The following is a 115,343-nucleotide window of genomic DNA, read 5'->3' on the forward strand; positions in this document are numbered from 1 at the left end:
GGCGTTCCGGCGCAAAGTCGCCGCCGCCCAGCACGTTGCCGGCGCGCGCGGTCGCCAACGCCAGGCCGTGTTCAGCGTACTTGTCAGCCGGGAAAAACGACGCGGCATAAGACTGCGCCAACAATTCACAGCAAGCCTTGCTGCTGCTGTAAGGATCGTGACCGCCGAGGGCTTCGTTCTCGCGGTAGGGCCACAGCCATTCCTGATTGGCGTAGACCTTGTCGGTGGTCACCAGCACGCAGGCGCGCACACAGCCAACCTGACGGATCGCTTCGAGCAGATTGAGGGTGCCCATGACGTTGCTGGAGTAAGTCCCCAGCGGGTCGCGATAGCCTTCGCGCACCAGCGGTTGGGCCGCCAGGTGCAGGACGATTTCCGGCTGCACTTCGGCGATCAGTTCCAGCAAGGCGCCGAGGTCTCGCAGGTCACCGCGCTGATCGTTGATGCCCTCGTGCACCCGAGCCAGTTCGAACAAACTCGGCTCGGTGGACGGATCGAGCGAAAACCCGCTGACCTCGGCACCGAGGCTTTGCAGCCACAACGTCAGCCAGCTGCCCTTGAAACCGGTGTGGCCGGTCAACAGGACGCGCTTGCCGCGCCAGAACTCCGGGCTCAGTCCCATTGCTTCCATGGGGCCTCCCCGCTCAGCCACAACGCCTCAAGGTGGTTCTTGTCACGCAGGGTGTCCATCGGGTGCCAGAAACCTTCGTGCTGGAACGCCTGCAATTGATCATCTGTGGCCAACGCCGCCAGAGGCTCGGCTTCCCAAGAGGTTTGATCGTCCGCGATGTAGGGCAAGACCTTGGGCGACAGGATGAAGAAACCGCCATTGATCCAGCCACCATCGCCGCGGGGTTTTTCGGTGAAACCCAATACCTTGTCGCCATCACGTTCCAGCGCGCCGTAGCGTCCCGGCGGCTGCACCGCCGTCACGGTAGCGAGCTTGCCGTGGGCCAGGTGAAAATCCACCAGAGCGCCGATATTGAGGTCCGAAACGCCATCGCCGTAGGTGAAGCAGAACGCCTGCTCTCCATCCAGGTAACGAGCAGCGCGACGCAAGCGGCCACCGGTCATGGTGTCGTCGCCGGTGTCGACCAGCGTGACGCGCCACGGCTCGCTATAGTTCTGGTGAACGTCCATGCGGTTGTTGCACATATCGAAAGTGACGTCGGAGGTGTGCAGGAAGTAATTGGCGAAGAAGTCTTTGATCGCGTAGCCCTTGTAGCCCAGGCAAATCACGAAATCATGAATCCCGTGAGCGGAGTACTGCTTCATGATGTGCCAGAGAATTGGCTTGCCGCCGATCTCGATCATCGGCTTGGGCTTGAGGTGCGATTCCTCGCTGATGCGCGTGCCCAGGCCACCCGCCAAAATAACTGCCTTCATCGTCTCCCCTCTTGTTCTTCACAGGGCTCAGCCAAGCTGTATCAAGCTTTTGCGGGCCTTCTGGCTAAAACCTTGTGCCGTGTCGAGCGCCTGGAGAATGACCCGCAAGCGCTCGTTTTATGGCGATATGAGGAGGACTTGCAGGAAACGCGCCAGCTCCATGAGACCGATATGGGACGCCTGGGCGAGCGCAAAACAGATATGAGAAAGGGAGGAGCCCGGAGACATCACAGCCCGGCCTTTCAACGTGATTGTATGCTCAGCCGGATATCCATCCCTCGAACCACAGCTGCAAGTTATCCCCCCGCAGCATGTAATCGCGCAGCACCGCTTCGCGTAATTCGTCGCCCATGCGATAGCTGGCCTCGGGGTCGGCCAGGTGCATGCGAATCGCTTGCAGCCATTCCTCAGTGCTGTTGCTGACCACCTTGGTACACGGCAGATAGCCGCGATAGGCTTCTGTGTCGGTGCAAATCACCGGGTAACCGCAGGCGCCATACTCCAGCAATCGCAAGTTGCTCTTGCAGTCGTTGAAGATGTGATACTCCAGCGGCGCCAAGGCCAGATCCAGATTCAGGCTGGCGAGTTTGGCCGGGTAATCCATCAGGCCGACCGAGGGGTGAAACTCGTGCACGTAAGGGCGCAAAGCTTCTGGGCACATGCCAAAGAACACCCAGTCGACGACATCCGCCAATTCGCGAACAACGTCCGCGATGATCTCCAGATCACCGGCATGGCTGGTGCCTCCGCCCCAGCCGACACGCGGCTTGGTGCTGGTGCGACGCAGTGAAACGCGGCTGCTCCACAAATGCGTGGCCAAGGTGTTTGGCACCACGCGAATATCGTGATGCATGCCGTTCAACGCATCAGCCAATGCCTGGGTCGACACCACCACTCGATCACACAAGCCAATACCCCGGCGCATGGCTTTTTCGAAATCCTTGGGCCTATGTTTCAAGTGGCCGTTTTTTTCCGGCACGTCGATGATGTAGTCATCGAGCTCGAAAATCCGAAAAGCCCTTGAGTAGTTTTTGACTCGCTCGATTTCGTTGACCAGCGCATCGCTGTAGCGCCCTTGCATGATTACCGAATCTGGCGACTGACGTTCCAGGTCGATGATTGACGGCATTTCAAAGGCCTGAATACCGGTGACCATGCCCGCCGCCTCAAGCTCGAGAAACGGCTGCACCACCCGGTAGTGCCCCACGGCAGACTGGTTCACCGGCAAGGCCAGAACCCGCGGCAAGGTCCGGCTGCCGAACGGGCTCCAGCCAAGGCGCATGCCAGGCTCCAGACAGAAACTCGAACCACTGAGACTCAAGTTCGGATTATAGGCCGGGTCCCGCGCCATCTCAGGCAACCACTTGCTGTAGATCGACTGCTGCTCGCGGCCGAGTTGCTCCTGACGCAACTGCTCGTTGCCTTGCTGCAGCGACACCGACGGCTCGACCAGCGTGAGGCGGGAATGAGGCGTCCACACCACCAGGTATCCAGCCTTGGAGGCACGCAATCCCAGATCTACATCGTTGAAAGCCAGGCTGAACGAACGCTCGTCAAGGCCGCCCAACTCGTCGAATACCTGCTTGCGCACCAACAGGCAATCATCGCTGACCGCGCTGTAGTTCTGCACGACCTGCAAGCGTTGCATGTAACCACCGGACTGCATCGATTCGCCGATGAAGGGCGCCCCCACCGGCCCGCGCAACCCAAGCACCAGCCCGGCATGCTGGATTGTGCCTTGGGGGCAGACCATTTTTGCACCGACAATCCCGACTTCGGGACGCTGGGCCTGACTCATCAATGTGTCCAGCCAGTCAGCATCAGTGATAACGCTATGGGGCGTGAGCATTAATAAGTAAGCACCACGGGCCTGAGACGCGGCGAAATTGTGGATCGCCGCAAAGTTGCTGGCATGGGGATAACGCAGAACCCGAAGCTTGTCACTGTCCAGTTGCGCCATGCCGTCCAGCCAGGCGCGCGCCTCATTGGTCACACTGGCGTTGTCGACGATCAATACTTCGTAATTCGCATAAGCAGTTTTTTCCAACAGACTCGCCAGGCATCGCTCAAGCGCCGCCAGTTGATCCTTGGTTGAAATGATGATGGACACCTGTGGTCGCAGGGCATGACGGTAATCAATCTGATTGATCAGCGCCTCACTGCCCGGGCGCCACTCGAACGCCACACCGAGTCGCTGCAAATGAGTTTCAAGAAGTCGCGGATTTTCAGCGGCCACCGCTGGCGAAGACAACCATGCGGCATAGTTGAAGGACGACTCCACCAGCACTTCGGCAATGTGCTCAATGGTGTGTGGTCCAGCGCTTTCGACCATGCGCCAGAGCAAGTCCTGGGGTGCCAATTCCTGGAAGTCGGCGCTGAAACCGCCTCGTGCCAGAAAGCCTTTGCGCTCAAACGCCAACGTCCGTCCGGTGTAGGGATAGCTGCGCATCAGGTCGAGGTTGAAGTCGGGCTTGAATACCGGTTCCCGGGATACGCCGTCCACCAGCGCACCTTCGTCCGAATAGCAGCACAGCATATGTTGGCGCTCGACAACGCGCTCGGCCATCAGCAGCAGTGCCGCCTCGCTCAAGCGGTCGCCGGCACGCAACAAGTAGAACCAATCAGCCCCATCCAGTTGCGGCAGTAAACCATTGAGTTGCTGTACCCAATCCGCTTCCAGCGTCAGATTCAACACCCGGTCATTCAAATTTTCCTGAACACCGGCGCTACTTAGCACCACCACTGCCTGAGCGCCGTAGCACTGACTATTGATGCTTTCCAGCGTCAGATCCAGCGCCGCCCTATCGTCGGCACTGTCGATGACAATCGGAACAATCGTCGGGCGACGTGGCCACGCTTGAGTCTGAGCCAGCAGTTGCCCGAGAATCACCGGCTCGCGCCGACACCCCAGCCACTGGGCATACAGCTGCCCGAAGCTGCGGCTGTCGCTGCCGACTCTGGATTCCTGAAGAGCCTGGCGGGCGACGAGTAAATGGCCGAGGGAAAACTCCTCCCATATCCGATTTTTCGAATCAGCACCCGGCAAGGCGGCGCAATAACGGATCCAGCCGGAAAACACCGCCCCTTTATCGCCACGCCCTTTGAGCATCTGTGCCAGCCATTGCGCCTCGACGACCATTTGCTGCTGTACACCTGGCTGACATTTGAAGCTGTCAGGGTGCAACCGCTCGACACTCTGCACCTGGCTGGCCACCGCCAGGTTGCCCCGACGCAACAGGCAAACAAACAGGACCATATCCAGCAAACCGGCAAAGCCTGCCTCCGGCTGCAACAAAGCTGGCAATAACTCCCTGACATCCGAAGTACGCATCAGCACGTTGCTCAAGCCACCGATGAAGTTCAGCGGACGGACCTCAAGGAAATCCAGCAGATCCTGGCCCTTGAATAACGCATTGCCACCGGCCATCGCGGTATTTTCCAGGCGTTGCGGCAGGATGTGATCGTCGGCATCACACAGATAACGCTGGGCGCCTGCCAGGCTGACATCTTCGTGGTTGCTCAGCAGCCCGGCCTGGGTCGCGATGCAGCCGGTAAATAGCCGATCATCATCGCAGAGGAATTTGATGTACTCCCCTTGGCTTTCCTCCAGGCAGCGTAACAAATTGCCTTGAAAGCCCAACGGCTGCGGATTTTTCAGATAGCGCAGGGGAAATCGGGTCTGGGCCGAAAACGATTCGACGATACTCGCGATCTCGTCACTCTGACTGTCGTCACAAATGATGATTTCGAGGGATTCGTAGCTCTGACTCAGGACACTTTGCAACGCCGCACGGAAAAAACGCGGGTTGAAGGCGGGGATGGCGACGCTGACAAGGGGAGCTGAACTCACAGGAAAACTCTCGACCGCAGAGTGCTCCAGCCCTGGGGCCGGGCACGCTGACCCGGTTGGAAGAAAATGCTTGCACTCGACGGCCGAGGAGTCATCTCGGCCGCCGTGTGATTAGCGGTCAAACTCAGATTTTGTTGAACAGACCCAACTGGCTGATCTTGCTGAAGGCCAGCTGAGAGGCCTGCAACATGGTTTGTTGCAGCGTCAGGCGGGTGAGAACTTCGGCCGGATCGGAGTCCTGGATCGACGACGTAGTGGTTTTGTTGGCCATCGACAGGCTTTCGTTGGTAGCGCTCTGGATATCCAGCGCCTGACCGCGAGCACCGATCGACGTCAACGAACTGGTGACCTGATTGCCACCGCTGGCGATGTTGGCGATCGCCGAATCCAGCGATGCACGAAAGCTCTGCTCGGCCGCGGCGGAACCATCGATCGGCGCCTCGAGAGCGGTGCGCAATTTGCTGATGGTGTCGAGGATGTTCTGGGTCTGGTGGGTGTTGGCCTGAACCACGAACTGGTCACCCGCCGCCGGCGTACCGCTGATTGTGAAATCCACACCCGCGGCGGTCGCTGTCGAACCCGCCATGGTTCCGGTAGACACCGGTTTGCTATTAGCGGTCAACGGTGATGCGTACAGCTCATAGTCCGTGGCGCTGGTGAACTTGAGAATCGCCCCACCATTGGGGAATGCTGCACTGTAGTCGGCAGCGTTGCTGACAGTGGCACCGGTCACGATAGCGGTCGACGGGTTGCCGGCACTGCGCGTGGCGTTGAACGTGTCAGGCTTTGCACCGAGGTTGAAGATATGCCCGGCCACTGCAGTGTCCGGGACATCACCCGATTGCAGATTGATGTTCAGGCGCAGATCGACACCGCGAAAAGACACCTGGGTACCACCCGCCGTATTGGGATCGAACACGCCGTTGTTGGTGGCTTCAGCCGTCACGTCGTTGCCGCCGGCATCAGTGACCTTGAATTGAGTACTGCTCAGGAACTCGATCGCGTAAGGCTCGCCACTGCGGAACTTATCGTTGTAAGTCACGCTGCCCGAGACCTGACCATTGGACAGAGCGACCCGTCCGTCATCCACGGCAGGTGCTGTCAGGGTGGTCAGGGTACGACTGGTGTTGATTGCCTGTTCGAAGATACTGAAGCCGGTGTCGTTACTCGCCATGGTCAACGCATCGCCAACCTGAAGATCCAGGGTAGTCTGGTCGCCGTGATAGCTGTAAGTGCCATCGGCATTGCGCGAATACGGCGCGGTGCCGCTGTTGGAGCCGCCAAACAGATACTGGCCGTTTTCGTCACGGCTGTTCATCAGGCTCAGCAGCTGCGATTCGAGTTGCCCCAGTTCTGCGGCGTTGGCCTTGCGCTCAGAGTCGGTGTAGCTGGCATTACCCGCGCCCAAGGCCAGTTCGTTGGCACGCTGCAGCACATTGTTGATGCTGTTGAGGACCGACTCGGACTGCCCCAGGGTGTTCTTGATCGTCGTGACGTTGGTCGCAAACTGACTGAGCATCGAGCTCTGCTGGCCCAATTGCAGCAACCGCGACGCACCAACCGGATCATCGGCGGCCGTGCGCACGCGAAGATTGTCGCTGGCTTCCTGGCTGGTATTGACGACGTTGTTGAAGTTCTTCTGGTAGTTCGCGGCGCTGCGCTCATAGAACTGGGGAGTGGAAATACGCATGTTCTATGACTCCTTAAAGGCTGTTGATCAGAGTGCTGAAGATTTCCTGCGCAGCCTTGATGATCTGTGAAGAGGCCGTGTAGTACTGCTGATATTTGACCAGGTTGCCGGTTTCCTCATCCAGATCGACACCGGACAACGAATCACGCGCGCCCTTGGCCTGGGTCAGGATGGCGGTTGTCGCAGCGGAATCGTTCGTGCCCTGGGCTGCCTTGGCGCCGACGTTTTCCACCAGCTTGCCGTACGCATCCGACAGGCTGATGCCATTGCTCGTACCACCGGTTTCCACAGTCTTGCGAGTCTGCAAATCGATGACAGCGAGGCCATTACGGTTGTCCTTGGAGCTGGCGCCGGTCAGGGACACGCTGAAGCTGTCCAGTTCCTTCGGCGAGCCGTCCATGGACATTTCAAACGTGAAGGTGCGCTGCACCGGCGGGACGCTGCTGTCCATGATCGCGTTGCCACTGGCATCGACCATTTTCACATCCACGCTCAGGGTGTTGCTTTGACCGGGGACGATGCTGCCGGTACCGATTTCGGCACCCGTGGCGTCCTTGACCGAATAGGTCTGGGAGGCACCGCCACCTGGACCGAAAACAATCTTGACCGGTGTCGAGTTTTTAATCCCTTCCTGAATGATTGCGCTGTCGGCAGCGTCGTAGATATTGAGCGATGACTTGAGGTCCGGCTGCTTGAGAATGCTGCCGGTTCCGGTGTTGCCAGAGCCATTGACGGCCGTCAGAGGCGCCGCTACGGCAAGACGCTTCGGATCGGTGAGCACTGTCTGGATATCGCTGGCGCCACCACGGGTCGGTGTAACCTTGAAGCTGTCGCCAGCGCTCATGCCTGCCCCGCCCAGGGACAACTCAAAGCCATCGATCACCGGCGCCGGGGTGGTGCTGATGTTGAATGAGCCCATATCGGTGCCGTCCGAGCGGCGCACGCTGTAGTCCGTGGCGCTGGTGAACGTGACCTGATAATCGTTGATAGTCAGCTTGCCCGTGTCCTTGATGGTCACGTTCAGATTGCCCGACGCCGCGTTGTTGCCGGCGCTGGCAATACTGCGCTGGCTGATCAGCGCCGCACTGTTGATATTGCCGAACAGGGCTGCACCGAACTCACCGTTCTTGTCGATGCCTTGGGCAAGCTGAGTGTTGATCTGATCGGCGACCACCAGGGCTACACGACCCAATTCATTCATTGCCGGGTCGAGCACTTCGCTGCGATAACGCAGCAGGCCACCTATTTCGCCACCCGTGATCACTGAGGTGATATCGATGGTGCTGGAGCCACGGTTCATCTGAATCGTCGAGCGGGTCGGATCAGTCTTGCCGGGGACCACTTCCAGGGTGTTGGCGGTATTGCCCATGACCAGCGGCTGGCCGCTGCCCAGATAAATGTCGTAGCTGGAACCGTTCTCAATGATTTGCGCACCGACCAGCTCGGACAATTGGCGGACCGTCTCGTTGCGCTGATCCAGCAAGTCATTAGGTTTTCCACCGTTGCTGGAAACCTCGAAAATCTTCTGGTTCAGTTGGGCAACGGTGCTTGCCAGTTTGTTGACTTGCGAAGCCATGTCCGCCAGGTTGCCATTGATGTTGGCATTCTGCTGGGTGAGCTGACTGGAGATCGAATTGAAGCGTTTGCTCAGGGCCTGCGCATCGCTGAGCAGCAGTTGCCGTGCCGCATCATCGGTCGGTGCCGAAGAGACGTTCTGCATGGAGCTGAAGAACTTGGTCAGTGCGCTGCTGATGCCGGTACTGCTGTCCGACAGCAACTTGTCTACCGGGGTAACCTGCGCCAGATAAGTGGCCGAATCACTATTGAGCGAAGTCGCGGTCTGCAACTGCGCATCAAGGTAGCTGTTGTACACCCGACGCACATCGGCGAGGGTCGTACCGCTGCCGATGAACACATTGCCGAACTGATTCGAGGCCTTGGTACTCTGCACGGTTTGCTGACGCGAGTAGCCGGCCGTATCGACGTTAGCGATATTGTTGCCGGTAACCATCAACGAGGTTTGGCTAGCGGATAAACCCGACATCCCGATGTTGAGCAAACTCATGGTTCAAACCTTATACCTTGTGCCTATAAAGGCGTGGTGGAAGCGCCCGCCGCAGCGTAGTTTTGGTAACTCGTCATCTGCTTGGCTATCTGCGAAATCTTGCTTGCGTAATCCGGGTCGGTTGCATACCCGGCTTTTTGCAACTCGCGTACAAACTGTTCTGGGTTATCGGCCGACTTCAGCACATCTTGATAGCGATTATTGCTTTGCAGCAGCGTCACAAGGTCATGGAAGCTGTCTTTGTAAGAGCCGTAGGAACGGAACTCGGCCGTCTCCTTGACCATCTCGCCATTTCTGAATTCGCTGGTGATCGCCCGCGCCGAATCGCCCTTCCAGTTACTGCTGGCCTTGATGCCGAACAGGTTGTGGCTGCTGCTGCCATCCTGGGCGCGCATGACCGATTTACCCCAACCGGTTTCCAGGGCAGCCTGAGCCACCAGGTAACGCGGATCGACACCGATACGGTCCGCAGCCTCTTTGGCCATCGGCAGCATGGTGTTGACGAATTCGTCGGCGGAACTGAAGGCTTTCTTCGGCGGTGCCAGGGGTATTTGAGCCATGGCACGACCATAAATCTGCAGGCGCCCGCTGGTTGTCGTATCCGTTTGCGAAGCCAGCCAATCGCCGTTGTACAGGGGACCGGAACCGGTCTTGGTGCTCTGCGGCACCTGGATATTGTTCTGCGCCGTTGTGGCGGTCGTTGCAGGGGTCGATGCCGACGGCACCAGCCCGGCGAGCAAACGATCAGCCAGTTTCGGTGGCAGTGCCAGACGCCGCTGATTGATCAGCGCCATGTCGTTACGATGAGCACCCTCACCCGCGCTTGCCGGCGTTTTCACCGAGCGCGAAGCCCACAGCGGGCGCTCACCATTGAGACGCGACAGCGGCCCGTTGGTGGCGACCGTACCGGCGGCAATCGGCGTTTCCACCGCAGCTTTCGCGGCAGCTTGCTTGGCGGCAGACGCTGCCGCGGCCTCACCCGGCGCCATCGGTTTATTCTTCGACATCTGGCGCATCAGTACGTCGGCCAGGCCGATACCACCGCCTTCGCGGGACAGGGAAACGGCCAACTGCTGGTCGTACATTTCCTGGTATTGCTTGGCCGCTGGTGTGTTGAGCGGATTGTCCTGGCCCAGCGCTTCGGTGGCCGAGCGCATGGACTTGAGCATTTCACCGAGGAACAGCGATTCGAATTCCTGCGCCACTTTGCGCATGTTCGCATCGCTGTTCTTGTCGCCGACCTTGAGCTGGTTCAGGCGGTTCAGGTCCGAATAGGAACCCGAGTCGCTGCTGCTGACCAGACCGCTTTTGCGCATATCCATGGTCGCCGTCCTCAGATCACGATCAGGTCGGCTTGCAACGCGCCGGCCTGCTTCAGCGCTTCGAGGATCGCCATCAAGTCACCCGGTGCCGCGCCGACCTGGTTCACCGCACGGACGATTTCGTCGAGGGTGGTGCCCGGGCCGAACTTGAACATCGGCTTGGCTTCTTGTTGAGCGTTGACCCGCGAGCGCGGCACCACCGCCGTCTGCCCGTTGGACAGAGGGCCGGGCTGGCTGACGATCGGGTCTTCGGTAATGGTCACGGTCAGGCTGCCGTGGGTCACGGCGGCCGGGGAAACCTTGACGTTCTGGCCGATCACGATGGTGCCGGTGCGCGAGTTGATGATGACTTTCGCCACCGCCTGACCCGGGTCGACTTCGAGGTTTTCGAGGATCGACAAATAGTCGACCCGCTGGCTCGGATCGAGTGGCGCGGTCACACGGATCGAACCACCGTCGATGGCCTGGGCGACGCCAGGGCCGAGCATGTTGTTGATCTTGTCGACGATGCGCTTGGCGGTGGTGAAGTCCGAACGGTTGAGGTTCAGGGTCAGGCTGTTGCCCTGATTGAAACCGCTTGGCACCGCACGCTCGACCGATGCACCGCCAGGGATGCGACCGGCCGACGGAACGTTGACGGTGATCTTCGAACCGTCACGACCCTCGGCATCGAAACCGCCAACCACCAGGTTGCCCTGAGCGACGGCGTAGACGTTGCCGTCGATACCTTTGAGCGGCGTCAGCAGCAAGGTGCCGCCGCGCAGGCTCTTGGAGTTACCGATGGACGCTACGGTGATATCTATCTGCTGACCCGGCTTGGCAAACGCCGGCAGATCGGCACTGATCGACACGGCTGCGACGTTCTTCAATTGCACGTTGCCGGAACCTGCCGGCACCTTGATGCCGAACTGCGAAAGCATGTTGTTGAAAGTCTGCAGGGTAAACGGAGTCTGGGTCGTTTGGTCGCCGGTGCCGTTAAGCCCGACCACCAGGCCGTAACCGATCAATTGGTTGGAACGCACGCCGGAAATACTGGCGATATCCTTCAGCCGCTCGGCTTGAGCGTCGAATGCCGCGGACAGCAAAAGGACGCCCACCATCAGGTGTTTAAGATTCAACATAGCCACCTAGAAAGGGAACAGCGGGCTGAGGAAGAAACGGTCGAACCAGCCTGGCTGACTCGCATCGGCAAACGCACCGGTGCCCGAATAGGTGATGCGTGCATCGGCGACGCGGGTCGACGACACGGTGTTGTCAGTGGCGATGTCATCGGCGCGAACGAGGCCGGCAATCCGTACCAGTTCGTCACCGGTGTTGAGGGTTAGCCACTTCTCCCCGCGTACGGCGATGATGCCGTTGGGCAACACGTCGGCGACGGTCACGGTGATCGAACCGGTCAGGCTGTTGCTCTGGCCGGACTTGCTGTCGCCCTTGGTGGCGCGGTCACCTTCGTAACCGACATCCAGACTCAAGCTACCGCTGCCCACTGGATCGCTGGTGCTCAGGCCGCCCCCGAAAAACGAGCTCAGGCCGATGTCGGTCTTGCTGTTCTTGTCGATCTGCGAGTTGGCGTTCTTGCTCGCCTGTGTGCGCTCGTTCAGGGTGATGGTGATGATGTCACCGACCCGGAACGCCTTGCGGTCGCTGTACAGGTTCTGTTCGAAACCGGCCTGGTAGATCGAGCCGTTATTGGCGGCAGCCGGCAACGGCGTGCGCGGCAACACCGGGGCGTAGTAAGGGTCATTGGGCTTGGGCGGCGGGGCGACGCAGCCCGCGAGCACAACGGCCCCACTCAGTGCCAGAACAGATACAAAGCGATTCATGACCCTACCTCACGGTGTTGCAGGCGACCTCATGGCCGCCTCATAGACTTGATTACAGATTCTGCGTTACGAACGAGAGCATCTGGTCGGCGGTGGAGATCACCTTGGAGTTCATCTCGTAGGCGCGCTGAGTGGTGATCATGTTGACCATCTCTTCAACGGTGCTGACGTTGGACGTTTCCAGGGTGTTCTGCAGCGTGGTGCCGAAACCGGCGAGGCCCGGGGTGCCGACTTGCGGCGCGCCACTGGCAGCGGTTTCCAGGAACAGGTTGTTACCCACCGCTTGCAGACCGGCCGGGTTGATGAAGTCGGCGGTTTGCAGGTTGCCGATCACCTGGGAGGCCGGGTTGCCGGCAACAGTGACAGACACGGTGCCGTCACGGCCGACGGTGAACGTCTGGGCGTCGTTCGGAATGACAATCGCCGGCTCCAGGGCGAAGCCGCTGGCGTTCACGATCTGACCGTTGGAGTCCAGGTGGAAGGTACCGTCACGGGTGTAGGCCGTGGTGCCATCCGGCTGCAGAATCTGGAAGAAACCGCGACCATCGACGGCCAGGTCAAGCGGCTGCTCGGTTGTTTGCAAGCTACCAGCGGTGAAGTTTTTCTGGGTGCCGACAATGCGCACACCGGTACCCACTTGCAGACCCGACGGCAATTCACTGTCCTGGGTCGACTGGGCGCCTGGCTGGCGTTTGATCTGGTACAGCAAGTCCTGGAACTCGGCGCGGTCACGTTTGAAACCCGTGGTCGATACGTTCGCCAGGTTGTTGGAAATGGTGGTGAGGTTGGTGTCCTGGGCGGACAGACCTGTTTTGGCAACCCATAGAGCCGGAAGCATTCGATTCTCCTCGTGCGCCTGTTTTACGGCGCGACGTTCTGATAATTAGCTGATCTGCAAGACCCGAGCCATGGCCTGGTCATCGTCTTTGGCGGTGTTCATCATCTTGATGTGCAGCTCGAACTGCTTGGCCAGCGCCAGCACCGAGGTCATTTCTTCCACAGCATTGACGTTGCTCGACTCAAGGAACCCGGACACCAGTTTGACGTTGGCATCGGCCTGCGCCGGCTTGCCATCCTTGGTGTGGATCGAACCGTCCAGGCCTTTGGTCATGTTCTTGAAGTCCGGGTTGACCAGTTTGATGCGGTCGACTTCGGCCATCACGCGAGGGCCTTCACCCATCGCACGGATGCTGATGGTGCCGTCTTCGCCGACTTCGATTTGCTGCTCGGGCGGCACGGCAATCGGCCCGCCGTTGCCTACCACCGGCATACCGTTGCCAGCACGCAGCACGCCCAGCGCGTCAACGTTCAGGCTGCCGGTGCGCACGTAGCTTTCACCGCCATCGGGGTTCTGCACGGCGATCCAGCCGTTACCCTGCACCGCGACGTCGAGGTCGCGACCGGTTTGCACCAGCGCACCCGGGGAGAAGTCGGTGGCCGGACGTTCGCTCATGGCAAACGCACGCGCCGGAAAGCTGTCACCAAACACCGGCATCGAACGGGCCTGTTCCAGGTCTTTCTGAAAACCGTTGGTAGAGATGTTCGCCAGGTTGTTGGCATGAGCCTTCTGCGCCAGTGCATTCTGGCTGGCGCCGGTCATTGCCACATAAAGGTACTTGTCCACACTCTTTCCTCTGCATGCCGGACGTTTGCCGCCCACCGCTGTACTGCTGAGCCATAAGCAATTTGCAGACCAACTTTTTTCTGGCGGCGCAGGGCCCGGCAAACAAAGGACTTGAGGGATCGGAGGGGATTGGGGGGAATGTGTCGAAGACGAAAAACCGGCGGTGTTATGCCGGTTGGTGGCAAGGCTTGACCGAGGTGTTGGCAGTGCTTGCCTCTTCGCGGGCAAGCCCGCTCCCACAGGATCTTCGGTGAACACAGTATTTGTGAACAACAAAGAAACCTGTGGGAGCGGGCTTGCCCGCGAAGAGGCCAGCACAAACACCGCACATGCCTGTTATGACTCGGTCTTGCCGACCTCATACTCACGCAACTTATTGGCAATGGTCGTATGCGAAACCCCCAACCGCTTGCCCAGTTGCCGACTGCTCGGATGCTCGGAATACAAACGCTCCAGCACCGCTTTTTCAAAGCGCCCGACAATCTCGTCCAAGCCGCCCTCAAGGGAAAAATCGCCAAGCGGCTGACGCACGCCGTAGTCCGGCAGACGAATGTGCTCGGCTTTGACGGTGCCGCCGTCACACAGGGAAACCGCCTGGAACAGTACGTTTTCCAACTGCCGCACGTTACCCGGCCAGTGATAGTGACTGAGCCGTTCCATCGCCGCCGGCGCCAGTTTCGGCAACGGGCAACCGATCTGCCGACTGGCCTGATCGAGGAAGTGCTCCACCAGCGGCGCCAGTCCGTCGAGGCATTCGCGCAGCGGCGGAATGTGCAGCGAGAGCACGTTCAAACGGTGGTACAAATCCTGGCGAAACTCACCGCGAGCGCACAACTCGGACAAGTCCACTTGAGTCGCGCAGATCACCCGCACATCCAGATAAACCTCTTCATCACTGCCGACACGACGGAAGCAACCGTCCTGCAGAAAGCGCAGCAATTTCACTTGCAAGCGCGGGCTCATTTCGCCGACGCCATCGAGAAACAGCGTACCGCCCGCCGTCAGTTCCAACAGCCCGAGCTTGCCTTCGGCCCGTGCCCCTTCGAAGGCGCCGGGGCCGTAACCGAACAATTCGGTCTCGGCCATGGACTCCGGCAAGCCGGCGCAATTGAGCGCCATCAACGGTGATTGCCCACGCGGGCTCGCCAGGTGACAAGCCCGCGCCAACAACTCTTTGCCGGTGCCGGTTTCGCCTTCGATCAACAGCGGCGCATCCAGCGGCGCCATGCGCCGCGCTTCGCGAACCACCGCAGCCATCACTTTCGAGCTCTGGAAAATGCTGTCGAAGCCGCGCAATTCCTGCTTGCGCACGTTATAGATGCGCTCACCCACCCGGTCCGCCCGGTGCAACGTCAACACCGCACCGGCCATGGCCTCGCTTTCGTCATGCTCCGATTGCAGCGGCGCGATGTCGGCGAGAAACACGTCACCCTTGACCTTGACCCGCAAGCCGTTGATCCGCGACTTGTTCGCGCGCACCAGCTCCGGCAAATCGAAATCCTCGGCGTACCGCGACAATGGAATCCCGGGCACCTCGTCCACCCGCACCCCGAGCAACTGCGCCGCCGCACGGTTGGCCGCGACGATGGAGCCGCCCATGTCGATCGACAGCACCGGAAACTCCAGGGCACCGAGCAAGGCATTGAGCTCCATGTGCCGACGCTCGCTGGGCATCAGCCCTACGCGTTTGACGCCGAACACCCCACCAATCGCCTCGAACTTCGGACGCAACGCCTGGAACTGAATATTGATCAGGTTCGGGCAGTGCAGATAGATAGCATTGCCGTGCTCACCGCCCACCTCGCCGCGGGCGACGTTGATCCCGTACTCGACCAACAGGTTGAGAATGTCGCGCAGGATACCGATGCGGTTCTGGCAGTGGACTTTGATACGCATATAAAGGCCCGTAACAGGGGAATCGAGGCCCGACGCAAGGAAATTTCTGCGCGAACGCCAAGTTAGTCGTCAAGATTATGTGACACCCACGATCCATTTCAAACATGGAAATATCAATACTTACGCCACAGCAGCCAAACCGTAACGAATACTTTACGAAACGCATGGCTTTTTCCTACATAAGGCGCGGAACACCTGCTGCAAAGTCGCATACCTTGGCGTATCAATAATTCCAGAGCAGGACATAAAACAAGAACGTATCCCCTAGCAGGAGAGCAGCATGAAGCAGACGCAATACGTGGCTCGTGAGCCCGATGCGCAAGGTTTTATCGACTACCCCGCCGAAGAACACGCGGTGTGGAACACGCTGATCACTCGCCAACTGAAAGTGGTCGAGGGTCGTGCGTGCCAGGAATACCTGGACGGTATCGAAAAACTCGGTCTGCCCCACGACCGCATCCCGCAACTGGGTGAGATCAACAAAGTCCTCGGTGAAACCACCGGCTGGCAAGTTGCCCGAGTACCCGCACTGATTCCCTTCCAGACCTTTTTCGAATTGCTGGCGAGCAAGCAGTTTCCGGTGGCGACCTTTATTCGTACACGCGAAGAGCTGGATTACCTGCAAGAGCCTGACATTTTCCACGAGATCTTTGGCCACTGTCCTCTGCTGACCAACCCCTGGTTCGCCGAATTCACCCACACCTACGGCAAACTCGGCCTGCAAGCTTCCAAGGAAGAGCGCGTGTACCTGGCGCGCCTGTACTGGATGACCATCGAGTTCGGTCTGGTCGACACACCGCAAGGCCTGCGTATCTACGGTGGCGGCATTCTGTCCTCGCCCAAAGAAACCGTTTACTGCCTGTCGGACGAGCCGGAGCATCAGGCGTTCGACCCGCTGGAATGCATGCGCACGCCATACCGCATCGACATTCTGCAACCGCTGTACTTTGTCCTGCCGAACCTCAAGCGCCTGTTCGACCTGGCCCACGAAGACATCATGGGAATGGTCAAGCAAGGTATGCAGCTGGGGTTGCACACGCCGAAATTTCCGCCAAAAGCCGCGTGACCCGCGCCTTTTGGCATCAAGTGAGTCTGTTACGGATCGCCGCTTTGCTTTAGCGTGGTCCCACTGACGACCGTTTTTCAAAACACTCGATTTCAGGAACACATCATGTCCACATTAAACCAAGCCCATTGCGAAGCCTGCCGCGCCGACGCCCCTCAAGTCAGCGACGAAGAATTGCCGATCCTGATCAAGCAAATCCCTGACTGGAACATCGAAGTCCGCGACAGCGTGATGCAGCTGGAAAAAGTTTTCCTGTTCAAGAATTTCAAACACGCGCTAGCGTTCACCAACGCCGTCGGTGAAATCTCCGAGGCCGAAGGTCACCACCCAGGCCTGCTGACCGAATGGGGCAAAGTCACCGTGACCTGGTGGAGCCACTCCATCAAAGGCCTGCACCGCAACGACTTCATCATGGCCGCGCGCACCGACGAAGTGGCGAAGAACGCCGAGGGCCGCAAATAATGCATTTCGACGCCATCGGTCGAGTACCCGGCGACCCGATTCTCGGCCTGATGGAGGCCTATGCGCTGGACCCTAACCCGCGCAAATTCGACCTCGGCGTGGGTGTCTATAAAGACGCCCAGGGCCTGACGCCAATCCCCGAAGCAGTGAAGCTCGCCGAGCAGCACTTGGTGGATCGTCAATCCACCAAGACCTACATCGGGGGCCACGGCAATGTAGCGTTCGGCAAAGTCATCAACGAATTGGTGCTTGGCGCTGATTCAGTGCTGATCGCCGAACAACGGGCCGGCGCCACTCAAACGCCGGGCGGCACCGGTGCGCTGCGTTTGAGCGCCGACTTCATCGCCCAATGCCTGCCGGGCCGTGGCGTGTGGCTGAGCAACCCGACCTGGCCGATCCACGAAACCATTTTCGCGGAGGCCGGGGTCAAGGTCAGTCATTACCCGTACGTGGGCAGCGATAACCGTCTTGATGTGGAGGCGATGCTGGCGGTGCTCAATGAAGCCCCCAAGGGCGATGTGGTGCTGCTGCATGCCTGCTGCCACAACCCGACCGGTTTCGATCTGTCCCATGACGATTGGCGTCGGGTGCTGGACGTGGTGCGCAGTCGCGATTTACTGCCCCTGATCGACTTCGCGTATCAGGGTTTCGGCGACGGCCTGGAGCAAGATGCCTGGTCGACCCGGCTGTTCGCCGCCGAGTTGCCGGAAGTGCTGATCACCAGTTCCTGCTCGAAAAACTTCGGCCTGTACCGCGACCGCACCGGCGCATTGATTGTCTGCGCGAAAACCGCCGACAAGCTGGTGGACATCCGCAGCCAACTGGCCAACATCGCCCGTAACCTGTGGTCGACGCCACCGGATCATGGCGCCGCCGTGGTCGCGACCATCCTCGGCGATCCAGCGCTGAAAAGCCGCTGGGCCGACGAAGTGGAAGCCATGCGTTTGCGTATCGCCCAGTTGCGCAGCGGTCTGGTCGAAGCGCTTGAACCCCACGGCTTGCGCGAGCGATTTGCGCACATTGGTGTGCAACGCGGGATGTTTTCCTACACCGGTTTGTCGCCGGAACAGGTCAAGCAACTGCGCGAGCATCACAGCGTGTACATGGTCAGCTCAGGCCGAGCTAACGTGGCAGGGATTGATGCGACGCGTCTGGACTTGCTGGCCGAAGCTATCGCTGACGTCTGCAAATAATACGATGCAATGGCGAGCTCCTTGTGGCGAGGGAGCTTGCTCCCGCTCGAGCGCGTAGCGGTCGCAAAAACCGCAACCGAGTTCTAACGCAAACAACTCATTGCCTGCATTGGGGCCGCTCCGCAGCCCAGCGGGAGCAAGCTCCCTCGCCACAGTAGGTCTTCGCCCCCTGTAGACCTGTCTAGACAATCCCATCCGTCGCAACAATTGGATATAAAAGTCTATTTGTCATTTCTCCTGCTGTATCCTGCGCAGGCTTTTTTAAAAGCGCGGATCTACCAGATCTATCAACAGACTTAGCGAGGAGCGCGACATGCACGAGATCCCTAATCTCCCCTTCCCAAGCCTGCACGAAACTGAGCAGACAACCACGCAACAAGCCGGTGCCCAACAGCCCGAGACGAAAGAAGCACCTGAACGCCGCCAGGCCGACAGAGAAGACTGATACACCTGCAATGCCAGACCGTGTGGAAAGCGCTAACATGCGCTTTCCACACTGCCTGAACCGCGAGCCCGCACCATGAGCGATGATTTCACTGAAACCCAGGCCAGCGTCCTGATCGGCACCGCCGAGAAGATGATCGAGATCTGGAACCGCCTTTCCCCCGAGAAACAAGCTGCTCTGCTGGCCCGCTTCGGCAGCGAGGAAAACGCCCTGGCCGCCCTGGTCACGACGCAACTGGTTGCTCCCGCAAAATCCTGATTATCCCCATCCGGCAAATAGTTTTACTTTTCCACGCCCCGCGACCGCCCGCGCCGCTATCATAAGCAGCCTATCTATCCTGCTGCCACGTGGACCTTTACCCATGTCAGAAACCCAGCGCCCCATGGCGGTCACGCTGCAAGTCGTTTCCATCGTCCTGTTCACGTTCATCGGCTACCTGAATATCGGCATTCCCCTGGCTGTATTGCCCGGCTACGTCCACAGCGACCTCGGTTTCGGCGCCGTGATCGCCGGGTTGGTGATCAGCGTGCAATACCTGGCCACTCTGCTCAGCCGCCCTTACGCCGGGCGCATCATCGATAACAAGGGCAGCAAACTCGCGGTGATGTACGGCCTCGCCGGCTGTGGTTTGAGCGGTGTGTTCATGCTGATTTCGGCCTGGACCCAAAGCCTGCCGACGTTGAGCCTGATCAGCCTGTTGATCGGCCGACTGGTGCTCGGCAGCGCGGAAAGCCTGGTCGGCTCCGGATCGATCGGCTGGGGCATCGGCCGGGTCGGCGCGGCGAATACCGCCAAAGTCATCTCCTGGAACGGCATCGCCAGTTACGGCGCGCTGGCGGTCGGCGCGCCGCTGGGAGTGCTGCTGGTGAGTCAATTGGGGTTGTGGAGCATGGGCGTGAGCATCGTGTTGCTGGCCGTTCTGGGCCTGGCGCTGGCCTGGCCGAAAACCGCTGCACCGATCGTTGTCGGCGAACGCTTGCCGTTCATGCACGTGCTGGGGCGCGTGCTGCCTCACGGTTGCGGTCTGGCCTTGGGCTCCATCGGCTTTGGCACCATCGCGACCTTCATCACCCTGTATTACGCCACTCAGCAGTGGTCCAACGCGGTGCTGTGCCTGAGCCTGTTCGGCGCCAGTTTTATCGGTGCGCGATTGCTGTTCGGTAACCTGATCAACCGCCTCGGCGGCTTTCGCGTGGCGATTGCCTGCCTGTCGGTGGAAACCCTCGGGCTGTTGCTGCTGTGGCTGGCACCCGATGCCCATTGGGCACTGGCCGGCGCGGCGCTGAGTGGTTTCGGCTTTTCGTTGGTGTTCCCGGCGTTGGGCGTGGAAGCGGTCAACCTGGTGCCCGCCTCCAGCCGTGGCGCGGCAGTCGGGGCGTATTCGCTGTTCATCGATTTGTCGCTAGGGATCACCGGACCGCTGGCGGGTGCGATTGCGGCTGGATTCGGGTTTGCCTCGATCTTCCTGTTTGCCGCATTGGCCGCGCTGAGTGGCCTGGCACTGAGCGTTTACTTGTACCGGCAGGCGCCAAAGCACTTTAATGAAAAGCACCGCGAAGAACGCGACGCCCGTTAGAAATCCACCTTGCCGCGTCCAGCCTTGATGCTGCCGCGCTTGGTCTTGGATTCGAGCCGACGCTTCTTCGAACCGAGGGTCGGTTTGGTCGGGCGGCGTTTCTTTTCCACTTTGGTGGCGCTGAGGATCAACTCGGTCAGGCGTTCCAGCGCATCGGCGCGATTGGCTTCCTGCGTACGGTATTGCTGGGCCTTGATGATCAACACGCCTTCACTGGTGATGCGACTGTCTCGCAGCGCCAGCAGCCGTTCCTTGTAGAACTCGGGCAACGACGAGGCCGGAATGTCGAAGCGCAGGTGCACGGCGCTGGAAACCTTGTTGACGTTCTGCCCACCGGCGCCTTGGGCGCGAATGGCTGTCAACTCGATCTCGGCATCCGGCAGATGCACGTTGTTGGAAATCACCAGCATGGAAAAAAGTCCGTGTTCAGAACAAGAAGGATACCGCGAATAGATAAAAGGAATGCGGCCCCTGTGGGAGCGTGGCTTGCCCGCGATGAACGATAACGCGGTATACCTGATAAACCGCGGCGCCTGAATCGCGGGCAAGCCACGCTCCCACAGGATTTGTATGGACCCCATAAATGACAAACCCGGCACATGGCCGGGTTTGTCGTTTCTGCGCTTTGCACTTACTTGGCAGCGGAACCCGCAGCCTGCAACGCCTGCTGGGCGCTGCGCTTGTTCTTGATGCCGTAGCAGACCCACATGAACGCGACCCACACCGGAATCGCGTACACCGATATCTGGATCCCCGGGATCAGCAGCATCACGCCAAGGATGAATACCACGAACGCCAGGCAAACATAGTTGCCGTACGGGTACCACAGCGCCTTGAACAGTGGCGTCTGTTTGGTCTTGTCCATGTGCTGACGGAACTTGAAGTGCGAGAAGCTGATCATCGCCCAGTTGATCACCAGGGTGGCAACCACCAGCGACATCAACAGTTCCAGCGCGTTTTGCGGAACCAGGTAGTTCAGCAACACCGCGATCAAAGTCACAGCGGCCGACGCCAGGATCGAACGCACCGGCACACCACGCTTGTCGATTTTCGCCAAGGCCTTCGGCGCATCGCCCTGCTCGGCCATACCCAGCAGCATGCGGCTGTTGCAGTAGGTGCCGCTGTTGTACACCGACAGCGCCGCGGTCAGGACCACGAAGTTGAGGATGTGCGCGGCGGTGTTGCTACCGAGCATCGAGAACACTTGCACGAACGGGCTGCCGCTATAAGCGTCGCCGGAAGCATTCAGGGTTGCCAACAGACTGTCCCAAGGCGTCAGCGACAGCAGGACCACCAGCGCACCGATGTAGAAAATCAGGATCCGGTAGATCACCTGGTTGATGGCTTTCGGAATCACGGTTTTCGGCTTGTCGGCTTCAGCGGCGGTGAAACCGAGCATTTCCAGGCCACCGAAGGAGAACATGATGATCGCCATGGCCATCACCAGGCCGCTGACGCCGTTCGGGAAGAAGCCGCCATGGGACCACAGATTGGTCACCGAGGCTTGCGGGCCGCCATGGCCGCTGACCAGCAGATAACTGCCCAAGGCAATCATGCCGACGATCGCCACGACCTTGATGATCGCGAACCAGAACTCGGCCTCGCCGAAGACTTTGACGTTGGCCAGGTTGATCAGGTTGATCAAGACGAAGAAGCCGGCTGCCGAGACCCAGGTCGGGATGTGTGGCGCCCAGTAGTGGATGTATTTGCCGACCGCGGTCAGCTCGGACATGCCCACCAGGATGTACAGAATCCAGCAGTTCCAGCCCGACAGGAAGCCGGCAAAACCGCCCCAGTATTTGTGGGCGAAGTGGCTGAAGGAACCGGCGACGGGCTCTTCGACAATCATTTCGCCCAGTTGGCGCATGATCATGAAAGCGATGAAGCCGCAAATGGCGTAGCCGAGAATCATCGACGGGCCAGCGGATTTGAGCACGCCGGCCGAGCCGAGGAACAACCCGGTACCGATCGCGCCACCGAGGGCGATCAGTTGAATATGGCGATTTTTCAGGCCGCGTTTAAGCGTACCGGAATGCGAGTTTTGTCCACTCATGAAAAGGGTCTCACGCAAGGTTTGATGATGTTCAGTAGACGTTGCTGCAAGGTGCAGATTTCAAGCAGCGCCGATCAAACCCCAGCGCAGGCACCAGGAGTTCAGCGTTTTTACGACAGTCATGCGTCACCTGTTTGTTTTTATCTGTGACGAAATCGAACCCGACACGCTCGTGACGCGGCGGAGTGAACAAGGCGGGTAGCCTTGAAGTTTGCGCTGTTGCGCAGAGGGTCACAGTTAAAACGCGGCGCATTGTACACCTGTAACCCCCTGCTGCCAGACACCGCTGGATCAGCGCGTCGGTTGCCGGGATTGCCTGTGTTCGCCTCGAGGGTCTCGGGCGACTGCAAAAATTGAGTCAGACCTTTGCAGGTCTTCGATAAGGGCAGCGGAAAAATCGCCCTTTGGGGAGAGATGGAAATGAGTCACGGCGTTCATTGCGCCTCCTTCTTGTTATGCACCTGCACGACAGGCATGGGGCGCATCTCACCCTTCCTGCGTTGCTGAAACAAGCGTGCCAGAGCCCTTGAAGGTTACAAACCCGGCGGTTAGCGGAAGGTTTTCCTTACACACCTTTCCCTCGCGGCATTCCACGGGGTTTAAGAGCGCTTTTCGTAAGGTTTTGTTGACAAGGCGTAACGTAAATTTTCCAAATCAGATCCAGAAGCCCACTGACTGTAAATTGACGATAGGAAGCTTCCTAAGGAAATATCCTGCTTAGTTTTCTGTTTTTTATTAAGAAAATTGCCTTTCGAAAAATGGAATAAATAGTTCAAATGAAAATTGTTTAATTATTTTTTTGCATTCTAAAACCCGGTGGACTAGGTTTTCAGCGACTTGCCGAGCCGCATCGACCGGCACGTTGACGCGCTCTTCAACGAATGAAAAGCACGCCGCTGTTCTTACCGAAAAAGTCATCTAGGAGATTCACCATGCAAGCACTGGACAAAGACTTGGACACTGAACTGCAACTGGACGATTGGTTTGAAGCACCGACCCATGAAGCCGCCGTCGAAATGATGCAAGCCGACGCGGTTGTTCCGTTCGGCACGGCGATGTGGCCTCTGTAAGACATCCCGGCAGGCATGATCCGGCCGGTCGTGCCTGCCCCTTTCTCGGTTTGTCAGGGAGGACTACATGGATAAGCAACGCGCCATCTCGCATTTCCTTTACTACCTCGAACATCACCCTGCCGTTGCCGGTATCAACCCGGCGAAGGTCTTGCTCGGCCACACCGCTGATTACGAGGCACTGACCGGCGCCATCGCCGAACAGGCCGGAAACAGCCCAAGGTTCAACTTCAGCGCGATGCGTCTGGACCTCGAGCCCACCGAATTGCTGGCCCAGGCGATTACCGACAGCGATCTGTACATTTTCTTTTACGACTCTTCCACCTTGCCCAACCCGCGTCCCGACGGCCCGGAGTTTGTTCGCGCACTGCAAGCCGTGATGGCGGAAAACTGGAAGAAGTCATTGCTGTTCAAGGATTACGGCGATTACTTCTACGACACCTTCAGTGTCACCCCGCAGCGAATTGCCGGGTTGAACAGCCACTTGATCCAGCGCATGTCCCACGCCACCACCCTGAGCTTCAAAGATGATCATGGGTCGTGGTTCGAAGCACCTTTGAGCAGTATCAAGAAGTGGACCGACATCAACGGTATCGGCAACTTCGACCTGGCGCCCGGCGAGATCGCCACTCATAGCGAGGCCATTAATGGGCGGGTGAAGTTTATGGGGACTTTCCTCAGTACGATTCCATTTGCCCGCAAGTACGGCGTGTTGGCATCACCGTTGGAGTTGTGGATCGAAAACTCGACCATCAGCAAAATCGCCACCGATGTGCCGGGACTGGAACATGACTTCAACAAGTACCTGGACGCCAATCCATCCAATCGGCGAATCGAGGAGTTGGGGATCGGCACCAACGAAGGCGTGAAAGATTTGTATGCGCGCAATGCCGGGTTCGAGGAACGCCATTGCGGCTTGCACCTTGGCCTGGGTGGTGGCGCCAAGGGTAGTCATCATTTGGACCTGATCTTCTCCAGTGGCGTGTTGGCGCTGGATGATGACCCGCTGTTTGATGGGCGGTTTGTGTTTTAACCGAAAAGCTGATCGTTCCCACGCTCTGCGTGGGAATGCATCAATGGACGCTCTGCGTCCGCGGTTGGGACGCAGAGCGTCCCGGGCTGCATTCCCACGCGGAGCGTGGGAACGATTAATCAGACAAAAAAACGCCATCCCGAGGGATGGCGTTTTTCATGCAGCGCTTACCGATTACTCAGGCTTGCGACGACCGAAGCCCGGACGCTGGCCGGAACCGGCTGGCGCGCCACGACGTTTGCCCGATGGCGCATCACGGTCGACCAGCACGATGCCTGGGCGTTTCTTCGGCGCCGGCTTGGCCGGGCGCTTGGTGTCGGCCGGGCGGTCTGCCACGGGCGTACCACGACCGGCAGGCGCGCCGCGATCGCTACGACCACCGGATGGAGCGCCACGACCTTCGCCACGCTCAGTGCGACCGTTGGCCGGACGTGGCGTGCGTGGGCCGCGCTCGCCGTCCTGACGTGGCGCCGGCTTGCGGGCCGGGCGTTCGCCTTCGATCTGTGGCTCGCGGGAATCACGCGGAGCAACAGCTGTCTGGCCACCGGCTGCTGGACGCAACGTACGCACGCGCTCGGTCTTGCCCATCGGACGCGACGATTTACGCTGCATGCGATCGAGCTTGTCTTTGCTCTTGGCGTTCATTTGCGGCATCGCCACCGGCGTCAGGCCGACTTCAGCACTGAGAATGTCGACTTCGTACTGGCTCATTTCACGCCAGCGGCCCATCGGCAGGTCGGAGTTGAGGAACACCGGACCGAAACGCACGCGCTTCAGGCGGCTGACCACCAGGCCCTGGGATTCCCACAGACGACGGACTTCGCGGTTACGACCTTCCATCACCACGCAGTGGTACCAGTGGTTGAAACCTTCACCACCTGGAGCCTGTTTGATGTCGGTGAACTTGGCCGGGCCATCTTCGAGCACCACGCCTGCTTTCAGGCGTTCAATCATCTCGTCGTCGACTTCGCCACGTACACGTACCGCGTATTCACGGTCCATTTCGTAGGAGGGGTGCATCAGGCGGTTGGCCAACTCACCGTCGGTGGTGAACATCAGCAAACCGGTGGTGTTGATGTCCAGACGACCGATGTTGATCCAGCGACCTTCTTTCGGGCGCGGCATCTTGTCGAACACGGTCGGACGACCTTCAGGGTCGTTACGGGTGCAGATTTCACCGTCGGGTTTGTTGTACATGATCACGCGGCGTACCGACTCGGCGGCTTCTTCGCGCTTGATCACCCGGCCATCGATGGTGATGGCGTCATGCAGGTCGACGCGCTGGCCGAGGGTGGCGTCTTTGCCATTGACCTTGATGCGGCCGTGGCTGATCCAGGCTTCTACGTCACGGCGCGAGCCGACGCCGATACGGGCGAGGACTTTCTGCAGCTTTTCGCCTGCGGGGCCGATTTCCTGGTCGTCTTTCTGGTCGTTGATACTCATCTGGGCACCTCCCGGTGTGGTCTGTTCAGGCTTTTGCCTGAAGCGATGTAAATCTGGGTACTTTTTTGAAGCGCTTGGGCGAAGCGATCGCCGAAGGGTCGCGAATCATACGCTCATGGAGACGTTCGCGCATCAGAGACTAGCGGATCAATGACGACTTACTTGATTTTCCGCCGACCGGTGGTGCCGAACTCGATCAACCGCAGTTGATACTCCAGTCAATACAACACCCTGTGGGAGCGGGCTTGCCCGCGATAACGGTGGGTCAGCCAGCAATGATGTTGACTGACACTCCCTCTTCGCGGGCAAGCCCGCTCCCACAGGGATTCCCGTTGCCCGCAGGATTTGGGTCAATCTTCGAACTGGCGACGCTCGGCCTCGATTGCTTCTGCCAGAGCCTTGGCTTCGGCTTCTTCGTCGGTCAACTCGGGCTCGGGTTTCGATTGTTCAAGAGCGGCAACGGCGGCCAGGAGTTTTTCACGAGCTTCGGCGACGCCAAGAATGTCATCTTCCTGTTCCTGTTCTGGTTCTGGTTCTGGTTCTGGTTCGACTTCAGCTTCAGCTTCAGCCTCGACCTGAGGTTCAACTTCGGCTTCAAGCCCGGGTTGAGCCAATTCCCCTTCGCTCTCGGTCACCGCACCATCGCGCAACAAATCGTCGAAGTCTGTCTTGAGCCCTTCTTCCATGGTGTCCAGTTCCAGCAACAGTGTGTGGAAACTGGTTTCTTCCTTGGGCTCCTCCGGTTCAGCGCTGGAATCGGCCAGTTCTTGCAACCCGGCCGGCACCGGCGCGTCGTCGAAATCGAGGACAGGATCAGGTTCCAGCTCACGCAGCTCGGCGAGCGGCGGCAGGTCGTCGAGGTTTTTCAGGTTGAAGTGATCGAGAAACGCCTTGGTGGTGGCGAACATCGCGGGTTTGCCGGGTACGTCGCGGTAACCGACGATGCGGATCCACTCACGTTCCAGCAGGGTTTTCACAATGTGGCTGTTGACTGCCACGCCGCGCACGTCTTCGATCTCGCCCCGGGTGATCGGCTGACGATAGGCAATCAAGGCCATGGTTTCGAGCATGGCGCGGGAATAGCGTTGCGGCCGCTCTTCCCACAAACGTCCTACCCACGGCGCGAACTTTTCGCGGATCTGCAGGCGATACCCGGAGGCGACTTCCTTCAACTCGAAAGCACGACCGTCGCAGGATTTGGCCAGAATTGTCAGCGCTTTCTTGAAAACAGGGGGCTCGGGCCGCTCGCCTTCTTCGAAGAGTTCGAACAGGCGTTCAAGCGATTGCGGTTTTCCCGAGGCCAACAGAAAGGCTTCAAGCAGTGGCGCCAGCTCGCGGGGTTCAGTCAGGTTCATGATTCAACTCGTTATTCGGCTCGGGCCCGGACATGGATCGCCGCGAACGGCTCATTCTGCACCAGCTCGACCAAGGATTCCTTGACCAGTTCGAGGATCGCCATAAAGGTCACCACCACCCCCAGGCGCCCTTCTTCAGCGGTGAACAGCTCGACAAACGGCACAAAACCGCCGCCCTTGAGCCGTTCCAGTACATCGCTCATACGCTCACGGGTGGACAGCGCTTCACGACTGACCTGGTGGCTTTCGAACATGTCACCACGGCGCAAGACCTCGGCCATGGACATCAGCAACTCTTCCAGACTCACATCCGGCAATAGTTTGCGCGCCCGGGCTTCCGGGGCATCGAGCTTGGGCACCACCACGTCGCGGCCGACGCGGCTCAGGCCATCGATGCCTTCGGCAGCAGCCTTGAAGCGCTCGTACTCCTGCAAGCGGCGAATCAGCTCGGCACGAGGATCGTCTTCTTCGTCTTCGATCGTTTCGGCACGGGGCAACAGCATCCGCGACTTGATCTCGGCGAGCATCGCGGCCATCACCAGGTACTCGGCGGCCAGCTCCAGGCGCACCGACTGCATCAACTCGACGTACCCCATGTACTGACGGGTGATTTCCGCCACCGGGATGTCGAGGATGTTGATGTTCTGTTTGCGGATCAGGTACAGCAGCAAGTCGAGCGGGCCTTCGAAAGCTTCAAGAAAGACCTCGAGCGCATCCGGTGGAATGTACAAGTCCAGCGGCATTTCCATGACCGCCTGGCCATAGACCATGGCGAAAGGCAGTTCTTGCTGGGCGCCGGCCTGGCTGTCGACGGGTTCTACTGCAGACATCTAGGCCTCGGCCATGAAAGGCGCAGGGTCGCCGCAACCGACGCGGATGACTTCCGGCTCGCCGTCGGCGAGGCTGATCACGGTGGACGCCTTGATCCCGCCGAAACCGCCGTCGATGATCAGGTCCACCTGATGCTCGAGCAACTGGCGCATTTCGTAAGGATCGCTCAACGGGTCGGTGTCGCCGGGCATGATCAGAGTCACGCTCATCAGCGGCTCGCCAAGCTCTTCCAGCAATGCCAGGGCAATCGGATGGCTCGGCACACGCAGGCCGATGGTGCGTTTTTTCGGGTGCAGCAACAGCCGCGGGACTTCGCGGGTGGCGTTGAGAATGAAGGTGTAAGGCCCCGGCAAGTGAGCCTTGAGCACCCGGAAGGTGCCGGTATCGATCTTGGCAAACAGCCCCAACTGCGACAGGTCGCTGCAAATCAGCGCGAAGTTGTGCTTTTCATCCAGCTGACGCAGCCGGCGCACGCGCTCCACGGCATTTTTGTCGCCGATCTGGCAACCAATGGCGTAGGAAGAGTCTGTGGGATAAATCACCACCCCGCCGTTGCGGATGATCTCGACAGCCTGTTTGATCAGGCGCGGTTGCGGGTTTTCCGGATGAATCTGGAAAAATTGACTCACATTCTCTACCTGTTCAGACGGCGGTAATAATTGGGTCATGTTTGAATCGACACCACAGTGGTGGCAGATCCTCCGGGAGCGGGCGGTATTCACCGATCTCGGACCAGCCTCCAGGGCCATGAAAATCACTGCCGGCGCTGACCAGCAGACCAAACTCGCGGGCTAGAATCGCCAGGCTGCCCACCTGCTCGGCGGGTTGATGGCCATTGACCACTTCTATCGCGTGGCCCCCTGCTTGAATATAGTCGGCAATCAGGCGACGACGCTTGCTACGAGTGAAATCGTAGTGCCAGGGATGCGCCAGGCTGATCCAGGCACCCGCGGCGCGCAGGGTTTCGACGGTGTCTTCCAGAGTCGGCCAGTGTTGTTTGACGTCCCCCAGTTTGCCGGCGCCCAGCCATTTGCGGAACGCTTCGGCGCGATCCTTGACGAAACCTTCGCGCACCATCCAGTCGGCGAAGTGCGGACGGGCCGGCGCATTACCGCTGTCGCCCAACTCCTGTTGAATGGCCCGGGCGCCATCGAGCGCCCCCGGCATGCCTTTCAACGCCAACTTGCGGCTTATTTCTTCGGACCGTAGCCAGCGGCCATCGTGCAATTTTGCGATGGCCTCGACCAACGGCGCCGCATTGACGTCGAAACCGTAGCCCAGCACGTGAATGGTTGCCCCGCCCCAGGTGCAGGACAATTCGACGCCATTAACCAGTTGCATCCCCAGCGCCGTCGCGGCGCTACGGGCCTCGTCGAGGCCTTCAAGGGTGTCATGATCGGTCAAGGCCAGGACTCGCACGCCTTTCTCGAACGCACGCGCAACCAGTGCCGCAGGCGCCAGGGCGCCATCGGAAGCCGTGCTATGGCAGTGCAAATCAACATTCACAGGACTGTGTCACCTCAAATCAGCTGACGCTATCGCGCGTCAATATGTTTGTTATTATGCCGCCACATCCTGCTTCTGGCTGCCACTGTGAAACAATTCATCGACTTCATCCCGCTTCTGCTGTTTTTCATCGTCTTCAAAATCGATCCACGTGTCGTCGACATCGGCGGTTATCAACTGTCTGTCGGTGGTATCTACAGCGCCACCGCAGTGCTGATCCTCAGCTCCCTGGTGGTCTACGGCACGCTGTTCATCAAGCAGCGCAAGCTGGAGAAGAGCCAGTGGCTGACCCTCATCGCCTGCCTGGTCTTCGGTAGCCTGACCCTGGCGTTCCACAGCGAGACCTTCCTGAAATGGAAAGCGCCGGTGGTCAACTGGCTGTTCGCCCTCGGGTTCATCGGCAGCCACTTCATCGGTGATCAACTGCTGATCAAACGCATCATGGGCCACGCACTGACGCTGCCGGAGCCGGTCTGGACCCGTCTGAACATCGCCTGGATCGGCTTTTTCCTGTTTTGCGGCGCCGCCAACCTGTTCGTTGCGTTCACGTTCCAGAGCTACTGGGTCGACTTCAAAGTCTTCGGTAGCCTGGGCATGACGTTGCTGTTCCTGGTCGCCCAGGGCATTTACTTGTCCCGCCACCTGCACGATGCCGATACCACAACGCCAAAAACCGAGGACTGACATGCTTTACGCAATCATTGCCACAGACGTCGCCAACTCCCTGGAAGCCCGCCTGGCCGCACGGCCTGCGCACCTTGAGCGCCTGCAAGTGCTCAAAGGCGAAGGTCGTATCGTATTGGCCGGTCCGCACCCGGCGGTCGACAGCAATGATCCGGGCGCGGCGGGTTTCACCGGCAGCCTGATCGTCGCTGAGTTCGATTCGCTGAGCGCCGCACAGGCCTGGGCCGATGCTGACCCGTATATTGCCGCAGGCGTCTACGCCAACGTTTTGGTCAAGCCGTTCAAGCAAGTCCTGCCATAAAGCCCTCCCGCGCGATGAGCCTTGTCGGTTCATCGCGCTTTCAATCGCTCATTATTCTTGTTTACCGGCCGACAACCTGCCCAGTACTCGTATTGGAATCAGGAGTTGCGATGCGCAAAGGTCCGTTGTGTCTGATGTTGGTGACGTTGTCGATCATGGCGCCCGCCCATGGTGAAGAGAGCGCCAATGGCGGTAGTTCGACGCCGCTGTCCTTGAGCGCCGGCGGCCAGATCACCGAGTTGCAGCAGCGCTTGAAGGCAAGCGAACAGCAACGAGAAGAACTGAGCAAACAACTGCAAAATACCGATAGCGAACGTGAAAGCGCTCAGCTGAGCCGGTTGCGCCAGGAGAATCAGCGCCTCAAGCTGCAACTCAAGGAGGCTCAGGCCAGCAGCTCGCTGCCACGCCTGCTGACAGATCAGCAGCAATGGTTCGTTATCGGTGCCGCAGTAGCGCTATTGGCCTTGCTCTGCGGTATCTTCGCCAGTGGTGCAACCAGAAAACGTCGGCAATGGCTAAATTGAGTGAGTGATGAGCGAGCTGTTATTAATTGATGATGACCAAGAGCTGTGTGAGCTCCTGAGCAGTTGGCTGAGCCAGGAAGGCTTTCAGGTCCGTGCCTGCCACGATGGCCAGAGCGCGCGCCGGGCGTTGGCCGAAACATCCCCCGCGGCCGTGGTGCTGGACGTGATGCTGCCGGACGGCAGCGGCCTGGAACTGCTCAAGCAACTGCGCAGTGACCATCCGGATTTACCGGTACTGATGCTCTCGGCCCGTGGCGAACCGCTGGACCGCATTCTCGGCCTGGAACTCGGTGCCGATGATTACCTGGCCAAACCGTGCGACCCACGGGAACTGACAGCCCGCCTGCGCGCGGTGTTGCGCCGCAGTCATCCGACGGCCGTCTCCAGCCAGCTCGAATTGGGTGACTTGTGCTTCAGCCCGGTGCGTGGCGTGGTCAGCATCGATGAACAGGAATTCACCCTCACCGTCTCCGAAAGCCGTCTGCTCGAAGCCCTGCTCAAGCAGCCCGGTGAACCGCTGGATAAACAGGAACTGGCGCAAATCGCCCTTGGTCGCAAACTGACCCTGTACGACCGCAGCCTCGACATGCATGTCAGCAACCTGCGCAAAAAAATCGGCCCGCACCCCGATGGCCGCCCGCGCATCGTTGCTCTGCGCAGTCGTGGTTACTACTACAGCCTGTAAGAACCGAGAAAGAACTGGATAAGCGCAACCTGTGGCGAGGGAGCTTGCTCCCGTTGGACTGCGCAGCAGGCCTTTTTTTGGGGCCGCTTCGCAGCCCGACGGGAGCAACCTCCCTCGCCACAGTTCACTGCCAGCAAAATGTGTAAGGACGCCACGAAATCATCTTTACCCAAGCTTTACGCTCCGCTGACCGCCGCTGACCTTGATCTCCGTAATCTGCACACATCCGGAACGTACCGGGAATGAGACAAGGAGATACACCATGCGCAAGACTCTTATCGCTTTGATGTTTGCTGCCGCCCTGCCGACCGTTGCCATGGCCATGCCTGAAGGCGCAGGCCCGATGGGTGACCACATGGACGGCTCGCGCCACGGCGGTCAGATGCACGGCATGCACGGTAAAGGCCCTTACAGCCAGCTGGACCTGAGCCGCGAACAGCGCGAGCAAATCCGCAAGATCATGGGCGAGCAGATGCATGAGCGTCAGCAACTGGTCGACAAGTACCTGGAAAAACTCTCGCCAGCCGACCAGAAAGCCCTGAAAGACGAGATGGAGGCCAAGCACAAGAAAGCCGAAGCCGACGTTCGCGCACTGCTGAAGCCGGATCAACAGAAGCAATTCGACGAGATCCAGAAGAAAAAGGCTGAGCGCCGCGCCGAATGGGCCGAGTTCAAGGCCTGGAAAGCGCAGCAAGCGCAAAAAGCGCAATAATGCGCTAACCCCGGACCCAACGGCTAAACCCCGTTGGGTCTTTTGCCACATGGATTGCGTTTGTTCGAGGATTTTCTGTGCGCTCATTGTTCTGGCGTATCCTGGCCAGCTTCTGGCTGGCTATCGCTCTGGTTGCAGGGCTTTCCATTCTGCTCGGGCACATGCTCAACCAGGATGCGTGGATTCTCAGCCGCCACCCGGGCCTTAACACGTTGGCCGAACAGTGGACACAAACCTACGAAAGCCAGGGTGAAGAAGCCGCCCAGGACATTCTGGAACAGCGCAAGCGTCAGTATCACATCAACGTTCAAGTGCTCAACGAGGCGGGTGACCCGGTGGTACGCGGCACCTTCCCCCGGCGGGCGGCGGCCTTCGAAGCCCGGCAGAACAATGACGATCGACGCCTGCCATGGCGGCGTCTGACCGATGAATACACCAGCGCCAAGACAGGCGACACCTATCTGCTGATCTATCGCGTTCCGCACCCGGAACTGGACGCCTGGCACCGCGAAAGCCTGCTCTGGCCGTTGAGTGCACTGGGCATCGCGCTGGTGGTGTTGACTCTGTTCAGCTTGCTGGTGACCTTTTCCATCACGCGACCACTGAGCCGTTTACGAAGCGCCGTGCATGACTTGGGGCAGACGACGTATCAACAAAACAGCCTGGCGCAGCTGGCCAACCGCCGCGATGAGTTCGGCGTGCTGGCCAACGACTTCAACCGCATGGGCGCTCGCCTGCAAAGCCTGATCGGCAGCCAGCGGCAATTGCTGCGGGACGTGTCTCACGAATTACGCTCACCCTTGGCCCGACTGCGCATAGCGTTGGCGCTGGCCGAGCGGGCCAACTCTGAGGAGCGGGAAAAGCTCTGGCCACGCCTGACCCGTGAATGCGATCGACTGGAAGCGCTGATCAGCGAAATCCTGGTACTGGCGCGCGTCGATGCCGACAACGCCAGTGCTGAAGACGTGGATCTCAACGCGCTGCTCAATACCCTGCAAAAAGATGCGCAGCTGGGCTCGCCCGAGCAGAACGTACGCCTTGAGGCCGAGCCGCAACTGAACCTCAAAGGCTGGCCGACCATGATCGAGCGCGCCGTGGACAACCTGCTGCGCAATGCCCAGCGCTTTAACCCGGTCGGGCAGCCGATCGAAATGCAGGCGTTGCGTCAGGGCGACAGGATTGTAGTCAGCGTGCGTGATCACGGCCCCGGGGTAGAGGCCGAGCATTTGACTCAGTTGGCTGAACCCTTCTATCGGGCGCCGGGGCAGACAGCGGCCGGGCATGGCCTGGGGCTGGCCATTGCGCGGCGTGCGGCGGAGCGACATGGCGGCAGTCTGGTGCTGGCCAATCACCCGGAGGGCGGGTTTGTTGCCAGCCTGGAACTGCCGCTGGTGCCGGGGGCGGTGGTTCAACCCTGAACCCTGTGGGAGCGGGCTTGCTCGCGAAGACGGAGTGTCAGTCGACATCATCGTTGCCTGACACACCGCTTTCGCGAGCAAGCCCGCTTGTGTCTTGCGCAGGACTTAGACTGAAGATGAGAGCGGTGAGTGGCAAGCTGAACGCCCGGAGTGCTAGCAGCACGTGTGGGAGCCCATGCTGCCATTCACCTCTCCACTCTGGTTATTGAGCCCGAACAGTTGAACGAGCCGACCTCGAACATTACAAGCGTGGAGCCCAACCAGAGCGCTCTCATTTATGAGTGTAAGAGGGTTTAGCCATGTTTTCCTGCGCAGGCATTGATGTTTCCAAAGACAGTCTGGAAGTCTGGATTAATTCGCAAGGCATTGGTGCGAGTTTTCCGAACAGCGCCAGTGGTTTCCCGGTGCTGATTGATTGGTTAAAAGGCTTCGAAGTCACCCGCGTGTTACTGGAAGCCACCGGTGGCTACGAGCGGGGGCCCATGAAGGTGCTTCAAAGGGGCGGCTTTGACGTCTTACGAATCAATCCTCGTCGGGCGAAAGATTTTGCCAAGGCAATGGGTTATCGCGCTAAAACAGACGCGATAGATGCGCGGCTTCTCGCCGAATTTGCAACGATTATAAAGGACGCCGATAGCCGTATCACCAGCGCCGAACAGGACAATTTGCGTGCGCTGGTACAGCAACGCGAAAACTTTGTTCAGCAGCAAAGTGACGACAGGCGGCGTATCAAAACGGCTTCTGTCGACTCGATAAAACCCTTGTTGCAAAGCCATATCGACTATTTAGATCAGGCAATAAAGTCGATAGAACAGCTGATCTGCCAAAGCGCCAAAGACCTGGACAGTGAAAAAATTGCCCGCTTGCGCTCGGTTAAGGGACTAGGGCTCGTGACCGCAGCCAGCATCATGGCCTACCTGCCTGAGCTGGGAGAGGTTGGACGGCACGAGATCGCAGCACTGGCAGGGATCGCCCCTTACAACGACGACAGCGGCAACCACGAAGGGCCTCGTCATATAAGCGGTGGCCGATTTGCCGTGCGACGTGCGATGTACATGGCCAGTTGGGCTGTGATTTTGCGACAACCCGAGTTCAAAGCCCGATATGACGCGCTTCGCCTGAGAGGTAAATGCGCGAAAGTGGCGCTGATCGCCTGCATGCGGGTGTTGTTGATAAGGCTGAACGCGATGATCCGTGACCAAACTGAGTGGAGAGAGCAGGCAGCCTAAACAGACTGCTTGCTCATTTGGGAAATCACATGGTTTGAGACTGTGGAAGTTCGGCTGCCCTTTGATCAAACTTCAAAATAAAAGACATCAAGACAGTTGCTCCCACATTGAATCTACGCCTTCAGGCCTTACCGGGCCAGGCGCTGACGAATTCGGCCAGATCAACCTTCTCCGCAACACGCGGCTCTTTCTGCGGCGTGCCAAGGTAAAGAAACGCAATCACCTCTTCCCCTTCCGCCAGCCCCAAGCCTTTGGCCACATGCGCCGAATACGCCAGCTCACCGGTGCGCCACACCGCGCCAATGCCTTGCGCATAGGCCGCCAGTAAAATCCCGTGAGCCGCACAGCCTGCCGCCAACAGTTGCTCGGACTTGGGATACTTGTCGTGCTCCTGCAAACGCGCAATCACCACAACCACCAGCGGCGCACGCAACGGGCCGTTGCGCGCCTTGTCCAGCAAGGCTTCGGACACATCACTGTCTTGCAGCTTCGCCGCTTCGGCCAGCAACTCACCCATTTGCTCGCGTGCCGCGCCTTCGACTGTCAGGAAGCGCCAAGGCTGCAAGTGGCCATGGTCTGGCGCGCGCATCGCGGCGGCAAACAGCACTTCCCGTTGCTCGGCAGTGGGCGCCGGATCGAGCAGTCGTGGGACGGAAACACGGTTGAGCAAAGCGTCGAGAGCCTGCATCGGCCACCTCCTGTAGAAAATGTTTGGCTATTCTAGCGTCAACTGTCGCGACGGCGTCGGTTTACATGCCCTGCCCCACAGGTAGAATGGCGCCCTTCCCACTATCAGCCCGAGCGGACTTCATGGCGTTGCCGACCTTACGGATCATTGGTTTCATCATCGGCATCTTCCTGATCACGCTGGCCATCGCTATGGTCGTGCCCATGGCCACCCTGGTGATCTTCGAACGCACCAGCGACCTGCCATCGTTCCTCTGGGCCAGCATGATTACCTTTGTCGCCGGCCTGGCCCTGGTGATACCCGGGCGCCCCGAGCACATCCATCTGCGCCCGCGCGACATGTACCTGCTGACCGTCAGCAGCTGGCTGGTGGTGTGCATCTTCGCCGCCCTGCCATTCTTGCTGACCCAACACATCACCTACACCGACTCGTTCTTCGAAAGCATGTCCGGCATCACCGCCACCGGTGCGACGGTGCTCACAGGCCTGGACAACATGTCTCCCGGCATCCTGATGTGGCGCTCATTGCTGCACTGGATCGGCGGCATCGGCTTTATCGGCATGGCGGTAGCGATTCTGCCACTGCTGCGCATCGGTGGCATGCGGCTGTTTCAGACCGAGTCGTCGGACCGTTCCGAAAAGGTCATGCCCCGTTCGCACATGGTGGCGCGTTTGATCGTTGCGGCCTACGTCGGCATCACCATTTTCGGCAGCCTGGCGTTCTGGTGGGCCGGGATGAGCCCGTTCGATGCAATCAATCACGCGATGTCAGCGATTTCCACCGGTGGTTTCTCGACTTCCGACCAGTCTCTGGCCAAGTGGCCGGAGCCTGCGGTGCATTGGGTTGCGATTGTCATCATGATTCTCGGTGCCCTGCCGTTCACCCTGTACGTAGCGACCCTGCGCGGTAACCGTCGGGCCTTGATCAAGGATGAACAGGTTCAAGGCTTGCTCGGCATGTTGCTGGTGACCTGGTTGGTGCTCGGCACCTGGTACTGGTGGACCACTCAGTTGCATTGGCTGGAGGCCCTGCGGCATGTGGCACTGAACGTGACATCGGTGGTGACCACCACTGGTTTTGCGCTGGGGGACTACAGCCTCTGGGGCAACTTCTCGCTGATGCTGTTCTTTTATCTGGGATTTGTTGGCGGCTGCTCGGGTTCGACCGCGGGCGGGATCAAGATTTTCCGCTTCCAGGTTGCCTACATTCTGCTCAAGGCCAACCTTAACCAGTTGATTCACCCGCGCGCGGTGATCAAGCAGAAGTACAACGGCCACCGTCTCGACGAAGAGATCGTGCGCTCGATCCTGACCTTTTCGTTCTTCTTCGCCATCACCATTTGCGTCATCGCACTGCTGCTGTCGCTACTGGGCGTGGACTGGATGACAGCGCTTACCGGCGCGGCCGCCACGGTGTCTGGCGTAGGCCCGGGGCTAGGCGAAACGATTGGCCCGGCGGGTAACTTCGCCAGCCTGCCGGATGCCGCGAAGTGGATTCTCTCGTTCGGCATGCTGCTGGGCCGGCTGGAGATCATTACGGTGTTTGTTCTGTGTATCCCGGCGTTCTGGCGTCATTAATCGGCAAGGGTGCTTCCATCAGCCGCGTCCGGTATTCGCCGGGGGTGGAATCGAACCAGCGTCGGAAGGCGCGGAAGAAATTGCTCGGATCGGCAAACCCCAGCAGGTAGGCAATTTCCAGCAGGGTCATGTTCGGTTGCGCCAGGTATTGCTCGGCCAGTTCACGTCGGGTGTCGTCCAGCAACGTTTGAAAACTCGTGCCCTCTTCCTGCAAGCGACGCTGCAAGGTGCGTTGCGACAAGTGCAGTGTCTGGGCCACCGCATCGCGCTTGGGTTCGCCCTGGGGCAGCAGACGGCATAACACCTGCCGCGCCTTGTGGGTCACGCGGGTCTCGGAAAACCGCGCCAGGTATTCGCCGGCAAACCGGTCGTGCAACCGCGCCATGGCCTCGTTGGCGGTGGGCAGCGGCGCCTCCATGTCGGCGCGCTCGAAGATCAAGGCGTCATACGGCGCGTTGAACATCAACGGGGCATGGAAGGCTTGTTTATAAGGTTCAAGATCAACGGGCTCATCACCTTGCAGCAAAACCTTGCGCGGCTGGAACGTGCGACCGGTCAGCCAGCCGCAGAGTGCCAGGGCGCAGGCCAATGATGCTTCGGCACTCTGTCGGGTCGGCGGCAGGTGATCGCCATGGACCGTCAGAATCAGCGCATAACCCTCATCCAGCAATCGGAAACTCAAGTCGGCACTTTCGGCGATGATTCGCTGATAACGCACCAGACGTTGAAAGCCTTCAGCCAGGGTCTGGCTGGACATCAAGGCATAACCGGCGACATGGAAGGACGCCGGTCGCACCACCTTGCCCATGTTCAGGCCAATCGCCGGGTTGCCGGACAACTCGACCGCGCGCTGCCAGAGCCGCGTCATGGAATCTTGCGGGAAGCGCGCATCCGGATCATCCAGTGCCGCATAGTCGAGCCCTAGCTGCCTGAACAGAACCCGGCAATCCAGGCCGTCCATTTCCAGTGCTTTGACAATCCCCATCGCCCAGCTTGCAGAAGTCGTTCGTTCGCTCATGGCGTTTACTACGTAATGGCCGCATGCCACGACCCAATACCCAAGGATACTAAAGTGGCGCCTATTGTCACTGGCTGATACCAATGATCACTCTAGACTTAAATAAGCTACCCGCAGCACTACTTGTCGCGTGCACAGCAACCACAGAGATCGCAGTCGTGGAAAACATCAAGCGTTTCAATAGCTTCGCTGAGTTTTACCCGTATTACCTCAGCGAACACCGCAACAGCACTTGCCGACGATTGCACTTTGTCGGCACCTCCCTGGTTATTTTCATTCTGGTGCTGACCATCGGCAACGGCGCGTGGTGGATGTTGCTGGCCCTGCCGCTGGCCGGTTACAGCTTCGCCTGGGTCGGGCATTTCTTCTTCGAGAAGAATCGCCCTGCCACCTTTCAGCATCCTCTTTACAGCCTGCTCGGCGATTTCGTCATGTACCGCGACATGATTCTGGGTCGCGTGCCGTTCTAGGCTCCATTGGCCACAAAAGCGTCCTGTGCGGCCAGTGCGGTGCTAAATCCAAGCCCTACACTCGAAACATCCCTTTCCGTCAGAACAAGAGGATAGCCGATGAATGCCCACGCCCGTTTCACTCACATGCAGGACGGCACGCAGGAAGACTGGGCGATCATCGCCGCGGATTTCAGCGCCTATGCCCGGCAATTGCCCAAACGGATCGTGGCGCACCTGAAGTTACTGGAGGGGGATTTCGGCGGTTTCCCGGTGGATCGCCTGACTCACTCCCTGCAAACCGCCAGCCGCGCCTGGCGCGATGGTCGCGACGAAGAGTACGTGGTCTGCGCCCTGCTCCATGACATCGGCGACACATTGGGCTCCTACAATCACCCGGACATCGCCGCGGCGATCCTCAAGCCGTTCGTCAGCGCCGAGAACCTGTGGATGGTGGAGAAGCATGGAATTTTCCAGGGCTATTACTTCTTTCATCACCTGGGCATGGACCGGCATTTGCGCGAGCAATTCAGTGGTCATCCGCAGTATCAGGCGACCATCGAGTTTTGTGCCCGGTACGATGCGGCGGCGTTTGATCCGGCGTACGACACGCTGCCGCTGAGCTTCTTCGAACCGATGGTGGAGCGCTTGTTTGCGCAGCCGAAGAATTCGATTTACAAGGCGGCGATGGAAGAACACGCGCCAGCCTGATAGGTCTCAGGAGACCGCTTCGCGGTCCATCGCGGGCAATATCCTGATTTTTAAGCCGGCTCCGTGACCTTCACCGCCTTCAACTCCGCCTCCCGCGCCTGGGCATCGGCCAACCGATACAGCTCGATCGACCCATCCCAATGCTCGATCAGCGCCGTGCATGACTCCACCCAATCCCCGCAATTGAGGTAATCCACCCCGCCGACCTTGCGAATCTCGGCATGGTGAATGTGCCCGCACACCACACCGTGCAACTCGCGTTTGACGCATTCGTGGGCGATGGCTTCTTCAAAATCGCTGATGAAACTGACGGCGGTCTTGACCTTGTGCTTGAGGTACGCCGACAGCGACCAGTAGCCGTAGCCATAACGGGCACGCCAATGGTTGAGCCAACGGTTGAGCGTCAGGGTGAATTCGTAGGCCGAATCGCCGAGAAACGCCAGCCAGCGATGGTAACGGGTGATCACGTCGAACTGGTCGCCGTGAATAACCAGCAAATGACGGCCATCGGCGGTCACGTGCACGGCTTCGTCCACCAGTTGGATATTGCCCAGTATCAGCTTGGAATAACGGCGCAGGAATTCGTCATGGTTGCCGGTGACGTAGATCACTTCGGTGCCGCGCTTGCTCATGGTCAGCAGGCGACGAATCACATTGGTGTGCGCTTGCGGCCAATACATACCGCTGCGCAGTTTCCAACCGTCGATGATGTCGCCGACCAGGTAGATCTTGTCGGTGTGGTAGCCCTTGAGAAACTGCGACAGGTGTTCGGCCTGGCAGTCCCGAGTGCCCAGATGCACATCGGAAATCCATAAGGTCCGCACACGTTGCTTACGGCTGGGTTTGGCGAGCTCGGCGCTGGTCATGGGCAACCCTCAGGACAAGTTTTGGCAAGCTTGCGCCGGTCGGGTTAATTGCCCATGACAATCGCAAGTCAGTCCTGTGACAACGCGCGCATGCGTGCCCTCGGTGTAGACTGGCGCCTCACTCATCAAAATCGCCATGAGACCTGCGATGAGACCGATCCTCACGCTACGCCAGTACACCCACGACCTGATCGTCCACAGCCACGACCACGCGCAACTGGTGTTCGGGCTGTCGGGCGCGCTGGACTTCGAGGTCGAGGGGCATGGCAGTCAGGTGGTGCAGCAGAGTTTCGTGGTGGTGCCGTCGGGCGCGCATCATGCCTGCGACAGCGCCCATGGCAGTCGTTGCCTGGTGCTGGATGTGCCGAGCGACCAGTGGGTTTCGCAGTCCCTTGGCGATCACGCCGAAGCCAGCCGCCGCTTGCTCGACAACGCCGGGCGTCTGTCGCTGGACGCCGGGCAAAGCCAACTGGTGAGTTGGCTGGCGGGCAGCCAGATCAGTGATCCGCTGATCGCCCAGCAAGGCGCGGTGCTGTTGCTGGCCAGCCTGAACAACGCCAAACCCGACAGTGTGGGCGGTCGACGTCTGCCTTATGCGGCGCTGAATGCGCACATCGATCAATACGCGGCCTATCCACTGCAAGTCGCCGATCTGGCGCGCATTGCCGGGCTGTCCAGCGCTCGATTGCATGCACGGTTCGTGACGGAATGCGGGCAGACGCCGATGGACTACATTCGCAGTCGTCGGCTGCACATTGCCGTGAGCCTGTTGCGCGATTCAGCGCTGCCCATTGGCGAGATCGCCTGTCGGGTCGGCTACAGCTCGCAGAGCGCTTTCGCCGCAGCGGTACTGCGTGAGTTTGGCGCCTCACCCGGTAAATTGCGCCGCGAGGCTGGCGACAAATGACGCGAGTCTGGCGACAGACATAACCGGCTCAGCACGGTTCAATGTAGGACATTTGTTCGTTTGTCGTTAAGGATTGCAATGACTCCCCGTACCGCCCTTGGCGCTCTGCATATCGGTGCACTGATGTTCGGCCTGACTGGCGTATTCGGCAAACTCGCCGCTGCCTCGCCGGCCATCATCGTGTTCGGCCGTGCCGCGTTTGCCGTCCTCGCCCTGGCATTTTTCGCACGGTTCGCCAGCAATACCCGCTGGCAGAAACTCAACGCCGTGGACCTGCGTCGCCTGCTGCTCAGCGGTTTGCTGCTGACCGGGCACTGGGTGAGTTTCTTCATCGCGGTGAAGGTGGCCGGGGTGGCGATCGCGACCTTGGGTTTTGCCAGTTTTCCGGCGTTTACCGTGATCCTCGAAGGGCTGATCTTCCGCGAGCGCATCCGCGCCAACGAAATCCTGCTGGTGGTACTGGTCAGCGTCGGATTGGTACTGGTCACGCCGGATTTCGATCTGGCCAGCGGCGCCACCGCCGGCCTGTTGTGGGCGGTAGCTTCCGGCTTGCTGTTCGCGCTGCTGTCCCTGACCAACCGCGCCAGCTCCGGACGAATTCCGCCGGTGCAGGCTGCACTGTGTCAGAACGTGGTGGTTGCGATCTGCCTGCTGCCGGTGGCGGTGCCGCAGTTGAGCGAAGTGCGCGCCATCGACTGGCTGTGGATCGGCCTGCTCGGGGTGTTCTGCACCGGCGTCGCCCACAGCCTGTTCGTCGCCAGCCTGGCGGTGATCAAAGCCCGGACTGCGTCAGTGGTGTTTGCTCTGGAGCCGGTTTACGGTATCACCCTGGCCTGGCTGCTGTTCGATGAAAACCCGACGCTGCGCATGCTGATCGGCGGTGCGCTGATCATCGTGGCCATCGTAGTCTCGAGCCGGTTGTCCGGCAGTTCAAGCAAGAACGCCGTGGCGGCGCAAGCCCCGTCTCACTGAGTGCGGTCGTTGTGGCCCAGGTCGCGGTCCGGATCGATCTGATCGCGGACCCGCTGCTTGAGCACCTTGGCCTCGGGAAAACCACCGTCGGCCTTGCGCTCCCAGAGCTGCACATCGTCACAGAAAATGTGAAAAACCCCGCCGGTGCCAGGCACCAGAGACACTTTGCCCAGGTCGTCGCCGAAGGTGCTGAGCAGTTCCTGGGCCAGCCAGGCGGCGCGCAACAGCCATTGGCATTGCGTGCAATAGGTGATGACGATTTCCGGTTTACGTGCGGTCATGATTGGCAAAACTCCTGTGCCAGAGGGCGTCGCTATAATAGCCGCCTTTATCGCTTGCCCCGAGATCCATGATGCGCCGTTTGCTGTCCTGCCTGTTGCTGTGCCTCTTCCCCTTGATCGTGCAAGCCACTGAAGCCCCCCGACCGAAAATCGGTCTGGTGCTGTCCGGTGGTGCTGCCCGTGGCCTGGCGCACATTGGTGTGCTCAAGGCACTGGAAGAACAAGGCATTAAGATTGATGCGATTGCCGGCACCAGCATGGGCGCGGTCGTCGGCGGCCTGTATGCCTCGGGCTATCAGATCGATGAGCTGGAAAAACTCGCCCTCGGCATCGACTGGCAGCAGGCACTGTCCGACGCTCCTCCTCGGGAAGATGTGCCCTTCCGGCGCAAGCAGGATGATCGGGATTTCCTCGTCAAACAGAAACTCAGCTTCCGCGACGACGGCAGCCTCGGTCTGCCGCTTGGGGTGATTCAGGGCCAGAACCTGGCGCTGTTGCTGGAAAGCCTGCTGGCCCACACCAGCGATACCCGCGACTTCGACAAATTGCCAATCCCCTTTCGAGCGGTGGCAACGGACATCGCCAGCGGCGAAAAAGTGGTGTTCCGCAAGGGCCACCTGCCTCAGGTGATTCGCGCCAGCATGTCGATCCCGGCGGTGTTCGCACCGGTCGAGCTCAACGGCCGCTTGCTGGTGGACGGCGGCATGACCGACAACATCCCATTGGACGTGGCGCGGGAGATGGGCGTCGATATCGCTATCGTGGTCGACATCGGCACACCACTGCGCAATCGCAAACAACTGACCACCGTGGTCGATGTGTTGAACCAGTCGATCACCCTGATGACCCGGCGCAACTCCGAGGAACAACTGGCCGCCCTGCACAAAGACGACGTATTGATCCAGCCACCGCTGGCGAGTTTCGGCGTTACCGATTTCGGTAAAGCCCAGGAAATGATCGACGCTGGCTACCGCGCAACCCGAATTCTCGACGCGCGTCTGGCGCGGCTCAAACCTGTACAACCGCTGGACGCCGAACTGACCGCCGCCCGGGCGCCGAGCCAACGCACCCCCATCATCACCGCGATCAAAGTGGAAAACGACTCGAAGGTCGGCGATGACGTAATCCGCTACTACATTCGCCAGCACATTGGCGAACCGCTGGACCTGGGCCGTCTGCAAACCGACATGGGCACCCTGTACGGCCTCGATTACTTCGAGCAGGTGCAATACCGCGTCGTCCATAAGGGCGCCGATCACACCCTGGTGATCAGCGCCCGCGGCAAACGCAGCGGCACCGATTATCTGCGGGTGGGTTTGAACCTGTCGGACGACATGCGCGGCGACAGCGCTTTCAACCTGGGCGCCAGTTACCGGGTCAACGGCATCAATCGCCTCGGTGCCGAATGGCTGACCCGGGCGCAGCTCGGTGACAAGCAGGAACTTTACACTGAGTTCTATCAGCCGCTGGATGTCGGCTCGCGCTACTTCATCGCGCCTTATGCGGCATTCGAAGCGCAGAACGTCGAAGCGATCCTGGACAACGATCCAATCGCCCAATACCGCGTCGAACGCTACGGTTTGGGCCTGAACGTCGGCCGGCAAATCGGCAATAGCGGCGAAGTGCGCTTCGGTGTCGGTGAGGCCTGGGGCAAGGCTGACGTGCGCATCGGCGATCAGGATTTACCGAGTGAAAACTTCAACGAGGGTTTCTATGAACTGAAGTACTCGTTCGACTCGCTGGACAATGTCTATTTCCCTCATGAAGGCCAGGATATCGGCCTGTCATTCCGTCAGTTCGAACCGGGCTTGGGTTCGGACAAACGCTATCGCCAATGGGAGTTCAAACTGGACAAGGCCCTGAGTAGCGGCCCGGACACCTTTATCCTTGGCGGGCGTTACGGACGCACGCTGGATGAGGCCAACGTGGTCACTTCCAGTTTCCTGCTCGGCGGTGCGCGGCAGTTGTCGGGCTTTCGCGAGGATGCGATCTCCGGACAAAACGTCAGCCTGATGCGCGGGGTTTACTACCGCCGCCTGACACCGCGCTCGTACCTGGCGCTGGACTTCCCCCTGTACATCGGAGGCTCGCTGGAGCGTGGCCGGGCGTGGAACAACGACAATGAATTCGACAGCGGCTACATCAATGCGGCCAGTGTGTTCATCGGTTTCGACACGCCGCTGGGACCGCTGAACTTCAGTTACGGCATTAACGATGCGGATGAACAGGCGGTTTATCTGAACCTGGGGCAGACGTTCTAAAGCGAACACCTCTACAGGTATCCTCTATAAAAATGTGGGAGCGGGCTTGCTCGCGAAAGCGGACTGACAATCACCAAAGAGGTTGAATGTTATGACGCTTTCGCGAGCAAGCCCGCTCCCACATTGGATCTTCAAAACTTCCCTATCGGATACCGGCCAACAGAGTCCGGGCCGTCTCCTTGAGCGGTTCGTCGCCGTCCTTGAGTAACTCGTTAAGCAGCTCGATGGCGCTGTCCAGATCGCCGTCGTCGATGCAGGTCTGGGCCTGTTCGAGTTTGCCCGCGCTGCTCGGCCCCGCCGGCTCAAGATCCATCAATTCAGCATTCAGCGGCTCAAGCTCCAGTGGCTGGAGAGGATCGCTGAATTCGTTGAGAAAGGTCTCGTCCAGAGATTGAGCGTCAGGCTCGGCGATCCATTCAAGCTCGGGCTCGTCCAGCGTCGGCTCCTCGGGCATTTCGAAAACATCGGGCAATACATGCAGATTCGAAGTGAAGCCGGGGTCGTCTACCTGCGTTGGCTCATTCGACGGTTTGGCGCTGGACGGTGAGCTTTCAAAGGGGCTGATCAGGTCCCAGTTCGAATCCATCGACAGGTCATCGAGGTTCAACTGGAACTCATCGCTCGGTGCCGCTTCAGGGATTGCAGGCATGGGTGGCGCCACTGCCACGGCGGCGACCACCGGTGCGGCGCTGAGCAGTTTCGGATGGCGGGCGCGGATGTCCTGAAGTTGCTGTGCATCGAACCCGGCGTCTCGCAGGCTACTTTCCTGCGTGTCGTAAGCTTGCACGTCGCCCTGTTTACCGAGGACTTCCAACAGTTGCACGGCCAGATCGGTGCGCTGGGGTTCCCTGACCAACGCGTCTCGCAACAAACCGGCCGCCTCGGAAAAACGCCCATACGCCAGATAGATACCCACCCCTTCCAGCACGTCGCCTGCAGGAGTTTCTTCGGCCGATCCGGCTAGCGGTTGCGGCTGGGACGCCGGCCTGATCGGTTCTGCGGTACGGTTGAGCACCGGTTCATGACGCGACGGCAGCACGGGTAACGGCTCGGACTGGACCTGAGCCTGAACCTGCTGTCGTTGACGACGAATGAATACGCCGAGCAATACCAACGCCACCACTGCCAGCAACCCGATGATCAGCAGCCACGGAGTCGGTTCAGACTCCTCTACTACAACGGGCACCGGTGCCGTCACCTGGGGCACGACCGGCTCTAACGATGCCTGTTTGACTTCCGCCAATTGGGTTTGCAGCTCGATCACCTGCTTTTTCTGACCGGCGATCTGCTCGTCCTGCCCCTGAAGCTTCGCATTGAGTTCATCGATGGTCTTTTGCAACTGTTGATTCTGCAGCACGCTGGCGGCCAGTTGTTCGGCAACAGCATCATTGGAAGGTGCGGTAGCTGGTTTATCGACATCAGGCTTGGGCGTCGCCCCTTTCACAGCCGGTGGCGGTGCAACAGCCGGTTCGACGGACGGGAACGCGGAAGATTGAGGGCGCGGCGTGGGTTCGTCGTTGACGGGAACAATTCCCGGCGAACCCGGCGGATCGATCAGCACTGTGTATTCGCGCAGCAAACGCCCGTTGGGCTGATTGAGCTGCACCAGAAAATTCAGGAAGGGTTCATTGACCGGTTTGTTGGAGGTTACCCGGATCAGGCTACGGTTGCCTCGCAGGATCGGTGTGAACTTCAGGTCATTGAGGAAGAACACCCGCTCGACGCCAGCGCGGCTGAACTCGTCCGCCGTTGCCAGGCTGACCGATAGCTCGCCCTCCCCCAGACCGCCGGCGTCCACCAGGGCGATGTCGGCATTGAACGGCTGATTCAACGCCGAATGCTGGGTGATCTCACCCAACCCGAGCGCAGGGGCCAATGCCGAGTAAGTGACAGCACCACCGACCAACAGCAGCCTGGCGCAACACCGCAATACAACGTGCCAACTCTCGAGCATGAGCATCCCTTAGATAACCAGAACCAACCTGTACGTATTCGCACATCCGGTACGAACACGATATTGCCTAGTAGTTCTTTATAGTCTGCCCAACGGGGTATCTCAAAAGTCCGGCGCGTGGTTGTGCCTCAAGATTTTTCCAGGTTGGCCAGGATGTGCCCGTGGACTCGCATGCAGACCTTCAAATCCGCCTCATCGACGCCATTGAACAGTTCGTGGCGCAATTGCGTGGCAATGGTTTCAATTTGTTCGATCAAGGGCCGGGCCGGGGCACAAAGAACGATTTTTTTCGCCCGACGGTCTTCCAGCACGGATTGGCGCTGCACCAGGCCCTGACTTTCCAGGCTGTCGAGCAATCGAGCCAGGGTGGGCCCTTCGACGCCGACGCTTTGCGCCAGTTCGCGTTGGGTGGGGGCATTCTCGAAGCGTGCCAGGTGCAGCAGCACCAGCCAGCGCGCCTGGGACAGACCCAGGCCAGCCAGTCGGCGGTCCAGTTCGGCACGCCAGCCACGAGACATCTGGGCCAGCTGCATGCCAAAGCGGTGTTGATCGGTTAACGGCATAAAACACTCATGGTTAGACTGAAAATAGAGAAAAACTAATTATTAGTCAGCTAAGCATGACCTTTGGCTATAGGCAAGGTTTGCTCTGTACTGAATCGTTACATCTGTGCCGCAGGTCATTCAGACTTCAAATTCCGACTGAAGGGCGGCACGAACGCAATACAAAACACCTTCCGGAACTCTTCCTGCGAACAGCGCGGCAACCTCCGACACGGGCGGCAACTCGCCTTCGCCGTCGAGGAAAGCGTCCTGGACTTCGCCCATCAACTCTTCAGGCAAATCCAGCGCCTGTTCCAGTGACAACTGCTGCTTGCCAATCGCCTCGGCGAGCATCGCGTAGACGTTCTTTTCCGAGCATTGCAGCTGACCGGCGATCTGCAGGGGTGTCATGCCGGCCCGGGCCAGTGTGATCAGCTCGTGGCGCACATCGGCCACCACTTTCGGCGCCTCGACCTGACCGCCGAGCACTTCGAGGAAGGCTTCGCCGTAACGCTCCAGCTTGCGCGCGCCGACACCGCTGACCGTGGCCATTTCCGCCAGCGAGGTCGGCTGGCTGCGGAGCATTTCCAACAGTGTCGAGTCGGGGAAGATGACGTACGGCGGCACGCCATGCTCCTCGGCCAATTTGCGACGCAGGGCACGCAAGGCTTCCCACTGTTCGCGTTCTTCACCGCGAACCAGTTGGCTGGCCTGGCTCTTGCTGCTTTTGGCGGTGGTTTGCGGCTTGAGGTCGCGACGCAGTTCCAGGGTCACTTCGCCCTTGAGCAGCGGCCGACAGGTATCGCTCAGGCGCAGACCGCCGTAGCCTTCGAGGTCGATGTCTGCCAGACCACGGGCAACAAGCTGTCGGAACAAGGAGCGCCATTCGCTCTCCCCCATCGCTTTGCCTACGCCGTATACCGACAAATGCTGATGACCGAAGCTGCGAACTTTTTCGTTGTCCTTGCCCAGCAATACGTCGACCAGATGACCGACGCCATAACGCTGGCCGGTGCGGTAAATCGCCGACAGTGCCTGACGGGCCGGCTCGGTGGCGTCCCAGGTCTGCACGCCATCGACGCAGTTGTCGCAGTGGCCGCAGGGCTCGGGCATGTCTTCGTCGAAGTACGCAAGCAGGGTCTGGCGGCGGCAGCGGGTTTCTTCGCAGAGCGAGAGCATGGCGTCGAGCTTGTGCTGCTCCAGACGCTTGTGGCGCTCGTCGCCTTCGGAGTTTTGCAGCATCTGCTTGAGCATCACCACGTCTTGCAGGCCGTACGCCATCCAGGCATCCGCCGGCAGGCCATCACGACCGCCGCGACCGGTTTCCTGGTAGTAGGCCTCAAGGGATTTCGGCAAATCGAGGTGCGCGACAAAACGTACGTTAGGTTTGTCGATGCCCATGCCGAACGCCACGGTGGCTACCATGATCAGCCCTTCCTCGTTGAGGAAGCGCTTCTGGTGGTGAGCCCGGGTGTCGTTGGGCAGACCGGCGTGGTACGGCAGCGCCGGGAAACCTTGCTCGCTGAGGAACACCGCTACTTCATCAACCTTTTTGCGCGACAGGCAGTAAACGATACCGGCATCGCTGCGCCGCTCGGTGAGGAACGCCAGCAACTGCTTGCGCGGTTGTTCCTTGGGCACGATGCGATAGAAAATATTGGGGCGGTCGAAACTGGACAGGAAGCGCTCGGCATCCTGCAAATGCAGGCGATCGACGATTTCTTCGCGGGTGCGCTTGTCGGCGGTGGCGGTCAGGGCAATGCGCGGAACGTTGGGGAACAATTCCGCCAACTGGCCCAGTTGCAGGTATTCCCGACGGAAGTCGTGGCCCCACTGGGACACGCAATGCGCTTCGTCGATGGCGAACAGGGCAATTTCCAGGCTTTGCAGGAAGGCCAGCATGCGCGGCTGAACCAGGCGCTCGGGCGCCAGGTAGAGCATTTTCACCTCGCCGCGCTTGATCCGCGCCGCCAGATCACGCTGTTGCTCAGCGCTCAACGTGGAGTTCAACGCCGCCGCGGCGACGCCCAGCTCTTCGAGGGTGGCGACCTGATCGTCCATCAGCGCGATCAGCGGTGACACCACCACCGCCAGGCCCTCGCGCAGCAATGCCGGCACCTGGAAGCACAAGGATTTGCCGCCACCGGTAGGCATCAGCACCAGGGCGTCGCCGCCACTGGCCACGCGCTCAATGATTGCACCCTGACGGCCACGGAAACTGTCGTAGCCGAAGATGTCCTTGAGGACGCGTTGAGCCTGTTCGAGCATAAAAACTCCAAAAATCACCGAAACATCCCTGCAAGGCTGGTTCAGAATCATGAAAGCTGCACCGACAAATCGTAAGTGCGCATTGCATGACGCTGCACATTTCAGCCGTGACGCCAGCAGGGCATCACAAAACGCGCGAGTATACCCGAGCCCTCCCCTGCAAAGGGCGCCGCTGAGAAGACACATGAAAAGCCAATGCAATGCAGACCTTGTGGGTTTCTATTAACCCAACCACATATTCCATCACATATGCCGCGCGGCTGGCCTGAGCGCTCAAGAAGGCCTAGAATTCCCGCATCGTATATTCCCCAAGGTAGCCCTTTAATGTCCTTCGCTGAGCAACTAACCCGCCTGCAAGTCTTCCTCGACGCCGACGAGCTGCATGACGAGGCGCTGGACTACGTGGCCGCCCACGGCTACCTCACCGCGCTGTCGATCTGTTCCGAGAGCGTTCCCGACCGTGAATGGATCGACGCTTTGTTCGCCGAAGAGCCGCATTACGCCGACGACACCGAGCGTGAAGCGATCGAGTCCACCCTGCTGCTGCTCAAGGCGCACATCGCCCGCCAACTGGCGTCCGACGAAGAGTTCGAGCTGCCGTGCGACCTCGACCTGGGCGATGACCCGGACGATTCCGACCTGCGCGGCTGGTGCATCGGTTTCATGGAAGGCGTGTTCCTGCGCGAAGCAGCCTGGTTCGAAACCGCCGAAGACGAAGTCAGCGAAATGCTGCTGCCGATCATGGTCGGTTCGGGCCTGTTCGACGAACAGCCTGAGTTCTCCGATATCGCGGCCGACGCCAACCTGATGGATGACATGATCGTGCAGATCCCGGAAGCCCTGACCGCGCTGTACCTGCTGTGCAACGCGCCAGACGAAAAACCGGCGATTCTCAAGCCACGTCACCACTAAGGTTTTGCCTATGGACAACCCCATAGGCAACCGCCCCCTGATGTTGCGCTACGTGCTGCTGGCCATCGGCTGGCTGAGCGTAGCGCTGGGGGTGATCGGGATTTTCCTGCCGGTGCTGCCCACTACACCGTTCCTGTTGCTGGCGGCCGCCTGTTTCGCCCGCAGCTCGCCGCGTTTCTATCAGTGGCTGGTGGAACATCCACGGCTTGGGCCGTGGGTTCGTGACTATCTGAGTGGCAACGGTATTCCGCTCAAGGGCAAGGTCTACGCCCTCGGGTTGATGTGGACGAGCATCCTGCTTTCCTGCTACCTGGTGCCCCTGCCGTGGGCGCGGGGGTTCATGCTGACCAGTGCAGTGCTGGTGACGGTATACATCCTCAAGCAGAAAACCCTGCATAAACCCTGATCCCCGTTTGTGGCTCAGGGGGCTTTTGTGGCGAGGGAGCTTGCTCCCGCTGGGTTGCGAAGCGACCCCAAAACCAGCCACCTAACTTTTCCTGACACACCGCACTGACTGGTTTTGCGACTGCTGCGCAGCCGAGCGGGAGCAAGCTCCCTCGCCACAGAAAGCAACCCGCCGATGTCTTTCCTCCGACGACCTGCCCTCCCTCGCTGAAAACACCGCCTAGACTTCAGACATCTGCACCCCGAGCAGCCAGACATGTCCCGCAGTCCGCGTAGTCCAGGATGGTCAACGCTCCGACTTCGGTTCGGCGGATGGCTGCTGCTGACGAATTTTCTGCTGGCAGGGTTGGGCAGCGTCTGGGCCGACTGGGACTTTGCTCAGATTCTGCAAACGGCCGAAAAACGCTACGGCCCCCTTGGCCCGGCCCGGGGACGGATCGAGGCCTGGAGTCAAATGCTGCAAAGCGAACTCAACCAGCCTGAGCGCGAACAACTGAACGCGGTCAATCGCTTCTTCAATCAACAACTGAGTTTTCAGGACGACACGCGCATCTGGCGTCAGACCGATTACTGGGCCACACCAGTGGAATCCTTGATGAAAGCCGCAGGCGACTGTGAGGATTACGCCTTGGCGAAATATTTCAGCTTGCGCCACCTCGGAATTCCCAGCGAGAAACTGCGCATCACCTACGTCAAGGCCCTGACCCAGAACCAGGCGCACATGGTGTTGACCTTCTACAGCAGCCCAACGGCCGATCCGCTGGTGCTGGACAATTTGATCGGCGAGATCCGCCCCGCTTCCCAACGCAAAGACCTGTTGCCGGTGTACGCCTTCAACGCCGAAGGCCTGTACTTGCCGGGAGCCAAGGGTGGCGAACGTAGCAGCGACTCGAAAAAACTGTCGCGCTGGCAAGACGTGTTGAAAAAGATGCAATTTGAAGGGTTCGCCGTGGGCGAAGGCTAGCCGCTACTGCAAGGAGCGTTTTATGTCACTGCGCAAACAGTTGTTTCTCGCCATTTGCCTGTTCTTGCTGGTGGCCTTCGGCGGCAGTTTTTTTGTCAGCCTGGAAAGCTCTCGCGAACAGGTGCTCGGCCAGTTGCGCTCTCACGCCCAGGACGCCGCAACAGCGCTGGGCTTGTCATTGACTGCGCAGATCGACGACCCGGCGATGATCGAATTGATGGTCAGCTCTATTTTCGACAGTGGGTATTTCAGCAGCATTCGGGTCGTCGATATTGTGGATGAACGGGTGCTGGTGGAACGTAGCACCCCGGCGCAAATCGAAAGTGTTCCCGGCTGGTTCGTCAGCCTGGTGAACCTGCGCCCACAGGGTGGCGATGCATTGATCATGCGTGGCTGGGAGCAAGCGGCTCGGGTCGAAGTGCTGAGCAATCCGCAATTCGCCCTGGCCAAACTCTGGGACAGTACGCTTGGCAGCCTGATCTGGCTGTTGATTTGCGGACTGCTCAGCGCCGTGTTTGGTGGCTGGCTGTTGCGTCGCCAATTGCGCCCGCTCGACAGAATGGTCAAACAGGCTGAAGCCATCAGCAAACGCGAGTTCCACAGTTTGCCTAAACTGCCGCGCACACCGGAACTCAGACGCGTGGTACTGGCCATGAACCAAATGGTCGAGAAGCTCAGAGCGTTGTTCGCCGAAGAGGCGGCCCGCAGCGAAAAACTGCGGACCGAATCCTATCAGGACAGCCTCACGGGCCTGGCTAACCGGCGCTTGCTGGATGAACAACTGGCTGACCATTTGCTGGTCTCCGAGCAGAGCAGCGACGGCCACTTGCTAATGCTGAGGATCAACGATCTGATCGGCCTCAACCAGCGCCTGGGTGGTCAGCGCACCGATGCTTTGATCAGCGCGGTCGGCGAACTGCTCAAGCGCCTGACGCAACCACCGGAACGTCGCACCTGGCTCGCGGCACGCAATCGCGGTGGCGAATTCAGCCTGCTGATGCCGGGTCTGGACAGCACAGACGCCGCACGCCTCGCCTCCGAAATCAGCGCCACCCTGGAAAACCTGCGCCTCACCGGGACCAGCGACTGCATGCCCGTGGCGCACCTGGGCGTTGTCGCCTATCACCCCGGCGAACCGGCGAGCGACGTGCTGCTGCGCCTCGATCAGGCATTGACCCAAGCCCGGCAACATCCAGAGCGGCCATGGATACACCTGGCCCACTCCGATACTGTGCAGAACCAGTCCCAACACGACTGGCGCAGCTGGATCGACGACGCGCTGACCGAAGGCAAGCTGCAGTTGTATTTCCAACCAGTGGTGCAATGCAGCGACACCAGCCAGGTACTGCATCACAAAGTCCTCGCACGCCTGCTCGACCCGCAGGGCGAGGCAATTGCCGCCGGGCATTTCCTGCCGTGGATCGAGCGCCTTGGCTGGTCGGCGCGATTCGATCTGGCGATGCTCGAAACCACCCTTGAATACCTCGCCGCCAACCGTTGGCCGCTCGCGCTGAGCCTGTCCGGCAGCACTCTGCGCGATCAGACCCAGCTGAAACTGATCTGCGACATACTTGAATCACTGCCGGAACTGGCGCCGCTGCTGACCCTGGAAATCGACGAACGCCAACTGCCGCCCCCCGAAGAACTGCAACGCCTGAGTCACAGCCTGCTCAACACCGGTTATCGCATCGGTTTGCAGCACTTCGGCGGCAGCTTCAGCCAGATTGGTAACCTGACGCAACTGGGACTGGCTTACCTGAAAATAGACGGAGCCTACATTCGGGGTATTGATGAACAGACTGACAAGCGACTGTTCATCGAGGCAATTTTCCGGGCGACCAACAGCATTGATTTGCCGTTGATTGCCGAGATGGTGGAGACCCAGGAGGAGTTGGAAGTGATACGGGAGTTGGGGTTGTTTGGGGTGATGGGAAGACTGATTGGGCCACCGGAGCCGATGTGAGTCGCAAGGCCCGTATCATCAGATACAGCGCGTCATCGCGAGCAAGCTCGCGCCCACAGGCGTTCGGTGCTGGCGCCTCAGGGGCGGCGATCCTCGACCCGAGCCTGACTCTTGCTCCAATCGGTCAACAGGCTGTAAGCCACGGCCAACAACGTAGGGCCAATAAACAACCCGATAAACCCAAACGCAATCAACCCGCCAAACACTCCGAGCAGCACAATTACCAACGGCAAGTTCCCACCCCGACTGATCAAGTACGGCTTAAGCACGTTGTCGACCCCGCTGATAATGAACGTCCCCCAGATTCCGAGGAACACCGCCATCCCGTACTCGCCCTTCCAGGCCAACCACGCCGTGGCCGGAATCCACACCAACGGCGGCCCCATCGGAATCAGACTGAGCAAAAACGTCACAATCCCCAACACCAGCGCCCCGGGCACGCCGGCAATCAGGAAGCCGATCAATGCCAGCACTGCCTGAGCCGCCGCTGTGCCGATCACCCCGTTGACCACGCGCTGCACGGTGCCCGCCACCAATTCGATGTAGTAGCTGGCGCGGTCACCAATCAGCCGCTCCAGCAACCCATGGACAAACACCGCCAACCGCGGCCCGTCCCGGTAGAAAAAGAACACAAAGACAATACTCAGCGTCAGCTCAAGGATGCCGCCACCAATCTGCGCACTGCGCGCCAGCAACCAGTTACCGACCTGCCCCAGATAAGGCTTGATCGCCAGCATCATCGCCGCGCCTTGCTGATCGATGCTGTTCCAGATACCCACCAACCGCTCGCCGACCAAGGGAATAGCGCCCAGCCAGGCCGGTGCTTCAGGCAGACCATCGACTTGTACATCCTTGATGAACACCGTGACATCGCGTACATGATCCGCCAGGTTGAAACCCAGCCACACCAACGGTACTGCCACCAACAACATCCAGCCTAACGTCAGTAACAGCGCCGCCAGGGATTCACGGCCATTGAGCCAACGGGTCAACAAACGCATCAGCGGCCAACTGGCAAACGCCAGCACCGCGCCCCAGAACAGCGCCGACCAGAACGGCGCCATCACCCAGAAGCTCGCGCCAAATAGCACCAGAAGCAGAATCTGCACCAACAGCCGATCGTTACTGGGCATGTATGATCCCGAAAAAAGTCAGACGAAAAGGTCAGTCACCAAAGAGTAGGCGAACGCGCAGAACGCGTTCGCCCAATGAAGCTTATCGCAACAGCTCGAAGTGCAGGCCAGAGCCTTCGACGCTGCCGGTTTCCATCCGCGCCGTGCGCACGCCCTGGCTGATCAGTGCCTGGCGCCAGGCTTCGGCACTGGGCCCGGAAATGCTGACTCGCAGTGTGGTGTCCAGGTTCAGGCCTCGGGAAATCAAACGCAGCCAGGTGTCGTCAGGGTCACCGTTGAGTTTGGGGAAATCGAGTTTCCCGGTGCTTTTGAGCTGGCGCAGCAACGTCGCGGACGTCGGCAACAAATCACCCAGCGGCGCCGAGGCATCGAACTGCTCAACGTGCAGATAAGCCCTGCGATTACCGCGAGTGATGCTGTAAAGCGCCACCAGGGTGTTGTCTTGAGGCGCCGCCAGACGCAGCAGCAAATAAGCCTGCTGATTATCGGCGCCATATAGCTTGGCGTTGCCGAAGACTTCATTGGCCCACAGGCTGCTTTCCCCACAATCCCGGGCCTGACACCAGAACAACAGCTCGGCGCCCTGTTTTTGCAAGGCTTCGCGAGCGATGGTGAAGGCATCGGTCGAGGAATGCTCCGGTGGCAATTCGTAGGTCACCGAGGTGGTTTGACCCCGGGCGGTGACTTGGCCGTCAAAGCGCAACTGGCCACTGATCTTGCGGATCGAACCCAGCGGGTAGATCCGCTCAAGCTCGACAGCCGGGCGATAGTCGACGATCTGCGCATCGGCCATACGCGGCACGATCGGCAGGTCCTGACTGCCAGGGACATCAGCGGCAAATAAAAGAGGACTGAAACAACACAGTGCCAGCAAAGTGAGTGAACGCATGGATAGACTCATCGAATCAGCATGGCCTGGGCACCCTTGATGACACTGTCGTCATCGATGCGCTCGGGCACCAGTAAACCGCGTTGTACCGCAGGGCGCGCCTCCATTGTCGCCATCCAGCGCTGCAGGGCTGACAAGCCATCCACCGCGACACCGGACCATTCATGGCCACGGATCCACGGATAAGTGGCAATGTCGGCAATGCTGTACTCGCCCGCCAAAAACTCTACGGCTTGCAGACGCGTGTCGAGCACTTCATACAAGCGCCGGGTTTCATGTTGATAACGGTCGATGGCGCCCTGGAGTTTTTCCGGGAAGTAACGGAAAAACACGTTGGCCTGGCCTTGCATCGGGCCGATTCCGCCCATCTGGAACATCAGCCATTGCAACACCACCGAACGCCCCTTGGGGTCCTGTGGCAGCAGTTTGCCGGTCATCTCGGCGAGGTAAATCAGGATCGCGCCGGACTCGAACACGGCGAAATCGTCATTGGCACGGTCGACAATCGCCGGAATCCGCCCATTGGGATTGATCTTGAGGAAGTCCTCGGACTTCTGTTCCTTTTTGTCGAAACTCAAGGCATGCACCGTATAGGGCAGGCCGAGTTCCTCGAGCACGATAGAGACCTTGTGGCCATTCGGGGTCGCAGCGGTATACAGATCTATCATGGTTGTCTCCCATTTCAACCCGCCCAGCCTCGACAGTTGCCGGGCTCAAGTCAAGGAACGGCGAAGAACCGATTGAAACAGTCTGCGACAAGGTCGGCACCGGGTTCGTCATTCAGGTGCAAATGATGGCCGCCAGGCAACTGTTCACGGCTAAAGGGTAGACGTTCCAGCAACTCGGGATGTTTGGCGAGCATGCCGTCAGCCGCGACCACCAGGTGAGCAGGACAACTGACACGCTGAACGAAGGCCATCGCCTGTTCAGTGGTCAGACGTAGCGGTGATGGAAGGGTCAGGCGGTTGTCGGTGCGCCAGGTATAACCGCCCGGCACCGGCATCAAGCCGCGCTGGGCCAGCAGTTCGGCGGCTTCGCGACTGACCGCCACCAAGCCTTTCATGCGCGCTTCGATGGCGCGGTCGAGGGTGCTGTAGACCGGTTTGCGTTTTTCCCGCAGGTCCAGCTGCGCTTGCAGGGCCATGCCCATGCGCTCGGCGGCGTTTTCGCCTTTGTCTGTAGGAGGAATAATGCCGTCGATCAAAGCCAGATGAGTCACCCGCTCCGGCAACGACCCGGCCAGCACCAGCGAGACGATCGCCCCCAGGGAATGCCCCAGCAGCGCAAAACGCTTCCACCCCAACTGTTCGGCCACTTGCAGCACGTCATGGGCGTAGTCCCACAGCGCGTAACCGGCGCCGTTCGGCCGATGCCCCGAGTGACCATGCCCGGCCATGTCCAATGCGATGATGCGCAAACCCTTGAGCTTGGGCGCCAGCCGGGCAAAGCTGTTGGCATTGTCCAGCCATCCGTGCAAGGCGATCACCGGCAAGCCGTCCTCGGGACCGAACAGGTGCGCCGCCAACTCGATATGCGGCAGGCTCAAGCGAACTTCTTCAACGACGCTGCTCATGCGCAATCCTGTTGGCGGCGACCTTCCCAGCGACTGAACAGATTCTTCAGCAGCGTGGCCGTGTCTTGTGGGCGTTCGAGGGGAAACATGTGCCCGCCGGGCATGGTCAAGGACTCACCCAGAGGCATGCGCCCGACGGAACGCGCGTGATGGCGCATCACCACGCGGCTCTTGTGCCCGCGAACCACCGCCAGCGGCACTTTCAACTGCCGTGCACGACCGGGACTGGTGTGGGGCACACCGCGGTAGATACTGATTTCCGTGGCCGCATCGAAACGCAGGCGCAGCTTGCCGCCGACATTGTGCAAACCATGTTGAAGATAGGCCTCGAAGCATTCTGGATCGAAGCCACGAAACAGGGTTTTACCGGCGAAATACAAGCGCGCCGCTTCCAGATCGGCGAACTCTTCCCGTCGCCCCAACGTGCGACCAGCCGGGGTCAGACGATCAATGAAACCGAAGCGTTTGGCGGCACGGATCACCCATTGATCGGCCCGGGTCAGCACCGGCGAATCGAGCATCACCACGCCGCGATACAACTCAGGGCAACGCAAGGCGGCATGCAAGTGCAGCACGCCGCCAAAGGAGTGACCGACGCCCCAGACCGGTTCGGGCTGCTGCTTGAGGTGATGAATCAGCTCATCCACCAGATTGTTCCAGTTGTCGTCCGCTGGAAAACGCGGGTCGTGGGCGTGCTGCTCCAGATGCGTCACCTGATACTCGGGCGCCAGCGCCGCGAACAACTTGCCGTAGGTCCCCGAAGGAAAGCCATTGGCGTGGGCGAAAAATATCTGTTGCGACATACCTGCAAATCCATGAGCGAGAACGGGGGTTGATTGTCCGTAAGACCGAGTCCTACAGCAATGACCGTAACTGACAGGAATGATGACAGTCGGGTCAGGGCTATGACCATTCAGCATCCACTGAGAACCTTGTGGCGAGCGAGCTCCCTCGCCACAAAAATTCGGCGGCCATGAATCTTTGGCTCGATCAGGAATCAACGCGCCGGCGGATTCTCCCCCAACGGCACCACTGCCATGGTCAGCCGCGACACACAACTGGCCTTGCCCTCATCGCTGTTCAAACGGATATCCCAGACATGGGTGGTGCGACCAATATGAATCGCCTTGGCCACCGCCGTCACCCGCCCACTGCGCAAGCCACGCAAATGGTTGGCGTTGATTTCCAGGCCCACGCAGTAAAACTTGCTGGCGTCGATGCACAGGAAACTGGCCATCGAGCCGACGGTTTCGGCCAGCACCACCGAGGCGCCGCCGTGCAACAAACCATAGGGCTGGTGCGTGCGATGATCAATAACCATGCTCGCGGTCAGGGACTCGTCATCGAAGGTTTCGAAGCGAATATCCAGCACTTCGCCGATGGTGTTTTTCTGGATTGCGTTCAACTGCTCGACGTTGGGAGTGGTGCGCCACAGACTCATCGTTACGTTCCTTTCTTGGAGTTGTTCGTGGCTCAATCCTGCCACAGCACCGCCTCGCTACGCTCGCTCCATTCTTCGAAGCGCGCACCGTAAGCCGCTTCGATCATGTTGCGCTTGATCTTCAGGGTCGGTGTCAGAAAGCCGTTTTCCACCGCCCAACTGTCCTTGACCACCACCAGCCGACGCAAGCGCTCATGCCTGTCGAGGACGCCGTTGACCTCTTCCAGCAGTTTTTCCAGGCTTGAATGCAAACCCGCCCGGGCCGATCCATTGGCGTCCTGTTGACCTACCGCCGACAGCACGCACAGCCCCAGTGGTGCGCTCAGCCCATCGCCAACCACGCACACTTGTTCGATCCGCGCATGCACCGCCAGGCGATTTTCAATCGGTGCCGGGGCAACGTATTTGCCTTTGCTGGTTTTGAAGATTTCCTTCAGGCGCCCGGTCAGGCGCAGGTTGCCTTCGGTATCTTCCTCGCCCTTGTCACCGGTACGCAGGAAACCGTCCTCGGTGATGGCTTCGGCGGTTTTCCCAGGCTCCTTGAAATAGCCGAGCATGGTCGCGCCGCTGCGCACCAGTACTTCACCAGACGGTTCGATGCGCACTTCGACTTCCGGGCATGGCTTACCGATCCAGCCCGGTTTGTTCTGACCCGGCAGGCAGATGTGGGAATAACCGCAGCTTTCGGTCATGCCGTACACCTCCAGCACATCCAGCCCCAGTTTTTGGTACCAGAGCAGCAAGGTCTGCGGCACTGGCGCGGCGCCGGACAAGGCGATGCGCAAGGCGTCCAGCCCCAGCCCGGCGAGGACGTTGTGCCCTACCCGCTTGCCGATGAAGGGCAAGCCGAGCAGGAAGTCGAGGCGTTTTGCCGGAATCTTGCTGTAGACGCCCATCTGGAATTTGGTCCAGATCCGCGGCACGCCGAACAGCGCGGTGGGCCGGGCACGTTTTAGATCAGTGAGGAAGGTATCGAGGCTCTCGGCGAAGAACACGGTTTGCCCGGTGTAGATCGACGCCAACTCGACGAACATTCTCTCGGCGACGTGGCACAGCGGCAGGTAGGACAGCAGGCGATCCGACTCATTCAGGCCGAACAACTGCGTGCCACGGGTGGTGGCAAATCCCAGGTTGCCGAAACTGTGCATCACGCCTTTGGGCTGGCCCGTGGTGCCGGAGGTGTAAATGACGGTCGCCAGTTGATCGGCGGCGGGTTTGGGGTCGTCCTGAATCGGCGAACTGCGCTGCAGATCGGCCCAGCTGAAATCGAAGGTGCCGGCCGGGCACAGCGGCAGGCTGATGGTTGGCAGGTCGGATCTGACCCCGACGGACATGCCCGGCCAGTCATCCAGCTTGCCAATGAACACCAGCGCGGCTTCGGAATGATCAAGCACCTGGGCCACGGAATCGGCGGTCAGATTGGGATAAAGCGGCACCGAGACATGCCCGGCCATCCAGATCGCGAGGTCGGCGATGATCCAGTGGGCGCAGTTTTTCGAGATCAATGCGATGTGGCTGCCTTGCGGCAATTCGCGAGCCCGCAGCCAGTGGGCAGCGCAGCGCGCCTGATGGCCGACATCGGCCCAGGTCAGCGTTTCGACCTGACTGCCCCCGGTCGGCTGGACCAGAAAGCGCTGGCGCGGATGACGGGCTTCGCGCTCGTAGAAGACGTCCAGTGGCAAACGAAAAGCAGCGGACATGCGACTTGCTCCCTTATTTCTGATCTGGAGCAAGCGTAGTCAACCGAGCAAGTGCTTGGTTGACTATTTCACGCAAAAACCAAGAATGCCGCCGACTCTGTGGGAGCGTGGCTTGCCCGCGATGGCATCAACGCGGTTTCACTGATACACCGTGGTGTCTGCATCGCGGGCAAGCCACGCTCCCACAAAAAGCAGGTTACGGGTGTTTGATGCCGTTGAGCTTCATTGCCCCGACCAGCAGTTCATCGCCCTCAAGCTCCGCCAGCCCGGCAGTGCAGACTCTCTCCGGTTCCTGCACATGGCCATGCTGCAAATAACCCAGCAGGTTGCCGACCAGCGGGTTATGGCTGACCAGCAGCGCGTGATCCACGGACACCAACTGCTCCGCCACCGCTTGCGGATTATTGTCGGGCGTCAGCCACTCGACGGTGCGAATCTCCGGTGCAAACCCCAGCTCCTTGCGCACCAGCATTGCGGTCTCCTGTGCTCGCAGGTAAGGGCTGGCATAAATGGCAGTCAGGTGTTTGCCCTTCAATTTGGCCGCGATGCGCTTCACCTCTTTGCACCCCTTGTCGGTCAGCGCCCGCTCGGAGTCCGGGCGGGTACCGTGAGGTTCGGCTTCACCATGACGCAATACCCAGAGTTTCATAGTTTCGGTTCCTCATCTCGGGCCGGATGCGGCGCCGGCGCCACAACGTGCGGGGCTTCACCTTCCGGTGTACGCGGCGCTGGCCAGTCGGCGAACGGCCAGGGCTTCTGGTCGCTGTGAAAGCTGCCGAAACGACCGATCTGCGCCAGAAACTGGCTCAGGCTGTCGCCGAAATTCATCAGGCTGGCGCTCGGTGCGCCATATATCAAACGATAGATCAGCTGCACCAGCACCACTGCGCCGAGGATCAATTGCGCCACTTGCCAGACCAGCACATAAACAATCATCCACAGCACCCGCAGCAGGATGGATTCGTACTTGGCTTCTACTTTCGGATCATTCATGTCTTGCTCCCTGCCCTGTAGATGGGGTGTTTAGTTGAAACCGCTGGTGGAGATAAAGTCGACGTCGGTTTTAGGCTCGGCACGCATCAGTAGACCGATGACCTGCTCCAGCGTGCGCCCTTCGAAGAGGATGGCATGCAATCCGGCGACCAGCGGCATATACACGCCCGCTTCCTGCGCCTTGGCCTTGAGCACCTTGAGGGTGTTCACGCCTTCGGCGACTTCGCCAAGACGCGCCACCGCATCCTCAAGGCTCAACCCCTGGCCGAGGGCAAATCCGACCTGATAGTTGCGGCTTTTCGGCGATGAGCAGGTGACGATCAAATCGCCGACCCCCGCCAGCCCCAGGAACGTCATCGGGTTGGCGCCCTGACTCACCGCGAAGCGGGTCATTTCCGCCAGTGCCCGGGTGATCAGCATGCTCTTGGTGTTTTCACCCATGCCCAATGCCACCGCCATGCCGGCGATGATGGCGTAGACGTTTTTCAGCGCCCCGCCCAGCTCCACACCAAAGCGGTCGGCGCTGGCGTACACACGAAAGGTCTTGCCATGCAGCGCTTCCTGAACCCGTTGGCAAAGCTCTTCGTCTTCACTGGCGACCACCGTGGCGGTCAGCGCGTGTTCGGCGATTTCCCGGGCCAGATTCGGCCCGGACAGTACGCCGATGCGCGCTTGCGGAGCGATCTCTTCAAGGATCTCGCTCATCAGCTTGAACGTATGGGCTTCGATGCCTTTGGTCAGGCTCACCAGCAGTTTGCCGCGCAAACGGTCGGCGTACGGAACCAATACCGAGCGCAACGCGCTGGACGGCAGCGCGACGAAACACAGGTCGCAGGCCTCCAGGGTGGCTTGCAGGTCCGTGACCGCTTCCACCGCCGGAAGAATCTTGATGCCTTTGAGATAACGCGGGTTCTCACGATTGACCCGAATGGCCTCGGCCTGTTCGGGGTCGCGCATCCACAGCCGGACCTGATGCCCATTCTCGGCCAGCAGATTAGCCACGGCGGTACCAAAACTTCCGCCTCCCAGGACCGCAATCGGGCGCTGTTCAGTCATATGCAATCCGTTAATCCATACCAGTGGCGATGCCGGCATTATACGGAGCGGCCCGGTCGCGGCCAGCCCCAGCATCAATTACCGACACTTGTAGGAAGAAGACCAAGAAAACCGAGGAAAATGCCCACAACGTGACTGGAAAAGTCTTTGTGCTCGGTTAACATGCGCGCCAACTAATCGCTATCAAGGCCGTGCCGTGTCTTTTGGCTTTCCCTGTCCTCGCTCGCCGCTGGTATTAGCGCTGATCTTCAGCTCGCCATTGCTGGCCGACGACCTGTTCCTCGACAATGATCCATTGCCGCAAGTGCTGACGGCGACGCGCTTGAAGCAGTCGCCTGCGGCCGTGCCGGGGAGCATGACGGTGATCGACAGCGAACTGATCAATGCCAGCGGCGCGCGGGACATCAGCGAATTGCTGCGGCTGGTGCCGGGAATGATGGTCGGTAATATCAGCGGCAATCAGGCGGCGGTGAATTACCACGGCACCAACGCCAGCGAAGCGCGGCGCATGCAAGTGTTGATCGACGGCCGCTCGGTGTACCGCGCAGGCCTGGCCACGGTGGACTGGAGTGATATTCCGGTGGCCATGGAAGACATCGAGCGCATCGAGGTTTTCCGTGGCCCGAACACCGTCAGCTACGGCGCCAACGCGCTGATGGCGGTGGTCAATATCATCACCCGCAAACCGGCCGACAGCCACGGCACGCGGCTGAAAGTCACCCGTGGCCAGCGCGGTATCAACGATTTCTACGCCAGCCAGGGCATGGGCTGGGACAGCGGCGATTTGCGCCTGTCGTTGTCCGGCCAGCAAGACGATGGCTTCGACTCGGATCGCACCGGCGCCGATTACCGCGACAGCCGTCGCTTGAACCGCTTCAGCCTCGCCGTCAGCCAGACGCTCAATGAAAACCAGAGCATCGACTGGCAACTGAATGCCAAGGACGGGACCAACCAGAGGCCATATACCTACCGTCCGGTGTTCTCAGGGATTACCGCCGCCGGGGACAATTCCGACGTCATCGCCAAGGACTATGCCGGCTCACTGCGCTGGAACCTGGACATCAACCCCGATCACAGCCTTTATATTCAAGGCTCGGCGCAACACTGGGATCGTCAGCAGACCTGGCGTGCCTGCGATGCAGAGATATCCTTCAGCCCAGAGCTGACCCAACTTTGGCAGCTCAATCCCAATTACACCGAGCGTCTGGCGCGCAACATCGCACGTTTCACCGACCGCGGCGCGCCCCCTGGCACGGCGGCGGAACAAGCCCTGGCCAATCAGGTACTGGCGCAATGGCGAAACGGTGCCAGCCAAACGCTGTGCGGCGACATCGACCAGAGCACCCGAGAATCACGCTACGACGTCGAACTGCAAGACACCCTCAGCCTGTCCGACACCCTGCGGCTGGTCAGCGGCATGAACTATCGTTACGACCGGGCCAACTCTGAGACCTATTTCAATGGAACGCTCGACGACACCACTTGGCGAGCGTTTGGCCAACTCGAATGGCGCGCTACCGAGCACTGGTTGCTGCAAGGCGGGGCGATGTTCGAAGACACGCAATTGACCGGCAGTTCGCTGACCCCACGGGTGGCGGTCAACTACCTGATCACCCCTCGTCACGGCTTGCGCGCGGTGTATTCGGAAGCCGTCCGCTCACCGGACATGTTCGAAAACAGCGTCAACTGGAGCTATCAGGTGACCAACCTGCACCCCAGTGCCTACGGCCAGAGCAGCGCCCGCTATTTCGTCAGGACCCGTGGCCCGGGCGACCTCGAACAGGAACGCATGCGTTCCCGGGAACTGGGCTACAACGGTTACTTCACAGAGTGGGGGCTGACGGTCGATGTAAAGCTGTTCTACGACGAAATCAACGGCATGATCAGCGAACCTCTGCGCAACAATCAGTACATCGCCAGTAACTCAAACAGTTCGCGCTTCAGCGGGACTGAAACCCAGCTGGACTGGCGCGTCGGCAGCGCCGACCGTCTGCGCCTGACCTATGCCTACGTCGATGCCGAGGCCAGTAACCCGCTGGATGCACAACAGACCGCGCGCAACAGCGGCTCCGCCGGTTGGCTACGCAGTTGGGGCCAGGGCTGGAACAGCGCGCTCTTCTACTATGGTGCCGACGCCCTCAACGGTTATCGCTTCGAACGGGTCGACACGCGCATCGCCAAACGCGTCGGTTTGGGCAAGGCCAATCTGGAGCTGGCCGGGGTCCTCCAGCAACGCCTCGACAATCAGCCCACCACCTTCGTCGACAACAACTACGACAATCGCCGGGTGCTCTACTTCAGCGCGGAGCTGGAGTTCTAAGATGCAGCATCGCCCGTCACCGAAAACGCCAACCCTTGGCCGCCTGCTGGCCGGGTTGTGTCTGGTGTTTACCGGGCTGCTATGCAATCTGCCGGCACGGGCCGCTGACATTCTGCTGACCGGTGCCGAGGACAGCCCCGGCGTGCAGTCTTTCGTTCAGGCCCTCAGCGAGTTGCGCCCCACCGACAGCGTGCGCTTCCAGCCTGTCGCCAGCCTGCCGGCGCCAGGCCAACTACCCGTCGACACCCGCCTGGTTCTGCTCGACTTGCCCAGCCTCGACTGGCGCCTGCAAGACGCACAGGGCCCGGCAACGCTGGTGCTGCGCATCAGCCGCCTGCAAGCCCGCCGACGCTTGGGCAATGAAATGCCTCCGCACCTCAGCCTGCTCTGGAGCGATCCGCCGCTGGACCGACAGTTGCGCCTGACCCGATTGCTTCTGCCTGAGGCCCGGCGGGTCGGCGTGCTGTTCGACAGCCACAGCGAATTCTTGTTGAAGGAACTGCGTCAGGCCGCCCTGCCCCTGGGCCTTGAAGTGGTCACCGAGCGTTGGGATAACACCCATGACAGCCGCCCCTTGCAGGCCCTGCTGAAGAACAGTGATGTGCTGCTGGGCCTGGACGACCCTGATCTGTACAACCCGAAAACCGTGAAAAACCTGCTGCTCAGCAGCTATGCGCGGCAACTGGCGCTGATCGGTCCCAACGCAGCCTTCGTCAGGGCTGGGAGCCTGGCCAGTACTTACAGCGACCAGAGCGATTGGCTGAAGATTCTCGACGAGCTGCTCGACCGCCCCTCGAGCACCTGGCCGCGCGCACTGTATCCGCAACACTTCAAGGTCTTAAGCAACCCGCAAGTGACTCGTTCATTAAGTATTGAACCGATGAATGAGGCCTCTGTCGCAACACAGCTGGCCGAAGGAGAACGCCGCCCATGACCTTCCGTCGCGGTTGGGACATCAATACCCGCACCCAGATCATCAGCCTGGGCCCGGCCCTGTTGCTGACGTTGCTGCTGATCAGTTTTTTCACCTTCGTGCGGATCCAGGACCTGCGTCAGGAACTCAATCACACCGGTCAGCTGATCGCCAATCAACTGGCGCCGGCCACCGAATACGGGGTAATTTCGGGCAACAACGAGGTGCTCGAAAGTTTGCTCAAGGCCACTCTGGCCACGCCCAACGTGCGTTTTCTGGAAGTACAGGACAGCGCCAACCGGATTCTGGTGTACGTCGAGCAGCCGTCGGAAGCCCACAACCGCTCGCATCAGGTCGAAGTGTTCCAGGCACCGGTGCGCCTGCAACGCATCGCGCTCAACAATGACTTCTTCCAGAACAGCCGTACCGTCGCCAGCGCGCCAGGAGAGGATTATCTGGGCCGGGTGATTGTCGGCCTGTCCAATGACGCCTTCAACCAGCGCCAGCAGGAAATCCTCTTCAAGGCCGGGATCCTCGCCTTGTTCGCTCTGCTGTTTACGTTCCTGCTGGCCCGGCGTCTGGCTGGCAGCCTGTCGCAACCGATCCACGACATCGGCAATGCGGTCAAGGCGATCCAGAAAGGCGACTACAAAACGCCCCTGCCGATTGTCGACGACACTGAACTGGGCGCCCTGTCGCAGCACATCAACAACCTTGCCCAAGGCCTTGAGCAAGCCAGTCGCGAACAGCATCAGGCCATGGCGCAATTGATCCAGACCCGCGAGGAAGCGGAAAAGGCCAACAACGCCAAATCAGATTTCCTCGCGATGATGAGTCACGAATTGCGCACGCCGATGAATGGCGTGCTGGGCATGCTGCAACTGCTGGAAACCACCGAGATGACCGAGGAGCAGATCGAGTACGCGGCGCTGGCTTCGGAATCCACCGAACACCTGCTCAAAGTGATCAACGACATTCTCGATTTCTCGCGCATCGAGCGTTCGGAACTGGAGTTGGAGCACATTCCATTCAACCTCGCGGAGCTGATCGGCAGTTGCGCCCAGTCGTTCCAGCACAGCGCGGCGCAACGCGGGCTAGAACTGCAACTGCGGATACCCGAGGACATGCGCGCCCTTCAGGTTCAAGGCGATCCGACGCGGATCCGGCAAATTCTGGTCAATCTGGTCGGCAACGCGCTGAAATTCACCGAACGGGGCCGCGTCACGATCGAATCGCAGTGGCAGTCCCTGGATCACGAACTGCTGTGGTTCACCTGCACTGTGCGCGACAGCGGAATCGGCATCCCGCCCGAAAGCCTGGAATTGATGTTCAACGCGTTCCAGCAAGCCGACAGTTCTATTTCAAGACGTTACGGGGGCACCGGACTGGGGCTGCCGATTGCCCGCACTCTGGCTGAGCGGATGGGCGGCACCTTGCGCGCTCAGAGCGAAGAAGGCGTTGGCTCGGTGTTCACCCTGGAAATTCCTTTGGCTCTGTACAAGCAGCCACTGCCGGTGCCGACGCCACGAGGACATACCGGCAATGATCACGGCGAAGGTCGCGATGTGCTGCTGGTGGAGGACAACGCGGTCAACCGCACCGTTGTCGAAGCAATGTTGCGCAGTCTGGGCTTTACTGTCAGCGTCGTCACCGATGGGGCACAAGCGGTGCGTAGCGCCGAGAGCCTGATTTTCGACGCGATTCTGATGGACTGCCGACTGCCGGTCATCGACGGCTACGAGGCCACCCGACAGATCCGCCGACTGCCCGGCTGTGCTGACGTGCCGATCATCGCCCTGACGGCCAATGCCTTGCAGGGCGACCGTGAAGCCTGTTTATCGGCGGGAATGAACGATTACCTGGCCAAGCCCTTCAAACGCACTGATCTGCAGCAAATTCTGCAGCGATGGGTGCAGTAGTACAGGCCTTTCGGCTATCTGCGACTGGCGTGAAAGACGAAAGTGCGGCAGTCTTAGGCACCCGAACAGGCCCGAAAAGGGGCTTGAATAATAATTTCAGTGCACAAGTGTACATTCATGTCCTTGGTGCTGTGACTTTCACCACAACGCAATAGTCTATGAGTAGGCTGCTGACTCGAGGCATGAACGCTTCGATCGGCCGGGAAGATTCGCCCCACCCTGCCGCATGGACTATTGAGGAGCTCGCATGACCAAACAAAACGCCTTTACCCGGGAAGACCTGCTGCGCTGCAGTCGTGGTGAGTTGTTCGGCCCGGGTAACGCGCAACTGCCCGCCCCGAACATGCTGATGGTCGATCGCATCACTCATATCAGCGAAGAGGGTGGCAAGTACGGCAAAGGTGAATTGGTCGCCGAGCTGGATATCACTCCAGACCTGTGGTTCTTCGCCTGCCACTTCGAAGGTGATCCGGTAATGCCGGGCTGCCTGGGCCTTGATGCCATGTGGCAACTGGTCGGTTTTTTCCTCGGCTGGCAAGGCTTGCCGGGCCGCGGACGCGCCCTGGGTTCGGGCGAAGTTAAATTCTTTGGCCAGGTACTGCCGACCGCCAAGAAAGTCACCTATAACATCCATATCAAACGCGTCCTGAAGGGCAAGCTGAACATGGCCATTGCCGATGGTTCGGTGACCGTCGACGGCCGCGAAATTTATACCGCCGAAGGCCTTCGGGTCGGCGTTTTCACCTCCACTGACAACTTCTAAGGGTTATCCGCATGCGCCGCGTCGTTATCACTGGTCTGGGCATCGTTTCGTGCCTGGGCAATGACAAAGAGACCGTCTCCGCTAACCTGCGTGCAAGCCGCCCTGGCATCCGGTTCAACCCGGAATATGCCGAAATGGGTCTGCGTAGCCAGGTTTCCGGCTCCATTGACCTTCCCCTCGAAGAGCTGATCGATCGCAAGATCTATCGCTTCTCGGCCACGCGGCGGCTTACGCCTACCTGGCCATGAAAGATGCCATCGCTGACTCCGGCCTGACCGAAGAGCAAGTGTCCAACCCGCGTACCGGTCTGATCGCCGGTTCCGGTGGTGCCTCCACGCTGAACCAGATGGAAGCGCTGGACATCCTGCGCGAGAAAGGCGTCAAGCGCGTCGGCCCATATCGCGTAACGCGGACCATGAGCAGCACTGTTTCCGCCTGCCTGGCCACCCCGTTCAAGATCAAGGGCCTGAACTACTCCATCGCTTCTGCCTGCGCCACCAGTGCCCACTGCATCGGTACGGCCATGGAACAGATCCAGATGGGCAAGCAGGACATCGTGTTCGCCGGCGGCGGTTGAAGAAGAGCATTGGAGCCAATCGTTCCTGTTCGACGCCATGGGCGCACTGTCCAGCCAGTACAACGAAACCCCGGAAAAAGCTTCCCGCGCCTACGACGCCAAGCGTGACGGTTTCGTCATCGCCGGCGGTGGCGGCATGGTCGTGGTCGAAGAGCTGGAACACGCTCTGGCCCGCGGCGCGAAGATCTACGCGGAAATCGTTGGCTACGGAGCGACCTCCGACGGCTACGACATGGTCGCCCCAAGCGGCGAAGGCGCCATCCGCTGCATGCAGATGGCCATGTCCACCGTCGACGCACCGATCGACTACCTGAACACCCACGGCACCTCGACTCCGGTCGGCGACGTCATGGAAATGAAAGGTGTGCGTGAAGTGTTCGGCGACAAGGCTCCGGCCATCAGCTCCACCAAGAGCCTGTCGGGTCACTCCCTGGGCGCCGCCGGCGTTCACGAAGCGATCTACTGCATGCTGATGATGGAAGGCAACTTCATGGCAGGCTCCGCCAACATCGACGAACTGGACCCGGAAGTGGCAGACATGCCAATCCTGACCAAGACTCGCGAAGACGCCACCATCAACACCGTGATGAGCAACAGCTTCGGCTTCGGTGGCACCAACGCCACGCTGGTACTGAAGCGCTGGCAGGGCAAGTAATACCCCGCCGCTTCGCCGCAAACAAAAACGCCCCGACTGGTTCGGGGCGTTTTTTTGTGCCTGAAATAATTAATCGGGCAAGGCGTAAAACCTGTGGGAGCTGGCTTGCCTGCGATAGCGGTGTGTCAGGCAACATCAATGTCTGATGTGCCGACGTCATCGCGGGCAAGCCAGCTCCCACAGTTTCTGCGATGTTTAATCCATCAGGCTCGAACCGCGGTTTTCTTCCTCTCGAACATGAAACATTTGTCATGAAACTCAATGGCCTGCGACTGAATGTCGCGTATTTCGCGGGCTGCAGGACTTTTGCCGATTTCGCAAAAATTCGTTACCGAACTCAGTCGTTTACTTAGCAGGCTAACCAAACATATAACAAAGACCTGCACACGCCTTGCTGCAGATAACAGAGATTGGAGCTAGCAGATGACTGTAAAAGTAACTGAACGCGACGATTCACATATGTCCCATGAAGGCATCGCCGCCGGTATCCGCATCTGGGATGTACATCAACAAGACCTGCTGGTCGGGATGTTCCACTCCGAGACCGAAGCCCACAAATACAAGGCCGAACTGGAAACACTGGAGCAGCAGCGCGAAGCACGCTCTGCATAACGAACGCATTGAAATCAACAAAACCCTTGTATCAGTGGGAACTTGTGGCGAGGGAGCTTGCTCCCGCTTGAGTGCCGTAGCACTCACAAAAATCGGCAATTATTGTCAGATTTTTGGGGCCGCTACGCAGCCCGGCGCGAGCAAGCTCGCTCGCCACAACGGCTTACCACATCAGATCGTCAGGGATCTGATAGGCCGCGTACGGATCGTCCTCGGCAGCGACTTCTTCCTTCTTGACGTTCAGCTGCACGATCCGTTGTGGATCGCGTTCCTGGATCTTCAGGGCCGCCTCACGGGGGATCACTTCGTAACCGCCGGCGTGGTGCACGATCGCCAGGAAGCCATTGCTCAGCTGGTTGCGCATCAGCGTGTTGACGGAGATGCGCTTGACCTTCTTGTCATCGACGAAGTTGTAGTAGTCCTCGGTGGTCAGCTTGGGCAGGCGTGAGACTTCGATCAATTGCTTGACCTGAGCGGCGCGGGCCTTCGCTTCGGCCTTCTCCTGCTGCTGGCGGTTCAGCTCCTGATCGCGCTTGACCTTCTCGGCCATGGCTTCCTGAGCGGCACGCTGCTGGGAGTCATCGAGTTCGATCTGGCCTTTGTGGGCCAGACGTTGCTGCTTCTGCTTCTCTTTGCCGACCTGTTTGGCCTGCTTTTGATTGACCAGCCCTGCTTTGAGCAACTGGTCGCGAAGGGAAATGCTCATGGTGCTTATTTCTCACTTAGGCAACTGCTCAACCGCAGCTGGGCAAATTCTTTTCCTGACGTTTGGCTTCGCCCCACAAGGCGTCCAACTCTTCGAGGGTGCAATCTTCTATGGGACGGTGGGTGTCGCGCAATGCCTGTTCGATAAAACGGAAGCGTCTTTCAAATTTTGAGTTAGCGCCGCGCAGTGCGGTTTCCGGATCGACCTTGAGGTGTCGCGCCAGATTGACCACGGAAAACAGCAAGTCGCCGACTTCATCGGCAATCGCTGCCGAGTCATTGTCGGCCATGGCTTCGAGCACTTCATCGAGCTCTTCGCGAACCTTGTCGAGCACCGGCAAGGCGTCCGGCCAGTCGAAACCGACCTGCCCTGCACGCTTCTGCAGTTTTGCCGAACGGGACAGCGCCGGTAACGCGGCAGGCACGTCGTCGAGCAAGGACAACTGCTCCGGCGCCGAAGACTTCTCGGCGCGCTCTTCAGCCTTGATCTCTTCCCAGCGTTGCTTGACCTGCTCTTCATTCAGTCGCGGGATGTCCAGCGGCGCATACAGATCACCGGTGGGGAACACGTGAGGATGACGACGGATCAGCTTGCGCGTGATGCTGTCGACCACGCCATCGAACTCGAAACGCCCTTCTTCCCGAGCCAGTTGGCTGTAATAAACCACCTGGAACAGCAAGTCGCCCAACTCACCCTGCAAATGATCGAAGTCCCCGCGCTCGATGGCATCGGCGACTTCGTAGGCTTCTTCCAGGGTGTGCGGGACGATGGTCGCGTAGGTTTGCTTGATGTCCCACGGGCAGCCGTACTGCGGATCGCGCAGACGGTTCATCAGGTGCAGCAAGTCTTCAAGTGAATACATCTTTTAATCTCTACATACCTGTAGGACCGAGGCTTGCCCGCAAAGGCGGAAAACCTGACACACCGCCTTCGCGGGCAAGCCTCGCTCCTACAGTCACCATCAATTTCCGTGCAGCTCTCTCACGGTGTGCGGTTACGACGGGTTTCGATGATGTTCGGCAACTGGGAAATCCGCCCCAGCAACCGCCCCAGTGCATCCAGCCCCGGAATCTCGATGGTCAGGGACATCAACGCCGTGTTGTCCTCTTTGTTCGAACGGGTGTTGACCGCCAGCACGTTGATCCGCTCGTTGAGCAGTACCTGCGACACGTCACGCAGCAGACCGGAACGGTCGTAGGCACGGATGATGATGTCCACCGGATAAGTGAGCACCGGCACCGGCCCCCAGCTGACCTGAATGATCCGCTCCGGCTCGCGCCCGGCCAGTTGCAGCACCGAGGCGCAGTCCTGACGGTGGATGCTCACGCCACGGCCCTGGGTGATGTAACCGACGATGGCGTCCCCCGGCAACGGCTGGCAGCAGCCGGCCATCTGGGTCATCAGGTTGCCGACGCCCTGAATCTGGATGTCGCCACGCTTACCCGGTTTGTAGCCAGTCGCTTTGCGCGGGATCAGTTCCAGCTGTTCGTTGCCGCGTTCCGGCTCGACCAGTTGCTGCGCCAGATTCACCAATTGCGCCAGGCGCAAATCGCCTGCGCCCAATGCGGCGAACATGTCCTCGGCGGTCTTCATGTTGGCCTTCTCGGCCAGCTTGTCGAAGTCCACCTGCGGCAGGCCGAGGCGATTGAGTTCGCGCTCGAGCAAGGTTTTACCGGCCGCGACGTTCTGATCGCGCGCCTGCAATTTGAACCAGTGAACGATCTTCGCCCGCGCCCGCGAGGTAGTGATGTAACCCAGGTTCGGGTTCAGCCAGTCGCGGCTCGGAGTGCCGTGCTTGCTGGTGATGATCTCGACCTGTTCACCGGTTTGCAGGCTGTAGTTGAGCGGCACGATCCGCCCGTTGATCTTGGCGCCGCGGCAGTTGTGACCGATTTCGGTGTGCACGCGGTAAGCGAAGTCCAGCGGTGTCGCGCCCTTCGGCAAGTCGATGGCGTGACCGTCCGGGGTAAAGATGTAGACCCGGTCCGGCTCGATATCAACGCGCAGTTGTTCGGCAAGGCCACCAATATCACCCAGCTCTTCGTGCCACTCGAGCACCTGACGCAGCCAGGAGATCTTCTCTTCGTAGTGGTTCGAGCCGGACTTGACGTCGGTGCCCTTGTATTTCCAGTGGGCGCAGACCCCCAGCTCGGCTTCTTCGTGCATCGCATGGGTGCGGATCTGCACTTCCAGCACCTTGCCTTCAGGGCCGATTACCGCGGTGTGCAGCGAGCGGTAGCCGTTCTCCTTCGGGTTGGCGATGTAGTCGTCGAACTCTTTCGGAATGTGCCGCCACAGGGTATGGACGATGCCGAGCGCGGTGTAGCAGTCACGCATTTCCGGCACCAGCACACGAACAGCGCGCACGTCGTAAATCTGGCTGAATTCCAGACCCTTGCGCTGCATTTTGCGCCAGATCGAATAGATGTGTTTGGCCCGACCGCTGATGTCGGCATCGACGCCGGTGGCCTGCAACTCGTCTTTGAGTTGGGTCATCACGTCGGCGATGAAGCGCTCGCGGTCCAGCCGTCGCTCGTGGAGCAACTTGGCGATCTGCTTGTACTGATCGGGCTCAAGATAGCGGAAGGACAAGTCCTCCAGCTCCCACTTGATATGACCGATGCCGAGGCGGTGGGCGAGCGGCGCGTAAATGTCGAAGACTTCACGGGCGACGCGATTGCGCTTCTCGTCGTCGGCTGTTTTCACCGCGCGGATCGCACAGGTGCGCTCGGCCAGCTTGATCAGCGCGACGCGCACGTCGTCGACCATGGCCACGAGCATTTTGCGCAGGTTTTCGACCTGGCCCTGAGTGCCCAGTACCAAGGATTGACGGGGGCTCAGGCTGGCGCTGATCGCCGCCATGCGCAACACGCCGTCGATAAGTTTGGCGACCACCGGACCGAAACGCTGGCTGACCGCCGGCAACTGGATCTGGCCTTCGCGTACGCCGCGGTACAGCACCGCCGCGACCAACGAATCCTGGTCGAGTTTGAGGTCGGCGAGAATCTCGGCGATTTCAAGGCCCGTGCGGAAACTCGAGGTCCCTTCGGACCACAGATTCTTCGCCGCATTGGCTTGTTGTTCGGCCTCGCGAGCGAACTCGCAGGCTTCCTTCAAGGCTTCGCGATCCAGTGCCGCATCGACACTGACCGCATGATCGAGCCAAGCCTCGAGATTGATACTGCCGTCGGTGTTGATCGGCTGGTGTGCTCTCACCTGTACCATCTTGCTTTACCTTCCCTACGACGCAGATTCAATGCGTCAAATCGCTGACCGTTGCTGCCCGTGTGCACTCGCGGGGCTAAGACGAATGCGCTTTGCACGAGCGGGTCAGTCGGACCAGACGAGCCGTCCTAGCTCGCGTCAAATAACGCCATGGCCTCGACATGTGCCGTCTGAGGAAACATATCGAGAATCCCGGCACGTTTTAACCGGTAGCCCTGCTTGATCAATTCGGCCGTGTCGCGCGCCAACGTTGCAGGGTTGCACGACACATACACCAATCGTTTGGCGCCCAGGGACGCCAGCTTGCGCACCACCTCGAAAGCGCCGTCGCGAGGTGGGTCCAAGAGTACCGCACAAAAGCCTTCATCGGCCCATTCGGCATCGGCCAAAGGCTGGGATAAATCGGCCTGAAAAAACTTTGCGTTATGCAGATTATTGCTGACAGCATTCGCGGCGGCACGCTCGACCATCGCCTGCACGCCCTCCACCGCCACCACTTCGCGAACGGTTTTGGCCAGCGGCAAGGCAAAGTTGCCCAACCCACAAAACAGATCCAGAACCCGCTCATCAGATTTCGGCGCCAACCACGCCAACGCCTGGGCGACCATCGCTTCGTTGACCCCGGCATTGACCTGGATGAAATCCCCCGGCCGATACGCCAGGTTCAAGTCCCACTGTTCAAGGCGATAGCCCAGCGACTGATCGGCCTCGACCGGTTGGGGCTCGCCCTCCCCATGCAGCCACAACTGGGCTTCATGGAACGCGCAGAATTCCTTGAGGATGGTCATGTCGGCTTCGGACAACGGCGCCATGTGCCGCAGCAATACCGCCAATGACGAACCACTGAACAACTCCACATGCCCCAGTGCCTGAGGTTTGCTCAAGCGCCGCAGCATCTCCGGCAAGCGGGTCATGATCGGTTGCAAGGGCTGTACCAGCACCGGGCATTCGTTGATGGCGACGATGTCCTGACTGCCGGCAGCGCGGAAGCCGACCTCGAGTTTTTTCGCTTTCATGTCCCAACGCACCGCCACTCGGGCGCGACGACGGTAGCCGAATTCCGGACCGCTCAACGGCGCTGCCCACTCATCAGGTTCGACACCGGCAACCCGCGACAATTGCTCGGCGAGCATGCGCTGTTTCAGGGCGAGCTGTTCGTTGTGGGGCAGATGCTGCACGCTGCAACCGCCACAACGAGCGGCATGAGCGCACGGTGCCGGGCGGCGCAATTCACTGGACTGGAACACGCGCTCGGTGCGCGCCTCGACCACTTTTCCGTGGGCACCCAAGACCCGCACCTCGACATCTTCACCGGCCAATGCGCCGATGACGAACCAGGTGCGACCTTCGAAAAACGCGATACCGCGACCGTCATTGGCCAGGCGCTCGATGGTCAAGCGCTGCTTTTTGCCGGTCGGGACTTGCGGGGCCTTGCTGCCGCCCGTGGGCTGGAAGCGCAGGCCTCTCTCGTGCTTGGCCATCAGTTGGGCGCGTCGAAAATGCCGGTCGACAAGTAACGGTCGCCACGGTCGCAGATGATCGCGACGATCACCGCGTTTTCAACTTCCTTGGACAGACGCAGCATCGCCGCCACGGCACCGCCAGAAGACACACCACAGAAGATGCCTTCTTCGCGGGCCAGACGACGGGTCACGTCTTCGGCTTCGCTTTGCGCCATGTCGACGATCCGGTCCACGCGATCGACCTGGTAGATCTTCGGCAGATATTCCTGCGGCCAGCGACGGATGCCCGGAATCGCCGAGCCTTCCATCGGTTGCAGGCCGATGATCTGCACGTTGTCGTTCTGTTCCTTGAGGTAGCGCGAAACACCCATGATGGTGCCGGTGGTGCCCATCGAGCTGACGAAATGCGTGATGGTGCCCTGGGTCTGACGCCAGATTTCCGGGCCGGTGGTGGTGTAGTGCGCCTCGGGATTGTCGAAGTTGGCAAACTGGTCCAATACTTTGCCCCGGCCCTCGGCTTCCATTCGCTGGGCGAGGTCGCGCGCGCCTTCCATGCCTTCTTCCTGGCTGACCAGAATCAGCTCGGCGCCATAGGCCGTCATCGCGGCTTTGCGTTCGGCGCTGGAGTTGTCCGGCATGATCAGGATCATCTTGTAACCCTTGATCGCGGCAGCCATGGCCAGGGCGATCCCGGTGTTGCCCGAGGTCGCTTCGATCAGCGTATCGCCGGCGTGGATCTGCCCGCGCAATTCGGCGCGGGTGATCATCGACAGCGCCGGACGGTCCTTGACCGAACCCGCCGGGTTATTCCCTTCGAGCTTGAGCAAAAGGGTGTTGCTGGTGGCGCCAGGCAGGCGCTGCAAACGGACCAGCGGAGTGTTGCCGACGCAATCGGCGATGGTTGGGTACTGCAAGGTCATGGCGTATTCGCAATCCAGACTGCGGGGGCGCCTATCATACCGGCAAACGTGCGCAGGCCATATCACGCAAAGTAAGGGGCTTATGGTTTATGGGAATAAGGGCGGTTTTTATCGTGGATGTGAGGGGCCTCTTCGCGGGCAAGCCCGCAATGGCGTCATCAGCCAATAAAGCAACTCGGCCGTGTTTAAGGGATTGCCTGGCCAGGGGCACCCCAAGGTTTGTCCCTGGCCACCAAAGCATGGAACTGGCCGACGAATGACGACATCAATTTTACGAAGATTGCCCGCATGCAAATCGCTACACTGCGCAGGTGGCACGTGCCGGACGCATGTGCAGGTCAATAAACAGCTGGATGCGGGAGAGATGCGTGCTCAAGAAACTGGGAATTAAAGGCCGCGTGCTGTTGCTGACCCTGTTGCCGACCACCTTGATGGCGCTGGTTCTGGGCGGCTATTTCACCTGGATGCAGCAATCGGACCTGCAAGCCCAACTCATGCAGCGCGGCGAAATGATTGCCGAGCAGCTGGCGCCGCTGGTGGCACCGGCGATGGGTCATAAAGACAACGACCTGTTGGAGCGCATCGCCACCCAGTCCCTGGAACAAACCGACGTGCGCGCGGTGACCTTCCTCGCCCCCGACCGCACGCCGCTGGCCCATGCCGGCCCGACCATGCTCAATCAGGCCCCTTTGGGCAACGGTTCACAGTTGCTGCGCCGCAGTGGCAATGACGCCACGCGTTACCTGCTGCCGGTGTTCGGCAAGCACCGCAACCTGGCCGGCGACCTGATCCCGGATGAATCCGACCGTCTGTTGGGCTGGGTCGAACTCGAACTGTCCCACAGCGGCATGTTGCTGCGCGGTTACCGTAGCCTGTTCGCCAGCCTGCTGCTGATCGGAGGGGGGCTGGCCGGTGCGGCGTTATTGGCGTTGCGCATGGGCCGGACCATCAACCGGCCGCTGAGCCAGATCAAACAAGCCGTGGCGCAGCTCAAGGACGGGCACCTGGAAACCCGCCTGCCGCCCCTCGGCAGCCAGGAGCTGGATGAACTGGCGTCCGGTATCAACCGCATGGCCGGAACCCTGCAGAACGCTCAGGAAGAATTGCAAAACAGCGTCGACCAGGCCACCGAAGACGTGCGTCAGAACCTGGAAACCATTGAAATCCAGAACATCGAGCTGGACCTGGCACGCAAGGAAGCCCTTGAGGCGAGCCGGATCAAATCCGAATTCCTGGCCAACATGAGCCATGAAATCCGCACGCCGCTCAACGGCATTCTCGGCTTCACGCATTTGCTGCAAAAAAGCGAGCTGACCCCGCGCCAGCTCGATTACCTGGGCACCATCGAAAAGTCCGCCGACAGCTTGCTGGGGATCATCAACGAGATTCTCGACTTCTCGAAAATCGAGGCCGGCAAACTGGTGCTCGACCATATTCCGTTCAACCTGCGCGACCTGCTGCAAGACACCTTGACCATCCTCGCCCCGGCCGCCCACGCCAAAGAGCTTGAGCTGGTGAGCCTGGTTTATCGCGATACACCACTGTCGCTGGTGGGCGATCCGCTGCGACTCAAGCAGATCCTCACCAACCTTGTGAGCAACGCGATCAAGTTCACCCGCGAAGGCACCATCGTCGCCCGAGCCATGCTCGAAGAAGAGCATGAAGACAGCGTGCAACTGCGCATCAGCATTCAGGACACCGGCATCGGTCTGTCGAATCAGGACGTGCGCGCCTTGTTCCAGGCCTTCAGCCAGGCCGATAACTCGCTGTCCCGGCAACCTGGCGGCACCGGCCTGGGGCTGGTGATTTCCAAACGCCTGATCGAACAGATGGGCGGCGAGATCGGCGTCGACAGCACACCGGGTGAAGGCTCGGAATTCTGGATCAGCCTGAGCCTGCCCAAAACCCGCGACGATGCCGAAGACCTGCCCGGCCCACCCTTGCTCGGTCATCGGGTGGCGGTTCTGGAAAACCATGAGCTGGCCCGTCAGGCATTGCAGCATCAACTGGAAGACTGCGGTCTGATGGTCACGCCGTTCAACACCCTGGAAAGCCTGGCCAATGGCGTGACCGGCGCCCATCAGACCGATCAGGCCATCGGTCTGGCAGTGCTCGGCATCACCAGCAATGACATGCCGCCGGAGCGTCTCAACCAACATGTCTGGGATCTCGAACACCTGGGCTGCAGAGTGTTGGTGCTGTGCCCGACCACCGAACTGACGCTGTTCCACCTCTCGGTGCCCAACCCCCACAGCCAGCTGCAGTCCAAACCGGCCTGCACGCGCAAACTGCGCCGGGCCCTGTCCGATATGGTCAACCCGCGCCAGCAGCGCAGCGACCCCGGCGAGCCGCTTTCCAGTCGCGCGCCGAAAGTCCTTTGCGTCGATGACAACCCGGCCAATCTGCTGCTGGTGCAAACCCTGCTCGAAGACATGGGCGCCAAAGTGCTCGCGGTGGAAAGCGGTTACGCCGCGGTCAAGGCGGTGCAGAACGAGACCTTCGACCTGGTGCTGATGGACGTGCAGATGCCCGGCATGGATGGCCGCCAAAGCACCGAAGCCATTCGTCAGTGGGAAAGCGAGCGGCATTGCACGCCACTGCCGATCGTCGCCCTCACCGCCCACGCGATGGCCAACGAAAAACGCGCGTTGCTGCAAAGCGGCATGGATGACTACCTGACCAAACCCATCAGCGAACGGCAACTGGCGCAGGTGGTGTTGAAATGGACCGGCCTGGCGTTGCGCAATCTGGGGCCGGAGCGCTCCAGCGAAAGCAATCACGGTAATGAATTGCAGGTGCTCGACCACGACGAAGGCCTGCGCCTGGCGGCCGGCAAAGCTGATCTGGCGGCGGACATGCTGGCAATGCTGCTGGCCTCCCTGGAGGCTGACCGCGAGGCCATCCGCGTCGCTCGTGAAGCCAATGACCAGAATGCCCTGATCGAGCGAGTCCATCGCCTGCATGGGGCCACCCGTTATTGCGGCGTCCCGCAGTTGCGCTCCGCCTGCCAGCGCAGCGAAACCCTGCTCAAGCAACAAGACCCCAAAGCCTCCGGTGCCCTGGAAGAACTCGAACGAGCCATCAATCGCCTGGCGGCCCATGCGCGTATCGATGCCTGATGCAGCGCAATAACGCCGGGCGCCTTGCAGGCTAAGCTCAAGGTCTGTAGCAGCTGCCGAAGGCTTGCTACACAGCCAGGAGGACAACATGCGCACGATTCTTTTCAGCAGCCAGACCTACGACCGCGACAGTTTCATGAGCGCAGACCTGCCCGCCGGCATCGAGTTGCATTTCCAGCCGGCGCGCCTGAGCCTCGACACCGTGGCGCTGGCGGAGCATCACGAAGTGGTCTGTGCCTTCATCAATGATGACCTCAGTGCTCCGGTACTCGAACGTCTGGCCGCGGGCGGCACACGCCTGATCGCTCTGCGCTCGGCCGGTTACAACCATGTCGACCTGGCGGTGGCCAAGCGCCTGGGACTTTCGATTGTGCGGGTTCCGGCCTACTCGCCTCACGCGGTGGCCGAACATGCGGTGGCGCTGATCCTGGCGCTTAACCGCCGACTGTACCGTGCCTACAACCGTACTCGTGAGGGGGATTTCAGCCTGCACGGGCTGACCGGTTTCGACCTCGTGGGCAAGACCGTCGGCGTAGTCGGCACCGGGCAGATCGGCGCGACCTTCGCGAAAATCATGAACGGCTTCGGCTGCCGGTTGCTGGCCTGTGATCCTTACCCGAACCCGCAGGTCGAAGCGCTCGGCGCGCGCTACCTCAGCCTGCCGCAACTGCTGGCCGAGTCGCAGATCATCAGCCTGCATTGCCCGCTCAATGAACAAAGCAAACACTTGATCAACAGCGAAGCGCTGGCGCGTATGCAGCCCGGCGCGATGCTGATCAACACCGGGCGCGGCGGCCTGGTGGACACGCCGGCGCTGATCGACGCGTTGAAGGACGGCCAATTGGGCTATCTGGGGCTGGACGTGTATGAAGAGGAGGCGCAGCTGTTTTTCGAGGATCGGTCCGACCTGCCGCTGCAGGACGATGTGCTGGCGCGCCTGCTGACCTTTCCGAATGTCATCATCACCGCGCACCAGGCCTTCCTCACCCGCGAAGCCCTGGGCGCGATTGCCGCGACCACCCTGCAGAACATCGCGGCCTGGGCGGCCGGTTCGCCACAGAATCAGGTCGAGAGCTGATCGGCTCAGGCCTTGGACAAAAGGATCATCAGGGCCAGCCAGCCGAAGCCCAGCAAGCGCTGCCCCAGCGAATGCCCGCGACGCAGCAGGAACCAGACAAAAAACGGCGGCAGAAAGAAAATCATCAGTTTCAGCCATTGCTCCACCGGACGCGGCCCGCCGGGTGCCGGTGCCGGGATCTCTGCCTCGACTTCGGTTTTACGTTTGCGCCCGAAAGCGGCCGGGGTCACTCTGGGCACGCTCTCATTGGTCGGTAAACGCCCGAAAGAAAGAGGCGCCTGCGTTGCCGTGGATGTAGCGGCTTCTGCCACCGCAGGTGCACCGCAATGAATGCAAGCAGGCGCCGTAGAGCTGATGCGTTGCTTGCACTCAAAACATTCGATCAACGCCATTTCTGTTCCTTAGAGATGCAAAAGCGGCAGTGTGCCATGACTCGGCAGGTCATTTGAACCAGATCGAAGGTTACATGCCCGCGCCATGCTGCGTTCATGCCCGTGCTAGCATATCGCGCATATTTGGAGGACCCATGGTCGAACACGATTTTCGCTACAGCCTGATGAACCCGCAACACACCCTCACCGAATGCCGCGCCCTCGTGCCGGGGCGTTATCAAGTCACCGGCAACGGTGGCTCGATTCGTAATAACGACGTGCTGATAGTGACCCTTAAAGGCAGCAAGGACTTGTCCATGCGCCTGACCGTCGAAACGGTTCGCCATCTGATCAACCCGCCGGGCCAATGGGTCGCGGTGGCCAGTGGTCCGGTGTTCGGCGAACTGGCAATCCACACCTGGAAAGTCAACTGCGACAGCTGCGCCAAAGAGCTGAGCTTTGAGTTCGCGGTCGACGCCAAGCTGGGCAACAAGGCGGAAAAACCGGCGGCCACTGCGCGCATTGCCGAGCTGGGCTGGGCCACAGTCGGTGACAAGCACCTGTGCAAGAAGTGCCAGGAGCCTGCGTAATGAAACGCCTTGCTCTGACCGCCATGGCTGGCGCCAGCCTGTTGGGCTGCGCCGCCGAACCGGTGCAATTGCAACAAAATCGCAGCTACATTCTGGAATGGATCGGCGAGCGTCCGCTGATGGACTACAGCCATCTGACCATCACCCTCGATGAAGACGGTCGGGCCTATGGCAATGGCGGCTGCAACCACTGGTTCGCGCCGTATACCCTGGAAGGCGACAAGCTGAGCTTCGGCAAGATCGGCAGCACCCGCAAAATGTGTGCGCCGGCGTTGATGGAGCAGGAGAAACGCTTCCTGCAGGCGCTGGAGAACGTGCAGCGCTGGGATGTATCACCAATCGACCAGATGCGCTTCTGGCCGGCGCAAGGCAAACCGTTGCGTTGGTGGCTTGAAGAGGGTTGATCACCCCGGTTGTAGCCAACTGAACAACTGTGGCGAGGGAGCTTGCTCCCGTTGGGCTGCGAAGCAGCCCTAAACCCTGAAGCCTCGGTTCATCAGACATTGCGCCTGCACAGGTTTTGCGACTGCTGCGCAGCCGAGCGGGAGCAAGCCCCCTCGCCACAAAGCTCCCTCGCCACAGGTCGGCGCTCGGTCAGTTGACCGCCTGCAACGCCTCAAGCTTCGCCATCACCCCCGCCGCCGTTTGCTCGCCCATCAACTGTTCCCGCACCTTGCCCTTATTATCAATGATGTAAGTCACGGGCAGCGCTTCACTGCGCGGCAACTCGAAAAGGTCGGCCGGATCCTGGGCCAGCACGGTGAACTTGATCCCTAGTTTTTCACTGGCGCTTTTCAGCTCTTCGCCCTGCACATTGTCGAAGTTGACCCCGAACACCCCGATCTTCTTGCCCTTGAGCTGCTCGGCCAGCACGTTCAATTCAGGAATCTCTGTCCGGCACGGGCCGCACCACTCAGCCCAGTAATTGAGCACCAGCCATTGTTTGTCCAGACGCTCGGCGGCGACTTTGTGGCCATTTTGGTCGGTACCATAGTCATTGCCGCAGCCTCCCAGTAATAACGCCCCCATGATCGCCAATGCCGCTGCCAGTCGCCTTGTCATGTCTCAATCCTTGTCAAAAATAGAATGCACCTGCGACCCATCGCCTCCCAAGGTTCTGGATTACGCGCCGCACAGTTAGAATAGCCGTCACTTTACGCAAGAAGCGACCCGCACATGACCGATCTGACGCTTTATCACAACCCGCGCTGCTCGAAATCCCGCGGTGCGCTCGAACTCATCGAAGCCCGTGGCCTGACCCCAACCGTGGTCCGCTACCTGGAAACCCCGCTGGACGCCGCGCAAATCCAGAGCCTGCTGAGCAAGCTCGGCATCAGTGCCCGGCAATTGCTGCGCACCGGCGAGGACGAGTACAAAACCCTCAACTTGGCCGATAGCAATTTGAGCGAGGCACAATTGATCGCCGCCATCGCTGCGAACCCGAAACTCATGGAGCGGCCGATTCTCGAAGTCGGCGACAAAGCCATCATCGGCCGTCCACCGGAAAATGTGCTGGAGTTGCTGCCGTGAGTGCGCCGTACATTTTGGTGCTGTATTACAGCCGCAGCGGCTCGACCAATGAAATGGCCCGGCAGATTGCCCGTGGCGTCGAGCAGGCCGGCCTGGAAGCGCGCCTGCGCACCGTGCCGGCGATCTCCACTGAATGCGAAGCGGTGTCGCCGGACATTCCCGATGAAGGCGCGCTGTACGCCAGCCTCGACGACTTGAAGAACTGCGCCGGCCTGGCCCTCGGCAGCCCGACCCGGTTCGGCAACATGGCCGCACCGTTGAAGTACTTTCTCGATGGCACCAGCAACCTGTGGCTGACCGGCGCGCTGGTGGGCAAACCGGCCGGGGTCTTCACCTCGACCGCGAGCCTGCACGGCGGCCAGGAAACCACGTTGCTGTCGATGATGTTGCCGTTGCTGCACCACGGCATGCTGATCACCGGCCTGCCTTACAGCGAGTCGGCGCTGCTGGAAACCCGCGGTGGCGGCACGCCTTACGGCGCCAGCCATCACGCCGGTGCCGATGGCAAAAGCGGTTTGAATGAACACGAAGTTGCGCTGTGCCGGGCCTTGGGCCTGCGGTTGGCGAAGACTGCGCAAAAGTTGGTGAGCTGACATGGCCAAAAAGCCGAAGATTCTGCCCTCCATCGAATGGCTCGAACCGCGAGTAAGGGCGATGCGCGTCATCAGCCTGCTGTGCTTTTTCGGCCTGGTGGGACTGCTCTGCGTCTACTACCTGGTATTCGCCGATCTGCATGGCGCGCGGCCATGGGTGATTCTGCTGATCGAACTGGTGCCGCTGCTGTTGCTGGCGCCGGGGATGATCATCGGCAGCGCCCGTGGGCATTCGTGGATGTGTTTTGTGGTGAACCTGTATTTCATGAAAGGCGCATTGGCCGCCTATGACCCGAACCGGCAACTGTTTGGTTTACTGGAGATGGGCGCCAGCCTGGCGGTGTTCTGCTCGGCAATGTTGTATGTGCGGTGGCGGTTTCAGTTGAATCGCAAGTTGGCGGGTGAAGGCGAGACCAGCGTCGCTTGACACACCGCCATCGCAGGCAAGCCAGCTCCCACAGGATCTGTGTTGAAACACAATGGTGTGATCAACTCAAAACCCTGTGGGAGCGGGCTTGCCCGCGATGAAATCGACTCGGTCTCAATGATTCACGGTGTAAGCCAGCATCATCGAAATCTGGCTCATCGGCCGTCCACCGCTCTCTTCATGCCACTGGTTGAACGCATTCTGCACCGTGGCCATGTCCCTCAGACTAGTCGGCACCTTATCGACGATCTTCTGCGCACTCAGCGCTGCTACCACGTCGTAGCTCGGCACGAAGGTGTCCTTGCCCACCATCCGCAAGAATCGCGGTGCCGATAACCCGCCCAACTGATGCCCGTGTTTTTTCAGGTAGGTCCACAACCCGACGATGTCGGTCACCGGCCATTCGGCGATCAACGCGCCAAAGCTGCCCTTCTCATGGGCCACGTCCAGAATGAACTGCGCATTGCGCGGTACGCTCTTGAGTTTGCCCAGGTGGCGGATGATCCGTGCGTCCTGCATCAAACGCTCCAGATGCTCGGCGCTCATCAGCACGACTTTTTCCGGGTCGAACTTGAAGAACACCTCTTCGAACGCCGGCCACTTGGCGTCCACCAGGCTGTGCTTGAGCCCGGCGCGGAACACCCGCAACGCCATGGTCGAGAGGTAGCGGTCGTCGCTGATCTTGCGCAATTGCGCCGGGGTCTTGGGAACGGGCAGATGGGCTTCCAGTTCAGCCGCCGAACCGAAGCGGTTCAAGCAGTATTCGTTCAGCCACTTGTAGTCGCGCATGCCCTCTCCTGAGGATTGAAATGAAAACGGCGCCTGCGAGCGATAAAACCTGTGGGAGCGGGCTTGCTCGCGAAAGCGGTGTGCCATTCAACATGAATGTTGGCTGACACTACGCATTCGCGAGCAAGCCCGCTCCCACATATCGCTCAGAGGTTTACTACGTTGACGAACCGCGATGCGGCGGTTTCATCGATGCGCAGATTGGTGAAGTCAAACAGATTGCGGTCGGCCAGTTGCGACGGGATCACGTTCTGCAAACTGCGGAAAATGCTTTCGGTCCGGCCAGGGGTCTTGCGTTCCCAGTCCTGCAGCATCTCTTTAACCACCTGGCGTTGGAGGTTTTCCTGGGAGCCACAGAGGTTGCACGGGATGATCGGGAATTGCTTGAAGTCCGAGTAAGCCTGGATGTCTTTTTCGTTGCAGTAGGCCAGCGGGCGGATCACCACGTTGCGACCGTCGTCGGCGCGCAGCTTCGGCGGCATGGCCTTGAGCGAGCCGTTGAAGAACATGTTCAGGAAGAACGTCTCGACGATGTCGTCGCGATGGTGACCAAGGGCCATTTTGGTCGCGCCGATTTCATCGGCAAAGGTGTAGAGCGTGCCGCGACGCAGGCGCGAGCACAGCGAACAGGTGGTCTTGCCTTCCGGGATCAGCTCCTTGACCACCGAATAGGTGTCTTTCTCGACGATGTGGTACTCGATGCCCAGTTCTTTGAGGTAAGCCGGCAGCACGTGCTCGGGAAAACCTGGCTGCTTCTGGTCCATGTTCACGGCCACGATCTCGAACTTGATCGGGGCGACCTTCTGCAAATGCATCAGCACGTCGAGCAGGGTGTAGCTGTCCTTGCCACCGGACAGGCAGACCATGACCTTGTCGCCGTCTTCAATCATGTTGAAATCGGCGACAGCCTCACCCGCCTGGCGGCGAAGGCGCTTTTGCAGTTTGTTCTGGTTGACCGTAAGAGTGCCCATGACGCGAAATCCGTGAGGTGTGACGAAAGGCCGGCATTTTACGCAAAAACCTATGACTTGAGCATACCCCTGTGGCGAGGGAGCTTGCTCCCGCTCGGCTGCGAAGCAGTCGCAAAATCTGCCGCTACGGTTTGCCTGACACAACAGGGTGGATGTCTTGGGGCCGCTTCGCGCCCCAGCGGGAGCAAGCTCCCTCGCCACAGGTTTCATTCGGCACAGACCCGGCGGCGATTAACAGGATTTTTTACAGCGCGATTTGCTCTAAGCCCTTCGCACTATTACCGGTAACTCCTTTCTATACTGCGGCATAAGGTCGCACACATATTCAGACCTGTACTTACCTGGCCACTTTGGCCCGTAAGCGCTCCGCTGGGGGGCGATGGCAACAACAAGAGGAGTGACTGGCATGATCCATCACGTAGTGGGGCTCTTCACCCACCCTGACCAGGAATGGAAAGAAATCCGTGGCGACCAGGAGGAAAGCATCAGCCACATGTACCTCACGCATACCCTGATTCTGGCGGCGATCCCTGCCGTGTCGGCGTTTATCGGCACCACGCAGGTCGGCTGGGTCATTGGTAACCGGGCGCCGGTAATGCTGACCATGGAAAGCGCGCTGTGGATGACCATCATGTCGTACCTGGCAATGCTGGGCGGTGTCGCGGTGATGGGCGCGTTCATCCACTGGATGGCCCGCACCTATGACGCCAACCCGAGCCTGGCACGCTGTGTCGCGTTTGCCACGTACACCGCGACTCCGCTGTTCATCGGCGGTCTGGCGGCGCTGTACCCGCACATGTGGCTGGGAATGATCGTCGGCACCGCGGCCATCTGCTACACGGTGTACCTGCTGTATGTGGGCCTGCCAACGTTCATGAATATTCCGTCGGACGAGGGATTTCTGTTTTCAAGCTCGGTGCTCGCCGTAGGACTGGTGGTGCTGGTGGCTATCATGGCGTTCACGGTGATTGTCTGGGGACTTGGCGTGGGGCCGGTCTATACCAATTAGCAACACACCCACCAAAAACAAGATCTGCCAACACAGGCCGCCGCAAGGCGGCCTTCTACTCTCTAAGTAAGAGCAGGAGGTACGACCATTCGGCGCCTCGGCGATTCGCAACTCCCGAGGGTTGCGGCATACTCGACGTCTCTGGAGATCCATCAAGCATGCCCGAGCAACTCAATACCCGCGTCGAAGACTGTTTCCAACAAGCCGAATCCTTTTTCAAACGACCTTTCAAACGCCCTGTGGTGAGTCTCAAGCTGCGCGGGCAAAAAGCCGGTGTCGCACATCTGCACGAGAACCTGCTGCGCTTCAATCCGCAGTTGTACCGGGAAAACACCGAAGACTTTCTCAAACAGACCGTGGCGCATGAAGTCGCGCACCTGATCGCCCATCAACTGTTCGGCGACCGCATTCAGCCTCACGGCGAAGAGTGGCAATTGATCATGCGCGGTGTTTACGAACTGCCGCCCAATCGCTGCCATACCTACGACGTCAAACGCCGCAGCGTGACGCGCTACATCTACAAATGCCCGTGCGCCGACAGCGATTTCCCGTTTTCGGCGCAGCGTCATGGTTTAGTGAGGCAGGGGCGGCGGTATTTGTGCCGGCGCTGTCGCAGCACATTGGTGTTTAGTGGGGAGATGCGGGTCGAATAACCCCATGATCATTCCCACGCTCCGCGTGGGAATGCATCCCGTGACGCTCTGCGTCACAGTGGACGCGGAGCGTCCATGGCGGCATTCCCACGCGGAGCATGGGAACGATCAATCAACTCACTACTTTCGCCATACGCAGCTCTTCAATCCGCTCAACACTAAACCCCAACTCCCCCAACACCTGATCGGTATGTTCACCCAGCCCCGCCCCGATATGCCGCGGCTCGGGCAACCCATTCGAAAACTTCAACGGGCAGGCCATCTGCGCCTGAGTCGAACCATCGCCCCTCGGCACCTCAGTCACCAATTCCCGCGCCTTCAACTGCGGATGCCGCACCGCTTCACCCAGGCTCAACACCGGCTCGACGCACGCATCGACCCCGGCAAACAGCTCACACAACTCGGCAAAGTCGTATTTTTCGAATTCAACTTTCAACGCTTCCTTGAGTGCCTGTTGCCGGGCCGGTTCGGGCGCCAACCCTTGGGCCGCCAATTCCGGCCGGCCCAGCGCCGTGCAGAGTTGTTGCATGAACACCGGCTCCAGACTGCCCACCGACAACCAGCGCCCATCGCGCGAGCGGTAGTAATCGTAGAAGCTGCCACCATTGAGCATCTGCGCTTCCCTGCCCGGCTCCACGCCACAGGCCAGGTACCCGGCACCGGCCATGGCATTCAAGCTGAAGGCGCAGTCGGTCATGCTCACATCCAGATGCTGCCCCTGCCCGGTCTGCTGCCGCGCGATCACCGCCGCCAGCAGGCCGATCACCCCGTGCAGCGAGCCACCCGCGACATCCGCCACCTGCATGCCCAACGGCAACGGACCGCCGTCGGCACGGCCGGTGTAGCTCGCCAGCCCCGCCAACGCCAGGTAGTTGATGTCGTGGCCGGCGCGATCCTTGTAGGGGCCGGTCTGGCCATAACCGGTGATCGACACATAAATCAGCTTCGGGTTGATCGCCTTCAAGGCGTCATACCCCAAACCGAGCCGGTCCATCACGCCGGGACGAAACTGCTCAAGCACAATGTCGTAGCCCTGCAGCAACTGCTTGATCACCTCCAGCGCCTCGGGCTGCTTGAGGTCCAGGGCCAGGCTGCGCTTGTTGCGGTTGAGGTACGCGTGGCTGGCCGACACGCCTTGATCATGCGGCGGCAATATTCGCAGCAGGTCCATGCGGGTCGGCGATTCGATGCGCAGCACCTCGGCGCCCATGTCTGCCAGCAGCAACGAGGCGAACGGCCCCGGCAGCAGTGTCGAGAAATCCAGAACCTTGAGTGATGCCAGTGGACCGAGCATAAGTGTTCTCCAGTGCAATCCCCCAAGCCTAGGCAGCCGAGGACATTGCAGCAATCACCTTATGTGTCAGCGGCGGTGACCGTTGCGCTCAAATCGCAGGCATGAAAAAACCCGCCGAAGCGGGTTTTTCATGCAGCCAGAGTACTTACTTGACGTTGACCGGGGTTGGGCCTTCAGCCACACCCAGGTCGTCTACTTCACGCTCGTCGGAGATACCGCGACCGCCTGAAGCCAGCTCGACTTGCAGCTTGTCTTCGTCCAGCTCTTTCACCCACTTGGCAACCACGAGGGTGGCCACGGCGTTACCAACAAGGTTGGTCAGCGCACGGGCTTCAGACATGAAGCGGTCGATACCGAGGATCAGCGCCAGGCCGGCCACCGGCAGAGTACCCACGGCCGACAGAGTGGCTGCCAGCACGATGAAACCACTACCGGTCACACCCGCCGCACCTTTGGAGGACAACAGCAGCACCAGCAGCAAGGTGATCTGGTGAGTCAGGTCCATCGGGGTATCGGTCGCCTGAGCGATGAACACAGCCGCCATGGTCAGGTAGATCGACGTACCGTCGAGGTTGAACGAGTAGCCAGTCGGGATCACCAGACCCACAACGGATTTCTGCGCACCCAGGCGTTCCATCTTGATCAGCATGCGTGGCAGCGCGGACTCCGAAGAGGAAGTGCCCAGCACGATCAGCAGTTCTTCACGGATGTAGCGAATCAGTTTGACGACGCTGAAACCGTGCGCGCGGCAGATGGCGCCCAGTACAACGAGCACAAACACGATGCAGGTGATGTAGAAGCAGATCATCAACTGACCCAGTTGCACCAGCGAACCGACACCGTAGGCACCGATGGTGAAGGCCATCGCACCGAATGCGCCGACTGGAGCGAGCTTCATGATCATGTTGATGATGTTGAACATCACGTGAGCAAAGCGATCGATGAAGTCCAGCACCGGCTTGCCGTAGGCACCCAGGCGATGCAGGGCGAAACCGAAGATCACCGAGAACATCAGCACTTGCAGGATGTCGCCGTTGGCGAAGGCGCCGACGATGGTGTTCGGGATCACGTTGAGGACAAAGGCAATGATGCTCTGGTCTTTACCGGCCGAGATGAAGCCAGCGATTTTGCTGGTGTCCAGGGTCGATACGTCAATGTGCATGCCGACGCCCGGTTGCACGACGTTGACCACGACCAAGCCGATCAGCAAGGCAAGGGTGGAGACAATTTCGAAGTACAGCAGCGCATAGCCGCCGGTCTTGCCGACCGATTTCATGTTCTGCATGCCGGCGATGCCGCTGACGACGGTACAGAAGATGATCGGTGCGATGACCATTTTGATCAGTTTGATGAACCCGTCACCCAGCGGCTTGAGGGCCACACCGGTCTGCGGATAGAAGTGACCGAGCAGGATGCCGATAGCGATGGCAACGATCACCTGGAAGTACAGGGATTTATACAGTGGCTGACGAGTCGTCATTGCAAAGTTCCTCAAGAGTGCCTCAGTAACAACATCCGTCTGTTGTCCCTGACACCTCATTTGCGAACCCTCCTGCACTGGAGGGATTTGTTTTGTCGAGCTGCACGCTGGCAGACCTCTGCGGCTTGTATCGCAAGCCTCGTGCCACCTTCGAAAAAAAACCTGCAAGCCTTGTGACATCAAGGGTTACAGGTTTTTTTGGGACGCTAACCAGTCACAACGATGTGGCGGATTTCCGCCCACCAGCCAAACCTCGTCCTGCAATTTGGCGGATATCCGCCTTGTTCATTCTCGACGGGCACCGCTACCATCCATTGCTCAGTGGACGGACCTGCCCCCTATGCGCGAACGCACCATCGCCAGCCATTTCGCCCGCGCCGCCCTCGGTGGCGCGCGTCGGCGTGGCTACGACTATTCGAGTCTGTTGCAGCAACTGGGGATCAGCCCCGAGTTGCTCGAGGAGCCGCGCGCCCGAATCGCACCCGAGCAATTCGCCCGATTGATCCAGGGGCTGTGGCTGGCCCTGGACGACGAATACCTGGGCTTTGGGCAGGCACCGAGCAAACCCGGCAGCTTCGCGATGATGTGCCACGCGGTGATCCACTGCCGCACGCTGGAGAAAGCGCTCAATCGCGGCTTATTGTTTTACAGCCTGTTTCCCGGCGCGCCGCGCCTGACGTTGAGCCGTGAAGGCGACATGGTTCGCCTGAGCCTGGACGATTCGCCGCTGTGGGACCCGGACCATTTCCTCAGCGAAAGCCTGTTGGTGATCTGGCATCGGTTCGGCAGCTGGCTGATCGGCCAGCGCATTCGTCTGGAGCAGGCGACGTTCAGCTATCCGAGGCCCGAACACGGGGCCGAATACGACTTGCTGTTTTCCTGCCCACTGAGCTTTTCCACCGTAACGAGCACGACGGCGCAAAGCAGTCTGTTATTTCACAGTCGCTACCTGAATATGCCGCTGTTGCAGGACGAACGAACCCTCAAGCACTTTCTCGAGCGCTCCCCCGCCGACCTGCTATCGCGCCCCGATGAAGGCGACAGCCTGAGCAGCCAGTTGCGGCGCCTGCTCAGCCGCGACAGCGCGCGCTGGCCGGATCTGGAAGCCGTGGCCGCGCACCTGCACATCAGCCCGCAAACCTTGCGTCGGCATTTGCGCGAAGAAGGCACGAGCTTTCAGGAATTGAAGGACCAGTTGCGGCGGGACATTGCGATTTATCACTTGGGACGGGCGGATTTGTCGTTGCAACAGATTGCCGAGCAGCTGGGGTTTTCCGAGCCTTCGGCGTTTCATCGGGCGTTCAAGAAGTGGACCGGGTTGACGCCGGGGGCCTATCGGGCGCAGGAGAACTGATCGTTCCCTCGCTCTGCGTGGGAATGCAGCCCGGGACGCTCCGCGTCCCTTCCAGAGCCGAACGCGGAGCGTCCGTTGAGGCATTCCCACGCAGAGCGTGGGAACGATCGGTTACAGGTTCTTCGCTAGCCTTGTGGATCGAAGTTATCCAGCACCCGATTGACGGCCAACTCACCAAGCATGACCACCTGCTGAATCCCCAACATCATGTTGCGATGTGGCATGTCCATCAATCCGGCGAACTCACTGAGCATCATGCTCGCTGAGGCCAGGGATTCGCAGGCGTTGACCAGCAGGGTTTCGTTATCGACCTCGGCGCCGACATGGTAAATGGTGCTGGGTTTGCGCTTGGTGTCTTTGGGAATGACCGGTTTGAGGTAGTAATCGAGGGCGCGGTCGGCGGCTTCGTTGAGTTTTTTCGAATCGAGGGATTCGTAGGGGGATGCCGGATCGGTTTCCGGTGGGTTGGGCGTGATCTTGAACATGTGAAGCCCCGTGGTTGGTTGAGCCGCCACGACCTATCGCTAAACAAGTGAAGGTGGCGGCTGTACGCAGGTTAGCGATCCGGGTCACAGAAACCCCGGGTAGACTCGAAGGTCTCCCACGCACAGCCACCATTACGCGAATTGCAGGCAATAAAAACTGCAATCAAAATTTGGGCGCTTTTGCGTCTGTGTAGGGGATCGGATCGCTAAACCCGATCGCTGATTCGTCAGCGACAGGCAAACGATAGAGCCCGACCTCAAGGCGCACAAGCCGGCGGATTCTGGCGTAGTCGTAGGCAGCGGCGCAAGGATGTGTAGCCTGGGAGAGTATCTGGAAGTGTCGTTTAAACAGTGCCTGTTTAGCGGTCTGACTGTGGATCTTGTGGTGGATGATCGTTCCCACGCAGAGCGTGGGAACGATCGGTGACAGGGATCAAACCACCGAAAAATGAATCCGGAACGCCGCCCCGCCCATCGGCGAATCCCCCAGTGTCAGCTTGGCGCTGTAGCTTTCGATGATGTCCTTGACCACCGCCAACCCGATCCCCTGCCCCGGATGCTGGCGATCCAGCCGCTCGCCCCGCTGCAGAATCCGCGCACGCTGATCCGGTGGCACGCCCGGCCCGTCATCTTCGACGCAGAGCTCAGTCCCGCTGAGGGTTTCGCGCACGCTGATACGCACTTCGCTCAGGCACAGGCGATAGGCGTTTTCCAGCAGGTTGCCCATCATTTCCAGCAAGGCGCCTTGCTCGATCGGCACGTAGCACTGCTCCGGCAGGTCGAAGGCGACCCGCACGCGTTTGTCGCGGTAGACCTTGTCCAGGGTGTCGCAGAGGCTTTGCAACACCGGGCGCAGGCGCACCTGATGGCGCACCAGACCACTTTTGCGCAGGCTGGCGCGTTGTAACTGATAGCCGATCTGCTGGCTCATGCGTTCGATCTGGGTTTGCAGCACCCAGGCCTGCTCGCGCTCTTGCGGCTTTTGCGCCATGTCTTCGCTGACCCCTTGTAACACCGTCAGCGGGGTTTTCAGGCTGTGGGCCAGGTCGTCGAGGGAGTCACGATAACGGCTGCGCTGCTCACGTTCGCTGTGCAACAAGCGGTTGAGGGAGCCGGTCAGGCGCAGCAATTCACGCGGGTGTTGTTCGCTGAGGCTTTCCCGGGTGCCGCTTTCGATCTGGTCGAGCTCCTGGCTCAGCCGACGCAATGCCTGCAAACCCCAGGTCAGGCCGATCCACAGCAAGGCGAGCAACACCAGCAAGGCTGCGCCAAAACCCAGATAGAGATTTTCCCGCAGGCCTTCGAGGGTGATTTCGTATTCGCGCACCGGTTGCAGCGCGACGATGCTGAACGCTGCACTTTTGCCGCCCAGCAGTTTGACCTCGACGTCATAGACGAAGAACTCTTCCCCGTTGGCTTCGCTGATCCTCGCGAACTCGTTACCGCGCCCGTCGTAACGCGGCTTGTAGTTGATTTTTTCTTCCTGGGTGGCCTTCGAGCGCCAGACCAGATGACCTTCGCGGTCATAGATATAGCCGAGCAAACGGCTGTCGGTGAGGTTGAAGCGCTCATCGGGCAGCTGCGTCGGCATCTGCAAGCGGTTGTTATCCACCCGGGCAGCGGAGATCAGCGTGGTGACGTCCGACGCCAGGCGCTGCTCGATGGAATCCTGCAACGCCAGGCTGAACGCGCCCTGCATCGCCGGCAGCAACGCCAGCATGAACAACACCGCCAGGAGCGTGGCGGCGAGCATCAATCGGACACGAAGGGAACGAATCAAGTGCAACGCTCGTTAAACAGGTAGCCGAGGCCACGCACGGTATCGATCGGTTTGAAGCCGGATGGACCTTCGAGTTTGCGGCGCAAGCGGCCGACCAGCACTTCGATCACATTCGGATCGCGCTCGTCGTCATCCGGGTAGAGCTGCTCCATCAAGCGGTCCTTGGCCACCACTTGCTGGTGATGCCGCATCAGGTACTCGAGGATCCGGTATTCGTAGGCGGTCAACGCCAGCGGTTGTTCATCGAGGGACGCCTGTTTGCGATTGAGGTCCAGCAACAAGGGGCCGGCGACGATGGTCGACTGGGTGAAACCGCTGGAGCGTCGCAGCAAGGCATTGAGCCGGGCGTCGAGTTCTTCGAACTGGAACGGCTTGACCACGTAATCGTCAGCGCCGGCGGCGAGGCCTTCGACCTTGTCCTGCCAGTTGCCGCGCGCGGTGAGGATCAGGATCGGAAAGGTTTTGCCCTGGGAACGCAGCTGACGAATCAGGTCGAGCCCGCCCATGCCTGGCAGACCAAGGTCGATCACCGCCAGGTCATGGTTGAACTGCTCGGCCTGGTACAACGCCTCCTCGGCATTGGCCACGGACTCGACCACATGACCGCTATCCGTCAGGCGGGTTTGCAGGTGATGGCGCAACAGCGCTTCATCTTCGACGACCAGCAATTTCATAACGCTCTCCTGGGCAAATCAACATCTCCAAAGGCACAGTTTCGCAACTCAAATGGTTGACAGGGCGACGCCAGTCATCAGTTAAGCCGCGAAACCTGTGGGAGCGGGCTTGCCCGCGATGACGGCAGCACATTCACCATTCATGTGTCAGACAGATCGCTATCGCGGGCAAGCCCGCTCCCACAGGTTCCGCGGCTTAACCGACTGGCAGCGAAACGCTTTTTAGAAAGCGTAGTTGGCGGACAGGTAGGTCTGGGCGCTGCTGGTCAAGTCCAGCGAACCCTGTTTGCTGCCACCGCGCTCGCTCATCTCGGTGCTGGCGTTGCTGCGCAGGTAACGGTAACCCAGCTCGACCGAGGTGTTTTGCGAAACTTGCTGCAACACACCGACCTGGCCGCCAATGGCGTAACCGATGTCGCTGTCGCGGCTGAAGCCTGGCGAATCCTGGGTCAGTTTGGTCAAACCGGCGGTGGCACCGCCGAACAATTTGGTGCTGCCCCCCAACGGATAGAACAGATCGTAGCTGCCCAGCAGGTTTTCCTGACGCAGTTTAATGCCATTGTGCGAGCCCGACACGTTGTCATAAGTGGCGTAGTAGCGGCCCTTGCTGTCTTGCTGGCCCAGACGCGCGCCCCAGGTGTTGTCCTTGCCGATCACACCGTCGGCGTTCGGGTGGTTGAGGTTGTCGTTCAGGGCGCTGGATTTTTTAACTTTGTCGCTGGTTTGGCCAAAGGTCAGGCCGGCGAAATTGGTGGTGTCGGCGTGGGCCGCCACACTGGCGCCCATCACGGTGAAAGCCAGAAGCAGTTTTTTAAAAGTAGTCATTGGGGAGTTTCCTCATGCGCTATGTGCTTTTTGGGTACGGGGCAAGGTTACTGCCCCCTCCCTGTACTGCCCCTGAACGCACTCTGAACCTGAGCTGAATCAAATCAACTACGCTGTTCTGACAACTCTTAATAAGGAGGCTTGATCATGCGTGTGTTCCTCGCCCTCGTATTACTGGCTCTGAGTGGGGCCAGCCAGGCCGCCATCCAGACCCAGGAAATCCCCTATCAAAGTGCCGACGGCACCAAGCTGATCGGCTATTACGCCTACGACGACGACATTAAAGGCCCGCGCCCAGGCGTGGTGGTGGTGCATGAGTGGTGGGGCCTCAACGACTACGCCAAGCGTCGCGCCCGTGATCTGGCCGGTCTGGGCTACAGCGCGCTGGCGATCGACATGTTTGGCGACGGCAAGAACACCGAACACGCCAAGGACGCCATGGCCTTCATGCAAGCTGCGTTGAAGGACAGCGCAGCAGCCAGCGCGCGGTTTCAGGCCGGGCTCGACTTGCTGAAGAAAAAACCACAGACCGATCCGAACAAACTGGCCGCCATCGGCTATTGCTTCGGCGGCAAGGTGGTGCTGGATGCAGCGCGTCAAGGCGTACCGCTGGCAGGCGTGGTGAGTTTCCACGGTGCGCTGGTGACCAATACGCCAGCGACGCCTGGCAGTGTGAAGGCGAAAGTCCTGGTGGAGCATGGGGCTCTGGACAGCATGGTCACGGCGGAAAACGTGACGGCGTTCAAGGCGGAAATGGACAAGGCCAAGGCCGACTACAAGTTTGTCACCCTCGAAGGCGCCAAGCATGGGTTCAGCAATCCCGAAGCGGATCGTCTGAGCCATGGCGACCATGGCGGGTCGGACATTGGTTACAGCAAGACCGCCGATGAAAAGTCTTGGGCGGATATGCAGGCGTTTTTGAAGAAGATATTTAGCTGACACAATGATCGTTCCCACGTTCCCCGTGGGAATGCAGCCCGGGACGCTCCGCGTCCCTTCGACGGTGTGACGCAGAGCGTCACTGGATGCGTTCCCACGCGGAGCGTGGGAACGATCACCTTGGGACTACCCAGCCTCAAGGCAACCCGGCAAAATGCCCGTCATGAATCCCGTCCCCGCCCTACCCGCCTGCTGCACCCCACTCGACGCCCATTGGCCGCTGCCGTTTGTGCTGCCCGATACGGTCTTGTTGGGTACCCACTTCGATACCAGGCAACTGGCCAGCGATGATTTCCAGCGCAGCGCCATCGAGCCGCCCGCGAGCATCCAGCGTTCGGTGGCCAAGCGCCAGGCCGAGTTTCTCGCCGGGCGAGTCTGCGCCCGGGCGGCGCTGCACCAACTGGAAGGGCTGAGTTTCATCCCGGCCATCGGCGAAGACCGCGCACCGGTGTGGCCGGCGCATATCGCCGGCTCGATCACTCACAGCACTGGCCGGGCCGCGGCGATTGTCGCGAACAAGGCCCACTGGCGCGGCTTGGGGATGGACCTGGAAAACCTGCTCGATGCGGAACGCGCCGAACGCCTGGCCGGGGAAATTCTCACCGGGCCAGAGTTGCAGCGCATGGCCACCGGGGCTCGCGATCAGTTGGCGATGCTGGTGACGCTGACGTTTTCGGTGAAGGAAAGCCTGTTCAAGGCGCTCTACCCGATCGTTCAGCAACGCTTTTACTTTGAACACGCCGAAGTGCTGGAGTGGAGCGAGGGTGGCGAAGTGCGGCTGCGGTTGCTGACTGACCTGTCCAGTGAATGGCGTAACGGCACAGAGCTGGATGCGCAATTTACAGTGATGGATGGGCAGCTGTTGAGCCTGGTCAGTATCAAGGCTTGAAGACTTTCAGCGTTTGGAATGGCCTCATCGCGGCATAGGTATCTACACATCTCCCGATCCTGGTCTATAAAGGGACGGCATGGATATCAAATGACCGGGCTAGATGCCCGACTGACAAAACGATACGACGAGTTAGTCATGGGACACAGTAATGGACTACCGGCGCTGGCCGCCGGGATGAAAGCCTTGCCGCGAAGCGACAAGGCTTTTGCACAGACGCAAGCCCTTTGGCGATTTTTGAGCAATGACCGGGTTCGGCCCGTTGACCTGGTTAAACCGCTGCTGGCGCTGGCCCACGAGGGTTGTCGGGATGACTGTGATGATTACGCGCTGGTCATGCACGATTGGTCTCGGCTCAATTACATGCACCACCACAGCAAGGCTGATCGCCTGCAAATGACCCACCGGGCGACATCGGTTACGAGCTGCAAAGCAGCCTGCTAGTCACCGACCGTGACGGTGCACCGATCTGTACTCCCGCTCAAAATCTGGCGACCAAGGACGGCGTGCTCAGCACGCGAGCCGAAGAAGTGCTGGTCCCTGAGAAGCATCTGCATGAACTGACACAACGTATCACTTGGCTGGAACAGCAGAATTTTGCCAAGCCGCTTGTCCATATCGTGGATCGAGAGGCTGATTCGGTCGCTCACCTGAGGCAATGGCAGGCCGAGGGTCGGCAATGGCTGGTGCGAGTCAAGGCCGGTTCCACGGCCAGTCATGCAGGTCAATCGAGGGCCCTGAGTCAAATTGCTCGCGAGATGACCTACCGCAAAACTCGCAAGGTGGACTACAAAGGAAAACCGGCCATTCAATGGGTGGGAGAAACCGCCGTCGTGCTGACTCGCCAAGCCCAGCCTTTCACCAAAGACAGGGCCGACCGCAAGACGCTGCGCAAGTCTGGTGAGCCGTTGCCGGCCCGGCTCGTCGTGAGCCGAATACTGGGAGCCGATGGTCACCTGCTGGCCGAATGGTATTTGCTGAGCAACCTTGAGCAAGAGGTCGCAGATGAACGATTGGCGCTCTGGTATTACTGGCGCTGGCGTATCGAGTCCTACTTCAAACTGCTTAAAGGGGGTGGGCATCAGCTGGAAAACTGGCAGCAAGAGAGCGGTGAAGCGGTGTTCAAACGGCTGTTGATCGCCAGTCAGGCATGTGCTGTCAGTTGGCGTCTGATGCGGGCTAAGGGGGAGTTCGCTGAGCAAACACGGGATTTTTTGGTCCGTCTGTCTGGTCGACAGATGAAGCGCTCGCAGCCGGTGACGGCTTCCGCGCTGCTGGCCGGTTTATACATGCTTTTGGCCATGTGCGAGACATTGGAACAATACACGCCCCAGGAACTGGCGGGTTTTGCTAAAGAGGCCATCGGCTGGGTGGCCAGCCGAAGACTTTAGAGATGTGTAGATACCTATGCTCATCGCGGGCAAGCCCGCTCCCACAGGTTCAGTGGTGTTCGCAGATTTTGTGTACGACACGGACACTGTGGGAGCGGGCTTGCCCGCGATGGGGCCTTAAAGGACACCCACAATCTCACCGCCGCTCCTGATTCCTCGGCCAGCTCAAACTGAAACAGGCCCCACCCAGGCTTTTGCTCTTGCCGATCAATGCTCGCCCGTCATGCCAATGGATGATTCGCCGCACGATCGACAACCCCAATCCATGCCCGCCCGAGGCGCGGGTGCGGCTGTCATCGAGGCGCAGGAACGGGGTGAAGATTTTTTCCCACGCGGTTTCCGGCACGCCCGGCCCGTCATCCTCGACGTCCACCCGACAGCGCTGCTGCCCCACCTGATAACTGACCGTCACACGTGAATGGGCGTGGCGCATGGCGTTGCTCACCAGGTTCTGCAACGCCCTGTGCAAGTAACGCGGTTCGGCCTCGACCCAGGCGTCGTCGCAATCGGCGGCCGACAGGCACAAACCGCGCTGTACCGTGACTTCGGCGCGCAGTGGCGCCAATTCTTCGATCACCTGATTGACCAACGCATCCAGATCGATCCGCTGAAAATTCAGCGCCGGCGAACCTTGCTCCAGCCGCGCATAGGTGAGCATCTCGTCGACCAGCCGATCGAGGTCCTCGATGTCGTGGTCCATCCCTTCGCGGTATTTTTCCAGCGCCTCAGGCGTGGTGGCCGAGCCGATCATCTCCAGGCCAAAACGCAAACGCGCGACTGGCGTGCGCAGTTCATGGGACACGGCGCGCACCAGCTCTCGCTGAATCGCCAACAATTGCTGCAAGTGCTCGGCCATACCATTGAACGCCGAGGCCAGGCGGCCCACCGAATCTGCGCCGCGTGCCGGTACGCGGGTTTCCAGGCTGCCCTTGGCAATGCGCGTGGCGGCGGCTTCCAGCCCACGCAAACGGCGCTCCAGCTGACGCACCAACAAATAGACAATCAAACCGATCAGGCTCAGGCCAAGGGCCGCGATCAACACCAGCCACTCGGGCGGGTAAGGATTCATCTGATACAGCGGGCCGATTTCCAGCACCCACGGCGTGCCGACCATGCCGGCAAACACCCGGATCGAATCGCCGCCCTTGCCCAGCGCCATTACCGTGTCGCCTTCGGACACGCGGCGGCTCTGGTCTTCGTCCATGTCGGCCTGATCGATCGTGACCAATTGCAGATCGAAGCCGAAACCCTTCTCTTCCTTTAACTGCGCCAGACGCTTGGGCTGCTCGGCCACCGGGTAGCGCACCAGTTCGTCGGCCAGCAGATAAATGGTCGCTCGCGCCAGTTGTTCGCTGATCTGCTGGACTTCCCCCGTGAGCACCAGTTGTTCCTTGTCGCTGACCAAGCGGTAAACCTTTGCCGCATGCGGGCCGGTCTGCTCCACCAAGGCCTGACCGCGCAGCACGCGGGTGCGCTGGGTCAGGTCGAGGCCGGTCTGAGGGAATGTCTTCAGCGCCAACGGAATCCCGAGCAAGCGCTCCCATACCAGCAAGGCCCGGTGGCGCTCGGTTTCGTTCATCGGTTGCAGGTTATCGGCCATCAGCGAGAACGTGCCGTGGGCCAGACGCTCGCGGTACTGCTCGCTGCGCACCTGGTTAAGCAGGTGCAAGGCCAGCACGCCGAGCACGGCCACCAGAATCAGCGCCGCGCACATGCCGCCATAAATGCGCAGGAAGATCGAGTTCACAGCGACAAGTCTGCGCAGGCTTCGGGAACGAACAGATAGCCTTTGCTGCGGATGGTTTTGATCAGCCGCGGATGCTCCGGATCATCGCCGATCTTCGGGCGAATGCGTGAGATGCGCACATCGATGGAACGATCCTGGCCGTCATAACCGATACCGCGCAGCGCGGTGAAAATTTCTTCTCGAGACAGAATGCGCCCGGCGTTGGCCACCAGCAGCCAGAGCAAATCGAACTCGGCACTGGTCAACTCGATGCCTTTGTCATGCAGCCAGGCCTCGCGCAACGCATTGTCCACCACCAACGGGCCGAACTGCAGACGCCGTTGTTTTTCCGGGGTTGCTTCAGGCGCTTCGCTACGCCGTAATAAAGCCTGGATGCGCGCCAGCAGCAGACGTGGGCGCACCGGTTTGCAGACGTAGTCATCAGCGCCGAGATCGAGGCCGAGGATTTGATCGGTGTCATCGGTGCGCGCGGTGAGCATCAGGATCGGGCCGTCATACTTGTCGCGAACCTTGCGGCAAATACTCAAGCCATCTTCGCCCGGGAGCATCAGGTCGAGGATCACCAGGTCCGGTTTCTCCTTGATGATGCGTGCCGCGGCGAGAGCGCCGTTGCCCTCGATCGACACGCGCAGGCCATTGGCTTCGAGATAGTCGCGAGTCAGTTCGGCCAGACGCTGGTCGTCCTCGACAATCAATACCTGCCAGACTTCTTGCTCCACGGTGACCTCTGCTTGCCAACATCACTTTAAAGGGAAGGATCCGCCCGTCTTTTTGTAATGATTGGGGAGGATAAGAATGCATCTGCATTGGCCGATTGTATAAACGGCGCACGTCTGGAACACAAGCGGGTAAATGCGTTCGGACACAACGGTTTTTTGTGATAGGGTTCGCGCCCTTAAAAATCCGAATGACTGTTTTCAATCGCTGAAAATCAGTGAAAAACGGTCCGCTCCAGCTAGGTCGCGGCCTACACGCTCGTTCCACCTTTCACACACAATTTACGCACAGGTTTATCCACAGGTAGTACGTTGCAACACCCTCAAAAACGCATTATCTTGTACCTCGGCGCTAAAAAAACCCTACATGTAGGGTTTTATGCCAAAAACCAAACACAAACCGGACACCGATTTCAAGCGCTTTTATTGCCTCTTTCCGGTTGAACCAAACGTATTTTCGAAAGACCAAACCGCGCGTGCGGATGGCTACTGTTTTTAAGCCCGAAACGGCGATAACGGTACGGGTGTTGCAGTCATTTACTGCCACCTAAAACGGAATTCGGTTTCAGGCCCCAGGCGTGACACCAAAGACTTCGGCATGGAAGCGGCGCCCAATAGCCCCCTTCCTGATCTGTCCCGAAGTTGGTATGCCCGGCCCCCACCGGTTGTAGTGCTTCAGGACAGAACGGTGGGCACCGTGATGGTGCCCAAACAAACATAGAGAATGTGGAGACAACCCCCCATGCAAACCGACACAACTCGCGAGAACCCGCAGGGCACCTTGCCGCAGGCCGCCGATTCGAATTCGGATCTGTCCGCCACCGCGCCTGGCCAGCTGCGCGTGATCAAGCGTAACGGGACTGTCGTTCCTTACACCGATGACAAAATCACCGTCGCCATCACCAAAGCGTTTCTTGCAGTTGAAGGCGGCACCGCTGCCGCTTCGTCGCGCATCCACGACACTGTTGCCCGCCTGACCGAACAGGTCACCGCGACCTTCAAGCGTCGCATGCCATCGGGCGGCACCATCCACATCGAAGAAATCCAGGACCAGGTCGAACTGGCCCTGATGCGTGCCGGCGAGCAGAAAGTGGCGCGCGACTACGTGATCTACCGCGATGCCCGTTCCAAGGAACGCGCTGTACGCACCCCTGCCGAGGACGCGGTACAGGCTCACCCGTCGATCCGCATCACCCGCGCCGATGGCAGCCTTGCACCTCTGGACATGGGTCGCCTGAACACCATCGTCACCGAAGCGTGCGAAGGCCTGGAAGAAGTCGACGGCGACCTGATCCAGCGCGAAACCCTGAAGAACCTGTACGACGGCGTGGCCCTGACCGACGTCAACACCGCCCTGGTGATGACCGCCCGTACGCTGGTCGAGCGTGAGCCGAACTACTCGTTCGTGACCGCCCGCCTGCTGATGGACACCCTGCGCGCCGAAGGCCTGAACTTCCTGGGCGTCGCCGAGAGCGCGACCCACCACGAAATGGTCGACCTGTACGCCAAGGCGCTGCCGGCGTACATCGCCAAAGGTATCGAATTCGAATTGCTGAACCCGGTTCTGGCGTCCTTCGACCTGGAAAAACTCGGCAAGGCGATCAACCACGAGCGCGATCAGCAGTTCACGTACCTGGGCCTGCAAACCCTGTACGACCGTTACTTCATCCACAAGGACGGTATCCGCTTCGAACTGCCGCAGATTTTCTTCATGCGCGTGGCCATGGGCCTGGCAATCGAAGAGAAGAACAAAGAAGACCGTGCGATCGAGTTCTACAACCTGTTGTCGTCCTTCGACTACATGTCCTCGACCCCGACCCTGTTCAACGCCGGCACCCTGCGTCCACAGCTGTCGAGCTGCTACCTGACCACCGTGCCGGATGACCTGTCGGGCATCTACCACGCGATCCACGACAACGCCATGTTGTCGAAATTCGCTGGTGGCCTGGGCAACGACTGGACACCGGTTCGTGCGCTGGGCTCGTACATCAAGGGCACCAACGGCAAATCCCAGGGCGTTGTACCGTTCCTGAAAGTAGTGAACGACACCGCCGTCGCCGTTAACCAGGGTGGCAAGCGCAAAGGCGCTGTGTGTGCCTACCTGGAAACCTGGCACATGGACATCGAGGAGTTCATCGAGCTGCGCAAGAACACCGGTGATGACCGTCGTCGTACCCACGACATGAACACCGCCAACTGGATCCCTGACCTGTTCATGAAGCGCGTCTTCGATGACGGCCCGTGGACCCTGTTCTCGCCATCCGAAGTTCCGGATCTGCACGACCTGACCGGCAAGGCCTTCGAAGAGCGTTACGAGTACTACGAAGCCCTGTCCCAGTACCCAGGCAAGATCAAGCTGTTCAAGACCATTCAGGCCAAAGACCTGTGGCGCAAAATGCTGTCCATGCTGTTTGAAACCGGCCACCCATGGCTGACCTTCAAAGACCCGTGCAACCTGCGCAGCCCGCAGCAGCACGTGGGCGTGGTTCACAGCTCGAACCTGTGCACCGAGATCACCTTGAACACCAACAAGGACGAGATCGCCGTTTGCAACCTGGGCTCGATCAACCTGCCGAACCACATCACCAACGGCAAGCTGGACACCGCCAAGCTGCAACGCACCGTGAACACCGCCGTTCGCATGCTCGATAACGTGATCGACATCAACTACTACTCGGTGCCGCAAGCGAAGAACTCCAACTTCAAGCACCGTCCGGTCGGTCTGGGCATCATGGGCTTCCAGGACGCCTTGTACCTGCAGCACATTCCTTACGGTTCCGACGCGGCCGTCGAGTTCGCCGACAAGTCGATGGAAGCGGTCAGCTACTACGCGATCCAGGCTTCCTGCGACCTGGCCGACGAGCGCGGCGCCTACGAGACGTTCCAGGGTTCGCTGTGGTCCAAAGGCATCCTGCCGCTGGATTCGCAACAGATCCTGATTGAGCAGCGTGGCCAGAAGTACATCGACGTTGACCTGAACGAATCCCTGGACTGGGCACCGGTTCGCGCCCGTGTACAGAAAGGCATTCGTAACTCCAACATCATGGCCATCGCACCGACCGCGACCATCGCCAACATCACTGGCGTATCGCAGTCGATCGAACCGACTTATCAGAACCTCTACGTGAAATCGAACCTGTCGGGCGAATTCACCGTGATCAACCCGTACCTGGTTCGCGACCTCAAGGCTCGCGGTCTGTGGGACTCGGTCATGATCAACGACCTGAAGTACTACGACGGTTCGGTGCAACAGATCGAGCGCATCCCGCAAGAACTCAAAGAGCTCTACGCGACTGCCTTCGAAGTGGACACCAAGTGGATCGTCGACGCCGCCAGCCGTCGTCAGAAGTGGATCGACCAGGCTCAATCGCTGAACCTGTACATCGCCGGCGCATCGGGCAAGAAGCTGGACGTGACCTACCGCATGGCTTGGTACCGTGGCCTGAAAACCACCTACTACCTCCGTGCCCTGGCCGCGACCAGCACCGAGAAGTCGACCATCAACACCGGTAAGCTGAACGCTGTTTCCAGCGGCGGCAACCACGGTGACGACTCGGTCCTGGCAGCTCCAGCAGGTCCGGCACCAGTGCCGAAGGCTTGCGCCATTGACGAGCCGGATTGCGAAGCTTGCCAATAAGCTGAGCTGGTGAGCGCTGAAAGGCGCTTACCTCGATAACCCCCGATCAGTCCTCTGGATTGGTCGGGGGTTTTCTTTTGCCTCAAGGAAAGTAGGGACTGTGCTGACGCCATCGCGGGCAAGCCCGCTCCCACAGGTTTCGTCGTTCACGATTCCTACGTACGACACAAAACCTTGTGGGACCGGGCTTGCCCGCGAAGAGGCCATCACTGACAACGCAAAATTCGTCACCCGAGACAAATCCCGCCCATAAAAAAAGCCCCTCTCACGAGGGTAATGCTGTTCACTTAAGCGGAGCAGCCTTACGGTCTACTGGAAACCGGGTCTTTGATATTTTCACCGTCCTTGGCCTTGAAGGTCTTGGACGGTGATCCAGAAACAATCCTCCGATACCTGCCCTTAACTCTGCCAATCGTCTGCCTGTGGCTGAAATCGGGTTGGCCGCTGCCATCACTATCAGTTGCACGGCAATGTACTGGCAAGCCGGTTTGAAACGAATGTCCGAGGGGGCTCGGCCAAACGCCACCGCCGCCTGGCTGGCTTCCCGACGAATCACGTTATAAGCCAACAAAAGTCCCCAAACCTCCTGATAGACCAAGTCGACTTTTTTGCTACGCAAGGTCACTGCGTTCTGCTGCATCGAGCTCTTGATGTCCCTGAAGCCCAATTCGATCTCCCAGCGTTCCTGATACAGCTTGGCCACGGCCTTGGCGTTGTAGGCGTTAGCCGGCAATGACGTCATGACGGTCTTTAGCTTGCCTTGAATTTCATAACTGACTTCGCGGGCCCCCAATGCGTTGGAAGGGTCGGGTTTCGCTTCCTGGCCTGCGGCGAGACTTTCATGCGCACCCAACGATCGTGCTGGCTGTAGCGGGTCACTTCTTCGCAGACCATTCCTTTTTTTGCCGGGATCAACCAATGACGGTTGCTACCAGCACTGCTCAGGCTCGACAGCAGTTCGGCCCCCCAGAATCCTTTGTCGAACAACGTCACCGAGTGATCGGGGATCTGCTGCAGGAACTCGTCGGCCAAGCGCATTTCACTGCGTCGGTAAGGGCTCAATTGCGCATCCAGGATCACGTGCGAACGTACATTCATCAACGCCACCAGGCGCAGCATGGGAAACGGAGTCTGGCGGTCGCTCGGGGTGTTTCCCGACCCGAAGTGGTCCCGAAGCTCGGGCGTATCCGGGGTGCGCAAGAGTGCTCCGTCCACTGCGAACACCTGCAGTTCATGCCAGGCGTCACCGTCATAGCGCTCCGCGCCCCATTGGGTTCCCGTCTTGCGGAACAGCCACTCAACGGGATCGGCGCCGAGCCGCTTACGCGCTTCGGTCAGACCGCTACGGGCCAACAGGTGGTCAGAGGCCAGGCCTTGGGCGCAGATGTTCAAACGTCTGGCCACTTCGTGAACCGGTTCATCACGAAACAGCGCCATGCCGAGCACCAGCCAAAGCACTTGGTCAGCGGGCAGGCGACGTCGACGAATGGTGGCCTGACTGGAAAGATCCAGCGCAGACGCGACCCACTCTATGGGGATGTTTTGGGTGAAGGTGCTCAGGTCGCAGAAGTTGAAAAGGTCGCCGAGGTCGAGCAGGTCCTGTTGAACAGACATAAAAAATCCGATGCCAGATATCTGGCATCGGATTTTCGGATAAGCCCAGCTGAGACTCAAATGCTTAAGTGAACAGCATTACTCTCACGAGGGGCCTCTTTCTGCAGCGCCAACCAGCATCAGGTCATCTGAATGATGGTCTGCATGATGGTGCTCTGGGTGGAGATGGTCTTGGCGTTTGCCTGGTAGTTGCTCTGGGCTTTGATCAGCTCGACCAATTCGTTGGTCAGGTTGACGTTGGACTCTTCCAGGGAGTTGGACACGATCGAACCCAGCGTACCGGTCTCCGGCGCATCGACACCCGCCACACCCGAGGAGAAGGTTTCTTTCCAGCGTGTGCCGCCGATTGGCTGCAAGCCTTGCTCGTTGGCGAAGCTGGCCACCGCCACTTGGCCGATGGCCTTGGTTTGCTGATTGCTGAAGTTGGCAGTCATGACGCCGCTGGCGTCGATGGTCAGGCTGGAGATCTGGCCGGTGGCATAGCCGTCCTGATATTGGGCAGTACGAGCGGTCGCCGAGTTGTAAGACGTGGTCTTCGCCAAGCTGAACGCGATACCGCTTGCAGCGGCATCGGAACCATTCGCGCCCCAGGTCACAGGAGTCGTTGAGGCGTCGGTGATAACGCCGGGTATCCAGTCGGTCATGGTCAACGTAGTACCGTCTGCACCTAGAGCCCAGCCTGCCCCTGCGGTGATAGTGTCGATGCTACCGTCGGAATTGAAGGTAATATCTGCCTCGCTAGGTGTCAGGGTGGTGCTAGCCGGGTTGCTCGGAGTCCGACCATCCATATAGGTATAAATCTTCCATTCGTTTACGTCCGTCTTGACGTAATACTGATCCATGGTGTGTTCATTACCCTGGGTGTCATAGACCTTGGTAGAAATGGTCTTGTTGTAGCTGTTGGTATCTGTCGGGCTGAACGTCGTCACGGTCGGCAAATCTTCAGCCGAATTCAGGTTCATCGTCTGATCGATCGTGGTGGTCGCGTTCGGCTTGAGGGCTGAAGTATCGATCTTCAGGTCAGTCAACACACCGTTGATGATCTTGCCGTTGGCGTCGACGCCATAACCCTGCAGACGATTGCCGTTGTTATCAACCACATAGTTTTCGGCATCAGTCTTGAACGCACCGGCACGGGTGTAGCTCAGGGATCCGTTGTCGCTGAGGATGAAGAAACCGTTGCCCTGGATGCCCATGTCCAGCACGTTGCCGGTATTGTTCACATCGCCCTGGCCGAACTGCTGGGAAACGTTGGCCAGGCGCACGCCATTGCCAACGGTCTTGCTACCCGTACCCAGCTTGGTGGCCGAGTACACGTCTTCGAATTCTGCACGGGACGATTTGAAGCCGGTGGTCGCGACGTTGGCGATGTTGTTGCCGGTCACGTCCAGTTGTTTGTTGGCTGCATAGAGACCGCTAAGGCCGATATTGAAAGACATATTCCACTCCTTTGTGCCGTGCTAGTCGGCTCTATATACCAATGGTTTGTACTTTGGACAGGGCAACGCTGCCCATGCCTGCCAGGTTCAGCATCAACTCACCGCCGGTCTGGCTGATGGTCACGCTGTTGACCGTTGCCGGCAGGTAAGTAATCAGTGAGGTGTTCGTGCCGTCGATGGTGGTCGTTGCGCCGAAGGTGTAAGTACCCGCCGGTGCCACCGCGCCCGCATCGTCCTTGCCGTCCCAGATGAAACTGGCGTTACCGGCACTTTGACTGCCCAACTCGAGCGTACGGATGGTCTTGCCTTCCGCGTTGGTGATCTTGACGGTGGCGGCGGGAACCGAGGTTGGCACCACGACGGTACCGTTGAGGCTCTTGGAGGTGTCGACCATGGTTTTGTCGGTCTGCGCGATGACTGAACGGCCCACCAGCGAAGAAGCCTGCAAGGCTTGCGAGGAGCTGTAGCTGCTGGCAAGGCCGCTGACCGTATCGTTCAGCGTGGTAATACCTTCCAGGCTACTGAACTGCGCCAGCTGTGCCACGAACTCGCTGTTGTCCTGAGGATCGAGCGGGTTCTGGTTTTTCAGCTGAGTCACCAACAGTTGCAGGAACGCGTCCTTGCCCAGCTTCTGGCCGCCGGTAGCGGCCGTGGTCAGGCTGTCTTTGGTGGTAGTGGTCGTGACCGAAGAGTTGGCCAGAACATCGCTGATAACGCTCATATGACTCGCCCCTTATCACTGACCGAGGGTCAGGACCTTCTGCATCATGGTTTTGGCGGTGTTCATCATTTCGGCGTTGGTCTGGAACGAACGGCTCGCGGAAATCATGTCGGCCATTTCTTCGACGACGTTGACGTTCGGGTAGTAGACGTAGCCCTTGGCATCGGCGGCCGGATGGTTCGGCTCGTAGCGCGCGTCAAGGTTGCTCTGGTCTTCGACCACGCCCAGCACTTGCACGCCTTGACCGGCAGCGTCCTGGTTCTGGAACAGCGAATCGCTGCCGCCGCTCTGGCCGCCCTGGAACATGGTGGCGAACACCGGGTGACGGGCACGGTAAGTCTGGTCGATGCTCGACGAGACGGTCTCGGCGTTGGCGATGTTCGAGGCCACGGTGTTCAAGCGAGTGGTCTGGGCACTCATGCCGCTACCGGCAATGTTGAAAACACTGGATAGAGACATGGATTACTCTCCGCGCAGGGCTGACACCAGCCCTTTGAATTTACTGTTGAGCAGGGTGAAGCTGGCCTGGAAGTTGACCGCGTTTTCCGCGTAGTTCGACTGTTCCAGCTGGGCGTCCACGGTGTTCTGATCGATCGACGGTTGCATCGGCGTGCGATACATCAGCGACTCGTCGCCATTGCCCAGGCCTTCAGCTTCGATGTGACGGCTGTTGGTCATGTTCAAGGCGAACTTGCCGTTTTTGGTTTTCTCGTTCTGCTCGGCGAGCACTTTCGAGAAGTCCAGGTCCCGAGCCTTGTAGTTCGGGGTGTCGGCGTTGGCGATGTTGTTGGCCAGGACTTCGGCACGCTGAGCGCGGAACCCCAGGGCTTGTTCGTGGATACCGAGCGCTTTATCGAAGCTGATGCTCATGTCGGGAAACCTTCGGGTGACCTGATTTTTCGTACGATGGATATAGCAAGCGGCGTGCCAATTCAAAAAAGCCCGTAAACCGGGGCTTTGCCGGCAGTGGCAAGGCGGCAATGACAGAAAAGCGGCAACCGATTTCCGCCGCCTGCCGCTTTTCTGCCGCTTCTCGCAATCGAAAGAACAACATTTACCCTGTGGGAGCGGGCAAGCCCACAGGGATGGTGGTGGAGGCTGAGGAATCAACAGGCAAAAAAAACGGGAGCTCCCTGAGGACTCCCGTTTTTTTGTATGCCGCCAACGAATCACTTCGCCTTGTAAATGATCCCCGGGCTGCACTGGACCATCTGGTAGTGATCCGGCAAACCGTTCAGCGCTTCGGACGCGCCAAGGAACAGATAACCACCCGGCTTCAGCGTGCTGTGAATGCGCAACAGGATGTCTTTCTTCACCTCGGCGGAGAAGTAGATCAGCACGTTGCGGCAGAACACGATGTCGAACTTGCCCAGGCTCGCGTAGCTGTCCAGCAGGTTGAACGAGCGAAATTCCACCCGACTCTTGATCGGCGCCTTGATGGCCCAGCGCCCCGGCCCTTTGGGGTCGAAGTAACGCTGAAGACGCTCGGGCGACAGACCGCGGCCGATGGCCAGGCTGTCGTATTCGCCGGTCTTGCAGTTGGTCAGCATGGTGCCGGACAGGTCCGTGGCAACGATCTGCACGCCCATCTTCAACTGGCCCATGTTGACCCGCTCGAACTCATCGATGGACATCGACAGCGAATACGGTTCCTGGCCCGACGAACACGCTGCCGACCAGATCCGCAGGCGCTGGCCGGGGGCCGCCTTGATCGCTTCGGGCAAGACCTTGTTCTTCAAGACTTCAAACGGATAGGTGTCACGAAACCACAAGGTTTCGTTGGTGGTCATTGCATCCACCACCATCTCGCGCAAACCGCTGCGCGGCTGGGTCTGGATGCGCTGAACCAGCTCACCCAGCGATTTGATGCCCTGCTGTTCCATCAGTTTGTTGAGACGGCTCGAGACCAGGTATTGCTTGTTTTCACCGAGCAAAATGCCACAGGCTTTTTCCAGGAATACCCGGAACTGTTCGAAATCCAAATTACCCGTAGACAAAGATGCCGCCTCTTAAATCGTGTTGACCGCCAGGGGCAGAAGGCCCCTAGCTGTTATCTGCTGCTTTGATCCGGTCGACTACCCGGGATGCCAGGTCATCAGGACGGAATTTGGCCAGGAAGTCATCGGCACCGACCTTCTTGACCATCGCCTGATTGAACACACCCGACAACGAAGTATGCAGGATGATATGCAGCTTTTGCATGCGCGGGTCGTTGCGGATCTCGGCCGTCAGGGTGTACCCGTCCATCTCCGGCATCTCGATGTCGGAGATCATCATCAGGAACTCGTCTTCCGGCTTCTTGCCTTCGTCGACCAATTTGCGCAGGTAATCCAGCGCTTGCCGGCCGTCGTTCAACGCCACCACTTCGACGCCGATCGTTTGCAGGCAACGGGTCACCTGCTTTCGCGCCACCGATGAGTCATCGACCGTCAGCACGCGCAAGGACAACGCCTTGTGCTGAGTCTCGATATCCACCACGCCCACCGAAATCGCCTCCGGTGTCGGTGCCACTTCCGCCAGCACCTTCTCGACGTCGATGATTTCGACTAACTGATTGTCGACCCGAGTCACAGCCGTCAGGTAGTGATCGCGCCCGGTGCCCTTGGGTGGCGGATGAATCTCCTCCCAGTTCATGTTGACGATGCGCTCCACCGACCGAACCAGGAAACCCTGGGTCTTGGTGTTGTACTCCGTGATGATCACGAAGGGATTGCTTTGATCTTTCAGCGCTCCGGAACCGGTCGCCATCGCCAGATCCAGAATCGGAATGGTCGCCCCCCGAATATTCGCCACACCGCACACGACAGGACTGGACTTGGGCATCAGGGTCAGCTTGGGGCATTGCAGCACCTCACGAACCTTGAACACGTTGATCCCATACAGCTGCTGGCCGTCGAGACGGAACAACAACAGCTCAAGGCGATTCTGCCCTACCAGTTGCGTGCGCTGGTTCACCGAATCCATTACACCAGCCATGCCCAGACTCCTACACCAACGCTAAGTGTGTTGCGACGCACATTCTTCACTAAACGGCACGGCGCTTGCTTTTTAACTCTTATGAACACAGAACCGACATTTTTCCGACACCTGACATCAACCTCTCGCAGATTACTCTGTGCGATGTCGGCCGTTTGCCTGTTCAACGCTGGCAGCCCTGCCCTTGCTGACGCGGTTACCTTGCCTGACATGCTTATCGGCGTCACTCAGGGCTTTCTTGAATTCACCGTAGAAGACTATCTGGCCACCAGTCAAACGCAAGGACGCTACGAAATCGAGGTCAACCAGCTCGATCAGCGCCTGCGCATGCCTATGTGCGACAAGGAATTGACAGCCACCCTCGAGAGCCCCGCGAGGCCTTTGGGCCGGGTCACGGTCAAGGTTCGCTGCGACGGCGCCTCCCCCTGGACAGTCTTCGTACCCGCCCAGGTACGGCTGTTTCGCGACATCGTGACCACCACCCGCCCCCTCAAACGCACAGGGATTATCGAGCCTCAGGACGTGACCCTGCGCGAGCGCGATATCAGCCTGATAAATCAGGGTTTTCTGACCTCCGTCGATCAGGCGATCGGGCAAAAACTTACCCGACCAATGGTCGCCGATCAGGTCATTACCCTGGTGCACCTCGAACAGGCGGAAGTCATTCGCAAGGGTGATCAGGTGGTGATTACCGCCCGCAGTGGTACGCTCAGTGTACGTATGCCGGGTGAAGCGCTGTCCAACGGCGGCATGAGCGAACAGATTCGGGTGAAAAACCTTAACTCCCAGCGGGTCATCAAGGCGCAAGTCACCGCGCCGGGCCAGGTGGAAGTTTCTATGTGAGCGGCCATGCAGGGATCTCTGTTCGTGAAGATATGGCGCGCCACTCGCCTGTTCCCTAAACTGTGCCGCATGCAGGACGTGCTGGCGCATGCAAGCTCATTGATAAATGGGCCTAAAGTTTTCCGGGGGAGAGCCGAAAACATGGCAAGCGTCCAAATACCCAGAGGTTTTTTGTCATGGTCATCGATTTCAATCGTTTAAACAGCTCCTCGTCACTTACGGGCAGTACACGTACCAGCGCAGCCAAGGAAACCGCCGAAGCCGGTCAATCCGCGCCGCTGAATACCCCGGCCGAACAGGCCAGTGCCACCCAAAGCGGGGAATCGGTACACCTCAGCAATGAGGCTCAACAGTTGCAAAAGGTCACTGACAAGCTGCGCGATCAGCCTGCCGTCGACAACGCCCGCGTGGCCGAGTTGAAAGCAGCGATTGCCGATGGCAGCTATAAAGTCGACAGCAACCGTGTAGCCAGCAAACTGCTCAACTTCGAAGCCCAGCGTTAGGCCACGGCCCGCGCCAGGCTTTTGGACGCTTAAAACCCAAGGCCAGCCATGCACGACACTAATTTACTGCAACTGATCATCGACGACTTTGCCCCGGCGCAACACCTGCTGGAGCTGCTGCAAACCGAGTCCCTCGCGCTGCACGGTCGCGACATGCCACTGCTTGAAGAGATTCTGGCGCAGAAACAGGCATTGATCATTTTGCTCGAACAGCATGGCCGTAAGCGCAGTGAAATCCTCGCCAGCCTCAACCTGCCGACCAATCGCCAAGGCCTGGAGCAACTTGCCAGCCATTCGAGCATTGGCAATCAGTTGCTGGCACAGAGCGACGTGCTGACCGACCTCCTGGCCCAGTGCCAGGCCGCCAACGTTAACAATGGCCAGTCGATTCTGGTGCAGCAGGCCGCCACGGCCAATCAGCTGAAAATCCTCACCGGCGGCGAGCCGCCAGCGCTCTACGATGCCCGCGGATCAACCTCCAAGCTCGCCAAGCCACGCCCGCTCAGTCAGGCTTGAGCCTTTCAATGAGCACGCCCTATCAAGACGCGAAACATGCTGGCAGAATGCTAGCCAGTAGTCATATTTGCCTGGAGATTGATGCCCCGTGTTCAATGCCTTAAGCGCGGAAGATGCTCCGCAGCCACCCAAGGTGCTCACCACGCCCCTGGAAATCTCCGGCAATCTGCGTCAGCTGCAAGACAGCCATGACCCGCTGATCATCACGTTCCACGAGCGCAGCCAGCGCTTCCAGAGTTATCTGGTGGACATCGACCGTGACAGCAACATGATCGCCCTCGACGAAATGATCCCGCGCGACGGCGAGCGCTTTCTGCTGGCCGGCGAACCGTTCAAGGTCGAAGGTTTCCACGACGGTGTACGCATCGCCTGGGAAAGCAATGGCCCGCTGACCATCGACGAATCCGGCGATGGCCGCTGCTACCGTGGCGCGCTGCCCGATGAGGTGGTTTACCACCAGCGCCGCAATGCTTTTCGCGCCGCGCTGAAGCTGGCACAACTGGTTAACGTCGAACTGGGGGGTGACAAACTCAAGTCGCCCGTCTGTGGCAAACTACTGGACATCTCCGCCACCGGCTGCAAGTTGCGCTTCGAGGGCGACATCACTGCCAGGCTGCAACTGGGCCAGGTCTACGACCGTTTTGTCGCCGCCCTGCCCTTCGGCAGCATGACGGCACCGGTCGAACTGCGTTACCTGCACTTCGAAGAAAAGATCAACACCACCTTCGCCGGCGTGCGTTTTCATAACATGAGCGGCCTGGTGCAACGGCAGGTCGAGCGGTTCGTCTATCAACTTCAGCGCGAAGCGCGGCGCTTCGATAAAGACGATTTCTGATAGACCCCGCCAATAAAAAACGGGCAGTCCCTTGCGGTGACTGCCCGTTTTTTATGCCTTGATCAAGGCCGCGCTTCGGTAAAGCTTTGCTCGCGAGCTGCATCAGGGTCTTCTGATTCCGAATCTGTTTCAGCTTCGGTTTCCGGCTCGGCATCCGGATTGAAATCAGCCTCCGGATTGACCGGATTCTGCATCTGATCCTGCACCACTTGCTCATCGACTCGCGGGTCAAGACAAGCGACCAGCGGTGAACTCGACATGCTGTCCGGCATGGCCACGTGATGCAGCGGAGCATCGTCCACCTGATGCAGGTTGGTGACCGCTTTCGGGCGGATTCGCCACACCAGCACCAAGGCGAAGAAGCTGAAGAAGGCATAGAGCATCTGACTGCCGAACAGCTTCATCAGCACCCCGGCCACCAGCGGCCCGATACTCGCGCCGACACCGTAGGTCACCAACAGCATCGCCGTCAGCGACACCCGGCGATCACCCTCGACGTGGTCGTTGGAGAACGCCACCGCCAATGGGTACAGACAGAACTGCACCAACGAGCAGAGGAACCCGGCGATGAACAGCACCTCCAGTGGCACCTGCTGCATGATCGCCAGCGGTAACGCAGCCAGTGCCAGGCTAAACGCGAAACAGCGGATCAACAGCGCCCGGTCATAGCGGTCCGACAGCCAACCCAACGGCCATTGCACCACCAGGCCTGCAAAA

General features: G+C 59.6%; 108 protein-coding genes and 2 pseudogenes (2 of these 110 cut by a window edge). 50 read left to right on the forward strand and 60 right to left on the reverse strand.

The window, feature by feature from the left end; translation table 11 throughout:
* From rfbG to PSH65_RS23635, 11 genes are all read right to left on the reverse strand, one after another.
* Positions 1–631: the 5' portion of a CDP-glucose 4,6-dehydratase gene (rfbG, locus tag PSH65_RS23585; protein ID WP_305422681.1), read on the reverse strand. It extends 452 nt beyond the left edge of the window; the window shows 631 of its 1,083 coding nt (coding positions 1–631); the start codon lies at positions 629–631; the stop codon falls past the left edge of the window.
* Positions 613–1,386, reverse strand: a complete 774-nt coding sequence (gene rfbF, locus PSH65_RS23590; RefSeq protein ID WP_305422682.1) for a glucose-1-phosphate cytidylyltransferase — start codon at positions 1,384–1,386, stop codon at positions 613–615. The genes rfbG and rfbF overlap by 19 nt, the downstream gene beginning before the upstream one ends.
* 259 nt (positions 1,387–1,645) lie before the next feature.
* Complete coding sequence (locus tag PSH65_RS23595; RefSeq protein ID WP_305422683.1) at positions 1,646–5,236, reverse strand: glycosyltransferase; 3,591 nt, start codon at positions 5,234–5,236, stop codon at positions 1,646–1,648.
* Positions 5,237–5,360: 124 nt separating this feature from the next.
* Positions 5,361–6,926 carry a flagellar hook-associated protein 3 gene (locus PSH65_RS23600; RefSeq protein ID WP_305422684.1) on the reverse strand — a complete coding sequence of 522 codons (1,566 nt, stop codon included), beginning with the start codon at positions 6,924–6,926 and terminating at the stop codon, positions 5,361–5,363.
* Positions 6,927–6,939: 13 nt separating this feature from the next.
* The gene (flgK, locus tag PSH65_RS23605) at positions 6,940–8,991 is read right to left on the reverse strand and encodes a flagellar hook-associated protein FlgK (RefSeq protein WP_305422686.1); all 2,052 of its coding nucleotides are present in this window, start codon (positions 8,989–8,991) and stop codon (positions 6,940–6,942) included.
* Positions 8,992–9,014: 23 nt separating this feature from the next.
* Positions 9,015–10,313 carry a flagellar assembly peptidoglycan hydrolase FlgJ gene (flgJ, locus tag PSH65_RS23610; protein WP_305422687.1) on the reverse strand — a complete coding sequence of 433 codons (1,299 nt, stop codon included), beginning with the start codon at positions 10,311–10,313 and terminating at the stop codon, positions 9,015–9,017.
* A gap of 11 nt (positions 10,314–10,324) precedes the next feature.
* Entirely contained in the window at positions 10,325–11,434 is a 1,110-nt protein-coding gene (locus tag PSH65_RS23615) for a flagellar basal body P-ring protein FlgI (RefSeq protein WP_305422688.1), read from the reverse strand.
* 6 nt (positions 11,435–11,440) lie between these two features.
* Positions 11,441–12,136, reverse strand: a complete 696-nt coding sequence (flgH, locus tag PSH65_RS23620; RefSeq protein ID WP_030130509.1) for a flagellar basal body L-ring protein FlgH — start codon at positions 12,134–12,136, stop codon at positions 11,441–11,443.
* A gap of 52 nt (positions 12,137–12,188) precedes the next feature.
* On the reverse strand, positions 12,189–12,974 hold the full coding sequence (gene flgG / locus PSH65_RS23625) for a flagellar basal-body rod protein FlgG (protein WP_007902511.1): 786 nt from the start codon (positions 12,972–12,974) through the stop codon (positions 12,189–12,191).
* Positions 12,975–13,019: 45 nt separating this feature from the next.
* Complete coding sequence (locus PSH65_RS23630) at positions 13,020–13,760, reverse strand: flagellar basal body rod protein FlgF (protein ID WP_063342887.1); 741 nt, start codon at positions 13,758–13,760, stop codon at positions 13,020–13,022.
* A gap of 336 nt (positions 13,761–14,096) precedes the next feature.
* Positions 14,097–15,656, reverse strand: coding sequence for a sigma-54-dependent phenylalanine hydroxylase transcriptional regulator PhhR (locus PSH65_RS23635; protein WP_008074886.1), 1,560 nt, complete (start codon positions 15,654–15,656; stop codon positions 14,097–14,099).
* Between the two features lie 280 nt (positions 15,657–15,936).
* Here PSH65_RS23635 and phhA point away from each other — a divergent pair, with 280 nt between their 5' ends.
* From phhA to PSH65_RS23665, 6 genes are all read left to right on the forward strand, one after another.
* The gene (gene phhA / locus PSH65_RS23640; protein ID WP_305422692.1) at positions 15,937–16,722 is read left to right on the forward strand and encodes a phenylalanine 4-monooxygenase; all 786 of its coding nucleotides are present in this window, start codon (positions 15,937–15,939) and stop codon (positions 16,720–16,722) included.
* A gap of 105 nt (positions 16,723–16,827) precedes the next feature.
* Positions 16,828–17,184, forward strand: coding sequence for a 4a-hydroxytetrahydrobiopterin dehydratase (locus PSH65_RS23645; protein WP_010457024.1), 357 nt, complete (start codon positions 16,828–16,830; stop codon positions 17,182–17,184).
* Positions 17,184–18,377, forward strand: a complete 1,194-nt coding sequence (locus tag PSH65_RS23650; RefSeq protein WP_370694665.1) for an amino acid aminotransferase — start codon at positions 17,184–17,186, stop codon at positions 18,375–18,377. Before PSH65_RS23645 ends, PSH65_RS23650 begins: the two co-directional genes overlap by 1 nt.
* 313 nt (positions 18,378–18,690) lie before the next feature.
* On the forward strand, positions 18,691–18,822 hold the full coding sequence (locus PSH65_RS23655) for a hypothetical protein (RefSeq protein ID WP_305422693.1): 132 nt from the start codon (positions 18,691–18,693) through the stop codon (positions 18,820–18,822).
* 75 nt (positions 18,823–18,897) lie between these two features.
* Complete coding sequence (locus PSH65_RS23660; protein WP_305422694.1) at positions 18,898–19,080, forward strand: hypothetical protein; 183 nt, start codon at positions 18,898–18,900, stop codon at positions 19,078–19,080.
* A 103-nt stretch (positions 19,081–19,183) separates the two neighbouring features.
* A complete protein-coding gene (locus PSH65_RS23665; protein WP_305422696.1) occupies positions 19,184–20,398 on the forward strand; it encodes an MFS transporter in 1,215 nt (404 codons plus the stop codon).
* On the opposite strand, the gene arfB is transcribed toward PSH65_RS23665, so the two are convergent.
* Both arfB and PSH65_RS23675 read right to left on the reverse strand, forming a co-directional pair.
* A complete protein-coding gene (arfB, locus tag PSH65_RS23670; RefSeq protein WP_008010994.1) occupies positions 20,395–20,808 on the reverse strand; it encodes an alternative ribosome rescue aminoacyl-tRNA hydrolase ArfB in 414 nt (137 codons plus the stop codon). The genes PSH65_RS23665 and arfB overlap by 4 nt on opposite strands.
* Before the next feature lie 221 nt (positions 20,809–21,029).
* A complete protein-coding gene (locus tag PSH65_RS23675; RefSeq protein ID WP_305422699.1) occupies positions 21,030–22,451 on the reverse strand; it encodes an amino acid permease in 1,422 nt (473 codons plus the stop codon).
* Positions 22,452–23,383: 932 nt separating this feature from the next.
* Between PSH65_RS23675 and PSH65_RS23680 the strand changes: the two genes are divergently transcribed.
* Both PSH65_RS23680 and PSH65_RS23685 read left to right on the forward strand, forming a co-directional pair.
* Positions 23,384–23,521, forward strand: coding sequence for a hypothetical protein (locus PSH65_RS23680; protein WP_007938535.1), 138 nt, complete (start codon positions 23,384–23,386; stop codon positions 23,519–23,521).
* A 67-nt stretch (positions 23,522–23,588) separates the two neighbouring features.
* Complete coding sequence (locus tag PSH65_RS23685; protein ID WP_305422700.1) at positions 23,589–24,554, forward strand: leucyl aminopeptidase; 966 nt, start codon at positions 23,589–23,591, stop codon at positions 24,552–24,554.
* Between the two features lie 174 nt (positions 24,555–24,728).
* Here the strand turns inward: PSH65_RS23685 and rluB are convergent, their stop codons facing one another.
* The 5 genes from rluB to PSH65_RS23710 all read right to left on the reverse strand — a co-directional run bounded on the left by rluB (position 24,729) and on the right by PSH65_RS23710 (position 29,689).
* On the reverse strand, positions 24,729–25,997 hold the full coding sequence (rluB, locus tag PSH65_RS23690; RefSeq protein ID WP_253548715.1) for a 23S rRNA pseudouridine(2605) synthase RluB: 1,269 nt from the start codon (positions 25,995–25,997) through the stop codon (positions 24,729–24,731).
* 350 nt (positions 25,998–26,347) lie between these two features.
* Positions 26,348–27,352 (reverse strand): SMC-Scp complex subunit ScpB, encoded by a 1,005-nt coding sequence (gene scpB, locus PSH65_RS23695; protein WP_305422702.1) that lies wholly within the window; start codon positions 27,350–27,352, stop codon positions 26,348–26,350.
* Positions 27,353–27,363: 11 nt separating this feature from the next.
* A complete protein-coding gene (locus PSH65_RS23700) occupies positions 27,364–28,122 on the reverse strand; it encodes a ScpA family protein (protein WP_253548957.1) in 759 nt (252 codons plus the stop codon).
* Positions 28,123–28,182: 60 nt separating this feature from the next.
* Positions 28,183–28,812: an L-threonylcarbamoyladenylate synthase gene (locus tag PSH65_RS23705; protein ID WP_305422704.1), complete on the reverse strand. Its 630-nt coding sequence runs from the start codon at positions 28,810–28,812 to the stop codon at positions 28,183–28,185.
* Positions 28,813–28,825: 13 nt separating this feature from the next.
* The gene (locus PSH65_RS23710) at positions 28,826–29,689 is read right to left on the reverse strand and encodes a PHP domain-containing protein (RefSeq protein ID WP_305422706.1); all 864 of its coding nucleotides are present in this window, start codon (positions 29,687–29,689) and stop codon (positions 28,826–28,828) included.
* Positions 29,690–29,776: 87 nt separating this feature from the next.
* Between PSH65_RS23710 and PSH65_RS23715 the strand changes: the two genes are divergently transcribed.
* The 7 genes from PSH65_RS23715 to PSH65_RS23745 all read left to right on the forward strand — a co-directional run bounded on the left by PSH65_RS23715 (position 29,777) and on the right by PSH65_RS23745 (position 35,242).
* Positions 29,777–30,373, forward strand: a complete 597-nt coding sequence (locus tag PSH65_RS23715) for a septation protein A (RefSeq protein ID WP_305422708.1) — start codon at positions 29,777–29,779, stop codon at positions 30,371–30,373.
* Position 30,374: 1 nt separating this feature from the next.
* Complete coding sequence (locus tag PSH65_RS23720; RefSeq protein ID WP_007984134.1) at positions 30,375–30,674, forward strand: YciI family protein; 300 nt, start codon at positions 30,375–30,377, stop codon at positions 30,672–30,674.
* 110 nt (positions 30,675–30,784) lie between these two features.
* Positions 30,785–31,198, forward strand: a complete 414-nt coding sequence (locus PSH65_RS23725) for a translation initiation factor 2 (protein WP_305422709.1) — start codon at positions 30,785–30,787, stop codon at positions 31,196–31,198.
* Positions 31,199–31,205: 7 nt separating this feature from the next.
* On the forward strand, positions 31,206–31,883 hold the full coding sequence (locus tag PSH65_RS23730; RefSeq protein WP_008010984.1) for a response regulator transcription factor: 678 nt from the start codon (positions 31,206–31,208) through the stop codon (positions 31,881–31,883).
* 262 nt (positions 31,884–32,145) lie between these two features.
* A complete protein-coding gene (locus PSH65_RS23735) occupies positions 32,146–32,595 on the forward strand; it encodes a Spy/CpxP family protein refolding chaperone (protein ID WP_305422711.1) in 450 nt (149 codons plus the stop codon).
* A gap of 77 nt (positions 32,596–32,672) precedes the next feature.
* On the forward strand, positions 32,673–34,013 hold the full coding sequence (locus PSH65_RS23740) for a HAMP domain-containing sensor histidine kinase (protein WP_305422713.1): 1,341 nt from the start codon (positions 32,673–32,675) through the stop codon (positions 34,011–34,013).
* A gap of 299 nt (positions 34,014–34,312) precedes the next feature.
* Positions 34,313–35,242, forward strand: coding sequence for a transposase (locus tag PSH65_RS23745; protein WP_305421584.1), 930 nt, complete (start codon positions 34,313–34,315; stop codon positions 35,240–35,242).
* Between the two features lie 121 nt (positions 35,243–35,363).
* On the opposite strand, the gene PSH65_RS23750 is transcribed toward PSH65_RS23745, so the two are convergent.
* Complete coding sequence (locus tag PSH65_RS23750) at positions 35,364–35,930, reverse strand: NAD(P)H nitroreductase (protein ID WP_305422715.1); 567 nt, start codon at positions 35,928–35,930, stop codon at positions 35,364–35,366.
* A gap of 122 nt (positions 35,931–36,052) precedes the next feature.
* Here PSH65_RS23750 and PSH65_RS23755 point away from each other — a divergent pair, with 122 nt between their 5' ends.
* Positions 36,053–37,507, forward strand: a complete 1,455-nt coding sequence (locus PSH65_RS23755; RefSeq protein WP_305422717.1) for a TrkH family potassium uptake protein — start codon at positions 36,053–36,055, stop codon at positions 37,505–37,507.
* On the opposite strand, the gene PSH65_RS23760 is transcribed toward PSH65_RS23755, so the two are convergent.
* Positions 37,464–38,525 (reverse strand): AraC family transcriptional regulator, encoded by a 1,062-nt coding sequence (locus tag PSH65_RS23760; protein ID WP_305422719.1) that lies wholly within the window; start codon positions 38,523–38,525, stop codon positions 37,464–37,466. The genes PSH65_RS23755 and PSH65_RS23760 overlap by 44 nt on opposite strands.
* Positions 38,526–38,683: 158 nt before the next feature.
* Here PSH65_RS23760 and PSH65_RS23765 point away from each other — a divergent pair, with 158 nt between their 5' ends.
* Positions 38,684–38,995, forward strand: coding sequence for a DUF962 domain-containing protein (locus PSH65_RS23765; protein ID WP_305422720.1), 312 nt, complete (start codon positions 38,684–38,686; stop codon positions 38,993–38,995).
* Positions 38,996–39,094: 99 nt separating this feature from the next.
* A complete protein-coding gene (locus PSH65_RS23770; RefSeq protein WP_305422721.1) occupies positions 39,095–39,685 on the forward strand; it encodes an HD domain-containing protein in 591 nt (196 codons plus the stop codon).
* A gap of 50 nt (positions 39,686–39,735) precedes the next feature.
* Here PSH65_RS23770 and PSH65_RS23775 read toward each other — a convergent pair whose 3' ends face one another.
* Positions 39,736–40,551: a UDP-2,3-diacylglucosamine diphosphatase gene (locus tag PSH65_RS23775; protein ID WP_305422722.1), complete on the reverse strand. Its 816-nt coding sequence runs from the start codon at positions 40,549–40,551 to the stop codon at positions 39,736–39,738.
* A 148-nt stretch (positions 40,552–40,699) separates the two neighbouring features.
* On the opposite strand from PSH65_RS23775, the gene PSH65_RS23780 reads away from it, so the two are divergent.
* Together PSH65_RS23780 and PSH65_RS23785 are read left to right on the forward strand one after the other, a co-directional pair.
* The gene (locus PSH65_RS23780) at positions 40,700–41,458 is read left to right on the forward strand and encodes an AraC family transcriptional regulator (protein WP_305422723.1); all 759 of its coding nucleotides are present in this window, start codon (positions 40,700–40,702) and stop codon (positions 41,456–41,458) included.
* Between the two features lie 78 nt (positions 41,459–41,536).
* Positions 41,537–42,430 carry a DMT family transporter gene (locus PSH65_RS23785; protein WP_305422725.1) on the forward strand — a complete coding sequence of 298 codons (894 nt, stop codon included), beginning with the start codon at positions 41,537–41,539 and terminating at the stop codon, positions 42,428–42,430.
* Here PSH65_RS23785 and PSH65_RS23790 read toward each other — a convergent pair.
* Entirely contained in the window at positions 42,424–42,711 is a 288-nt protein-coding gene (locus PSH65_RS23790; protein WP_007895010.1) for a SelT/SelW/SelH family protein, read from the reverse strand. The two genes, PSH65_RS23785 and PSH65_RS23790, sit on opposite strands and share 7 nt — an antisense overlap.
* 71 nt (positions 42,712–42,782) lie before the next feature.
* Here PSH65_RS23790 and PSH65_RS23795 point away from each other — a divergent pair, with 71 nt between their 5' ends.
* Entirely contained in the window at positions 42,783–44,972 is a 2,190-nt protein-coding gene (locus tag PSH65_RS23795; RefSeq protein WP_305427042.1) for a patatin-like phospholipase family protein, read from the forward strand.
* 142 nt (positions 44,973–45,114) lie between these two features.
* On the opposite strand, the gene PSH65_RS23800 is transcribed toward PSH65_RS23795, so the two are convergent.
* The 3 genes from PSH65_RS23800 to recQ form a co-directional block, all read right to left on the reverse strand.
* Positions 45,115–46,926 carry a FimV/HubP family polar landmark protein gene (locus tag PSH65_RS23800; RefSeq protein WP_305422726.1) on the reverse strand — a complete coding sequence of 604 codons (1,812 nt, stop codon included), beginning with the start codon at positions 46,924–46,926 and terminating at the stop codon, positions 45,115–45,117.
* A 128-nt stretch (positions 46,927–47,054) separates the two neighbouring features.
* Entirely contained in the window at positions 47,055–47,489 is a 435-nt protein-coding gene (locus tag PSH65_RS23805) for a MarR family transcriptional regulator (RefSeq protein WP_305422727.1), read from the reverse strand.
* 120 nt (positions 47,490–47,609) lie between these two features.
* On the reverse strand, positions 47,610–49,736 hold the full coding sequence (gene recQ, locus PSH65_RS23810) for a DNA helicase RecQ (protein ID WP_305422729.1): 2,127 nt from the start codon (positions 49,734–49,736) through the stop codon (positions 47,610–47,612).
* A 324-nt stretch (positions 49,737–50,060) separates the two neighbouring features.
* On the opposite strand from recQ, the gene PSH65_RS23815 reads away from it, so the two are divergent.
* From PSH65_RS23815 to lapD, 4 genes are all read left to right on the forward strand, one after another.
* Entirely contained in the window at positions 50,061–50,648 is a 588-nt protein-coding gene (locus tag PSH65_RS23815; RefSeq protein WP_007895005.1) for a YecA family protein, read from the forward strand.
* A 10-nt stretch (positions 50,649–50,658) separates the two neighbouring features.
* Positions 50,659–51,054, forward strand: coding sequence for a YbaN family protein (locus PSH65_RS23820; RefSeq protein WP_305422731.1), 396 nt, complete (start codon positions 50,659–50,661; stop codon positions 51,052–51,054).
* 255 nt (positions 51,055–51,309) lie between these two features.
* A complete protein-coding gene (lapG, locus tag PSH65_RS23825; protein WP_305422733.1) occupies positions 51,310–52,017 on the forward strand; it encodes a cysteine protease LapG in 708 nt (235 codons plus the stop codon).
* Positions 52,018–52,039: 22 nt separating this feature from the next.
* On the forward strand, positions 52,040–53,980 hold the full coding sequence (gene lapD / locus PSH65_RS23830) for a cyclic di-GMP receptor LapD (RefSeq protein ID WP_305422734.1): 1,941 nt from the start codon (positions 52,040–52,042) through the stop codon (positions 53,978–53,980).
* A gap of 77 nt (positions 53,981–54,057) precedes the next feature.
* On the opposite strand, the gene PSH65_RS23835 is transcribed toward lapD, so the two are convergent.
* The 10 genes from PSH65_RS23835 to PSH65_RS23880 all read right to left on the reverse strand — a co-directional run bounded on the left by PSH65_RS23835 (position 54,058) and on the right by PSH65_RS23880 (position 62,765).
* Positions 54,058–55,113, reverse strand: a complete 1,056-nt coding sequence (locus PSH65_RS23835; protein WP_305422735.1) for an AI-2E family transporter — start codon at positions 55,111–55,113, stop codon at positions 54,058–54,060.
* Positions 55,114–55,195: 82 nt separating this feature from the next.
* Positions 55,196–56,002 (reverse strand): DUF4892 domain-containing protein, encoded by an 807-nt coding sequence (locus PSH65_RS23840; protein ID WP_305422737.1) that lies wholly within the window; start codon positions 56,000–56,002, stop codon positions 55,196–55,198.
* A gap of 8 nt (positions 56,003–56,010) precedes the next feature.
* Complete coding sequence (locus PSH65_RS23845) at positions 56,011–56,670, reverse strand: glutathione S-transferase family protein (RefSeq protein WP_305422738.1); 660 nt, start codon at positions 56,668–56,670, stop codon at positions 56,011–56,013.
* Positions 56,671–56,720: 50 nt separating this feature from the next.
* Positions 56,721–57,575 (reverse strand): alpha/beta hydrolase, encoded by an 855-nt coding sequence (locus tag PSH65_RS23850; RefSeq protein ID WP_305422741.1) that lies wholly within the window; start codon positions 57,573–57,575, stop codon positions 56,721–56,723.
* Positions 57,572–58,378: an alpha/beta fold hydrolase gene (locus tag PSH65_RS23855; RefSeq protein WP_305422742.1), complete on the reverse strand. Its 807-nt coding sequence runs from the start codon at positions 58,376–58,378 to the stop codon at positions 57,572–57,574. Before PSH65_RS23855 ends, PSH65_RS23850 begins: the two co-directional genes overlap by 4 nt.
* Positions 58,379–58,572: 194 nt before the next feature.
* Positions 58,573–59,016, reverse strand: coding sequence for a hotdog fold thioesterase (locus PSH65_RS23860; RefSeq protein WP_305422744.1), 444 nt, complete (start codon positions 59,014–59,016; stop codon positions 58,573–58,575).
* A 32-nt stretch (positions 59,017–59,048) separates the two neighbouring features.
* Positions 59,049–60,716, reverse strand: coding sequence for an AMP-binding protein (locus PSH65_RS23865; RefSeq protein WP_305422746.1), 1,668 nt, complete (start codon positions 60,714–60,716; stop codon positions 59,049–59,051).
* A gap of 196 nt (positions 60,717–60,912) precedes the next feature.
* Positions 60,913–61,365, reverse strand: a complete 453-nt coding sequence (gene sixA / locus PSH65_RS23870) for a phosphohistidine phosphatase SixA (protein WP_305422747.1) — start codon at positions 61,363–61,365, stop codon at positions 60,913–60,915.
* On the reverse strand, positions 61,362–61,709 hold the full coding sequence (locus tag PSH65_RS23875) for a DUF4389 domain-containing protein (RefSeq protein WP_305422748.1): 348 nt from the start codon (positions 61,707–61,709) through the stop codon (positions 61,362–61,364). Before PSH65_RS23875 ends, sixA begins: the two co-directional genes overlap by 4 nt.
* 30 nt (positions 61,710–61,739) lie before the next feature.
* Positions 61,740–62,765, reverse strand: a complete 1,026-nt coding sequence (locus PSH65_RS23880; RefSeq protein ID WP_305422749.1) for an NAD(P)H-dependent glycerol-3-phosphate dehydrogenase — start codon at positions 62,763–62,765, stop codon at positions 61,740–61,742.
* A 196-nt stretch (positions 62,766–62,961) separates the two neighbouring features.
* Between PSH65_RS23880 and PSH65_RS23885 the strand changes: the two genes are divergently transcribed.
* From PSH65_RS23885 to PSH65_RS23910, 6 genes and pseudogenes are all read left to right on the forward strand, one after another.
* The gene (locus PSH65_RS23885) at positions 62,962–65,085 is read left to right on the forward strand and encodes a TonB-dependent siderophore receptor (RefSeq protein WP_305422750.1); all 2,124 of its coding nucleotides are present in this window, start codon (positions 62,962–62,964) and stop codon (positions 65,083–65,085) included.
* Between the two features lies 1 nt (position 65,086).
* A complete protein-coding gene (locus tag PSH65_RS23890; protein WP_305422751.1) occupies positions 65,087–66,019 on the forward strand; it encodes an ABC transporter substrate-binding protein in 933 nt (310 codons plus the stop codon).
* Positions 66,016–67,917 (forward strand): ATP-binding protein, encoded by a 1,902-nt coding sequence (locus PSH65_RS23895; RefSeq protein ID WP_305422753.1) that lies wholly within the window; start codon positions 66,016–66,018, stop codon positions 67,915–67,917. The genes PSH65_RS23890 and PSH65_RS23895 overlap by 4 nt, the downstream gene beginning before the upstream one ends.
* 247 nt (positions 67,918–68,164) lie before the next feature.
* Positions 68,165–68,680: a 3-hydroxyacyl-[acyl-carrier-protein] dehydratase FabA gene (gene fabA, locus PSH65_RS23900; RefSeq protein ID WP_007899046.1), complete on the forward strand. Its 516-nt coding sequence runs from the start codon at positions 68,165–68,167 to the stop codon at positions 68,678–68,680.
* An 11-nt stretch (positions 68,681–68,691) separates the two neighbouring features.
* A pseudogene (gene fabB / locus PSH65_RS23905) lies at positions 68,692–69,912 on the forward strand (beta-ketoacyl-ACP synthase I).
* Positions 69,913–70,335: 423 nt separating this feature from the next.
* Positions 70,336–70,524 (forward strand): hypothetical protein, encoded by a 189-nt coding sequence (locus tag PSH65_RS23910; RefSeq protein ID WP_008011665.1) that lies wholly within the window; start codon positions 70,336–70,338, stop codon positions 70,522–70,524.
* Positions 70,525–70,687: 163 nt separating this feature from the next.
* Here PSH65_RS23910 and PSH65_RS23915 read toward each other — a convergent pair whose 3' ends face one another.
* The 5 genes from PSH65_RS23915 to cysM form a co-directional block, all read right to left on the reverse strand.
* Complete coding sequence (locus PSH65_RS23915; protein WP_305422754.1) at positions 70,688–71,230, reverse strand: DUF2058 domain-containing protein; 543 nt, start codon at positions 71,228–71,230, stop codon at positions 70,688–70,690.
* 28 nt (positions 71,231–71,258) lie between these two features.
* Positions 71,259–72,092, reverse strand: coding sequence for a nucleoside triphosphate pyrophosphohydrolase (gene mazG, locus PSH65_RS23920; protein ID WP_007899059.1), 834 nt, complete (start codon positions 72,090–72,092; stop codon positions 71,259–71,261).
* A 119-nt stretch (positions 72,093–72,211) separates the two neighbouring features.
* Positions 72,212–74,455, reverse strand: a complete 2,244-nt coding sequence (gene relA / locus PSH65_RS23925; protein ID WP_038979473.1) for a GTP diphosphokinase — start codon at positions 74,453–74,455, stop codon at positions 72,212–72,214.
* 128 nt (positions 74,456–74,583) lie between these two features.
* On the reverse strand, positions 74,584–75,936 hold the full coding sequence (gene rlmD, locus PSH65_RS23930; protein WP_305422757.1) for a 23S rRNA (uracil(1939)-C(5))-methyltransferase RlmD: 1,353 nt from the start codon (positions 75,934–75,936) through the stop codon (positions 74,584–74,586).
* Positions 75,936–76,838 (reverse strand): cysteine synthase CysM, encoded by a 903-nt coding sequence (gene cysM, locus PSH65_RS23935; protein WP_305422758.1) that lies wholly within the window; start codon positions 76,836–76,838, stop codon positions 75,936–75,938. The genes rlmD and cysM overlap by 1 nt, the downstream gene beginning before the upstream one ends.
* 368 nt (positions 76,839–77,206) lie before the next feature.
* Here cysM and PSH65_RS23940 point away from each other — a divergent pair, with 368 nt between their 5' ends.
* Both PSH65_RS23940 and PSH65_RS23945 read left to right on the forward strand, forming a co-directional pair.
* Positions 77,207–79,957: a response regulator gene (locus PSH65_RS23940; RefSeq protein ID WP_305422759.1), complete on the forward strand. Its 2,751-nt coding sequence runs from the start codon at positions 77,207–77,209 to the stop codon at positions 79,955–79,957.
* Between the two features lie 88 nt (positions 79,958–80,045).
* On the forward strand, positions 80,046–81,035 hold the full coding sequence (locus PSH65_RS23945) for a 2-hydroxyacid dehydrogenase (protein ID WP_305422760.1): 990 nt from the start codon (positions 80,046–80,048) through the stop codon (positions 81,033–81,035).
* A gap of 5 nt (positions 81,036–81,040) precedes the next feature.
* Here the strand turns inward: PSH65_RS23945 and PSH65_RS23950 are convergent, their stop codons facing one another.
* Positions 81,041–81,427 (reverse strand): hypothetical protein, encoded by a 387-nt coding sequence (locus tag PSH65_RS23950; protein WP_305422761.1) that lies wholly within the window; start codon positions 81,425–81,427, stop codon positions 81,041–81,043.
* A gap of 134 nt (positions 81,428–81,561) precedes the next feature.
* On the opposite strand from PSH65_RS23950, the gene PSH65_RS23955 reads away from it, so the two are divergent.
* Positions 81,562–81,996, forward strand: a complete 435-nt coding sequence (locus PSH65_RS23955) for a hypothetical protein (RefSeq protein ID WP_305422762.1) — start codon at positions 81,562–81,564, stop codon at positions 81,994–81,996.
* Positions 81,996–82,400 carry an META domain-containing protein gene (locus PSH65_RS23960; RefSeq protein ID WP_123360293.1) on the forward strand — a complete coding sequence of 135 codons (405 nt, stop codon included), beginning with the start codon at positions 81,996–81,998 and terminating at the stop codon, positions 82,398–82,400. Before PSH65_RS23955 ends, PSH65_RS23960 begins: the two co-directional genes overlap by 1 nt.
* A gap of 190 nt (positions 82,401–82,590) precedes the next feature.
* Here PSH65_RS23960 and PSH65_RS23965 read toward each other — a convergent pair whose 3' ends face one another.
* Positions 82,591–83,058 (reverse strand): TlpA disulfide reductase family protein, encoded by a 468-nt coding sequence (locus tag PSH65_RS23965; protein ID WP_305422764.1) that lies wholly within the window; start codon positions 83,056–83,058, stop codon positions 82,591–82,593.
* A 114-nt stretch (positions 83,059–83,172) separates the two neighbouring features.
* Between PSH65_RS23965 and arsC the strand changes: the two genes are divergently transcribed.
* From arsC to PSH65_RS23980, 3 genes are read left to right on the forward strand one after another with little or no spacing between them, the layout of a single operon-like run.
* A complete protein-coding gene (gene arsC, locus PSH65_RS23970) occupies positions 83,173–83,526 on the forward strand; it encodes an arsenate reductase (glutaredoxin) (protein WP_305422765.1) in 354 nt (117 codons plus the stop codon).
* On the forward strand, positions 83,523–84,119 hold the full coding sequence (wrbA, locus tag PSH65_RS23975; RefSeq protein ID WP_095634377.1) for an NAD(P)H:quinone oxidoreductase: 597 nt from the start codon (positions 83,523–83,525) through the stop codon (positions 84,117–84,119). Before arsC ends, wrbA begins: the two co-directional genes overlap by 4 nt.
* Position 84,120: 1 nt before the next feature.
* Complete coding sequence (locus PSH65_RS23980; protein WP_305422767.1) at positions 84,121–84,546, forward strand: DUF2069 domain-containing protein; 426 nt, start codon at positions 84,121–84,123, stop codon at positions 84,544–84,546.
* A gap of 114 nt (positions 84,547–84,660) precedes the next feature.
* Here the strand turns inward: PSH65_RS23980 and PSH65_RS23985 are convergent, their stop codons facing one another.
* Together PSH65_RS23985 and ttcA are read right to left on the reverse strand one after the other, a co-directional pair.
* Entirely contained in the window at positions 84,661–85,335 is a 675-nt protein-coding gene (locus tag PSH65_RS23985; protein ID WP_007899094.1) for a DNA-3-methyladenine glycosylase I, read from the reverse strand.
* Positions 85,336–85,481: 146 nt separating this feature from the next.
* Complete coding sequence (gene ttcA / locus PSH65_RS23990; RefSeq protein ID WP_258616594.1) at positions 85,482–86,306, reverse strand: tRNA 2-thiocytidine(32) synthetase TtcA; 825 nt, start codon at positions 86,304–86,306, stop codon at positions 85,482–85,484.
* A 406-nt stretch (positions 86,307–86,712) separates the two neighbouring features.
* Between ttcA and PSH65_RS23995 the strand changes: the two genes are divergently transcribed.
* Together PSH65_RS23995 and PSH65_RS24000 are read left to right on the forward strand one after the other, a co-directional pair.
* Entirely contained in the window at positions 86,713–87,315 is a 603-nt protein-coding gene (locus PSH65_RS23995) for a Yip1 family protein (RefSeq protein WP_030131100.1), read from the forward strand.
* A gap of 158 nt (positions 87,316–87,473) precedes the next feature.
* A complete protein-coding gene (locus PSH65_RS24000) occupies positions 87,474–87,968 on the forward strand; it encodes a SprT family zinc-dependent metalloprotease (RefSeq protein ID WP_008011643.1) in 495 nt (164 codons plus the stop codon).
* Positions 87,969–88,080: 112 nt separating this feature from the next.
* On the opposite strand, the gene PSH65_RS24005 is transcribed toward PSH65_RS24000, so the two are convergent.
* Complete coding sequence (locus PSH65_RS24005; RefSeq protein WP_305422770.1) at positions 88,081–89,262, reverse strand: CaiB/BaiF CoA-transferase family protein; 1,182 nt, start codon at positions 89,260–89,262, stop codon at positions 88,081–88,083.
* A 145-nt stretch (positions 89,263–89,407) separates the two neighbouring features.
* Positions 89,408–90,742 carry a dicarboxylate/amino acid:cation symporter gene (locus PSH65_RS24010; protein ID WP_305422771.1) on the reverse strand — a complete coding sequence of 445 codons (1,335 nt, stop codon included), beginning with the start codon at positions 90,740–90,742 and terminating at the stop codon, positions 89,408–89,410.
* A 340-nt stretch (positions 90,743–91,082) separates the two neighbouring features.
* On the opposite strand from PSH65_RS24010, the gene PSH65_RS24015 reads away from it, so the two are divergent.
* The gene (locus PSH65_RS24015; RefSeq protein ID WP_305422772.1) at positions 91,083–92,096 is read left to right on the forward strand and encodes an AraC family transcriptional regulator; all 1,014 of its coding nucleotides are present in this window, start codon (positions 91,083–91,085) and stop codon (positions 92,094–92,096) included.
* A gap of 125 nt (positions 92,097–92,221) precedes the next feature.
* Here PSH65_RS24015 and PSH65_RS24020 read toward each other — a convergent pair whose 3' ends face one another.
* From PSH65_RS24020 to PSH65_RS24035, 4 genes are all read right to left on the reverse strand, one after another.
* Complete coding sequence (locus tag PSH65_RS24020; protein WP_305422774.1) at positions 92,222–92,581, reverse strand: DUF6124 family protein; 360 nt, start codon at positions 92,579–92,581, stop codon at positions 92,222–92,224.
* A gap of 433 nt (positions 92,582–93,014) precedes the next feature.
* Entirely contained in the window at positions 93,015–94,361 is a 1,347-nt protein-coding gene (locus PSH65_RS24025; protein ID WP_305422775.1) for an ATP-binding protein, read from the reverse strand.
* Positions 94,358–95,035 (reverse strand): response regulator transcription factor, encoded by a 678-nt coding sequence (locus tag PSH65_RS24030; protein ID WP_305422776.1) that lies wholly within the window; start codon positions 95,033–95,035, stop codon positions 94,358–94,360. The genes PSH65_RS24025 and PSH65_RS24030 overlap by 4 nt, the downstream gene beginning before the upstream one ends.
* Positions 95,036–95,257: 222 nt before the next feature.
* Complete coding sequence (locus PSH65_RS24035) at positions 95,258–95,860, reverse strand: hypothetical protein (RefSeq protein WP_305422777.1); 603 nt, start codon at positions 95,858–95,860, stop codon at positions 95,258–95,260.
* Between the two features lie 147 nt (positions 95,861–96,007).
* Between PSH65_RS24035 and PSH65_RS24040 the strand changes: the two genes are divergently transcribed.
* From PSH65_RS24040 to PSH65_RS24055, 4 genes are all read left to right on the forward strand, one after another.
* On the forward strand, positions 96,008–96,799 hold the full coding sequence (locus PSH65_RS24040; protein WP_305422778.1) for a dienelactone hydrolase family protein: 792 nt from the start codon (positions 96,008–96,010) through the stop codon (positions 96,797–96,799).
* A gap of 163 nt (positions 96,800–96,962) precedes the next feature.
* Positions 96,963–97,688, forward strand: coding sequence for a 4'-phosphopantetheinyl transferase (locus tag PSH65_RS24045; RefSeq protein ID WP_305422779.1), 726 nt, complete (start codon positions 96,963–96,965; stop codon positions 97,686–97,688).
* Positions 97,689–97,778: 90 nt separating this feature from the next.
* Complete coding sequence (locus PSH65_RS24050) at positions 97,779–98,132, forward strand: hypothetical protein (protein ID WP_305422782.1); 354 nt, start codon at positions 97,779–97,781, stop codon at positions 98,130–98,132.
* A gap of 62 nt (positions 98,133–98,194) precedes the next feature.
* Positions 98,195–99,079: a transposase gene (locus tag PSH65_RS24055; RefSeq protein ID WP_305422783.1), complete on the forward strand. Its 885-nt coding sequence runs from the start codon at positions 98,195–98,197 to the stop codon at positions 99,077–99,079.
* Between the two features lie 136 nt (positions 99,080–99,215).
* On the opposite strand, the gene PSH65_RS24060 is transcribed toward PSH65_RS24055, so the two are convergent.
* Complete coding sequence (locus PSH65_RS24060) at positions 99,216–100,826, reverse strand: ATP-binding protein (protein ID WP_305422784.1); 1,611 nt, start codon at positions 100,824–100,826, stop codon at positions 99,216–99,218.
* Complete coding sequence (locus PSH65_RS24065) at positions 100,823–101,545, reverse strand: response regulator (RefSeq protein ID WP_305422785.1); 723 nt, start codon at positions 101,543–101,545, stop codon at positions 100,823–100,825. Before PSH65_RS24065 ends, PSH65_RS24060 begins: the two co-directional genes overlap by 4 nt.
* 739 nt (positions 101,546–102,284) lie before the next feature.
* Between PSH65_RS24065 and PSH65_RS24070 the strand changes: the two genes are divergently transcribed.
* Entirely contained in the window at positions 102,285–105,179 is a 2,895-nt protein-coding gene (locus tag PSH65_RS24070; protein WP_305422787.1) for a ribonucleoside-diphosphate reductase subunit alpha, read from the forward strand.
* A 283-nt stretch (positions 105,180–105,462) separates the two neighbouring features.
* On the opposite strand, the pseudogene PSH65_RS24075 reads toward PSH65_RS24070, so the two are convergent.
* From PSH65_RS24075 to PSH65_RS24105, 7 genes and pseudogenes are all read right to left on the reverse strand, one after another.
* A pseudogene (locus PSH65_RS24075) lies at positions 105,463–106,793 on the reverse strand (IS4 family transposase).
* Positions 106,794–106,912: 119 nt separating this feature from the next.
* On the reverse strand, positions 106,913–108,232 hold the full coding sequence (gene flgE, locus PSH65_RS24080; protein ID WP_305422788.1) for a flagellar hook protein FlgE: 1,320 nt from the start codon (positions 108,230–108,232) through the stop codon (positions 106,913–106,915).
* Positions 108,233–108,263: 31 nt separating this feature from the next.
* Complete coding sequence (gene flgD / locus PSH65_RS24085) at positions 108,264–108,953, reverse strand: flagellar hook assembly protein FlgD (RefSeq protein WP_305422789.1); 690 nt, start codon at positions 108,951–108,953, stop codon at positions 108,264–108,266.
* A 15-nt stretch (positions 108,954–108,968) separates the two neighbouring features.
* Positions 108,969–109,412 (reverse strand): flagellar basal body rod protein FlgC, encoded by a 444-nt coding sequence (gene flgC / locus PSH65_RS24090; protein ID WP_010457154.1) that lies wholly within the window; start codon positions 109,410–109,412, stop codon positions 108,969–108,971.
* A gap of 3 nt (positions 109,413–109,415) precedes the next feature.
* Positions 109,416–109,823, reverse strand: coding sequence for a flagellar basal body rod protein FlgB (gene flgB / locus PSH65_RS24095; RefSeq protein ID WP_007899124.1), 408 nt, complete (start codon positions 109,821–109,823; stop codon positions 109,416–109,418).
* Positions 109,824–110,122: 299 nt separating this feature from the next.
* Entirely contained in the window at positions 110,123–110,950 is an 828-nt protein-coding gene (cheR, locus tag PSH65_RS24100; protein ID WP_052966597.1) for a protein-glutamate O-methyltransferase CheR, read from the reverse strand.
* Between the two features lie 46 nt (positions 110,951–110,996).
* Complete coding sequence (locus PSH65_RS24105) at positions 110,997–111,929, reverse strand: chemotaxis protein CheV (RefSeq protein ID WP_305422792.1); 933 nt, start codon at positions 111,927–111,929, stop codon at positions 110,997–110,999.
* Between the two features lie 81 nt (positions 111,930–112,010).
* Here PSH65_RS24105 and flgA point away from each other — a divergent pair, with 81 nt between their 5' ends.
* From flgA to PSH65_RS24125, 4 genes are all read left to right on the forward strand, one after another.
* Positions 112,011–112,772, forward strand: coding sequence for a flagellar basal body P-ring formation chaperone FlgA (flgA, locus tag PSH65_RS24110; RefSeq protein ID WP_305427043.1), 762 nt, complete (start codon positions 112,011–112,013; stop codon positions 112,770–112,772).
* 176 nt (positions 112,773–112,948) lie between these two features.
* On the forward strand, positions 112,949–113,275 hold the full coding sequence (gene flgM, locus PSH65_RS24115; RefSeq protein WP_305422793.1) for a flagellar biosynthesis anti-sigma factor FlgM: 327 nt from the start codon (positions 112,949–112,951) through the stop codon (positions 113,273–113,275).
* A gap of 48 nt (positions 113,276–113,323) precedes the next feature.
* Positions 113,324–113,791: a flagella synthesis protein FlgN gene (locus PSH65_RS24120; RefSeq protein WP_305422794.1), complete on the forward strand. Its 468-nt coding sequence runs from the start codon at positions 113,324–113,326 to the stop codon at positions 113,789–113,791.
* A gap of 88 nt (positions 113,792–113,879) precedes the next feature.
* Positions 113,880–114,626 carry a flagellar brake protein gene (locus PSH65_RS24125; RefSeq protein WP_305422796.1) on the forward strand — a complete coding sequence of 249 codons (747 nt, stop codon included), beginning with the start codon at positions 113,880–113,882 and terminating at the stop codon, positions 114,624–114,626.
* A gap of 62 nt (positions 114,627–114,688) precedes the next feature.
* Here PSH65_RS24125 and PSH65_RS24130 read toward each other — a convergent pair whose 3' ends face one another.
* A protein-coding gene (locus PSH65_RS24130) for an MFS transporter (RefSeq protein WP_305422797.1) crosses the window boundary here: on the reverse strand, positions 114,689–115,343 show its 3' end. The gene runs 728 nt beyond the window's last position; only the last 655 of its 1,383 coding nucleotides appear in the window; its start codon lies off the right edge, out of view — the gene reads right to left on this strand; its stop codon occupies positions 114,689–114,691.

Source organism: Pseudomonas sp. FP603 (genome assembly GCF_030687415.1).
In the GTDB taxonomy this organism is placed as follows: Bacteria; Pseudomonadota; Gammaproteobacteria; order Pseudomonadales; family Pseudomonadaceae; genus Aquipseudomonas; species Aquipseudomonas wuhanensis.

Bases quoted from the DNA above. Each gene is read 5' to 3' on its own strand.
- rfbF (WP_305422682.1), bottom strand. From the start codon at position 1,386: ATGAAGGCAGTTATTTTGGCGGGTGGCCTGGGCACGCGCATCAGCGAG.
- PSH65_RS23600 (WP_305422684.1), bottom strand. From the start codon at position 6,926: ATGCGTATTTCCACTCCCCAGTTCTATGAGCGCAGCGCCGCGAACTAC.
- flgK (WP_305422686.1), bottom strand. From the start codon at position 8,991: ATGAGTTTGCTCAACATCGGGATGTCGGGTTTATCCGCTAGCCAAACC.
- flgJ (WP_305422687.1), bottom strand. From the start codon at position 10,313: ATGGATATGCGCAAAAGCGGTCTGGTCAGCAGCAGCGACTCGGGTTCC.
- PSH65_RS23615 (WP_305422688.1), bottom strand. From the start codon at position 11,434: ATGTTGAATCTTAAACACCTGATGGTGGGCGTCCTTTTGCTGTCCGCG.
- flgH (WP_030130509.1), bottom strand. From the start codon at position 12,136: ATGAATCGCTTTGTATCTGTTCTGGCACTGAGTGGGGCCGTTGTGCTC.
- flgG (WP_007902511.1), bottom strand. From the start codon at position 12,974: ATGCTTCCGGCTCTATGGGTTGCCAAAACAGGTCTGTCCGCCCAGGAC.
- PSH65_RS23635 (WP_008074886.1), bottom strand. From the start codon at position 15,656: ATGCGTATCAAAGTCCACTGCCAGAACCGCATCGGTATCCTGCGCGAC.
- phhA (WP_305422692.1), top strand. From the start codon at position 15,937: ATGAAGCAGACGCAATACGTGGCTCGTGAGCCCGATGCGCAAGGTTTT.
- PSH65_RS23645 (WP_010457024.1), top strand. From the start codon at position 16,828: ATGTCCACATTAAACCAAGCCCATTGCGAAGCCTGCCGCGCCGACGCC.
- PSH65_RS23650 (WP_370694665.1), top strand. From the start codon at position 17,184: ATGCATTTCGACGCCATCGGTCGAGTACCCGGCGACCCGATTCTCGGC.
- PSH65_RS23655 (WP_305422693.1), top strand. From the start codon at position 18,691: ATGCACGAGATCCCTAATCTCCCCTTCCCAAGCCTGCACGAAACTGAG.
- PSH65_RS23660 (WP_305422694.1), top strand. From the start codon at position 18,898: ATGAGCGATGATTTCACTGAAACCCAGGCCAGCGTCCTGATCGGCACC.
- PSH65_RS23665 (WP_305422696.1), top strand. From the start codon at position 19,184: ATGTCAGAAACCCAGCGCCCCATGGCGGTCACGCTGCAAGTCGTTTCC.
- arfB (WP_008010994.1), bottom strand. From the start codon at position 20,808: ATGCTGGTGATTTCCAACAACGTGCATCTGCCGGATGCCGAGATCGAG.
- PSH65_RS23675 (WP_305422699.1), bottom strand. From the start codon at position 22,451: ATGAGTGGACAAAACTCGCATTCCGGTACGCTTAAACGCGGCCTGAAA.
- PSH65_RS23680 (WP_007938535.1), top strand. From the start codon at position 23,384: ATGCAAGCACTGGACAAAGACTTGGACACTGAACTGCAACTGGACGAT.
- PSH65_RS23685 (WP_305422700.1), top strand. From the start codon at position 23,589: ATGGATAAGCAACGCGCCATCTCGCATTTCCTTTACTACCTCGAACAT.
- rluB (WP_253548715.1), bottom strand. From the start codon at position 25,997: ATGAGTATCAACGACCAGAAAGACGACCAGGAAATCGGCCCCGCAGGC.
- scpB (WP_305422702.1), bottom strand. From the start codon at position 27,352: ATGAACCTGACTGAACCCCGCGAGCTGGCGCCACTGCTTGAAGCCTTT.
- PSH65_RS23700 (WP_253548957.1), bottom strand. From the start codon at position 28,122: ATGGTCTATGGCCAGGCGGTCATGGAAATGCCGCTGGACTTGTACATT.
- PSH65_RS23720 (WP_007984134.1), top strand. From the start codon at position 30,375: ATGCTTTACGCAATCATTGCCACAGACGTCGCCAACTCCCTGGAAGCC.
- PSH65_RS23725 (WP_305422709.1), top strand. From the start codon at position 30,785: ATGCGCAAAGGTCCGTTGTGTCTGATGTTGGTGACGTTGTCGATCATG.
- PSH65_RS23730 (WP_008010984.1), top strand. From the start codon at position 31,206: ATGAGCGAGCTGTTATTAATTGATGATGACCAAGAGCTGTGTGAGCTC.
- PSH65_RS23735 (WP_305422711.1), top strand. From the start codon at position 32,146: ATGCGCAAGACTCTTATCGCTTTGATGTTTGCTGCCGCCCTGCCGACC.
- PSH65_RS23745 (WP_305421584.1), top strand. From the start codon at position 34,313: ATGTTTTCCTGCGCAGGCATTGATGTTTCCAAAGACAGTCTGGAAGTC.
- PSH65_RS23750 (WP_305422715.1), bottom strand. From the start codon at position 35,930: ATGCAGGCTCTCGACGCTTTGCTCAACCGTGTTTCCGTCCCACGACTG.
- PSH65_RS23755 (WP_305422717.1), top strand. From the start codon at position 36,053: ATGGCGTTGCCGACCTTACGGATCATTGGTTTCATCATCGGCATCTTC.
- PSH65_RS23760 (WP_305422719.1), bottom strand. From the start codon at position 38,525: ATGAGCGAACGAACGACTTCTGCAAGCTGGGCGATGGGGATTGTCAAA.
- PSH65_RS23770 (WP_305422721.1), top strand. From the start codon at position 39,095: ATGAATGCCCACGCCCGTTTCACTCACATGCAGGACGGCACGCAGGAA.
- PSH65_RS23775 (WP_305422722.1), bottom strand. From the start codon at position 40,551: ATGACCAGCGCCGAGCTCGCCAAACCCAGCCGTAAGCAACGTGTGCGG.
- PSH65_RS23780 (WP_305422723.1), top strand. From the start codon at position 40,700: ATGAGACCGATCCTCACGCTACGCCAGTACACCCACGACCTGATCGTC.
- PSH65_RS23785 (WP_305422725.1), top strand. From the start codon at position 41,537: ATGACTCCCCGTACCGCCCTTGGCGCTCTGCATATCGGTGCACTGATG.
- PSH65_RS23790 (WP_007895010.1), bottom strand. From the start codon at position 42,711: ATGACCGCACGTAAACCGGAAATCGTCATCACCTATTGCACGCAATGC.
- PSH65_RS23795 (WP_305427042.1), top strand. From the start codon at position 42,783: ATGCGCCGTTTGCTGTCCTGCCTGTTGCTGTGCCTCTTCCCCTTGATC.
- PSH65_RS23800 (WP_305422726.1), bottom strand. From the start codon at position 46,926: ATGCTCGAGAGTTGGCACGTTGTATTGCGGTGTTGCGCCAGGCTGCTG.
- PSH65_RS23805 (WP_305422727.1), bottom strand. From the start codon at position 47,489: ATGCCGTTAACCGATCAACACCGCTTTGGCATGCAGCTGGCCCAGATG.
- recQ (WP_305422729.1), bottom strand. From the start codon at position 49,736: ATGCTCGAACAGGCTCAACGCGTCCTCAAGGACATCTTCGGCTACGAC.
- PSH65_RS23815 (WP_007895005.1), top strand. From the start codon at position 50,061: ATGTCCTTCGCTGAGCAACTAACCCGCCTGCAAGTCTTCCTCGACGCC.
- PSH65_RS23820 (WP_305422731.1), top strand. From the start codon at position 50,659: ATGGACAACCCCATAGGCAACCGCCCCCTGATGTTGCGCTACGTGCTG.
- lapG (WP_305422733.1), top strand. From the start codon at position 51,310: ATGTCCCGCAGTCCGCGTAGTCCAGGATGGTCAACGCTCCGACTTCGG.
- lapD (WP_305422734.1), top strand. From the start codon at position 52,040: ATGTCACTGCGCAAACAGTTGTTTCTCGCCATTTGCCTGTTCTTGCTG.
- PSH65_RS23835 (WP_305422735.1), bottom strand. From the start codon at position 55,113: ATGCCCAGTAACGATCGGCTGTTGGTGCAGATTCTGCTTCTGGTGCTA.
- PSH65_RS23840 (WP_305422737.1), bottom strand. From the start codon at position 56,002: ATGCGTTCACTCACTTTGCTGGCACTGTGTTGTTTCAGTCCTCTTTTA.
- PSH65_RS23845 (WP_305422738.1), bottom strand. From the start codon at position 56,670: ATGATAGATCTGTATACCGCTGCGACCCCGAATGGCCACAAGGTCTCT.
- PSH65_RS23850 (WP_305422741.1), bottom strand. From the start codon at position 57,575: ATGAGCAGCGTCGTTGAAGAAGTTCGCTTGAGCCTGCCGCATATCGAG.
- PSH65_RS23855 (WP_305422742.1), bottom strand. From the start codon at position 58,378: ATGTCGCAACAGATATTTTTCGCCCACGCCAATGGCTTTCCTTCGGGG.
- PSH65_RS23860 (WP_305422744.1), bottom strand. From the start codon at position 59,016: ATGAGTCTGTGGCGCACCACTCCCAACGTCGAGCAGTTGAACGCAATC.
- PSH65_RS23865 (WP_305422746.1), bottom strand. From the start codon at position 60,716: ATGTCCGCTGCTTTTCGTTTGCCACTGGACGTCTTCTACGAGCGCGAA.
- sixA (WP_305422747.1), bottom strand. From the start codon at position 61,365: ATGAAACTCTGGGTATTGCGTCATGGTGAAGCCGAACCTCACGGTACC.
- PSH65_RS23875 (WP_305422748.1), bottom strand. From the start codon at position 61,709: ATGAATGATCCGAAAGTAGAAGCCAAGTACGAATCCATCCTGCTGCGG.
- PSH65_RS23880 (WP_305422749.1), bottom strand. From the start codon at position 62,765: ATGACTGAACAGCGCCCGATTGCGGTCCTGGGAGGCGGAAGTTTTGGT.
- PSH65_RS23890 (WP_305422751.1), top strand. From the start codon at position 65,087: ATGCAGCATCGCCCGTCACCGAAAACGCCAACCCTTGGCCGCCTGCTG.
- PSH65_RS23895 (WP_305422753.1), top strand. From the start codon at position 66,016: ATGACCTTCCGTCGCGGTTGGGACATCAATACCCGCACCCAGATCATC.
- fabA (WP_007899046.1), top strand. From the start codon at position 68,165: ATGACCAAACAAAACGCCTTTACCCGGGAAGACCTGCTGCGCTGCAGT.
- PSH65_RS23910 (WP_008011665.1), top strand. From the start codon at position 70,336: ATGACTGTAAAAGTAACTGAACGCGACGATTCACATATGTCCCATGAA.
- PSH65_RS23915 (WP_305422754.1), bottom strand. From the start codon at position 71,230: ATGAGCATTTCCCTTCGCGACCAGTTGCTCAAAGCAGGGCTGGTCAAT.
- mazG (WP_007899059.1), bottom strand. From the start codon at position 72,092: ATGTATTCACTTGAAGACTTGCTGCACCTGATGAACCGTCTGCGCGAT.
- relA (WP_038979473.1), bottom strand. From the start codon at position 74,455: ATGGTACAGGTGAGAGCACACCAGCCGATCAACACCGACGGCAGTATC.
- rlmD (WP_305422757.1), bottom strand. From the start codon at position 75,936: ATGGCCAAGCACGAGAGAGGCCTGCGCTTCCAGCCCACGGGCGGCAGC.
- cysM (WP_305422758.1), bottom strand. From the start codon at position 76,838: ATGACCTTGCAGTACCCAACCATCGCCGATTGCGTCGGCAACACTCCG.
- PSH65_RS23945 (WP_305422760.1), top strand. From the start codon at position 80,046: ATGCGCACGATTCTTTTCAGCAGCCAGACCTACGACCGCGACAGTTTC.
- PSH65_RS23950 (WP_305422761.1), bottom strand. From the start codon at position 81,427: ATGGCGTTGATCGAATGTTTTGAGTGCAAGCAACGCATCAGCTCTACG.
- PSH65_RS23955 (WP_305422762.1), top strand. From the start codon at position 81,562: ATGGTCGAACACGATTTTCGCTACAGCCTGATGAACCCGCAACACACC.
- PSH65_RS23960 (WP_123360293.1), top strand. From the start codon at position 81,996: ATGAAACGCCTTGCTCTGACCGCCATGGCTGGCGCCAGCCTGTTGGGC.
- PSH65_RS23965 (WP_305422764.1), bottom strand. From the start codon at position 83,058: ATGACAAGGCGACTGGCAGCGGCATTGGCGATCATGGGGGCGTTATTA.
- arsC (WP_305422765.1), top strand. From the start codon at position 83,173: ATGACCGATCTGACGCTTTATCACAACCCGCGCTGCTCGAAATCCCGC.
- PSH65_RS23980 (WP_305422767.1), top strand. From the start codon at position 84,121: ATGGCCAAAAAGCCGAAGATTCTGCCCTCCATCGAATGGCTCGAACCG.
- PSH65_RS23985 (WP_007899094.1), bottom strand. From the start codon at position 85,335: ATGCGCGACTACAAGTGGCTGAACGAATACTGCTTGAACCGCTTCGGT.
- ttcA (WP_258616594.1), bottom strand. From the start codon at position 86,306: ATGGGCACTCTTACGGTCAACCAGAACAAACTGCAAAAGCGCCTTCGC.
- PSH65_RS23995 (WP_030131100.1), top strand. From the start codon at position 86,713: ATGATCCATCACGTAGTGGGGCTCTTCACCCACCCTGACCAGGAATGG.
- PSH65_RS24000 (WP_008011643.1), top strand. From the start codon at position 87,474: ATGCCCGAGCAACTCAATACCCGCGTCGAAGACTGTTTCCAACAAGCC.
- PSH65_RS24005 (WP_305422770.1), bottom strand. From the start codon at position 89,262: ATGCTCGGTCCACTGGCATCACTCAAGGTTCTGGATTTCTCGACACTG.
- PSH65_RS24010 (WP_305422771.1), bottom strand. From the start codon at position 90,742: ATGACGACTCGTCAGCCACTGTATAAATCCCTGTACTTCCAGGTGATC.
- PSH65_RS24015 (WP_305422772.1), top strand. From the start codon at position 91,083: ATGCGCGAACGCACCATCGCCAGCCATTTCGCCCGCGCCGCCCTCGGT.
- PSH65_RS24020 (WP_305422774.1), bottom strand. From the start codon at position 92,581: ATGTTCAAGATCACGCCCAACCCACCGGAAACCGATCCGGCATCCCCC.
- PSH65_RS24030 (WP_305422776.1), bottom strand. From the start codon at position 95,035: ATGAAATTGCTGGTCGTCGAAGATGAAGCGCTGTTGCGCCATCACCTG.
- PSH65_RS24035 (WP_305422777.1), bottom strand. From the start codon at position 95,860: ATGACTACTTTTAAAAAACTGCTTCTGGCTTTCACCGTGATGGGCGCC.
- PSH65_RS24040 (WP_305422778.1), top strand. From the start codon at position 96,008: ATGCGTGTGTTCCTCGCCCTCGTATTACTGGCTCTGAGTGGGGCCAGC.
- PSH65_RS24045 (WP_305422779.1), top strand. From the start codon at position 96,963: ATGAATCCCGTCCCCGCCCTACCCGCCTGCTGCACCCCACTCGACGCC.
- PSH65_RS24050 (WP_305422782.1), top strand. From the start codon at position 97,779: ATGACCGGGCTAGATGCCCGACTGACAAAACGATACGACGAGTTAGTC.
- PSH65_RS24070 (WP_305422787.1), top strand. From the start codon at position 102,285: ATGCAAACCGACACAACTCGCGAGAACCCGCAGGGCACCTTGCCGCAG.
- flgE (WP_305422788.1), bottom strand. From the start codon at position 108,232: ATGTCTTTCAATATCGGCCTTAGCGGTCTCTATGCAGCCAACAAACAA.
- flgD (WP_305422789.1), bottom strand. From the start codon at position 108,953: ATGAGCGTTATCAGCGATGTTCTGGCCAACTCTTCGGTCACGACCACT.
- flgC (WP_010457154.1), bottom strand. From the start codon at position 109,412: ATGTCTCTATCCAGTGTTTTCAACATTGCCGGTAGCGGCATGAGTGCC.
- flgB (WP_007899124.1), bottom strand. From the start codon at position 109,823: ATGAGCATCAGCTTCGATAAAGCGCTCGGTATCCACGAACAAGCCCTG.
- PSH65_RS24105 (WP_305422792.1), bottom strand. From the start codon at position 111,929: ATGGCTGGTGTAATGGATTCGGTGAACCAGCGCACGCAACTGGTAGGG.
- flgA (WP_305427043.1), top strand. From the start codon at position 112,011: ATGAACACAGAACCGACATTTTTCCGACACCTGACATCAACCTCTCGC.
- flgM (WP_305422793.1), top strand. From the start codon at position 112,949: ATGGTCATCGATTTCAATCGTTTAAACAGCTCCTCGTCACTTACGGGC.
- PSH65_RS24120 (WP_305422794.1), top strand. From the start codon at position 113,324: ATGCACGACACTAATTTACTGCAACTGATCATCGACGACTTTGCCCCG.